The sequence below is a fragment of the Candidatus Tisiphia endosymbiont of Hybos culiciformis genome (assembly GCF_964030975.1).
Taxonomy (GTDB): Bacteria; Pseudomonadota; Alphaproteobacteria; order Rickettsiales; family Rickettsiaceae; genus Tisiphia.
In genome coordinates this window covers 1440911-1556253 of the sequence record NZ_CAXIQH010000001.1, presented here as the reverse complement: position 1 = coordinate 1556253, position 115343 = coordinate 1440911, and the positions used below count along the sequence as shown (strand labels likewise).

Annotated in this window: 123 protein-coding genes, 1 tRNA gene and 9 pseudogenes (2 of these 133 running past the window's edge); 88 read left to right on the top strand and 45 right to left on the bottom strand. The window is 34.0% G+C overall.

Translation table 11 applies throughout. From position 1 onward, the window contains the following. Positions 1-1303, top strand: partial view of an IS701 family transposase gene (locus ACQH2P_RS08445; RefSeq protein WP_425363784.1) — the 3' portion only. 35 nt of this gene lie to the left of the window's left edge; only the last 1303 of its 1338 coding nucleotides appear in the window; its start codon lies off the left edge, out of view; the stop codon is at positions 1301-1303. A 150-nt stretch (positions 1304-1453) separates the two neighbouring features. Here the strand turns inward: ACQH2P_RS08445 and ACQH2P_RS08440 are convergent. Together ACQH2P_RS08440 and ACQH2P_RS08435 are read right to left on the bottom strand one after the other, a co-directional pair. Beyond that, a pseudogene (locus ACQH2P_RS08440) lies at positions 1454-1729 on the bottom strand (HD domain-containing protein); the annotation flags it as partial. A gap of 132 nt (positions 1730-1861) precedes the next feature. Beyond that, positions 1862-2008, bottom strand: coding sequence for a guanosine polyphosphate pyrophosphohydrolase (locus tag ACQH2P_RS08435; protein ID WP_425363783.1), 147 nt, complete (start codon positions 2006-2008; stop codon positions 1862-1864). A gap of 340 nt (positions 2009-2348) precedes the next feature. On the opposite strand from ACQH2P_RS08435, the gene ACQH2P_RS08430 reads away from it, so the two are divergent. Further along, entirely contained in the window at positions 2349-3680 is a 1332-nt protein-coding gene (locus tag ACQH2P_RS08430; RefSeq protein ID WP_425363782.1) for an MFS transporter, read from the top strand. On the opposite strand, the gene ACQH2P_RS08425 is transcribed toward ACQH2P_RS08430, so the two are convergent. Together ACQH2P_RS08425 and ACQH2P_RS08420 are read right to left on the bottom strand one after the other, a co-directional pair. Further along, entirely contained in the window at positions 3595-4338 is a 744-nt protein-coding gene (locus ACQH2P_RS08425; protein WP_425363781.1) for an HD domain-containing protein, read from the bottom strand. The genes ACQH2P_RS08430 and ACQH2P_RS08425 overlap by 86 nt on opposite strands. 649 nt (positions 4339-4987) lie before the next feature. Beyond that, positions 4988-5125 (bottom strand): hypothetical protein, encoded by a 138-nt coding sequence (locus tag ACQH2P_RS08420; protein ID WP_425363780.1) that lies wholly within the window; start codon positions 5123-5125, stop codon positions 4988-4990. A 20-nt stretch (positions 5126-5145) separates the two neighbouring features. Here ACQH2P_RS08420 and ACQH2P_RS08415 point away from each other — a divergent pair. The 4 genes and pseudogenes from ACQH2P_RS08415 to ACQH2P_RS08400 all read left to right on the top strand — a co-directional run. After that, a pseudogene (locus tag ACQH2P_RS08415) lies at positions 5146-5792 on the top strand (IS5 family transposase); the annotation flags it as partial. A 210-nt stretch (positions 5793-6002) separates the two neighbouring features. Beyond that, the gene (locus tag ACQH2P_RS08410) at positions 6003-7298 is read left to right on the top strand and encodes a hypothetical protein (RefSeq protein WP_425363779.1); all 1296 of its coding nucleotides are present in this window, start codon (positions 6003-6005) and stop codon (positions 7296-7298) included. Between the two features lie 17 nt (positions 7299-7315). Beyond that, positions 7316-7948, top strand: a complete 633-nt coding sequence (locus ACQH2P_RS08405) for a hypothetical protein (protein WP_425363778.1) — start codon at positions 7316-7318, stop codon at positions 7946-7948. Positions 7949-8492: 544 nt separating this feature from the next. Next, a pseudogene (locus ACQH2P_RS08400) lies at positions 8493-9209 on the top strand (MFS transporter); the annotation flags it as partial. A gap of 25 nt (positions 9210-9234) precedes the next feature. Here ACQH2P_RS08400 and ACQH2P_RS08395 read toward each other — a convergent pair. Next, entirely contained in the window at positions 9235-10458 is a 1224-nt protein-coding gene (locus ACQH2P_RS08395; RefSeq protein WP_425362497.1) for an IS256 family transposase, read from the bottom strand. A gap of 112 nt (positions 10459-10570) precedes the next feature. Between ACQH2P_RS08395 and ACQH2P_RS08390 the strand changes: the two genes are divergently transcribed. Both ACQH2P_RS08390 and ACQH2P_RS08385 read left to right on the top strand, forming a co-directional pair. Next, entirely contained in the window at positions 10571-11212 is a 642-nt protein-coding gene (locus ACQH2P_RS08390; protein WP_425363777.1) for an MFS transporter, read from the top strand. 90 nt (positions 11213-11302) lie between these two features. Next, complete coding sequence (locus ACQH2P_RS08385) at positions 11303-12679, top strand: MFS transporter (protein ID WP_425363776.1); 1377 nt, start codon at positions 11303-11305, stop codon at positions 12677-12679. Here ACQH2P_RS08385 and ACQH2P_RS08380 read toward each other — a convergent pair. Continuing rightward, a complete protein-coding gene (locus tag ACQH2P_RS08380; RefSeq protein ID WP_425363775.1) occupies positions 12564-13283 on the bottom strand; it encodes an HD domain-containing protein in 720 nt (239 codons plus the stop codon). The two genes, ACQH2P_RS08385 and ACQH2P_RS08380, sit on opposite strands and share 116 nt — an antisense overlap. A gap of 395 nt (positions 13284-13678) precedes the next feature. Between ACQH2P_RS08380 and ACQH2P_RS08375 the strand changes: the two genes are divergently transcribed. The 4 genes from ACQH2P_RS08375 to ACQH2P_RS08360 all read left to right on the top strand — a co-directional run bounded on the left by ACQH2P_RS08375 (position 13679) and on the right by ACQH2P_RS08360 (position 16253). Beyond that, positions 13679-14562, top strand: a protein-coding gene (locus tag ACQH2P_RS08375) for an IS630 family transposase (protein WP_425362619.1) whose coding sequence is annotated in 2 segments (ribosomal slippage) — positions 13679-13999 and positions 14002-14562 — 882 coding nt in all. Because the reading frame shifts where the segments join, the coding sequence is not laid out codon by codon here. Positions 14563-14607: 45 nt separating this feature from the next. Continuing rightward, positions 14608-14841, top strand: coding sequence for a hypothetical protein (locus ACQH2P_RS08370; RefSeq protein WP_425362589.1), 234 nt, complete (start codon positions 14608-14610; stop codon positions 14839-14841). Positions 14842-14871: 30 nt separating this feature from the next. After that, on the top strand, positions 14872-15105 hold the full coding sequence (locus ACQH2P_RS08365; protein WP_425362621.1) for a hypothetical protein: 234 nt from the start codon (positions 14872-14874) through the stop codon (positions 15103-15105). 38 nt (positions 15106-15143) lie between these two features. Further along, the gene (locus tag ACQH2P_RS08360; protein ID WP_425362670.1) at positions 15144-16253 is read left to right on the top strand and encodes an IS66 family transposase; all 1110 of its coding nucleotides are present in this window, start codon (positions 15144-15146) and stop codon (positions 16251-16253) included. Here ACQH2P_RS08360 and tnpB (ACQH2P_RS08355) read toward each other — a convergent pair. After that, complete coding sequence (tnpB, locus tag ACQH2P_RS08355; RefSeq protein WP_425362591.1) at positions 16250-16603, bottom strand: IS66 family insertion sequence element accessory protein TnpB; 354 nt, start codon at positions 16601-16603, stop codon at positions 16250-16252. The two genes, ACQH2P_RS08360 and tnpB (ACQH2P_RS08355), sit on opposite strands and share 4 nt — an antisense overlap. Then, positions 16591-16980: a hypothetical protein gene (locus ACQH2P_RS08350; protein ID WP_425362660.1), complete on the bottom strand. Its 390-nt coding sequence runs from the start codon at positions 16978-16980 to the stop codon at positions 16591-16593. The genes tnpB (ACQH2P_RS08355) and ACQH2P_RS08350 overlap by 13 nt, the downstream gene beginning before the upstream one ends. 158 nt (positions 16981-17138) lie before the next feature. On the opposite strand from ACQH2P_RS08350, the gene ACQH2P_RS08345 reads away from it, so the two are divergent. The 17 genes from ACQH2P_RS08345 to ACQH2P_RS08265 all read left to right on the top strand — a co-directional run bounded on the left by ACQH2P_RS08345 (position 17139) and on the right by ACQH2P_RS08265 (position 33764). Beyond that, the gene (locus tag ACQH2P_RS08345) at positions 17139-17495 is read left to right on the top strand and encodes a DnaA N-terminal domain-containing protein (RefSeq protein WP_425363774.1); all 357 of its coding nucleotides are present in this window, start codon (positions 17139-17141) and stop codon (positions 17493-17495) included. A gap of 470 nt (positions 17496-17965) precedes the next feature. Then, on the top strand, positions 17966-18469 hold the full coding sequence (locus tag ACQH2P_RS08340; protein ID WP_425362795.1) for a hypothetical protein: 504 nt from the start codon (positions 17966-17968) through the stop codon (positions 18467-18469). Then, positions 18393-18548: a hypothetical protein gene (locus ACQH2P_RS08335; protein ID WP_425362796.1), complete on the top strand. Its 156-nt coding sequence runs from the start codon at positions 18393-18395 to the stop codon at positions 18546-18548. The genes ACQH2P_RS08340 and ACQH2P_RS08335 overlap by 77 nt, the downstream gene beginning before the upstream one ends. A 57-nt stretch (positions 18549-18605) precedes the next feature. Beyond that, entirely contained in the window at positions 18606-20048 is a 1443-nt protein-coding gene (locus tag ACQH2P_RS08330; protein WP_425363773.1) for a hypothetical protein, read from the top strand. A gap of 58 nt (positions 20049-20106) precedes the next feature. Next, positions 20107-21021 (top strand): hypothetical protein, encoded by a 915-nt coding sequence (locus ACQH2P_RS08325; protein WP_425363772.1) that lies wholly within the window; start codon positions 20107-20109, stop codon positions 21019-21021. Continuing rightward, on the top strand, positions 21014-21673 hold the full coding sequence (locus tag ACQH2P_RS08320) for a hypothetical protein (protein WP_425362678.1): 660 nt from the start codon (positions 21014-21016) through the stop codon (positions 21671-21673). The genes ACQH2P_RS08325 and ACQH2P_RS08320 overlap by 8 nt, the downstream gene beginning before the upstream one ends. Beyond that, positions 21666-23246, top strand: coding sequence for a portal protein (locus tag ACQH2P_RS08315; RefSeq protein WP_425363771.1), 1581 nt, complete (start codon positions 21666-21668; stop codon positions 23244-23246). The genes ACQH2P_RS08320 and ACQH2P_RS08315 overlap by 8 nt, the downstream gene beginning before the upstream one ends. 10 nt (positions 23247-23256) lie before the next feature. Then, complete coding sequence (locus tag ACQH2P_RS08310; RefSeq protein WP_425363770.1) at positions 23257-23544, top strand: Bbp19 family protein; 288 nt, start codon at positions 23257-23259, stop codon at positions 23542-23544. A gap of 36 nt (positions 23545-23580) precedes the next feature. Then, positions 23581-24516, top strand: a complete 936-nt coding sequence (locus ACQH2P_RS08305) for an Rpn family recombination-promoting nuclease/putative transposase (protein WP_425363769.1) — start codon at positions 23581-23583, stop codon at positions 24514-24516. A 3-nt stretch (positions 24517-24519) separates the two neighbouring features. Continuing rightward, positions 24520-25311 carry a hypothetical protein gene (locus ACQH2P_RS08300; RefSeq protein WP_425363768.1) on the top strand — a complete coding sequence of 264 codons (792 nt, stop codon included), beginning with the start codon at positions 24520-24522 and terminating at the stop codon, positions 25309-25311. A 202-nt stretch (positions 25312-25513) separates the two neighbouring features. Beyond that, complete coding sequence (locus ACQH2P_RS08295; protein WP_425363767.1) at positions 25514-26851, top strand: phage capsid protein; 1338 nt, start codon at positions 25514-25516, stop codon at positions 26849-26851. Between the two features lie 176 nt (positions 26852-27027). Beyond that, entirely contained in the window at positions 27028-27597 is a 570-nt protein-coding gene (locus ACQH2P_RS08290) for a hypothetical protein (RefSeq protein ID WP_425363766.1), read from the top strand. A gap of 507 nt (positions 27598-28104) precedes the next feature. Beyond that, positions 28105-31575 carry a phage tail protein gene (locus ACQH2P_RS08285; protein ID WP_425363765.1) on the top strand — a complete coding sequence of 1157 codons (3471 nt, stop codon included), beginning with the start codon at positions 28105-28107 and terminating at the stop codon, positions 31573-31575. Between the two features lie 65 nt (positions 31576-31640). Then, a protein-coding gene (locus tag ACQH2P_RS08280; protein ID WP_425363764.1) for an IS5 family transposase occupies positions 31641-32502 on the top strand; the annotation gives its coding sequence in 2 pieces (ribosomal slippage) (positions 31641-32038 and positions 32037-32502; 864 coding nt in all). After that, positions 32492-32830 (top strand): hypothetical protein, encoded by a 339-nt coding sequence (locus ACQH2P_RS08275; protein WP_425363763.1) that lies wholly within the window; start codon positions 32492-32494, stop codon positions 32828-32830. The genes ACQH2P_RS08280 and ACQH2P_RS08275 overlap by 11 nt, the downstream gene beginning before the upstream one ends. 45 nt (positions 32831-32875) lie before the next feature. Further along, positions 32876-33523 carry a Panacea domain-containing protein gene (locus tag ACQH2P_RS08270; RefSeq protein WP_425363413.1) on the top strand — a complete coding sequence of 216 codons (648 nt, stop codon included), beginning with the start codon at positions 32876-32878 and terminating at the stop codon, positions 33521-33523. After that, complete coding sequence (locus ACQH2P_RS08265) at positions 33516-33764, top strand: Txe/YoeB family addiction module toxin (protein WP_425363414.1); 249 nt, start codon at positions 33516-33518, stop codon at positions 33762-33764. Before ACQH2P_RS08270 ends, ACQH2P_RS08265 begins: the two co-directional genes overlap by 8 nt. Before the next feature lie 306 nt (positions 33765-34070). Here ACQH2P_RS08265 and ACQH2P_RS08260 read toward each other — a convergent pair. Then, positions 34071-34205, bottom strand: a pseudogene (locus tag ACQH2P_RS08260) (IS5/IS1182 family transposase); the annotation flags it as partial. Positions 34206-34569: 364 nt separating this feature from the next. Here ACQH2P_RS08260 and ACQH2P_RS08255 point away from each other — a divergent pair. The 3 genes from ACQH2P_RS08255 to ACQH2P_RS08245 are packed head-to-tail and all read left to right on the top strand — an operon-like array spanning position 34570 to position 36215. Beyond that, a complete protein-coding gene (locus tag ACQH2P_RS08255) occupies positions 34570-34803 on the top strand; it encodes a hypothetical protein (RefSeq protein ID WP_425362589.1) in 234 nt (77 codons plus the stop codon). 30 nt (positions 34804-34833) lie between these two features. Continuing rightward, positions 34834-35067 carry a hypothetical protein gene (locus ACQH2P_RS08250; protein ID WP_425362621.1) on the top strand — a complete coding sequence of 78 codons (234 nt, stop codon included), beginning with the start codon at positions 34834-34836 and terminating at the stop codon, positions 35065-35067. A gap of 38 nt (positions 35068-35105) precedes the next feature. Further along, a complete protein-coding gene (locus ACQH2P_RS08245; RefSeq protein WP_425363103.1) occupies positions 35106-36215 on the top strand; it encodes an IS66 family transposase in 1110 nt (369 codons plus the stop codon). Here the strand turns inward: ACQH2P_RS08245 and ACQH2P_RS08240 are convergent. Beyond that, a complete protein-coding gene (locus tag ACQH2P_RS08240; protein ID WP_425363104.1) occupies positions 36212-36346 on the bottom strand; it encodes a hypothetical protein in 135 nt (44 codons plus the stop codon). The two genes, ACQH2P_RS08245 and ACQH2P_RS08240, sit on opposite strands and share 4 nt — an antisense overlap. Positions 36347-36503: 157 nt before the next feature. Here ACQH2P_RS08240 and ACQH2P_RS08235 point away from each other — a divergent pair, with 157 nt between their 5' ends. Genes ACQH2P_RS08235 through ACQH2P_RS08225 form a run of 3 tightly spaced genes read left to right on the top strand, consistent with a single transcriptional unit; the run spans position 36504 to position 38149 of the window. Beyond that, on the top strand, positions 36504-36737 hold the full coding sequence (locus ACQH2P_RS08235; RefSeq protein ID WP_425362589.1) for a hypothetical protein: 234 nt from the start codon (positions 36504-36506) through the stop codon (positions 36735-36737). A 30-nt stretch (positions 36738-36767) separates the two neighbouring features. Further along, positions 36768-37001 carry a hypothetical protein gene (locus ACQH2P_RS08230; RefSeq protein WP_425362621.1) on the top strand — a complete coding sequence of 78 codons (234 nt, stop codon included), beginning with the start codon at positions 36768-36770 and terminating at the stop codon, positions 36999-37001. 38 nt (positions 37002-37039) lie between these two features. Further along, positions 37040-38149: an IS66 family transposase gene (locus ACQH2P_RS08225; protein WP_425362670.1), complete on the top strand. Its 1110-nt coding sequence runs from the start codon at positions 37040-37042 to the stop codon at positions 38147-38149. Here ACQH2P_RS08225 and tnpB (ACQH2P_RS08220) read toward each other — a convergent pair. Next, positions 38146-38499 carry an IS66 family insertion sequence element accessory protein TnpB gene (tnpB, locus tag ACQH2P_RS08220; protein WP_425362591.1) on the bottom strand — a complete coding sequence of 118 codons (354 nt, stop codon included), beginning with the start codon at positions 38497-38499 and terminating at the stop codon, positions 38146-38148. The two genes, ACQH2P_RS08225 and tnpB (ACQH2P_RS08220), sit on opposite strands and share 4 nt — an antisense overlap. Before the next feature lie 467 nt (positions 38500-38966). Between tnpB (ACQH2P_RS08220) and ACQH2P_RS08215 the strand changes: the two genes are divergently transcribed. From ACQH2P_RS08215 to ACQH2P_RS08205, 3 genes are read left to right on the top strand one after another with little or no spacing between them, the layout of a single operon-like run. Further along, complete coding sequence (locus ACQH2P_RS08215) at positions 38967-39200, top strand: hypothetical protein (RefSeq protein ID WP_425362589.1); 234 nt, start codon at positions 38967-38969, stop codon at positions 39198-39200. Between the two features lie 30 nt (positions 39201-39230). Then, complete coding sequence (locus ACQH2P_RS08210; protein ID WP_425362621.1) at positions 39231-39464, top strand: hypothetical protein; 234 nt, start codon at positions 39231-39233, stop codon at positions 39462-39464. A 38-nt stretch (positions 39465-39502) separates the two neighbouring features. Next, the gene (locus ACQH2P_RS08205) at positions 39503-40612 is read left to right on the top strand and encodes an IS66 family transposase (RefSeq protein WP_425362755.1); all 1110 of its coding nucleotides are present in this window, start codon (positions 39503-39505) and stop codon (positions 40610-40612) included. On the opposite strand, the gene tnpB (ACQH2P_RS08200) is transcribed toward ACQH2P_RS08205, so the two are convergent. The 10 genes from tnpB (ACQH2P_RS08200) to ACQH2P_RS08155 all read right to left on the bottom strand — a co-directional run bounded on the left by tnpB (ACQH2P_RS08200) (position 40609) and on the right by ACQH2P_RS08155 (position 47990). Then, positions 40609-40962: an IS66 family insertion sequence element accessory protein TnpB gene (tnpB, locus tag ACQH2P_RS08200; protein WP_425362591.1), complete on the bottom strand. Its 354-nt coding sequence runs from the start codon at positions 40960-40962 to the stop codon at positions 40609-40611. The two genes, ACQH2P_RS08205 and tnpB (ACQH2P_RS08200), sit on opposite strands and share 4 nt — an antisense overlap. Beyond that, positions 40950-41339, bottom strand: a complete 390-nt coding sequence (locus ACQH2P_RS08195; RefSeq protein ID WP_425362660.1) for a hypothetical protein — start codon at positions 41337-41339, stop codon at positions 40950-40952. The genes tnpB (ACQH2P_RS08200) and ACQH2P_RS08195 overlap by 13 nt, the downstream gene beginning before the upstream one ends. Before the next feature lie 46 nt (positions 41340-41385). After that, the gene (locus ACQH2P_RS08190; protein WP_425363762.1) at positions 41386-41514 is read right to left on the bottom strand and encodes a hypothetical protein; all 129 of its coding nucleotides are present in this window, start codon (positions 41512-41514) and stop codon (positions 41386-41388) included. Between the two features lie 281 nt (positions 41515-41795). Then, entirely contained in the window at positions 41796-41921 is a 126-nt protein-coding gene (locus ACQH2P_RS08185; protein WP_425363761.1) for a hypothetical protein, read from the bottom strand. A gap of 307 nt (positions 41922-42228) precedes the next feature. Beyond that, positions 42229-44109: a heme lyase CcmF/NrfE family subunit gene (locus ACQH2P_RS08180; protein ID WP_425364139.1), complete on the bottom strand. Its 1881-nt coding sequence runs from the start codon at positions 44107-44109 to the stop codon at positions 42229-42231. A 100-nt stretch (positions 44110-44209) separates the two neighbouring features. Then, positions 44210-45484, bottom strand: a complete 1275-nt coding sequence (locus tag ACQH2P_RS08175) for an HlyC/CorC family transporter (RefSeq protein ID WP_425363760.1) — start codon at positions 45482-45484, stop codon at positions 44210-44212. A 109-nt stretch (positions 45485-45593) separates the two neighbouring features. Continuing rightward, a complete protein-coding gene (locus ACQH2P_RS08170; RefSeq protein ID WP_425363759.1) occupies positions 45594-45728 on the bottom strand; it encodes a hypothetical protein in 135 nt (44 codons plus the stop codon). Between the two features lie 325 nt (positions 45729-46053). Beyond that, a protein-coding gene (locus ACQH2P_RS08165; protein WP_425363758.1) for an IS3 family transposase occupies positions 46054-47177 on the bottom strand; the annotation gives its coding sequence in 2 pieces (ribosomal slippage) (positions 46054-46898 and positions 46898-47177; 1125 coding nt in all). Positions 47178-47248: 71 nt separating this feature from the next. Then, positions 47249-47776 (bottom strand): hypothetical protein, encoded by a 528-nt coding sequence (locus ACQH2P_RS08160; RefSeq protein WP_425363757.1) that lies wholly within the window; start codon positions 47774-47776, stop codon positions 47249-47251. A 137-nt stretch (positions 47777-47913) separates the two neighbouring features. Further along, positions 47914-47990 (bottom strand) — tRNA-Pro (locus ACQH2P_RS08155). A gap of 150 nt (positions 47991-48140) precedes the next feature. Here ACQH2P_RS08155 and trmD point away from each other — a divergent pair. Both trmD and rplS read left to right on the top strand, forming a co-directional pair. After that, positions 48141-48851 carry a tRNA (guanosine(37)-N1)-methyltransferase TrmD gene (gene trmD / locus ACQH2P_RS08150; protein ID WP_425364138.1) on the top strand — a complete coding sequence of 237 codons (711 nt, stop codon included), beginning with the start codon at positions 48141-48143 and terminating at the stop codon, positions 48849-48851. Between the two features lie 4 nt (positions 48852-48855). Then, complete coding sequence (gene rplS / locus ACQH2P_RS08145) at positions 48856-49281, top strand: 50S ribosomal protein L19 (RefSeq protein WP_425363756.1); 426 nt, start codon at positions 48856-48858, stop codon at positions 49279-49281. Between the two features lie 309 nt (positions 49282-49590). On the opposite strand, the gene ACQH2P_RS08140 is transcribed toward rplS, so the two are convergent. Together ACQH2P_RS08140 and ACQH2P_RS08135 are read right to left on the bottom strand one after the other, a co-directional pair. Next, positions 49591-50901 (bottom strand): sensor histidine kinase, encoded by a 1311-nt coding sequence (locus ACQH2P_RS08140; RefSeq protein ID WP_425363755.1) that lies wholly within the window; start codon positions 50899-50901, stop codon positions 49591-49593. After that, positions 50885-51565: a response regulator transcription factor gene (locus ACQH2P_RS08135; protein WP_425363754.1), complete on the bottom strand. Its 681-nt coding sequence runs from the start codon at positions 51563-51565 to the stop codon at positions 50885-50887. The genes ACQH2P_RS08140 and ACQH2P_RS08135 overlap by 17 nt, the downstream gene beginning before the upstream one ends. 53 nt (positions 51566-51618) lie before the next feature. Between ACQH2P_RS08135 and ACQH2P_RS08130 the strand changes: the two genes are divergently transcribed. From ACQH2P_RS08130 to ACQH2P_RS08090, 9 genes and pseudogenes are all read left to right on the top strand, one after another. Further along, a complete protein-coding gene (locus tag ACQH2P_RS08130) occupies positions 51619-52521 on the top strand; it encodes a branched-chain amino acid transaminase (RefSeq protein ID WP_425363753.1) in 903 nt (300 codons plus the stop codon). A 316-nt stretch (positions 52522-52837) separates the two neighbouring features. Beyond that, complete coding sequence (gene dapA, locus ACQH2P_RS08125) at positions 52838-53716, top strand: 4-hydroxy-tetrahydrodipicolinate synthase (protein ID WP_425363752.1); 879 nt, start codon at positions 52838-52840, stop codon at positions 53714-53716. After that, positions 53703-54161 (top strand): SsrA-binding protein SmpB, encoded by a 459-nt coding sequence (gene smpB / locus ACQH2P_RS08120; protein WP_341755196.1) that lies wholly within the window; start codon positions 53703-53705, stop codon positions 54159-54161. The genes dapA and smpB overlap by 14 nt, the downstream gene beginning before the upstream one ends. Before the next feature lie 25 nt (positions 54162-54186). Further along, complete coding sequence (locus tag ACQH2P_RS08115; RefSeq protein WP_425363751.1) at positions 54187-54360, top strand: hypothetical protein; 174 nt, start codon at positions 54187-54189, stop codon at positions 54358-54360. After that, positions 54360-55273 (top strand): annotated as a pseudogene (gene sppA, locus ACQH2P_RS08110) (signal peptide peptidase SppA). The gene ACQH2P_RS08115 and the pseudogene sppA overlap by 1 nt, the downstream one beginning before the upstream one ends. A gap of 3 nt (positions 55274-55276) precedes the next feature. Beyond that, positions 55277-55531, top strand: coding sequence for an HU family DNA-binding protein (locus ACQH2P_RS08105; protein WP_425363750.1), 255 nt, complete (start codon positions 55277-55279; stop codon positions 55529-55531). A gap of 131 nt (positions 55532-55662) precedes the next feature. Next, entirely contained in the window at positions 55663-56745 is a 1083-nt protein-coding gene (locus ACQH2P_RS08100; protein ID WP_425363749.1) for an LptF/LptG family permease, read from the top strand. After that, entirely contained in the window at positions 56742-58223 is a 1482-nt protein-coding gene (locus ACQH2P_RS08095; protein WP_425363748.1) for a UbiD family decarboxylase, read from the top strand. Before ACQH2P_RS08100 ends, ACQH2P_RS08095 begins: the two co-directional genes overlap by 4 nt. A 243-nt stretch (positions 58224-58466) precedes the next feature. Beyond that, the gene (locus ACQH2P_RS08090; protein WP_425363747.1) at positions 58467-58991 is read left to right on the top strand and encodes a hypothetical protein; all 525 of its coding nucleotides are present in this window, start codon (positions 58467-58469) and stop codon (positions 58989-58991) included. Between the two features lie 34 nt (positions 58992-59025). Here ACQH2P_RS08090 and ACQH2P_RS08085 read toward each other — a convergent pair whose 3' ends face one another. The 4 genes from ACQH2P_RS08085 to ACQH2P_RS08070 all read right to left on the bottom strand — a co-directional run bounded on the left by ACQH2P_RS08085 (position 59026) and on the right by ACQH2P_RS08070 (position 61399). Next, positions 59026-59271 (bottom strand): exodeoxyribonuclease VII small subunit, encoded by a 246-nt coding sequence (locus tag ACQH2P_RS08085; protein ID WP_425363746.1) that lies wholly within the window; start codon positions 59269-59271, stop codon positions 59026-59028. An 11-nt stretch (positions 59272-59282) separates the two neighbouring features. Next, a complete protein-coding gene (locus ACQH2P_RS08080; protein WP_425363745.1) occupies positions 59283-60473 on the bottom strand; it encodes an acyl-CoA desaturase in 1191 nt (396 codons plus the stop codon). Positions 60474-60538: 65 nt separating this feature from the next. Next, complete coding sequence (locus ACQH2P_RS08075; protein ID WP_375319253.1) at positions 60539-60991, bottom strand: hypothetical protein; 453 nt, start codon at positions 60989-60991, stop codon at positions 60539-60541. 279 nt (positions 60992-61270) lie between these two features. Next, a complete protein-coding gene (locus tag ACQH2P_RS08070; protein ID WP_425363744.1) occupies positions 61271-61399 on the bottom strand; it encodes a hypothetical protein in 129 nt (42 codons plus the stop codon). A 451-nt stretch (positions 61400-61850) separates the two neighbouring features. Between ACQH2P_RS08070 and ACQH2P_RS08065 the strand changes: the two genes are divergently transcribed. From ACQH2P_RS08065 to ACQH2P_RS08040, 6 genes are all read left to right on the top strand, one after another. Continuing rightward, entirely contained in the window at positions 61851-62309 is a 459-nt protein-coding gene (locus tag ACQH2P_RS08065; protein WP_425363743.1) for a division/cell wall cluster transcriptional repressor MraZ, read from the top strand. Then, positions 62306-63259 (top strand): 16S rRNA (cytosine(1402)-N(4))-methyltransferase RsmH, encoded by a 954-nt coding sequence (gene rsmH, locus ACQH2P_RS08060; RefSeq protein ID WP_425363742.1) that lies wholly within the window; start codon positions 62306-62308, stop codon positions 63257-63259. The genes ACQH2P_RS08065 and rsmH overlap by 4 nt, the downstream gene beginning before the upstream one ends. Then, positions 63237-63659: a cell division protein FtsL gene (gene ftsL, locus ACQH2P_RS08055; RefSeq protein ID WP_425363741.1), complete on the top strand. Its 423-nt coding sequence runs from the start codon at positions 63237-63239 to the stop codon at positions 63657-63659. Before rsmH ends, ftsL begins: the two co-directional genes overlap by 23 nt. Next, positions 63656-63871: a hypothetical protein gene (locus tag ACQH2P_RS08050; protein ID WP_425363740.1), complete on the top strand. Its 216-nt coding sequence runs from the start codon at positions 63656-63658 to the stop codon at positions 63869-63871. The genes ftsL and ACQH2P_RS08050 overlap by 4 nt, the downstream gene beginning before the upstream one ends. 1 nt (position 63872) lies before the next feature. Next, positions 63873-65531, top strand: a complete 1659-nt coding sequence (locus ACQH2P_RS08045; RefSeq protein ID WP_425364137.1) for a peptidoglycan D,D-transpeptidase FtsI family protein — start codon at positions 63873-63875, stop codon at positions 65529-65531. A gap of 115 nt (positions 65532-65646) precedes the next feature. Then, entirely contained in the window at positions 65647-65805 is a 159-nt protein-coding gene (locus ACQH2P_RS08040; protein ID WP_425363739.1) for a hypothetical protein, read from the top strand. A 40-nt stretch (positions 65806-65845) separates the two neighbouring features. On the opposite strand, the gene ACQH2P_RS08035 is transcribed toward ACQH2P_RS08040, so the two are convergent. The 8 genes and pseudogenes from ACQH2P_RS08035 to ACQH2P_RS08000 form a co-directional block, all read right to left on the bottom strand. Further along, complete coding sequence (locus tag ACQH2P_RS08035) at positions 65846-68056, bottom strand: DNA translocase FtsK (RefSeq protein WP_425363738.1); 2211 nt, start codon at positions 68054-68056, stop codon at positions 65846-65848. A gap of 238 nt (positions 68057-68294) precedes the next feature. Continuing rightward, positions 68295-68612, bottom strand: coding sequence for a cell division protein ZapA (locus tag ACQH2P_RS08030; RefSeq protein ID WP_425363737.1), 318 nt, complete (start codon positions 68610-68612; stop codon positions 68295-68297). Between the two features lie 5 nt (positions 68613-68617). Further along, positions 68618-68827, bottom strand: a complete 210-nt coding sequence (locus ACQH2P_RS08025; RefSeq protein WP_425363736.1) for a hypothetical protein — start codon at positions 68825-68827, stop codon at positions 68618-68620. Beyond that, positions 68824-69177 carry a helix-turn-helix domain-containing protein gene (locus ACQH2P_RS08020; RefSeq protein ID WP_425363735.1) on the bottom strand — a complete coding sequence of 118 codons (354 nt, stop codon included), beginning with the start codon at positions 69175-69177 and terminating at the stop codon, positions 68824-68826. Before ACQH2P_RS08020 ends, ACQH2P_RS08025 begins: the two co-directional genes overlap by 4 nt. A 6-nt stretch (positions 69178-69183) precedes the next feature. Continuing rightward, positions 69184-71898, bottom strand: a pseudogene (locus ACQH2P_RS08015) (NAD-glutamate dehydrogenase domain-containing protein); the annotation flags it as partial. A gap of 153 nt (positions 71899-72051) precedes the next feature. Continuing rightward, a pseudogene (locus tag ACQH2P_RS08010) lies at positions 72052-73302 on the bottom strand (NAD-glutamate dehydrogenase); the annotation flags it as partial. Positions 73303-73788: 486 nt separating this feature from the next. Beyond that, positions 73789-74313: pseudogene (locus ACQH2P_RS08005) on the bottom strand (NAD-glutamate dehydrogenase); the annotation flags it as partial. Between the two features lie 40 nt (positions 74314-74353). After that, the gene (locus tag ACQH2P_RS08000; RefSeq protein ID WP_425363734.1) at positions 74354-74503 is read right to left on the bottom strand and encodes a hypothetical protein; all 150 of its coding nucleotides are present in this window, start codon (positions 74501-74503) and stop codon (positions 74354-74356) included. 138 nt (positions 74504-74641) lie between these two features. Between ACQH2P_RS08000 and mnmE the strand changes: the two genes are divergently transcribed. The 3 genes from mnmE (at position 74642) to dksA (ending at position 77444) form a co-directional block, all read left to right on the top strand. Then, positions 74642-76012: a tRNA uridine-5-carboxymethylaminomethyl(34) synthesis GTPase MnmE gene (mnmE, locus tag ACQH2P_RS07995; protein ID WP_425363733.1), complete on the top strand. Its 1371-nt coding sequence runs from the start codon at positions 74642-74644 to the stop codon at positions 76010-76012. Between the two features lie 3 nt (positions 76013-76015). Next, positions 76016-76960: a tyrosine recombinase XerC gene (locus ACQH2P_RS07990; protein ID WP_425363732.1), complete on the top strand. Its 945-nt coding sequence runs from the start codon at positions 76016-76018 to the stop codon at positions 76958-76960. A gap of 64 nt (positions 76961-77024) precedes the next feature. Beyond that, positions 77025-77444: an RNA polymerase-binding protein DksA gene (gene dksA, locus ACQH2P_RS07985; RefSeq protein WP_425363731.1), complete on the top strand. Its 420-nt coding sequence runs from the start codon at positions 77025-77027 to the stop codon at positions 77442-77444. A gap of 226 nt (positions 77445-77670) precedes the next feature. Here dksA and ACQH2P_RS07980 read toward each other — a convergent pair whose 3' ends face one another. Beyond that, positions 77671-77886 (bottom strand): hypothetical protein, encoded by a 216-nt coding sequence (locus tag ACQH2P_RS07980; RefSeq protein ID WP_425363730.1) that lies wholly within the window; start codon positions 77884-77886, stop codon positions 77671-77673. Between the two features lie 128 nt (positions 77887-78014). Between ACQH2P_RS07980 and pyrH the strand changes: the two genes are divergently transcribed. From pyrH to ACQH2P_RS07945, 7 genes and pseudogenes are all read left to right on the top strand, one after another. Further along, the gene (gene pyrH, locus ACQH2P_RS07975; protein WP_425363729.1) at positions 78015-78731 is read left to right on the top strand and encodes a UMP kinase; all 717 of its coding nucleotides are present in this window, start codon (positions 78015-78017) and stop codon (positions 78729-78731) included. Positions 78732-78736: 5 nt separating this feature from the next. Then, a complete protein-coding gene (frr, locus tag ACQH2P_RS07970; RefSeq protein WP_425363728.1) occupies positions 78737-79297 on the top strand; it encodes a ribosome recycling factor in 561 nt (186 codons plus the stop codon). Between the two features lie 291 nt (positions 79298-79588). Continuing rightward, entirely contained in the window at positions 79589-79765 is a 177-nt protein-coding gene (locus ACQH2P_RS07965; RefSeq protein WP_425363727.1) for a hypothetical protein, read from the top strand. Between the two features lie 101 nt (positions 79766-79866). Then, complete coding sequence (locus ACQH2P_RS07960; protein WP_425363726.1) at positions 79867-81210, top strand: MFS transporter; 1344 nt, start codon at positions 79867-79869, stop codon at positions 81208-81210. Positions 81211-81289: 79 nt separating this feature from the next. Continuing rightward, positions 81290-81592, top strand: a complete 303-nt coding sequence (gene gatC, locus ACQH2P_RS07955; protein ID WP_425363725.1) for an Asp-tRNA(Asn)/Glu-tRNA(Gln) amidotransferase subunit GatC — start codon at positions 81290-81292, stop codon at positions 81590-81592. Positions 81593-81595: 3 nt separating this feature from the next. Continuing rightward, positions 81596-83122 (top strand): Asp-tRNA(Asn)/Glu-tRNA(Gln) amidotransferase subunit GatA, encoded by a 1527-nt coding sequence (gatA, locus tag ACQH2P_RS07950; protein ID WP_425363724.1) that lies wholly within the window; start codon positions 81596-81598, stop codon positions 83120-83122. 102 nt (positions 83123-83224) lie between these two features. Next, a pseudogene (locus tag ACQH2P_RS07945) lies at positions 83225-83344 on the top strand (IS5/IS1182 family transposase); the annotation flags it as partial. Here ACQH2P_RS07945 and ACQH2P_RS07940 read toward each other — a convergent pair. Next, complete coding sequence (locus ACQH2P_RS07940) at positions 83310-83459, bottom strand: hypothetical protein (RefSeq protein ID WP_425363723.1); 150 nt, start codon at positions 83457-83459, stop codon at positions 83310-83312. The pseudogene ACQH2P_RS07945 and the gene ACQH2P_RS07940 sit on opposite strands and share 35 nt — an antisense overlap. A 142-nt stretch (positions 83460-83601) precedes the next feature. Here ACQH2P_RS07940 and ACQH2P_RS07935 point away from each other — a divergent pair, with 142 nt between their 5' ends. The 10 genes from ACQH2P_RS07935 to ACQH2P_RS07890 all read left to right on the top strand — a co-directional run bounded on the left by ACQH2P_RS07935 (position 83602) and on the right by ACQH2P_RS07890 (position 93511). Continuing rightward, the gene (locus ACQH2P_RS07935) at positions 83602-84060 is read left to right on the top strand and encodes a hypothetical protein (protein ID WP_425363722.1); all 459 of its coding nucleotides are present in this window, start codon (positions 83602-83604) and stop codon (positions 84058-84060) included. A 144-nt stretch (positions 84061-84204) separates the two neighbouring features. Next, positions 84205-86046, top strand: coding sequence for an AAA family ATPase (locus ACQH2P_RS07930; RefSeq protein ID WP_425363721.1), 1842 nt, complete (start codon positions 84205-84207; stop codon positions 86044-86046). Positions 86047-86260: 214 nt separating this feature from the next. After that, a complete protein-coding gene (locus ACQH2P_RS07925) occupies positions 86261-86599 on the top strand; it encodes a hypothetical protein (protein WP_425363720.1) in 339 nt (112 codons plus the stop codon). Positions 86600-86650: 51 nt separating this feature from the next. Then, positions 86651-86782, top strand: coding sequence for a hypothetical protein (locus ACQH2P_RS07920; protein ID WP_425363719.1), 132 nt, complete (start codon positions 86651-86653; stop codon positions 86780-86782). A gap of 228 nt (positions 86783-87010) precedes the next feature. Continuing rightward, positions 87011-87163 carry a helix-turn-helix domain-containing protein gene (locus ACQH2P_RS07915; protein ID WP_425363718.1) on the top strand — a complete coding sequence of 51 codons (153 nt, stop codon included), beginning with the start codon at positions 87011-87013 and terminating at the stop codon, positions 87161-87163. 538 nt (positions 87164-87701) lie between these two features. After that, positions 87702-87986, top strand: a complete 285-nt coding sequence (locus tag ACQH2P_RS07910) for a hypothetical protein (RefSeq protein ID WP_425363717.1) — start codon at positions 87702-87704, stop codon at positions 87984-87986. A 64-nt stretch (positions 87987-88050) separates the two neighbouring features. Then, the gene (locus tag ACQH2P_RS07905; RefSeq protein WP_425363716.1) at positions 88051-89388 is read left to right on the top strand and encodes an IS701 family transposase; all 1338 of its coding nucleotides are present in this window, start codon (positions 88051-88053) and stop codon (positions 89386-89388) included. A 166-nt stretch (positions 89389-89554) separates the two neighbouring features. Then, complete coding sequence (locus ACQH2P_RS07900) at positions 89555-90607, top strand: reverse transcriptase domain-containing protein (protein ID WP_425364136.1); 1053 nt, start codon at positions 89555-89557, stop codon at positions 90605-90607. Positions 90608-90759: 152 nt separating this feature from the next. Beyond that, a complete protein-coding gene (locus ACQH2P_RS07895; RefSeq protein ID WP_425362497.1) occupies positions 90760-91983 on the top strand; it encodes an IS256 family transposase in 1224 nt (407 codons plus the stop codon). 205 nt (positions 91984-92188) lie between these two features. Continuing rightward, positions 92189-93511 carry an IS5 family transposase gene (locus ACQH2P_RS07890; protein ID WP_425362593.1) on the top strand — a complete coding sequence of 441 codons (1323 nt, stop codon included), beginning with the start codon at positions 92189-92191 and terminating at the stop codon, positions 93509-93511. A 188-nt stretch (positions 93512-93699) separates the two neighbouring features. Here ACQH2P_RS07890 and lon read toward each other — a convergent pair whose 3' ends face one another. Next, positions 93700-96039, bottom strand: coding sequence for an endopeptidase La (gene lon / locus ACQH2P_RS07885; protein WP_425363715.1), 2340 nt, complete (start codon positions 96037-96039; stop codon positions 93700-93702). Between the two features lie 90 nt (positions 96040-96129). Between lon and ACQH2P_RS07880 the strand changes: the two genes are divergently transcribed. Continuing rightward, positions 96130-97125, top strand: coding sequence for a serine/threonine dehydratase (locus tag ACQH2P_RS07880; RefSeq protein WP_425363714.1), 996 nt, complete (start codon positions 96130-96132; stop codon positions 97123-97125). Positions 97126-97136: 11 nt separating this feature from the next. On the opposite strand, the gene ACQH2P_RS07875 is transcribed toward ACQH2P_RS07880, so the two are convergent. The 3 genes from ACQH2P_RS07875 to ACQH2P_RS07865 form a co-directional block, all read right to left on the bottom strand. Next, entirely contained in the window at positions 97137-98774 is a 1638-nt protein-coding gene (locus ACQH2P_RS07875) for a hypothetical protein (protein ID WP_425363713.1), read from the bottom strand. Between the two features lie 154 nt (positions 98775-98928). Beyond that, positions 98929-100338, bottom strand: a complete 1410-nt coding sequence (locus ACQH2P_RS07870) for a DASS family sodium-coupled anion symporter (RefSeq protein ID WP_425363712.1) — start codon at positions 100336-100338, stop codon at positions 98929-98931. Positions 100339-100562: 224 nt separating this feature from the next. Beyond that, entirely contained in the window at positions 100563-100823 is a 261-nt protein-coding gene (locus tag ACQH2P_RS07865) for a BolA family protein (protein WP_425363711.1), read from the bottom strand. Between the two features lie 78 nt (positions 100824-100901). On the opposite strand from ACQH2P_RS07865, the gene ACQH2P_RS07860 reads away from it, so the two are divergent. From ACQH2P_RS07860 to ACQH2P_RS07820, 9 genes are all read left to right on the top strand, one after another. After that, positions 100902-102116, top strand: a complete 1215-nt coding sequence (locus ACQH2P_RS07860; RefSeq protein WP_425363710.1) for an EAL domain-containing protein — start codon at positions 100902-100904, stop codon at positions 102114-102116. A 286-nt stretch (positions 102117-102402) separates the two neighbouring features. Then, the gene (gene murC, locus ACQH2P_RS07855; RefSeq protein WP_425363709.1) at positions 102403-103854 is read left to right on the top strand and encodes a UDP-N-acetylmuramate--L-alanine ligase; all 1452 of its coding nucleotides are present in this window, start codon (positions 102403-102405) and stop codon (positions 103852-103854) included. A gap of 22 nt (positions 103855-103876) precedes the next feature. Beyond that, positions 103877-104074: a hypothetical protein gene (locus ACQH2P_RS07850; RefSeq protein WP_425363708.1), complete on the top strand. Its 198-nt coding sequence runs from the start codon at positions 103877-103879 to the stop codon at positions 104072-104074. Positions 104075-104179: 105 nt separating this feature from the next. After that, positions 104180-105058, top strand: coding sequence for a UDP-N-acetylmuramate dehydrogenase (gene murB / locus ACQH2P_RS07845; protein ID WP_425363707.1), 879 nt, complete (start codon positions 104180-104182; stop codon positions 105056-105058). Further along, positions 105051-106016 (top strand): D-alanine--D-alanine ligase, encoded by a 966-nt coding sequence (locus tag ACQH2P_RS07840; RefSeq protein ID WP_425363706.1) that lies wholly within the window; start codon positions 105051-105053, stop codon positions 106014-106016. The genes murB and ACQH2P_RS07840 overlap by 8 nt, the downstream gene beginning before the upstream one ends. Further along, positions 106013-106807 carry a cell division protein FtsQ/DivIB gene (locus tag ACQH2P_RS07835; RefSeq protein ID WP_425363705.1) on the top strand — a complete coding sequence of 265 codons (795 nt, stop codon included), beginning with the start codon at positions 106013-106015 and terminating at the stop codon, positions 106805-106807. The genes ACQH2P_RS07840 and ACQH2P_RS07835 overlap by 4 nt, the downstream gene beginning before the upstream one ends. 5 nt (positions 106808-106812) lie before the next feature. Beyond that, the gene (ftsA, locus tag ACQH2P_RS07830; protein ID WP_425363704.1) at positions 106813-108051 is read left to right on the top strand and encodes a cell division protein FtsA; all 1239 of its coding nucleotides are present in this window, start codon (positions 106813-106815) and stop codon (positions 108049-108051) included. Positions 108052-108347: 296 nt separating this feature from the next. Further along, complete coding sequence (locus ACQH2P_RS07825) at positions 108348-109130, top strand: leucine-rich repeat domain-containing protein (RefSeq protein WP_425363703.1); 783 nt, start codon at positions 108348-108350, stop codon at positions 109128-109130. Between the two features lie 313 nt (positions 109131-109443). Next, positions 109444-110667 (top strand): IS256 family transposase, encoded by a 1224-nt coding sequence (locus ACQH2P_RS07820; RefSeq protein ID WP_425362497.1) that lies wholly within the window; start codon positions 109444-109446, stop codon positions 110665-110667. On the opposite strand, the gene ACQH2P_RS07815 is transcribed toward ACQH2P_RS07820, so the two are convergent. The 4 genes from ACQH2P_RS07815 to ACQH2P_RS07800 form a co-directional block, all read right to left on the bottom strand. After that, positions 110554-111558 (bottom strand): IS110 family transposase, encoded by a 1005-nt coding sequence (locus ACQH2P_RS07815; protein ID WP_425363702.1) that lies wholly within the window; start codon positions 111556-111558, stop codon positions 110554-110556. The genes ACQH2P_RS07820 and ACQH2P_RS07815 overlap by 114 nt on opposite strands. A gap of 322 nt (positions 111559-111880) precedes the next feature. Continuing rightward, a complete protein-coding gene (locus ACQH2P_RS07810) occupies positions 111881-113104 on the bottom strand; it encodes an IS256 family transposase (protein WP_425362497.1) in 1224 nt (407 codons plus the stop codon). Positions 113105-113128: 24 nt separating this feature from the next. Then, positions 113129-113257 (bottom strand): hypothetical protein, encoded by a 129-nt coding sequence (locus ACQH2P_RS07805; protein ID WP_425363701.1) that lies wholly within the window; start codon positions 113255-113257, stop codon positions 113129-113131. A 98-nt stretch (positions 113258-113355) separates the two neighbouring features. Then, entirely contained in the window at positions 113356-113766 is a 411-nt protein-coding gene (locus ACQH2P_RS07800) for a hypothetical protein (protein ID WP_425363700.1), read from the bottom strand. Positions 113767-113923: 157 nt separating this feature from the next. On the opposite strand from ACQH2P_RS07800, the gene ACQH2P_RS07795 reads away from it, so the two are divergent. The 3 genes in view from ACQH2P_RS07795 to ACQH2P_RS07785 are tightly spaced (at most 38 nt apart) and all read left to right on the top strand, a layout consistent with a single transcriptional unit that may run on beyond the window. Next, on the top strand, positions 113924-114157 hold the full coding sequence (locus tag ACQH2P_RS07795) for a hypothetical protein (RefSeq protein ID WP_425362589.1): 234 nt from the start codon (positions 113924-113926) through the stop codon (positions 114155-114157). A gap of 30 nt (positions 114158-114187) precedes the next feature. Next, on the top strand, positions 114188-114421 hold the full coding sequence (locus ACQH2P_RS07790; RefSeq protein ID WP_425362621.1) for a hypothetical protein: 234 nt from the start codon (positions 114188-114190) through the stop codon (positions 114419-114421). Between the two features lie 38 nt (positions 114422-114459). Next, positions 114460-115343, top strand: the 5' portion of a protein-coding gene (locus ACQH2P_RS07785; protein ID WP_425363645.1) for an IS66 family transposase. It continues 226 nt past the right edge of the window; the window shows 884 of its 1110 coding nt (coding positions 1-884); it begins with the start codon at positions 114460-114462; its stop codon lies beyond the right edge, outside the window.

The following is a 115343-nucleotide window of genomic DNA, read 5'->3' as shown; positions in this document are numbered from 1 at the left end:
AATGATAGAAGAAGGTCAGAGCGGTTTAAGAGTAGGATGTAATGATTATAGAACTTTTAATAATATGTCACTGTATGTCAAAGCATTAATGAGTTCTGTTGAGAGGAAGAATAGCTGGCAATTAGCGGAAATGGTAGGAGCTAAGACACCATACAATTTTCAGTATCTTTTATGTTATGCAGCTATTGACGTTGTGGCATTAAAAAAAGCATTGATTAAAATAACTATAGAAAACCTTGGGACGCAAGGATATTTAACTTTTGATGACACTGGATTTTTAAAAAAAGGGGAACAATCTTCGGGAGTTCAGCGTCAGTATACTGGGACAGCGGGTCGAGTAGAGAACTGTCAAATTGGTACATTTATGGGGTATAAAACACAGAAGGGTCATAATCTGTTGGATGGTAAATTATATTTACCTGAATCTTGGCTCAATGATCCGCAACGATGCCGTAAAGCCGGGATTCCAGAAGGATTGAAGTTTGAGAAGAAGGCTCTGCAAGCCGCTGGGATGTATAAAAATTTTAAAGAGCAAGGTTATGAGTGTTCATGGGTTACAGCTGATGAGGCTTATGGAAAAGATCCGGACTTTGTGAAGGTTTTGGAGGAATATAACCAACCATATATTTTGGCGGTTCCGAAGGATTATTCTATTAGATGCGGCGATCTTAAACAACGTTTTGAAGCATTAAAATGTGCTGAATCTGCAGATGTTCATTTGTGGGAAATGCATAGTGCAGGGAAAGGAAGCAAAGGAGAACGTGTATATGAGTGGTTGCTGATTAAACGTAATGAGATTAATAGTTTCAGTGAGTTTGAAAAGTTTTTATTGATTAGACGTTCTATGAGTACAGGAGAACTGGCATTTTATAGTGTTATGGCACCTAAGAATAGGTCATTACAGGAACTAGCGATGGCTGCTGGTTCGAGATGGTCAATTGAGGAGTGTTTTGAAATGGCAAAAGGAGAAACTGGATTGGATCAGTATGAAGTGCGGAGTTATCGTGGATGGGAGAGGCATACTACATTTTCGATGTGGGCATTGATGATTTTGGTTAATTTAAAAAACAAAGTTAGCGATCCAGCCAATCTTGCTAATAAGTTGTTAGAAAACAATAAGAAACCAGAAATATTAGTAGCAGATTTAGATAAGGAACAGGCATCAGAGCTGGTTTTAGCAAGCGGTGCTATAACAACACAAGAGTTATCTGCAGGTCAAGAGCAATTGGATTCAATGCACGAATATAAAAAAAAACAGAAGATTTTATCAGCCTTACGGTTCAAGAAATTAGACGTTTTGTAAAGTTGATTTTTTCAAGCTTATTTACGACAACAAAGGAAGTATTCTTAAGCCTATCCTTATGGCGAAGACGACACCAAGCCAGAGCAAAAGATTGTCACTTTAAAGATAAAGAAAGAACCCGTACACTGTATGCACAAAGTTTACGACTGTAGCACTAATCTTGCCATAAGATTTCACCCGGGTCAAATCTACCACTTGGCTAGCAATTTTCTTACCAAAAACCCTACTAATCATATCCTCGGTAAGAGTTGTATCTTCAATAGTATCATGCAATAAACTGGTGATAATCATGTCAGTCCTGAAATATTTTGGTATTTCTAATGCGGTATATTCGGCAACCATGTACGCCACCTCTATCGGATGGGAGTAATATGGATCGCCGGATTGTCGCATCTGCGAACCATGATATTTTTTAGCGTAATATATAGTGAAACCTATTGAATTAGGTGATACAGACTTTGTGTCATACCTGCGAAAGCAGGTATCTAGATTCCCGCCTTCGCGGGAATGACAACTTACAATCGTTATGTTCTTTATCACCTAATCCTATGAGCATAACTATATACCTTTTCTAATCTCACCCATATTTACTGGTTGCGTTACTTGCTGGTTCAGTTCAGATAGTTTACTGAGTAACCTCTCAGCATAATGACAATTTGTATATTTTGTTTCCCAATCATACTCTAGGGTGTTAGAATCTTCCATATAACTACCTACTATTATTTTAATTACAAAGTATATTGTAACCAAGAATAAAATACTACCAATAGTTTATTATATACTTCTTAAAATAATAAGTATTTTGTTATATTTAAGTTACAGCCCTATTTTTTGTTTTCTCAAGTTTACTGTAGAACTTTCATGTTGTATTAAGAGCGTGATATTGTTACAACTAGAAGTTTGTTATTTCAACTTAAATCTATAATTATTTTTTTATATCACTTAGTGCAACCATAAAATATTATATACTAAGTGTATTAATATCAAATAAAAGTAATAACCGGGGAAATATGAACTATCAAAAGTCAACAACATTGAGTCAATTATGAGTACACCTATTCAAGCAAATGCCAGGATTATCCAGACTAGACTTACAAGAGAACAAAAAGAAGCCGTTGGATTACTTTCAATAGGTACCTTTTTAGAATATTTTGACTTGATGTTATATGTACATTTAGCAGTATTACTAAATGAGTTGTTTTTTCCTAAATATGAAGCTTTTGCTGCATCTATGCTAACAGCTTTTGCCTTTTGTTCTACTTTTGTTTTTCGTCCAATTGGTGCATTAATTTTTGGTTATATTGGGGATAGAGCAGGACGGAAAGCAACGGTTATTATTACCACTTTTATGATGGCAATTTCATGCGTCGTCATGGCTAATGTTCCAACTTATGCCCAAATTGGCATTACCGCTTCTATAATAATTACGGTTTGTCGTGTACTACAAGGCATGTCATCAGTAGGAGAATTAGTAGGAGCAGAGCTTTATTTAACAGAAACTATAAAACCTCCTATACAATATCCAACAGTAGCTTTTATTGCCGTTGCTTCTGTTATCGGGACAACAGCTGCACTCGGAATTGCTTCTCTTGTTACATCATCTTATGGGTTGAATTGGCGTATTGCTTTTTGGATAGGAGCAGTAATTGCTTTGGTTGGTGGGCTTGCCAGAACAACTCTCAGAGAAACACCTGATTTTGTTGATGCAAAACTTAGACTAAAAAAGAAATATGAGAAAGCTAATATTGATATCAAGGAACTTAATAATGATCCAGTTGTGAATGAAAAAGTTAATAAAAAATCAGTATTATATTTATTTATAGTAAATTGCGTCTGGCCAGTATGTTTTTATTTCGCTTATGTACATTGTGGCAGTCTCTTAAAAAGTTCTTTTAGCTATAGTGCGGAACAAGTAATACATCAGAATTTTATTCTATCAATGATACAGTTGGCTGGCAAATTATTTGTGAGTTATTTAAGTTATAAGATATATCCACTGAAAATTCTCAAAGTGCAATTAGTGATGTTTTCTATTTTTGTGTTATTTTCTCCTTATATTTTGAATAATATAACTGAGGTATTTTACTTATTTTTATTTCAAATTTTTCTTGTACTGTTTGCTATTGATATTGGACCAGCTGTTCCGATATTTTTCAAATATTTTCCAGTTTTTAAACGTTATACTTATAACAGTATGATATATGCTGTATCACGTGCCTTGATGTATGTTATCACTTCTTTTGGAATTTTATTTTTAACAAAATATTTTGGTCATTGGGGATTATTAATTATTATGTTTCCAATAAGTGTAGGATTTGCTTTTGCTTTGCGTCATTTTCAAAAGTTAGAGCAGGAAGCTGGTATTTATGTTGAATAATTGTTGTAGGTTCTAATGGAAATTCCGTACCTAATAAATGTTTGTAACATAAATTAGTTAATATATTTTCTAGTTGTTTTGTTCCATAACACATACTAACACTTATAAAACTCTTAAAAGTCTCCTCTACTATCTTCTTAATCTTCTCAGGAGATTTAGCACCAATAGTCTGCATATTATGAAGTCGGTCAAATAGCTTAATCAATAAAACATCATATTTCTTTTGTTGAAATAATATACTCATTGTTTCTGCTGCACTAATTTTCCCATAAGATTTAACCCGGGTCAAATCCATTACTTGACTAGCAATTTGCTTGCCAAAAACCCTGCCAATCATGTCTTCGGTAAGAGTTGTATCTTCAATAGTATCATGCAGTAAACTGGTAAGGATCATGTCAGTTCTGAAATATTGTGGCATCTTTAATGCGGTATATTCGGCAACCATGTATGCTACTTCTATTGGATGAGAATAATAGGGATCGCCGGATTGTCGCATTTGGCTGCCATGATATTTTCTGGCATAATATATACCTTTTCTAATCTCATAAATATCTACTGGTTGCGTTACTTGCTGGTTCAACTCAGTTAGTTTATTAAGTAATCTCTCGGCATAATGACAATTTACATATTTTGTTTCCCAATTATAAATATCTTCCATATAACTACTTACTATATTATTTTAATTATAAAGTATATTAAACTAGAAGTTAAAATACTAGCAAATAATTTATTAAATACTTCTTAAAATAATAAGTATTTTGTTATATTTAAGTTACAGCCTTTGCATAAACTTTTCCTATCTTATATTTAGTCGGAGTTGATAATTTTGACATAGGTAGCTTTAATATAAAAATATTATCTGTTTTAATTCAGTATAATCAATACGTCTGTCTAAATGAACAAAATTTTTATGGATGCCGATAGTCCAATCTAGTTGCCAAGCAGTAGCAATTAAATCGCCTTTAATGGTTTTATCTAGGGTTAGAACGTCAATGGCACAGCACCCACCCCCACTGTGGGGTGGGTAATCGTAGATTGGTGCAAACGCCGAGCAAGAATTTACTGGTCACGAAAATAACATCGCTCAAAAATTAGAGCATGGCTGGCGGTTTATTATACCGCATAAATGGCAAGGCTCTGTGAAGGTTTCCAAAGTGACCTGATTTTGGCTCTTTTTTGCTACGAATAAACATGACTTTCTTGAAATAGGTACACTATTCCTTCAAAAATCCTATTTATTCTCACTAAAAAATAGATCAATTAACCTTCACAGCAATCATATTTTTTACTAATATTAGGGCGTGTCATCAAATGAGTTGACATAGTGATATAGTGAAACCTATTGAATTAGGTGATACAAACTTTGTGTTAACCTTGCGAAAGCAGGTATCTAGATTCCCGCCTTCGCGGGAATGACAACTTACAATCGTTATGTTCTTTATCACCTAATCCTATGAGCATAACTATATATAGATATAGAGCAGGAATAGCTTGGAGAGATTTGCCTGAGAGATTTGGGGATTTTAGGGCAATTCATACCAGACATACAAGATGGAGTCAAAAAGGAGTTTGGCAGAAGGTATTTGAGTTACTTGCAGCTGATGCAGACAATGAGTATGCGATGATCGATTCTACAATAGTGCGTGCACATCAACATAGTGCTGGTGCTAAAAAGAAGTCATAACAACTGATCAAGCTATTGGTCGTAGCAAGGGTGGTTTGTCGACTAAAATACATGCAACTGTCGATGGGCTTGGTAACCCGACTGGCTTTCATTTAACAGCAGGACAAGTACATGATTTGCAAGGGAGTGATGCACTAATGGAAAAACTAACACAAGGATTTCATGTACTTGCAGATAAGGCTTATGATGCATATGAGCGGGTAAGGAACAGGCTAAAAGAAAAAGGTTGTGTGGCTGTAATTCCATCAAGGAAGAATCGCAAAATTCCAATAGAATTGGATACAGAGCTTTATAAGGCACGGCACTTAATTGAAAATTTTTTTGCTAAGCTTAAACAATATAGGGCGATTGCAACACGCTATGATAAAACGGCTCAAAACTTTTTGGGGGCGATTCATCTTGCTGCTTCTGTAATTTTGTTGAATTGATGACACGCCCTAGTAGCAAAAATCTATTGCTAAAATACCACGTGAAATTAAGGGGGTATTAACCATCAAAACCATATCTCATGCCAGTGAATTATTGGATATTGTTTTTATTGACAAAAAATAAATATATTTTAACATAAAATTAGTTGACTATTTAATGTAGGTTATATTTAATTAAAATTGTAACTACTTCAACTAAACTTAAAGATGGTGAAAATAGATACAATGGCTGATGATTTTGATGACGGTAAAGGGAATAAGAAAGATAGTGCAGACTTTGCTCAGCTTGACAATGCTGTTAATGACATCAAGTCACAAATGCGTTCCACTAATCCGGCTGAATTGGCAAGGCTTAATGCTTCCATAACCAGCCTGTTGAGTAGTGATCTTCCACCCGAGATGTTAGCAAAACTAAAAGATTTACTATCTAGCATTACCGAAAAGGAAGAACGGGCTGAGCAAGTTATACGTTACACTCAAGAAGAACAAAGTAAAGCAGCAGAAGAAGCTAGGTTATTGCAAGAGCATATCGAGTTTTTGGAAAAAGAAGCCCACATAGCCAATGAAAGGCGAGAGCAAGAGCTGAAACAACATTTTGAAGATTATGCATTAATTAAAGATGATGCTCATAAACAAAATCAAGACGATATTGCTCTTTTAGAACAAGCAGCGAAAGATCCTAATTCTTTAACTGCTGCCCAAAGAGCTCAGTTGATGGGACAATATGCAACTGATGAAGAGAGAGAAGCTGCTGACAAGAAAGAACAAGAAATGAAGAAATGTTTGGAAATACATTATGCCATTAAAAAGAAAAATAATGAAACTATTGCTTATAAACAAAGCAAAATTAAGGCAAATGATACAATAATTAACCATCCTGCTACTTATGAACCAGAAAAAAAGAAACGTCACCAAGAAAATGTAGTACTTGAGCAAGAAATTGTTAATCACCGAAAAGATTTAGTATCTCTTGAACCATTAGATAAAGATCGAGAACAAGAGAGACAAGTTCTTCTCTCTTTAGTCAATAGTGGTAATCCTGAATTAGCCGTAGAAAGATTAAAAGATCATTATTCAGACCATATAGACAAATATGATAAAGAAAAGCAGCAAGATCCCAATCATCAAGGATATAATGAGTTGCAGTCAATAGTTATGAAATTGGGTGGTCATAAAAAATTAGGATTACCTAAACCTGAATATCCGATAACAGAACAACAAATTCCATCTTCTAAAAACATAAAATCTCCATCAGCAGCAGATAGTCAGACAAAAATTATTGAGAGTCCTGCTACCCAAACCCCTCAAGAACAGACTACAGCCTATCGAAAAAGTCTAGAGCAATTGGTAGCAAGGCAATCTAATGTCAAGGGCGAGTCTCAAAAAGTCCTTTCTGAAGTTGCTTCAGTTGCTACTAACAACGCTCCGGTACAAAACAGCAATGAGGTTCCGAAGCCAAAATCCAGATTCGCACAGAATGCAAAGAAAATGGCAGGACGTGGTTAATATATAGTAAGGTTGTTATGAACACTAAAAGAGTTAATTTACCAAATAATGCAAAAGAGCAACAGACAATAGATAATTATCTAACTGATATCTATAATCAAAAGGGACGATTTACTAATTTACAGGAATTATATGAGGAAACTAGAAAAACTGAAGCAAGCGAGCAGTATAAGACGGATCCTAATTTCAGAGAAGCAGTAAAATATGAACAGCCAAATGAAGCATGGGAATTCTTTTTATATTTAGCGATAGGGCAAAAAGAAGCAGCTTATTATTTAGCAGCAAGTTTTATAAATGAATTAGGTGCCAAACAAAATGATGATTTAGCTGCCTTAAGTATGGCAATAGGCGTAAACTTGGTGATAAGAAATCGATTTGAGTTGGTTGGTAAGGAGAGCTTTAAGGAGATCAAATATCTAACAAATCAGTGTGTAGAACAAATTAATAAAAATGCCAAAGAAATAGGCAGTAAAGCCATAAGCTATGAAGAAGCTATAGGAAGAGCTAAAGCAGTTGATAACATAGTTAAAGCAAAGCTCCATTTATCGTTTGAAGATAATATTTTACCAGGTTCGATAAAATACTATGCCAAATTTGTACCAGTAGAGGGTATTCCATACCATGGAATGGATGAATATGGCATCATCTAGTTCTGCCCATGACACCTCTGTCGACAGTGGTGTGCATGATAAATTATTCGAAGAATTAGATGTTGCAATGGCTGGAGTGAGTCATCACCATCATCATTAGTGTGTTTGGTTATGTAGGGTTTAGAAACCGTCATTGTGAGAAGCAGCTTTGCTGCGACGAAGCAATCCAGTAAATGTGGATTGCCACTACACTCACGTGGTCTCGCAATGACGTGTGTACTTTGTGTCATTCCCGCGAAGGCGGGAATCTAAGATGTAGTGAAACCTATTGAATTAGGTGATACAAACTTTGTGTCATACCTGCGAAGGCAGGTATCTAGATTCCCGCCTTCGCGGGAATGACATTAAACTTAAGTGGGAGTGACAAGAGAGTGCGGGAATGATTAACTAACTTAAATCTATAATTATTTTTTTGATATCACTTAGTGCAACCATAAAATATTATATACTAAGTGTATTAACACAAAATATAGAAAATTATGTTTAATAAAAATAATCACTGGGGAAATATGAACTATCCGAAACCAACAACATTGAGTCAATTATGAGCGAAACTGTTCAAGAAAATACCAGGATTATCCCTGATCAGCAGACTAGTCTTACAAGAGAACAAAAAGAATCCCTTGGATTACTATCAATTGGAACATTCCTAGAATATTTTGACTTAATGTTATATATCCATATGGCAGGAGTTCTTAATGAGTTATTTTTTGAACCGACTGATCCTAAGACAAACTCTTTAATGATGTCATTTGCTTTTTGTTCTACTTATGTTTTCCGACCTATTGGAGCATTAATATTTGGTCGGTTGGGCGATACTATAGGACGTAAATCAACAGTGATCATTACAACTTTTATGATGGCTATATCATGTCTTGTGATGGCTAATTTGCCCACTTATGCCCAGATAGGAAGCACAGCTGCTTGGATACTAACCATCTGTCGCATTGTGCAAGGTATGTCTTCTATGGGTGAAATAATAGGAGCAGAGCTTTACTTAACTGAAACTACTAAACCGCCAGTTCAATATGTAAGTGTGGGATTTATAGGGGCTTGCTCTTCTATAGGAGGGTTAGGGGCGTTAGGCATTGCCTCACTTGTAACTTCGCATGGTTTTAACTGGCGTCTGGCATTTTGGATTGGTGCAGCGATTGCATTGATTGGTTCTCTTGCCAGAACAACCTTGCGAGAAACACCAGAATTTGCTGATGCCAAACGTCGAATTAAGAAAGTTTTTGAAAAAACGGCTCTGTCCAGAAAAGTGTGTAAATTTCCAAAATAGGTCATTAAATTTTGTTAAGCCTATCTTCAAATTTGATCATCAAATGAGCCATAGCTTCATTCCAGTTGGGAATAGGCATAGTCCATTTTTTGGTCATATAGTCAATTGTCAAATATAAGCTTTTAAAAACAGCACTATCACTAGGGAAAACACGCTTATTATTTGTTACTTTACGCAATTGACTATTAACAGATTCAACTGAATTAGTGGTATAAATTACCTTTCTAATTGCCTCTGGATATCCTAGAAAAATCATTAAATTATCCCAATGATTATACCATGATTTGGCAATTTGTGGATATTGTTTATTCCATTTTTCTTCAAAATATACTAAAGCTAAATGTGCTTGTTCTTCCGTTGCTGCAGTATATATCGGCTTTAAATCGCTAGCCACCTGCTTCCTATCTTTATATGATACGTATTTTAAACTATTTCTAATCTGATGTACAATACATAATTGATGTTCTGTTTTTGGATAAACTGCTTCTATCGCCTCAGACATACCAGTAAGATTATCACTACAGGCAATCAGTATATCCTTTAATCCTCTATTTTTCATTTCAGTAAAATTACCAAGCCAAAATTTTGCCCCTTCATTTTCACTGATCCATAATCCCAATATATCTTTTCTACCAGATAAATCAATCCCTAATGCAACATATATTGCCTTGTTAATTATCCTTTTGTCTTGCCTAACTTTTACTACTAAACAATCAAAAAATACTATCGGATATATCTCTTCTAACGGTCTACTCTGCCAAGCTTTTACATCATCCATTACATCATCGGTGATCTGACTGATTAAACTCTCACTTATTTCAACACTATACAACTCTTGTAATTGAACCTTAATATCAGATACACTCATACCTTTAGCATATAATGATAAGACTTTATCATCAAAACCATCAAAACGTTTTTGTCTTTTCGGTAGTATTGCTGGTTCAAAGGTACTACGCCTATCTCTTGGTACTTCTATCTCAACCGCTCCATGTTCGGAGATCAGTTTTTTGCTAGTTATACCATTACGAGCATTATCATTATCTACACGACTGTATTTATCATAGCCTAGATGATTATTCAATTCTGACTGCAATGCCTTCTCTATCAAGCGTTTGGTCAATTCTTTTAATAATCCTCCTTCTTTCAGTATTGTGCTTACATCTGTATCATTATCTATTAATAAATCTACTGCTTGCTTTATTGATTCATTTGTTTTTTTATTCATGTAATTTCCTTTTTTGTTATATTTTTATATATAACCTATCTCGAAATTTACACACTTTTCTGGACAGAGCCGAAAAACTAATACCGATACAGCCAACTTAACAAACCACCCCGTGTGGCAAGAAAAAGTTAATAAGAAAACAGTACTAGCACTCCTTTTATTACAATGTGCTTCACCAATATGTTTTTATTTTACCTATATACATTGTGGCACTATTCTTAAGATTAATTTTAATTATACAACAGCTGAGGTTATTCATCATAATTTTATTGTTTGCATAATACAGCTGTTAATTGTGTTAATAGCGACTTATTTAAGTTACAAGGTATATCCATTATTAATCATTAAAGTTGTACTCATATTATTTTCTATTTTTATGTTATTTTGTCCATATTGGTTTAATAATATTCATTCACCACTTGAGTTACTTTTGATTCAGTCATTTATTCTCTTGTTTTGGCAATGTGATGCACCTGCCACTCCCATTTTCTATAAAAGTTTTCCGGTATTTAAACGTTTTACCTGTGCTAGCATGACATTTACTGTATCTCGAGCTTTAATGTATGCAATCACTGCTTTTGGGTTTGCTTATATTACTGAACATTTTGGTCATTGGGGATTATGGATTATTATGGTTCCGACAATTGTTGGTTTTGCCTACGGATTCTTTCATTTTGAAAAATTGGCAAAAGAGCTTGGGGGTTATCCTATAGGTCATAAAGATTTGTTTGTTTATAAAGAAACAACTATTTGAGTCAATTATGAGTGAAATTGTTCAAGCAGATAAAAGTAATCACTGGAGTGGTATGGGTAATTTGAAGTTAACAACAAGATTACGTTAACTATGAGTAAATTTATTCAATCGGATGGTAGAGTTATATATACTCAGACTAGTTTAACGAAAGAACAGAAAGAAGCAGCCGGGTTACTTTCTATAGGAACATTCCTTGAATATTTTGATATGATGCTTTACATACATATGGCAGTATTGTTAAATGAACTTTTCTTTGAACCAGCTGATCCTTATACCGCCTCTTTAATGTCAGCTTTTGCATTTTGTTCTGCTTATGCACTTAGACCCATAGGGGCTCTTGTGTTTGGATGGCTAGGTGATAATATAGGGCGGAAAACAACCGTAATTATTACTACTTTTATAATGGCTTTAGCATGTTTTGTGATTGCTGTTCTGCCAACTTATGAACAAATAGGATTTTCTGCTTCTTGTATTCTGACCCTATGTCGTATTATGCAGGGCATGGCTGCAATGGGTGAAGGTACAGGAGCAGAGCTTTACCTCACTGAAACTATCAAACCGCCAATGCGATATCCTATCGCTGGTTTACCGGCAACTTTTTCAGCTATAGGTGCTACCAGTGCTTTAGCAGTTGCATCTTTTGTTACTTCTTTTGGCTTAAATTGGCGTTTGGCATTTTTTGTAGGAGCTGTGGTAGCGTTAATTGGCACGATAGCTAGGACAACCCTCAGAGAAACACCAGATTTTGCTGATGCCAAGAAAAGATTATCCCAAATAGTTGAGGATTTAGATAAAAACCCTCAGCTATTACAAGACAGTGTTATTTGGAAAGAAAAGGTAAAAGTAAAAACAGCTTTTTCTCTATTTTTAATACAGTGTATGTGGCCAGTAGCCTTCTATTTTATCTACATTCATTGTGGTAATATACTTAAAAACTCATTTGGTTACAGTGCAGAGCAAGTAATTCATCAAAATTTCGTTGTTTCTTCAGGTCAACTTATTAGTTATTTATTGATTGTTTATTTAAGTTATAAGATATATCCTTTACATATTATTAAAACTAAGTTAAGGATGTTTGCTTTTTTAGTATTAATCTGCCCTTATTTACTAGATAATATTACTAGTGGTGTTCTTCAATTAATGTTCTTACAAATATTTATGGTTATTACTGTTCCTACTGACTTTCCAGCGGCATCTATATTCTATATGCATTTTCCAGTTTTCAAACGTTACACTTATGCTTGTTTGATGTATGCTTTATCGCGGGCAATAATGTCTATAATTGTTTCTTTTGGATTAGTTTACTTAATAAATTATTTTGGTAATTGGGGGATATGGGTTATTATGCTACCTATAATTTGGGGTTATAAATTTGGCTTGTCTCATTTTGAAACTTTAGAAAAGATGGCTGGGAACTACCCAGAAAAGAAAAATTCCTCTGTATATAATTCGCATCAGATCCTTTAGAAGCTAAAAAGCAAAATTTAGCTATGTTTTTTTCAATGTCCAAAGTATTGAGATAGGCAGGAAGTGATAAAAAGATTTTTAAGGTTTCATCGAGTATCTTCTGTACTTTCTCTGGGGATTTAGCACCAATAGTTTGCATATTATGAAGTCGATCAAACTGCTTTACAAGTAATCCCTCGTACTTTTTTTGTTCAAACAAAGATTCTACCATTTCTGCTGAGCTAATCTTACGTCCATCTTCTTTTATCCTGGTAAGATCCATAACCTGAGTAGCAACCTGCTCTCCAAAGATTATAGCAATCATATTTCTTGAAAGTTCTGTATCCTCTATAGTATCGTGCAGTATGCTAGTGACAATAATATCAGTTCTAAAAAGATAATCAGAAGTCATATAAGCCACCTCTATCGGATGCGAATAATAAGGTTCGCCGGATTGTCGCATTTGACTACCATGGTATTTTTTTGCATAGTAAATAGCTTTTTTGACTTCGTCAATATTTATTGGTCGGTTTACTTCCTTGTTCATCTGAATTAGTTTATTAAGTAACCTATCGGCATAATGACAACTTGCGTATTTTGTTTGCCAATTATGAATATCTTCCATATAACTACCTACTATTATTTTAATTACAAAGTATATTATAACCAAGAATAAAAATACTACCAATAGTTTATTATATACTTCTTAAAATAATAAGTATTTTGTTATATTTAAGTTACAGCCTTTGTATAAACTCTTCCTATCTTATATTTAGTAGAGTGTAAATTGTAATCATCTATTGCCCCCCTATTGTAATGTATACTTGCAGCAAAACTGCATAACTCTATTAAATTTTTTTGGTAGTATGAATTTATTTTATAAATTTGGGTTCCTACTATGCAAATATCACCGATTAGTAAAAAAACTGGTTGAAAAACTATCAGTTATACTATAGCACTTAACATATGGATTCAAATAAGTTATAATGATAAATAATAAAAAAATTATATAATAGAAATATGGCATCCCCCTACAGTTACGATTTACGTTCTAGAGTTATAGAACATTATGAGAAATATAAGAAAGTAGCACTTACATGCGAAACCTTTAAAATTAGTCGGTCAATAATCTATGATTGGATTAGATTAAAGAAACAAACTGGAGATATAAAGTCAAAGGAGGGATACCAGAAAGGATATGGTCATAAAATCCCTGATTTATCGGAGTTGCGTCATTTAGTAGAAAAGGGTAACTCGTTAACGCTTACAGAAATAGCAAAAGAATTAGATAATGTTGCAAGTATAATGACTATCAGCCGAGCTTTAAAGAAACTCAACATTACTCGAAAAAAAAGACATATGCGTATAAAGAAAGAGATGAAGGAAAGCGACAAGATTTTCTCAGTGAATTAGAAAAAGTGCCGATAGAGAGACGTGTTTATCTTGATGAAGCGGGCATAAATGATAATGAATCATATGAATATGGATGGTCAATGAAAGGAAGTCGTTGTAATGGGAGTAAATCGGGAAAACGTAGTGAAAGAACAAGTTTTATTGGTGCGTTAAATCAGAATAGTTTAATCGCATCACTAGTCTTTACTGGGAGCTGTGATAGTAAGGTATTTGAAGCTTATATAGAAAATTGCCTTGTGCCGGAGCTAAAGCCTGGACAGGTTGTCATTGCTGATAATGCAAGCTTTCATAAATCCAAAAGGGCTAAAGAATTAATTGAAAAAGCTGGCTGCAAACTAAAATTTTTACCACCTTATTCCCCTGATTTAAATCCTATTGAACATCATTGGTTTCCGATAAAAAATAACATTAGAAAATTATTAGATAAAGGTATTTCTGTATTTGAGGCAAGTTGTAGAACGTTTAAAATAATGTATGAACCTATATGTTAAGTGCTATATAACATTTCAATTATTAAACGTAATGAATGAATCAAAATGAAAAAGCCAAAAGTAGCGACCTTAAGTGCTGAGGAACGAGAAGAACTAATACAACATATTAAGGCAAGTTCATTAACAGGAGATGATCAGCAAGCGGTGATAGAACTTGTGAAATTTTGTAACGAACTAATAGACAAGCTAGCATCATCAAACATCAGTATAAATAAGCTTAAGGAGATGATGATTGGTTTTAAGGCAGATAACAAAAAAAAGATAGTTCAGATTCATTAAAAGAACCACCGAGTGAATCTGATAATAAGAATGGTGGTAATGAAGAAGAGTACGATGAGTCCAAGAAGAGAGATCGCAGTAATTGGCAAGGTAAATATGGATTTGATGATTATCAGGATGCGAATACCAGCTATTTATCTCCTGAGAATTTTTGTAGTGGTGATAGCTGTCCTCACTGTGATAATGGTAAACTCTATAATAGTGAAGCTAGAAAATTGCTACAATTTACAGGTAATGCTCCAATTACAGTCAACAGATATGTAAAGAAAACGTTACGCTGTAATGCTTGCGATTATACAGTTATGAACAATAAAAATATCAACAAATGGACAAATAGTAGCAAAAGTGCAATAGTGTTACAAAAGACCTACGGTACTCCCTTCTATCGTTTATCTAGGTTGCAAAGTTTAAGCGGGGTTCCTGTATCCCATAGCTCGTTGTGGCAACAATATTTAGATGTTTGGCAAGAAGGTGGTGGAGCTGAAATTTACAGGGTATTATTGGAAATGGCTGCCGAATGTAGTTCACTGAACCTTGATGATACTAGAGCCAGGATTTTAGAAATTACTGTAGCCAATAAAAAATTACGTACTCAAAATAAGAAAGGACGCAGCTGTTATACCACTACTATATGTGCTAAAACTACAAATAATGAGGTGATAGTTTTATATTTTACCGGTAATAAGCATGGCGGGGAAAATATTGGTAACGTACTAAAGAATCGTAAGAATAGGACTGATTCTATTCATTTAATGACTGATGCAAGTAACAATAATAACCCGGTATTATCAGAAGCAGATAAAGAATTACTGGCAATAATAGTGATGATCAATTGTTTGTCACATGGGCAGAGAAAATTTACAGAGAATGAACCATATTACCCTGAAGAATGCGGATATTTTCTCAAACAGACTGGTGGGATTTACCATAATGAACATCAATGTAAAGAGATGAGCCTTGAGGAAAAGCTGAAGTACCATCAGGAACATAGCAGTAAATATATAGAAAACATATATAACAAAATAGACGAATTATTTAACGACAAGAAAGTTGAGCCTAATAGTAGGTTTGGGCAAGCTATGAAATATTGGTTAAATAATAAAGAAGGTTTGACGCAATTTTTGAAAATTCCAGTTAGCAGTCTTGATAATAATTGGGCTGAGAGGTCACTACGTACCATTATTTTACAAAGGAAGAATTCATTATTCTTTAAAACAATCAATAGTGCTGAGATACATAGTGGTCTGTATAGTATAGTAAAGACTTGTAGTGAGAACGAGATCAATGCCTTTAAATATTTAAATTGGCTGCAAGAGCAGAGCAGCAAAGCAAAGAAGCATCCTACGAATTATACGCCTTTTGCCTATGCAAGATATATAAATAATACGGAATTAATCGAGACGGCAGCTTAAATGACAGGAAGCCAATCATTAGAGAGTTTGGCAGAACTAGGATCACCATTATGAATAAGAATGTGTAAGGTTCTATAACAAATCTGATAAGATGAATTATCAGATGGGGAAAGTTTTGCCGTAAATTTACCTTTGGATAGGCGTTTAGAGCATAACCAAAAGCCTTGACCATCAAAGGACAAAATTTTAATGGCAGTTCTGTTTTTATTATAGAATAAAAACAAGGAACCATTAAGAGGGTTGGAAGAAAGTTTTTGTCTGCAAACAGCTATTAAACCATCGATACCCTTACGAAAGTCGATGGCAATAGTGGCAACAAAAATAACTGACTGAGGGGTTAGTTGCAGCATAGAAATGTCTGAATTATGATTTTTGGATCCAATGTTTGGATAATAAGCTTGGTACCATTTGGTTTAATAATGTGGCAAGTGTAGTAATTTTGTTTGGGAGTAGCCACAGGATCAGTATCTATAGAATTTACTAGTTGAAATGGAAGGAAATTAATATCTTGTTGCAGTTTTGCTGCAAGTATACGTTGAATTGAACTAATTATTGTTTTATTAATATTGAGATGTTTGGCTATATCTTTGCAAGAATAGTGATGGAGTAGCTGGCGAACTAATTCCTTTAGATGGTTTGGTATGGGATCAAACTTGTTAGTTTTAGTTTGACGCCAGGCTTTAAATTGCTGAGCTACTTGCTCAATAGTAATTGATGGTATTTGCATAGTAGGAACCCAAATTTATAAAATAAATTTTATACTAACAAAAAAATTAGATAGAGTTATGCAGTTTTGCTGCAAGTATACGTTTCTTTGGAGTATATGACGATGAATACAAGATTGATTTAGCAGATATCTCTTTGTCAGAACCTGATAAATGCACATTGCTCAATAAAGTGCAAGAGGTATATGGCAAAGAGGTTCTGCAATTGCGTATTACTAACAAAAGAACTCCATCGGATTATTATTTAGAGCTAAGTGGACTAAACCCAGAGTCAGTGTGGTATAAAATAAGGCAATATTTGTTAAAGTTATACGGTGAGAACTTGGACAAATCCTGGTTTAGCAAGTTAGAAGCAGTTGAAGAAGATACGACTTGCAATAAGATCACTCTCAAACCAACCACTGCCTTTATTGGACACTGGATTAGGACTAATTACAAAAAAGCTTTGGAAGATGCTTGCAATAGCCAGAATTTTACTTTTGAGTTGATGGAAGTCGATAGAATGGCAGGACTGTAAGCTATGGCAAACCGAAGAAAAGACTAATTGTATTAGCGAGAAAAAAGAATGATTACAAAGAGGTTAATAATAATCAACCAATTACTGAAGGTTGAAAAGTACATACAAATCACATATGAGATTATAAGGATTTGGAAAGTATGAGAGTAATGCGGCTTACAAAGGTAGAGCTTCTGCTGGTACAGCAGAAGTTCACCCCTAAATTCATCATCTATAGCTATTCTGGTGAGATTTTTAGCAGTTTTTGTCACTTTTTTACATTTTTTGGCAAAAATTGCCCACAAAATCACCCGGGGGGTGTCTGTGGCACAAAATGGGGTATAGGGGGGCGTTTCGCGAAATTTTTTTTGAGGTAATTAATCACTTGTTATTAAAAATTTCACTTTTTTAGTTTTTATTTTTCAAGTAGTAAAAAACCTGAAAATCAGGTATAATAGAGGTTATTACAAGGGATTTTTAAAGAGTTCTATATGATTAAAAATTATGGTTTGTTCGAAAAATATTTAGCAAAGATATCATCCAGTACCATCAGTAAGTTTGGTTCAATAGAGGATATCTCTAATTTCCTATTATATCTTTGTGAACATGGTAACATTGTTATTGCAGCTAAGAAGGCTGGTTGTATCTCACCACTTAGATTACACCGGATTATTAATAGCGATAAATATCTAGCCAAATGCGTCAATTTAGCTTTAGCCATTGCGGTAGATAGAGCAGAAGGGGTGTTATATGACAGAGCAATTAACGGTTATGAAGAAGTGACTTATAACAAGGATAATCAGGCAATTGCTACTAAGAAAAAATATTGTTCTAAGTCGTTGCTGGAATATCTTAAAGCTAATTCGCAGAAATATCAAACGAGGAAAAATGATACTATAGTTATACCTATAGGATTAGGTGATAAAGAACATAACTATTGTAAGTTGTCATTCCCGCGTAAGCGGGAATCTAGATACCTGCTTTCGCAGGTATGACACAAAGTTTGTATCACCTAATTCAATAGGTTTCACTATAGTTACCATAGGAAAAATAGTGATGAAGGTGAACAGGTAACCAAAGCCCAAGAAATGTCAAAAATGATAGATGTAGCTAATTTTGAAATAGAATCATATGAAGCAGAATACGCAATTGCCAAAGGGCGGTAAGCCCAGAGTGATGAAAACTACTAGTAAAGCTAAAGCCAGCAAAGAGCTTCCTAGCCCTATTTCTAAAAGTCTTAAATTTCCGGTGGATTGGTCACCCTATCCATTCCAGCTACCTTTGTGGAGATATTTATACTCTGGTGGGAAGAAAGCTATAGCAATTTGGCATAGAAGAGCTGGTAAGGATATTATGGGTATTAATTGGATCACTGCTAGTGCCATTCGGGAAGTTGGCATTTATTGGTATGTTTATCCTACCTATAATCAAGCTAAAATGAGTATATGGGATGGTATGACACTATCAGGGCGTCCTTATATGTCATTTATCCCTAAAGGGATTATTGCTCGTAGTCAGCAATATAAGCAACGGATATTATTTAAAAATGGCTCAGTGATTCAGTTTGTCGGTAGTGATCGTTATGCTACTATCAGGGGTAGTGGTATTAAGGGAGCAGTTATCTCAGAGTATTCTTACCATGATCCACGAGCTATGAGCTGTGTTATAGAGCCGATGGTAATTCGTAATAATGGCTGGTTGCTTTATTTATATACTCCTTCCGATAATCCAAAACTAACACATGGTGAAGAATTATACCGGAAATACCAAGATAATCCGGAAGTATTTTGCCAAATAAAAACTATTGAAGATACTACCGATAATGAGGGACAGCCACTAGTCGATAAAAACAAGTTAGTCTCTGTTGATATGACTAATGAAGAGATTCAAAGAGAGTTTTATTGTGACTTTGCTGCCTATCGTTACAAGAGAGCTGATCAGGGTGGTACTTTTGTTGAACAATTACGGCTGGCTGAAAGTCAGGGGCGTATTGGCTATGTGCCATTTGATGCAAGCTATCAGGTTAATACTTATTGGGATATAGGTATTGTTGATTATACGGTGATTTGGTTTGTTCAAGAAAAACAAGACTATGTTGATATTATCGATTTTTATATCAATAGGGGTAAAGATTTAGAGTTTTATCTTAATCATTTACGAACTAGACCCTATCAATATGGACGTAACGTATTGCCCCATGATATGAGTAGAAGGCAAATGCCGACTTTGGATACAAGATTACAACAAGCCAACGAGATAGCAGAAAAAGTAGGCTTCTCACCTTTTGCTATTGGCAGGAAATATTTACGGGAAGAGATGATAACTAAAGTAAGAAGTTTGCTAGGTACGTGCCGAATAGATGCCGAGAAATGTCAGCGTGGTATTAATGGTCTCTATGAGTTTGATGCTACTAAAAGGGGCGTGCATTCTAGCTCCTCGAGAGCTACTGATATAACCGAGAGCTTTTGTTATTTAGCGATGGATGCTAAAACTGGTAATGAGCAACAGCAATCACAATATAATATATCACAATATCGTAAAGTGGTGAATGATTATAATGCTTTGGAGAGGTAAGTAGGATGGGCGGAAGTAGTATAAATATAAACAACTATAATATGGATGAGGTAGTATAATGCTTCCATTGTTAGCAGCCCTAGCTGTAAGTGCAGGGTGTGTTGGAGCCTATTGTAGCGATACTGTTTCTAAGGGTATTATTAGGGGTATTACTAAGATTCCTGGTGTCAGGTATCTTACTGGTGCTGATTTAGCAAGGCACAAGCGTAACTATGAAGAATCACGCATTCGCTATAATAATTATGCTCATGAAGCACAAACTACTATCAATAATCTATCTGGCGAAATACAGCAATCGATGCAGGGTTTACGTTCTCTAGAAGGGCAACAATACCACTATAGCAATAGAAGCTATGAGATGGAAAACCAATTAAATCAGTATGCTAGCCAATATGATAATAACTTAAAGAATATAGAAGCCCAAAGAGCTAGGTTATCTTCCTCAGCTCAGCAACTTAAACAATCTTTTGAAAGCTTAAAACAGAAGGCTCCAGCTCTTGAAGCAAGAATGAGAGAAGTGGAACAACTACCGGGTGTCTTCCAAAATCTCTACGATCGAGTAGCCCAGCAGAAAGACAGTTTGCGAGGTTTAACTGAAGAAGAAGCCGGCAGTGCAATTGCTAAACATCAGCAAGATGTTGAGTCATTAAAAAAGCAACGTCAGGCAATAGAAGAGAAAATCCGTTATTCTATGAATGATATTACCAGGGAACATAAAAATATAAGTATGGAGAAAGCTGAGCTTGAGCATCAGTTAGGTAACTATCAAGCAAGTCAAGATCGTCTATTGCAAGATACTAGTAAATTTGATCAGGCAAGATATCAATTAACCAGCATGATTGACCAATATAAACAACAGCAAAACAGAGCAGAACAAATAGAGACTGATTATGCTAATCGGCAATCGCATATTCAGGGTCTACAAGATAAGTTAAGGAGTTATAGTAGGATCTGCACAAAGCCAGTTGGATAGCTATGCTCACGATGTAAAGTGGCGGGCTGGAAAATATGAGAAATCAGCTGGAATCACTGGTTTGGTACAGGGGGGAGTTCTTGGTCTCGCAACCTTCGGAGCTACTATGGGACTCGCAGGACTCGCAGGATTCGGAGGACTCGGAGCAGGAATAGCTGCTGGGACAGGTTCAGGGTTAGTTGGTATTGGTCATTATATGAACACATCAAATATTGCTAATAAACTGGGAAACCTTGAAAAAATTGATCTTGCTAATAACCATCAATATGATGGTATGTCAGGCAATTTAGACCAAATGGCAAGATATGGTAGATCAGGACTAGAAAAAATGCCGATAGCTGAGCTTGGTGGTTTAAAACAAGCAGTAGAACATTTTAACATGAGGTCAGTACCTAGACTACAAGATTTACCGAAATTATCTGAATCTCTGGGCAAGATAGTCTCACTTAAAGATATTGAAGGATTAACCCTTGGTTTGCCTAGCATGACTGCAGCTAGTGGCAAGAAATATAACTACGAGGTGTTATATGATAACGAATTTATCAAGAAGCTCAAGAAAGTGTCAAAGAAGCTTGGCGAACCATATTTAAACCCAAACTCAACCATAAATCCAAACACAAACACACGTAATATGGTAACAGCATATGGCTGATAATGATTTAAACAAAAAAATTGAATATTTTGACAGTCTCAAGAGCAAGAGGGAGAAATGGCATCATATATGGGATGAGCTGAAGAAATATGTATGCCCACAAACTGAGAGTAATAAAGTAATATTTGATTCAACTTCTATTTGGTCAAGAGAGCAATTAGCATCAGGTTTACAAAGCTTGTTGGTAAACCCAGCAATGAACTGGTTTAACCTTACTATAGTCGCTGAAAATGACGAGCAGCAGGAATATTTAACCACCACTGAACGTAACATGCTAGCTCAAATGCTAGAAAAAACCCTAATGGACATATTCAATAATCCGGCTTCTAATTTTTATAATCAGATTCATCAGTTTTTCTTGAATTTATCAGCCTTTGGTACTGCGATATTTTATGTTGAAGAAGATTTAGAATTAGCACAAACTCTGTTCTTCCGTAATATTAATTTACAAGAATGTTATTTTGAAGAGGACAAGTTTGGTTTTGTTAAGACAATGTACCGACTCTTTAGCATGCCGATAAAATCGGCATCAGCTAAATGGGAAGACTTTGCCCCTTTCAAGGAGAGGTTAGCTAGGAATCCTGATGAAATAGTAGAAATATTGCACATAGTTAGCCCACAATCTCAAAATCAGAAAAATAAAGGCAGAAAATCAACGGCAGCTAGCCCCTCAACATCTAGTTCATCAACATTAGAGTATAGTTCAGAATATATCTATTTATCTGAGCGAAAAATTATTAGTCAATCAGGCTATTCTTATTTCCCATTTTTTGTGACAAGGTGGGTAAAAGAAGAAGGTGAAGTATATGGCTATGCTCCGGCTCATCATGTGCTACCTGATATTAAACTGCTCAATAGTTTAAGACAAATCACCCTGAAAGTAGCCCAGAAACAGCTAGACCCACCATTATTAGTACCAAAAGACGGATATTACTTACCGCTCTATACTACGCCAGGCAGTGTTAACTTCTATCGCAATGGTATGGCAGATAAAATAATACCACTAACTGGTATGGAAAATATTTTGCCTACTGAGATCGAACAAAATCAATGTCGCGATGCCATATATAAGGCATTCTATATCGATATATTCAGGATGCAAAAGGAAAACAAAGAAATGACTGCTACCGAGGTGCAAATTAGGACGGAGGAACAATATCGTTTAATGTCTCCGATGGTTGGTAGAATTGAGAGTGAGTTGTTAAATCCGTTAATCATGGCAATATATCAAACTCTTATCAAATACAACAGAGTCCCGATCTTAGAGGGAGCAAATAGCCCGCCCGAGATAGAGATTGAATATGTTTCACCATTATCCAAGGCACAGAAAACATCAGCAATAGCCAGCGTTGAGCAAGTATTAGGTTTTTTCCAACGGAGTGGTATCAGTAACTTTTTTCCTGAAATCTATGATAATATTAACTGGGACGAATGTTTTAAACTATTTTTTGAGCTGAGAGGGGCCCCAAGCTCAATCCTTAAGAACGAGCAAGAAGTATTACAAATCAGACAACAACGTAAGATGATGCAAATGCAACAATTACAACAGCAGCAACAACAGGTACAAGGGTAAGGAAGAACAAATGAAACTATCAATTAACTCCTCATCCTCACCAAATTTACTAACAAAAGAGCAATTAAAATCAATTTATTGCAAGCTTTTTAGTGGAGAAGATGGTAAGATAGTATTAGAGGATTTAGCTCAAATGAGTGGTATATATCGCAGCAATTTCGTTCGGCAGGAAAGTGATTACACTGCCTTTCTGGAAGGACACCGAGCTTTGTTCCTATATATCTGCTCGCAGATTTCAGAAGATGATGGAGTTAATAATATCGATGGTACTAAAAATACTAATGAATCAGATAAGTAATAGCGATATTTAGTAACAATTAAGAGGTTATGTTATATGTTTTTATCAAAGTTTCTTGATCCTAAAAATGATTTTTGTTTTCGTAAAATCTTTGGTACGGAAAAGAACAAAGATATACTCGTGCATTTTTTAAATGATGTTCTCAAGTGTGAAGGAGATGAGCAAATAATTGAGGTGACGTTTTTACCAACTATCCAAGTTCCTGATATTGCTATTTACAGAAAGTCTATAGTTGATGTTTTATGTAAAGATCAACACGGTAATCAATTCATAGTAGAGATGCAGGTAAGTAAGCATCCAGGATTTGAGAAAAGAGCCCAATATTATGCAGCTAAAGCATATTCTCAGCAAATAATTAAAGAAGATGAGAACCACAAGAAACAGGCAGTATATGCAAAATTAAAAGGAGTGATATTTTTAGCAATAGCTGATTTTGTGATGTTTGACGATAAAAAACATTGGAAATCGCAGCATCGTATTTTAGATACAGAGAGCTATGCCAATGATTTAAAAGATTTTTACTTTGTCTTTTTAGAACTCGAGAAATTTAATAAAACTATTAATGAGCTAAAAACTATTGAAGAAAAATGGATGTATTTTTTCAAGCATGCAGGAGATAGTGCATTAACATTAACAGAAATAGAGAATTTAATAGGTAAGGATGAAATTATAAGGAGAGCATTTGAGGCAGTAGACCAAGCTAGCTGGTCGGAGGCAGAGCTTAACACCTATGAGCAAATGACCAAAGCTCGTTTTGATAATTTAGCGGTAGAACAGCAACAAATTGAAGATGCTGAAGCTAGAGGCAAAGCTGAAGGTGAAGCTAGAGGCGAAGCAAAAAAAGCTATAGCGATGGCAAAGAAAATGTTGACTAAAAGAAAGCCAATAGATGAAATCATTGAATTTACCGGACTAACCATTGAAGAAATAAAAGTGTTAAAAGAAGAAATTGAAAATTCAAAAGAAGAATAACCTATGAGCAAAGAAGTAACTGCTAATAACTATGAAACTAGCCCTACTTCCTCTGGTAATGATTGGCTAACTAATATGCCTGAGGAAATACGTAAAGCTGAGTCACTGGGCAAATTCAAAGATGTATCATCTTTAGCTCAGAGCTATTTGGAAGCAGAGAAAAGCTTGAATCAGCGAGTTGCTGTGCCAAAAGATGACAGCTCTGATGAAGAGTGGCATAAATTCTATAGTCGCTTGGGACTGCCTGAAGATAAGAGATATACTGATAAACGCTCCAAAGAAGATGAAGAGTATTTAGCTCGTTATGAGGACATGTTTTACCAAAGCGGATTATCTAAAAGGCAAGGTGAGAAGCTACTTAATTCTCTATATGGTTTTTCGCAGGATTTGCAGAAACAGCAACAAAATGATATTGAGCAAACACGTCACTCTCACATTGGTTGGCTGAAAGACAATTATGGTGAAGGTTTTGACAGTAAAATGACAGTGATGCAGGCAGCCTTATCTAAGTTTGGCACTAAAGAACTGGCTAAATTAATTGAAGATTCACATTACTCACCAGCTTTAGTTGATTTATTAGTTAAAGTCGGTGAAACCTTAAAATCCGACTCGTTAGTAACTGGTAAAGAGATACCAGCAATTAACAGTAGGGATGGGGCATTAGCAGAGATAGAAAAACTTGAATCTAACCCCGAGTTTGTGGTAAAATTAAAGAGTAAAGATCATACGGGACATGAGCAAGCTGTTAAACGTAGGGAACAATTGTACAAAATCGCTTATGACAAAAAACAATAAAAAATAACGTAACCAACCAATCATTAAAGTTTGATGTAGGTGACAACTCATTTTAAGGCTGCAACTTCGCAATAACCTATCATAAAAGAGCCACTAATAGCATATACCCGAAAAATCGTTAGTTGTGTAGCGAACAACGACCACATTCTAGTATAAATGATATCGTACTTTAAATATTGATAGATTATTTGAGGAGGAAAAAATGGAACAAATAACAGATGGTCTTAAAGAACAATTTGCCAAAAATATCAACCTAGTTATTCAACAAGAAGGCTCTAAACTACGAAAATGCGTTACAAATGGTACGCAGGATACTGAGGTAATTAGTTTTGAGTCAATGACTACCCATGAGGTGGAGAGTAGAACTAGGCACCCGATTGACCCTGATAATCATTTGCATGGGCATTACGCTGATGATGGAGACCGTGACAAGCTAGAACAAATAGAATTTAAAATACCAACTATTTCAAGACGCTTTTTGACTGCTGCTGCTTACCATTGGAACGCTACCATGGATAGGAACGATAAGCTAAACCTATTAACCGATCCCACCTCACATTTTCCTAAAATGGCAGGCTGGGCAATGGGTAGACAACAAGACCGGGTTATTATCAGTGCTTTTGCCAGTCCAGTCAGAGCGGGACGGACAGGTAGCAATGTCATTAACTTTGATGTAGCTAATAATGTGGTACCGGTAGGAATTAGGGTTACTGATGTTAATTTAAGCTTAAATGCTCAAGCTGCAGTTGCTGCCAACAGAGGTATCATTAGCTCGAAAAGAGCCGGGCTAACAGTTGATAAACTAATAAAAGCTCATCATATCTTAAAAAAACGTTCTTTTGGTATGTATGATAAATTATACTTACTATGCTCAAGCAATCAAATCTCAGACTTATTACGTGATCCGCAAATTACCAATTATGACTATAATAACGTTAGAGCTTTAGTAAGTGGTGAAGTTAATAGTTTCTTAGGATTTACCTTTATTACTAGCGAGATGTTAGGTGGTATATTTGATAATACTGGGGAGGGTAATCGTCCTAGATATGCTGTTAGAGACTGCTATGCCTTTAATGAAGGAGCCATAAGATTTAACACGGTCAGTGGTTCTAACAAGAAGGGCGTTGAAGAGCTGTTACAATATCACTATGCCAAGGTATTATATTACAGTGAAGCCTTTGGAGCTAGCCGTGACAATGAACAAGCAGTAGTAGTAATTAAATGTTTAGAGAATTACGATCGCAACAGCCATCATGGTGTATTGTGGCAAGCAATAGCCAACGAGAATCACCGAAGAGGTGTGCATAGCATAACAATGCCATGGCAGATGTTTGGCAATCAATGTCGGAATAGTGATAATACAGAGGATATTAATGAAAATGATTTAGCAGTAATTGCCAACGACAATTTAGCTACTAGAGTACGAGGGGTGGTCATGAGAAGAGCGGCTGCCAATGTTGCTGCTGTTGATGGTGGTGGTGGTGCTGAAGATGATGAGTTTGGTGGTGGTATTGTTGAGAGTGAAAATGAGGATGCCTAACTACAAAATTTATTCAATAGACTTCCTGCATAAGTCAAAAATAGTTGAGAGATTTTTAGGAGAAACGAAGCCGAGTACCGCAGCGTACATAGACGTACGTGAGGAACGGAGGCAAGTTTCGACGACAAAATCACCAACTAGATTGATTTATGCAGGAAGTCTAATAGTGTACTACCGTGAAATATGAAGTTATCAAGAAGGCAGTAGTGTTACTTGGCTCAAATGTTGGTATTAGTAGCATTGGTGGTGGCAGGATATCAAAAGCCGAGGAATTATGTGAGGAGTTTGTTAATCCTGCTATTGAAGATACTGTGCTAATGGTTAAATGGTCATTTGCCTTACGGAGAGTTGATAATATTGAAACTAATAAAGCTAATAGAAACAACTTCACCGAAATACCGGATATTAACGATTGCATTAAATGTGCGGTAATAGTGCCATCTAACCTACAATTTTATACAGAAGAAGGTAAGATTTACTTTAAGGGGGGTAAACTTACTTCGCTGTTTTATTACAGCAGAAAGATTGTTGATAATTTACTAAATAACGATACGACTATTTGGCAACAAGTACCTGCCAGCTTTAAGTTATTAGCGGCTTTATCGTTAGCCTCACAAGTATCATTTGCTATGTATTCCGATAGTATATTTGCTGATGGACTAAAAAAACAATATTTGATCAAATTAGAAGAAACAAGAAGAATTTATGCGGTTGATTATAACCTAATTAATTCCGGCGAAGTATAATAAAAATTTTTTTAATAATATTGTATAAAAATAGAAAATAATTGTTTGACAAGTAACTATTAGTAGAATATATAGTATTAGGATAACTACTAATAACCTAAATTCGGGATAAGGATAAGCCTTTAAAAGATGCGGTTAAACTAGGCTCTGTGAAGGTTTCTTATTGATCTATATTTTGAGCTATTTTTTAGTGAGAATAAATAGGATTTCTGAAGGAATAGTGTACCTATTTCAAGAAAATCATGTTTATTCGTAGCAAAAAAGAGCCAAAATTAGGTCACTTTAGAAACCTTCACAGAGCCTAAGTCAGGAAAAAATAAACAATCCTGCAAAAATAATGAGAACAGATATTAGTGGAGCATAAAAATCTGTTATATTTACTAATAATTAATAGGAACCATAATGTTTGCTGGCAGAAATGAAAGCCGCCTTGAATTCTTGCCAGTTCATTGTTTATGCATTCTTTTAAAAATTGTATTAACAATTTTTAAAAGAACGGGGGAATTTATGCAACAAGAACAATTTGTTTACTCACAGAAAAACAACTTTTCAGGTGGTGAGCTAACACCAACCATTGAAGGTAGAACTGAGCTAGCATTATATCAGAATGGCGTTAAGAAGCTGATTAACTTCATGTTAATGCCATCAGGTGGCATTATGCGTAGACATGGTACACAATTTGTTCATTTGTTCACTGATAATGTGCCAAAGAAAATGGCAGCCGTAATGTTTTCAAGGAAATTATCCTACTTGCTGGTTTTCGAATCGCACCAGCTAGAGACTCGCTGCTTATTCTTTGTTGGTGGTGAATTGTTGTTAACTAGTAAAGTTATACAGGATGAGGGACAAAATTTCCATTTTCGCCTTAAGGATTTTTCTTATGTAGTGTTTCAAGGAATTGCTTATATCTCCTTTGGTAATAAGAGACCAATTTTTAAATTCTCCGTTGATCCGCAAATTGTCGAGCAATTTTACCAACATATTGAAGAACAGGCAAGAAAGAGACAGGTAGAATATGGTGAAAGAGCTGAGATAGCTTCAAGTAGTAGCTATGAGCTAGCCAGTAATTTTCCTGGTAAAGATAAGATGTTTATTATTGAGCCTCTAAAATGCCAAGTTAATTATTTTACTGTAAGGCAAGAAGGATATAATACCATACAAAAACCTTTTAATGAGGTAATCTATGGAGCGGAAGTAGATCAAATTAACAATACATTAAAAGACCTTTACCAACGAGCAGAAAATACAAGATATGTTGGTAATCAATCTCCCATCTACAAAGCTGAGCAGGAGAAGTTATATTGTACTTCAGTGGTTACTTTTGAAAACCGACTATGGTGCTTTGGGGTTAATAAAAATATTCATTCAATTTGGGCAAGCTATAAGGGGGATTTTAGTGATTTTAGGATGGCATATAGGACTTTGCTAGAGGCTCGTAACCCGTTAAGTGCTTTTTCAGCTACTTTCTCTTCATCTACTTTTGATAATGTCCTATGGTCGGTGCCTTTTGCCGATGAGTTATTATTAGGCACTAGTGATGGTATTTATTTAGTCAAAGAAGGAGATCGAGCTAAGGGAGAGTTTGTTAAAATCCATAAAGAGATTGAGCTACCGATATCACCACTGAAACCAGTAATAATCGGTAAGACCATCTTCTTTGTTGAAGGTAATGGCTGTAAAATCAATAGTTTGTATTATTCACAAGAAAAAGGCGGTTTTCAGATATCAGACATCACTGCTTATGCTGAACATATATTTGCTGGTGGTATTAGACAAATTGTCGGCTGTAATAGCCCCTTTTCGATGATAGTGGCAGTGCTAAAAAATGGCTCTTTTGCTAGTTTTATCTATTCGCATGATTTAAAAATTATGGGCTGGTCACAACATTGGCTGGGTGGCGATGGTCAAGTATTAGGCATCACGCCAATCTATGCGGAAAGTGGCGATATGTTATATTTGCATGTTCGGAGAAGTGATGATACTGGTGTAAGCAGCAAGGAATATCTAGAAGTACTGCAAACTCGTTATTTTTCTGCCAAGCATTTTGTTACTGATAAAGCAGTTTATGCTGATTGTCACGTAAATATCCAACAGCCTGGAGAGAATGCTGCTTATCGGTCAATGATGCAATCATTAAAGGACGATAGTGCTTATGAGTTTAGAGGTGATATAACCAAGCTAGAGCATATTGTACAAGCTCAAGCAGAAACTATCTTGAGACTTAAGATCGATAATGTTGGTGATTGTTTTAAATACAAAAATAGGCTAGTTGCTAATTATGATGAACATAGAACAGAGATAGAGAATTTTCTGCAAAAATATTATCAAAATTATTTACCTAAGATTATGAACATTCTTGCGGTATCTTTTGCCTATCATCGAATATTCTCCCGCATTTATGCGGAATTAGACAATTTATTTTTAAATAATCCTGAAAGCTTTGTTACAATCGAGCAATTATTATATGATGGTGAGCGGCTTGGTGGTGATATTATTGAAGCGGTGGAAGCGCTAAACGAAAGCGATGTACCAGCTATTTTAAGAGATGGTGGCTTGATGGAATATCTGCCTAATAGTGCTTTTTCTTTTCGTCCAACTATTTGTCTGCAAATAAAGAAGCTAAATACCGAGCTAATCCGGTTCATTGCTGGTACAGTGCAAGATATTATGGCAACTGCCAAGCAGAATATCGATCTACAGTTTGAAGTAAGTAGAGAAATACAAGAGATGCGGTCAGCGGTTAGCCATATCAATAAGAAAATATTACTATATTATGCCCAGCAGGATAGTGATAAAAAGTCTGGATTGCTAGTTAATTTAAAAAAGTTTTTTGCCAAAACTGGAGTGGATTTTTACCCAGAATTGCTAAATATCGCTCATCCAGAACTAACTAAATATATATTTGGTGAGCAAACTAAACAATTAATTAGCCAGCAAATTATTGGATTTGACCAACATACTAGCAAGCAACAAATAAATGATAAATTATCAATCATTACTAATCAATTAATCGATAAATTACAACAAATACATAATGACAACAAGATTAATGAGCTGAGCAATTTCAAAAGACGAGAAGAAATAGTTGATTGCCTAAGAAGTATAATACTCGATAAACCATTAAGCAGAGATATTAGGGAATATATTTTGTCTGATAGTTTTAGTCAAACTATCGATAATATTGTAGATGAAGTAACAAACAGAATTGCCCCGATAATGGGGGGAGGCAACCTATCCTCATTAAACTCCCTGCATAAGTCAAAGATAGCTGAGGGATTTTTAGGAGAAACGAAGCCGAGTACCGCAGCGTACACAGACGTACGCGAGGAGCGGAGGCGAGTTTCAACGACAAAATCACCAACTAGATTGGCTTATGCAGGGAGTTTATCGTCCTCTAGAGCATCGGTATATAGTGAGGAAGATGGTATTGAGCCACTAGCGGGTAAAATATTTGAGCAAATGCAAGAATTCAAAGAAGGGCTAGCTTATTTGCAACGTAACATTATTGAGTATTGTCAGTTAATTATGCCTAGTTTTCATCCGGCTTTATTGAAAGATATTCTTGAAGATGAGAAGAGCCTAAAATTAGAGAAATATTTACTGTTATCAAAAAGATATTTTCCAGTTTTTAAAAAACTATTTCCTGATATTGGTGGTTATGAGCTAAGTAGTATAGCTCGTAACTGTCTACCATCATTCCAGCAAATAAATATTGCCACTATATTGCCAATCTTTCAGAAAATTGCCGTATCTATTATTGGTGATGAGGAATTACATGATTTGAGGATTATTGATAATGAGTTGATAAGGCTAAAACATCCAGTAAGACATTTGTCGGTAGGCTTTCCTTATTCTTCGATATTACAGACTTTTCCCCTGATGTTTCCGGATGAGGTAGAACATGCTCCTAAAAAAGATGCGGAACTTGGATTGAAGGTCTTTAATAGTAAAGGTGGTTATATTAGACTTCCTGCATAAATAAGTTGCAGGAATAAAATAATTGATTTAAAAGTCTGTTGTTAGAAAAATTATGGTAATGGATAGTGTCAAAATACGATCAGAGCAAAAGGTTAGAGGAAGAGGAATTTAGAAGATTAACTGGAGTTAAGAAGGCAACCTTTAACCTGATGGTTAACATATTACAAGAATCGGAGAAGGTGCAGAAAATAAAGTCTGGTAAGCCTCACAAGTTGTGTGTGGAAGACAGACTTTTATTAACGCTTGAATATTTGCGTGAGTACCGAACTTATTTTCATATTGCAACTAGTTATGGAGTTCATGAGACAACAGCATTGCGTATCATAAGATGGGTTGAAAATGTTTTAGTAAAATCAAAAGACTTTGCTTTGCCAGGACGTAAAGCTCTTAGTAAAAGTGATATAGAGTATGAAGTTATTTTAGTTGATGTAGCCGAGTCTCCATGCGAACGCCCTAAAAAAAGTCAGGAAGAAAAAGAGAGTAAAGAACCGCAAGAATAAGCAAAGATATTATTATTCTGGTAAGAAAAAAAGACATACATTAAAAACACAAATTGTGGTAGATAAAAAAAGTAAGAAGATTATATGTACAAATTTTGCCAATGGTAAAAAGCATGATTTTAAGTTGTTTAAAGAATCAAAAATTTTGATTCACCCTGAAGTTAGTCTTCTAGGAGATTCAGGTTATCAAGGTATGAAGAAGCTTCACAGTAATAGTTTTTTGCCTAAAAAGAAAAGTAAGAAGAAACCTTTAACAAACGAAGATAAAAAGAATAATCAAAATATTGCGTCACAAAGGGTTACTTGCGAACATATTATTGGACGAATAAAACGTTTTAAGATTATTGCCGATCGTTACAGAAATAGAAGAAAAAGATTTGCTTTAAGAGTAAATTTAATAGCAGGAATTTGTAATTTTGAAACTTAATAAATATTTATGCAGGAAGTCTATTGAAGAAAGGCTTGATAATGGGCAAATAGATAGGCAACATATTAATAGTAGATATGTAGATAGTGATGCGTTGATTAGATTGGTTAATGATAAGAAATATTTAACAACATCAACAGCTACTAAAGAAGTGTGTGACTTATTTGCCACTCCTTATCAATCAGGTTGGGTAAATTTTATTATGCATGGGGAAATAAAAACTGATATTGATGTTACTTTTAAGGTTGATAAACCTTACCCAGTTAGTATACTGAAAATATATGCTAAGGCAAAGATTTTACCAAATTACAAGGGTAGCGTAAGTTAATTTGGTAAGGGGTCTAGATTCTGTGAACAAAATTTAAGAATAGTTATGAATAAAAAACAAAGAGACAAGATACTTAGTTGTTTGGATATAGCTAATTATTTTTTAGTTTTAGTAGATAGAAAAGCTGGCGATACCATAACCCAGCTAAAGCTACAAAAACTAATATATTTTGCCCAAGGAATAAGTCTTGCTTTATTTGATAGACCGCTTTTTACAGAAGAGATTGAAGCATGGAAACATGGACCAGTGACACGAGCTTTACGTTTAACATTTGGTAATTTTGAAGCTGATGGCATTCCTTCGCCTGGAGAAATAGATTTTGATATTTATAGTAAAAATCAGAAAGAATTAATTTATAAAGTCTATTCTTTTTATGGTGAGCATACAGCTGCGTATTTACGTAATTTAACACATACACATTCTATTTGGTGTGAAGCTATTATACGCCAAAATAAAATTATTACGAAAGAAGAAATGTGTAAGTTCTTTAAAACTGATGTAATAAAGGATATTAAAGATTATCTTTTATCAATTTCAAAAGAAGATATTGTTCAAATAGAAAATGCTGAAGATCAATGGTGGATGAATTATGACAGTGGAGTTCCTGCAGAAGATATTACAGAACAGCTTTTAAAAGCAAAAAAAGAATTACAAGAAAAAAGGGGGGAAATTGAGAGTTATCTGCTTGTCTAATGAAGCACTTGAGCAAAGACGATTCTGGCAGTGTACAAATCCTAAAATAGACAAACGAATTCAGAAATTGCTAGATAATATTCTCCTAACACCATATGACGGGATAGGAAAGCCTGAGCCTTTAAAACATAAATTAAGCGGTTTTTGGTCTAGAAGAATAGATCATGAGCATAGATTGATATATTCTTTTAATGATGAAACGCAAATTATCCAGATAGAGAGCTGTAAAGGGCATTATTAGGTTCTTATATCATAATTTAAAGATATAAGAACCTAGAAATAATAGGTTAGAAGATTAACAGAATGCCATTACATAGTCTCCCCGTCAAAAGTGCAAAAAATTCAAAAATTAGCACCTTAGCAAAAAATTTTTGTATAAAATTTTAGAGTTTAATTGTTCTGATGTAATTTTTTGATATAAAAAGATGATTTTTAGAAAATTTTTGCATGACGTTTTGTTAACGATTTTGTAATCGTTTGATTAATTTTCTTTATTTGCTAATTTTTATGTAGAAAAATTTGTTTTGAGCAGGTGATTAGCAATACACCGTAAGTTCAATCCTACAGCGGAAATTAACGGATTTATTATATCTCCTATTACTCCTTTTAAGTAATTTCTGCCAACTCTACCATAATGCTTAAGGTGTCCTATTATCGGCTCTATAGCACTTCTTCTCTTGATCATTGCCTTATCATCTGAGGATAGCTTCTTCTTGCAATATGGGCTATACACCTTGTCTTTTTCTTTAAAATTATTCCCCTTATAGCCTAAATCAACAAATGTCCTGGCTATTCCCACTCCTGTTAATTTCTTTACAACCTCTACAGTCTGCGATAATGTATGACCATCATATGGATTGCCATGAAATGATTTGTATACTTGCAGCAAAACTGCATAACTCTATTAAATTTTTTTGGTAGTATGAATTTATTTTATAAATTTGGGTTCCTACTATGCAAATATCACCGATTAGTAAAAAAACTGGTTGAAAAACTATCAGTTATACTATAACATTTCAATTATTAAACGTAATGAATGAATCAAAATGAAAAAGCCAAAAGTAGCGACCTTAAGTGCTGAGGAACGAGAAGAACTAATACAACATATTAAGGCAAGTTCATTAACAGGAGATGATCAGCAAGCGGTGATAGAACTTGTGAAATTTTGTAACGAACTAATAGACAAGCTAGCATCATCAAACATCAGTATAAATAAGCTTAAGGAGATGATGATTGGTTTTAAGGCAGATAACAAAAAAAAGATAGTTCAGATTCATTAAAAGAACCACCGAGTGAATCTGATAATAAGAATGGTGGTAATGAAGAAGAGTACGATGAGTCCAAGAAGAGAGATCGCAGTAATTGGCAAGGTAAATATGGATTTGATGATTATCAGGATGCGAATACCAGCTATTTATCTCCTGAGAATTTTTGTAGTGGTGATAGCTGTCCTCACTGTGATAATGGTAAACTCTATAATAGTGAAGCTAGAAAATTGCTACAATTTACAGGTAATGCTCCAATTACAGTCAACAGATATGTAAAGAAAACGTTACGCTGTAATGCTTGCGATTATACAGTTATGAACAATAAGAATATCAACAAATGGACAAATAGTAGCAAAAGTGCAATAGTGTTACAAAAGACCTACGGTACTCCCTTCTATCGTTTATCTAGGTTGCAAAGTTTAAGCGGGGTTCCTGTATCATATAGCACTCTGTGGCAACAATATTTAGATGTTTGGCAAGAAGATGGTGGAGCTGAAATTTACAGGGTATTATTAGAAATGGCTGCCGAATGTAGTTCACTGAACCTTGATGATACTAGAGCCAGGATTTTAGAAATTACTGTAGCCAATAAAAAATTACGAGCTCAAAATAAGAAAGGACGCAGTTGTTATACCACTACTATATGTGCTAAGACTGCCAATAATGAGGTGATAGTTTTATATTTTACCGGTAATAAGCATGGCGGGGAAAATATTGGTAACGTACTAAAGAATCGTAAGAATAGGACTGATTCTATTCATTTAATGACTGATGCAAGTAACAATAATAACCCGGTATTATCAGAAGCAGATAAAGAATTACTGGCAATAATAGTGATGATCAATTGTTTGTCACATGGGCAGAGAAAATTTACAGAGAATGAACCATATTACCCTGAAGAATGCGGATATTTTCTCAAACAGACTGGTGGGATTTACCATAATGAACATCAATGTAAAGAGATGAGCCTTGAGGAAAAGCTGAAGTACCATCAGGAACATAGCAGTAAATATATAGAAAACATATATAACAAAATAGACGAATTATTTAACGACAAGAAAGTTGAGCCTAATAGTAGGTTTGGGCAAGCTATGAAATATTGGTTAAATAATAAAGAAGGTTTGACGCAATTTTTGAAAATTCCAGTTAGCAGTCTTGATAATAATTGGGCTGAGAGGTCACTACGTACCATTATTTTACAAAGGAAGAATTCATTATTCTTTAAAACAATCAATAGTGCTGAGATACATAGTGGTCTGTATAGTATAGTAAAGACTTGTAGTGAGAACGAGATCAATGCCTTTAAATATTTAAATTGGCTGCAAGAGCAGAGCAGCAAAGCAAAGAAGCATCCTACGAATTATACGCCTTTTGCCTATGCAAGATATATAAATAATACGGAATTAATCAAGACAGCAGCTTAAATGACAGGAAGCCAATCATTGGAGAGTTTGGCAGAACTAGGATCACCATTATGAATAAGAATGTGTAAGGTTCTATAGCAAATTTGATAAGATGAATTATCAGATGGGGAAAGTTTGTATACTTGCAGCAAAACTGCATAACTCTATTAAATTTTTTTGGTAGTATGAATTTATTTTATAAATTTGGGTTCCTACTATGCAAATATCACCGATTAGTAAAAAAACTGGTTGAAAAACTATCAGTTATACTATAACATTTCAATTATTAAACGTAATGAATGAATCAAAATGAAAAAGCCAAAAGTAGCGACCTTAAGTGCTGAGGAACGAGAAGAACTAATACAACATATTAAGGCAAGTTCATTAACAGGAGATGATCAGCAAGCGGTGATAGAACTTGTGAAATTTTGTAACGAACTAATAGACAAGCTAGCATCATCAAACATCAGTATAAATAAGCTTAAGGAGATGATGATTGGTTTTAAGGCAGATAACAAAAAAAAGATAGTTCAGATTCATTAAAAGAACCACCGAGTGAATCTGATAATAAGAATGGTGGTAATGAAGAAGAGTACGATGAGTCCAAGAAGAGAGATCGCAGTAATTGGCAAGGTAAATATGGATTTGATGATTATCAGGATGCGAATACCAGCTATTTATCTCCTGAGAATTTTTGTAGTGGTGATAGCTGTCCTCACTGTGATAATGGTAAACTCTATAATAGTGAAGCTAGAAAATTGCTACAATTTACAGGTAATGCTCCAATTACAGTCAACAGATATGTAAAGAAAACGTTACGCTGTAATGCTTGCGATTATACAGTTATGAACAATAAAAATATCAACAAATGGACAAATAGTAGCAAAAGTGCAATAGTGTTACAAAAGACCTACGGTACTCCCTTCTATCGTTTATCTAGGTTGCAAAGTTTAAGCGGGGTTCCTGTATCCCATAGCTCGTTGTGGCAACAATATTTAGATGTTTGGCAAGAAGGTGGTGGAGCTGAAATTTACAGGGTATTATTGGAAATGGCTGCCGAATGTAGTTCACTGAACCTTGATGATACTAGAGCCAGGATTTTAGAAATTACTGTAGCCAATAAAAAATTACGTACTCAAAATAAGAAAGGACGCAGCTGTTATACCACTACTATATGTGCTAAAACTACAAATAATGAGGTGATAGTTTTATATTTTACCGGTAATAAGCATGGCGGGGAAAATATTGGTAACGTACTAAAGAATCGTAAGAATAGGACTGATTCTATTCATTTAATGACTGATGCAAGTAACAATAATAACCCGGTATTATCAGAAGCAGATAAAGAATTACTGGCAATAATAGTGATGATCAATTGTTTGTCACATGGGCAGAGAAAATTTACAGAGAATGAACCATATTACCCTGAAGAATGCGGATATTTTCTCAAACAGACTGGTGGGATTTACCATAATGAACATCAATGTAAAGAGATGAGCCTTGAGGAAAAGCTGAAGTACCATCAGGAACATAGCAGTAAATATATAGAAAACATATATAACAAAATAGACGAATTATTTAACGACAAGAAAGTTGAGCCTAATAGTAGGTTTGGGCAAGCTATGAAATATTGGTTAAATAATAAAGAAGGTTTGACGCAATTTTTGAAAATTCCAGTTAGCAGTCTTGATAATAATTGGGCTGAGAGGTCACTACGTACCATTATTTTACAAAGGAAGAATTCATTATTCTTTAAAACAATCAATAGTGCTGAGATACATAGTGGTCTGTATAGTATAGTAAAGACTTGTAGTGAGAACGAGATCAATGCCTTTAAATATTTAAATTGGCTGCAAGAGCAGAGCAGCAAAGCAAAGAAGCATCCTACGAATTATACGCCTTTTGCCTATGCAAGATATATAAATAATACGGAATTAATCGAGACGGCAGCTTAAATGACAGGAAGCCAATCATTAGAGAGTTTGGCAGAACTAGGATCACCATTATGAATAAGAATGTGTAAGGTTCTATAACAAATCTGATAAGATGAATTATCAGATGGGGAAAGTTTTGCCGTAAATTTACCTTTGGATAGGCGTTTAGAGCATAACCAAAAGCCTTGACCATCAAAGGACAAAATTTTAATGGCAGTTCTGTTTTTATTATAGAATAAAAACAAGGAACCATTAAGAGGGTTGGAAGAAAGTTTTTGTCTGCAAACAGCTATTAAACCATCGATACCCTTACGAAAGTCGATGGCAATAGTGGCAACAAAAATAACTGACTGAGGGGTTAGTTGCAGCATAGAAATGTCTGAATTATGATTTTTGGATCCAATGTTTGGATAATAAGCTTGGTACCATTTGGTTTAATAATGTGGCAAGTGTAGTAATTTTGTTTGGGAGTAGCCACAGGATCAGTATCTATAGAATTTACTAGTTGAAATGGAAGGAAATTAATATCTTGTTGCAGTTTTGCTGCAAGTATACGTTGAATTGAACTAATTATTGTTTTATTAATATTGAGATGTTTGGCTATATCTTTGCAAGAATAGTGATGGAGTAGCTGGCGAACTAATTCCTTTAGATGGTTTGGTATGGGTATACTTGCAGCAAAACTGCATAACTCTATTAAATTTTTTTGGTAGTATGAATTTATTTTATAAATTTGGGTTCCTACTATGCAAATATCACCGATTAGTAAAAAAACTGGTTGAAAAACTATCAGTTATACTATAACATTTCAATTATTAAACGTAATGAATGAATCAAAATGAAAAAGCCAAAAGTAGCGACCTTAAGTGCTGAGGAACGAGAAGAACTAATACAACATATTAAGGCAAGTTCATTAACAGGAGATGATCAGCAAGCGGTGATAGAACTTGTGAAATTTTGTAACGAACTAATAGACAAGCTAGCATCATCAAACATCAGTATAAATAAGCTTAAGGAGATGATGATTGGTTTTAAGGCAGATAACAAAAAAAAGATAGTTCAGATTCATTAAAAGAACCACCGAGTGAATCTGATAATAAGAATGGTGGTAATGAAGAAGAGTACGATGAGTCCAAGAAGAGAGATCGCAGTAATTGGCAAGGTAAATATGGATTTGATGATTATCAGGATGCGAATACCAGCTATTTATCTCCTGAGAATTTTTGTAGTGGTGATAGCTGTCCTCACTGTGATAATGGTAAACTCTATAATAGTGAAGCTAGAAAATTGCTACAATTTACAGGTAATGCTCCAATTACAGTCAACAGATATGTAAAGAAAACGTTACGCTGTAATGCTTGCGATTATACAGTTATGAACAATAAGAATATCAACAAATGGACAAATAGTAGCAAAAGTGCAATAGTGTTACAAAAGACCTACGGTACTCCCTTCTATCGTTTATCTAGGTTGCAAAGTTTAAGCGGGGTTCCTGTATCATATAGCTCGTTGTGGCAACAATATTTAGATGTTTGGCAAGAAGGTGGTGGAGCTGAAATTTACAGGGTATTATTGGAAATGGCTGCCGAATGTAGCTCACTGAATCTTGATGATACTAGAGCTAGAATTTTAGAAATTACTGTAGCCAATAAAAAATTACGTACTCAAAATAAGAAAGGACGCAGCTGTTATACCACTACTATATGTGCTAAGACTGCCAATAATGAGGTGATAGTTTTATATTTTACCGGTAATAAGCATGGCGGGGAAAATATTGGTAACGTACTAAAGAATCGTAAGAATAGGACTGATTCTATTCATTTAATGACTGATGCAAGTAACAATAATAACCCGGTATTATCAGAAGCAGATAAAGAATTACTGGCAATAATAGTGATGATCAATTGTTTGTCACATGGGCAGAGAAAATTTACAGAGAATGAACCATATTACCCTGAAGAATGCGGATATTTTCTCAAACAGACTGCTGGGATTTACCATAATGAACATCAATGTAAAGAGATGAGCCTTGAGGAGAAGCTGAAGTACCATCAGGAACATAGCAGTAAATATATAGAAAATATATATAACAAAATAGATGAATTATTTAACGACAAGAAAGTTGAGCCTAATAGTAGGTTTGGGCAAGCTATGAAATATTGGTTAAATAATAAAGAAGGTTTGACGCAATTTTTGAAAATTCCAGTTAGCAGTCTTGATAATAATTGGGCTGAGAGGTCACTACGTACCATTATTTTACAAAGGAAGAATTCATTATTCTTTAAAACAATCAATAGTGCTGAGATACATAGTGGTCTGTATAGTATAGTAAAGACTTGTAGTGAGAATGAAATCAATGCATTTAAATATTTAAATTGGCTGCAAGAGCAGAGCAACAAAGCAAAGAAGCATCCTACGAATTATACGCCTTTTGCCTATGCAAGATATATAAATAATACGGAATTAATCGAGACGGCAGCTTAAATGACAGGAAGCCAATCATTAGAGAGTTTGGCAGAACTAGGATCACCATTATGAATAAGAATGTGTAAGGTTCTATAACAAATCTGATAAGATGAATTATCAGATGGGGAAAGTTTTGCCGTAAATTTACCTTTGGATAGGCGTTTAGAGCATAACCAAAAGCCTTGACCATCAAAGGACAAAATTTTAATGGCAGTTCTGTTTTTATTATAGAATAAAAACAAGGAACCATTAAGAGGGTTGGAAGAAAGTTTTTGTCTGCAAACAGCTATTAAACCATCGATACCCTTACGAAAGTCGATGGCAATAGTGGCAACAAAAATAACTGACTGAGGGGTTAGTTGCAGCATAGAAATGTCTGAATTATGATTTTTGGATCCAATGTTTGGATAATAAGCTTGGTACCATTTGGTTTAATAATGTGGCAAGTGTAGTAATTTTGTTTGGGAGTAGCCACAGGATCAGTATCTATAGAATTTACTAGTTGAAATGGAAGGAAATTAATATCTTGTTGCAGTTTTGCTGCAAGTATACGTTGAATTGAACTAATTATTGTTTTATTAATATTGAGATGTTTGGCTATATCTTTGCAAGAATAGTGATGGAGTAGCTGGCGAACTAATTCCTTTAGATGGTTTGGTATGGGATCAAACTTGTTAGTTTTAGTTTGACGCCAGGCTTTAAATTGCTGAGCTACTTGCTCAATAGTAATTGATGGTATTTGCATAGTAGGAACCCAAATTTATAAAATAAATTTTATACTAACAAAAAAATTAGATAGAGTTATGCAGTTTTGCTGCAAGTATACGGTTTGGTATGGGATCAAACTTGTTAGTTTTAGTTTGACGCCAGGCTTTAAATTGCTGAGCTACTTGCTCAATAGTAATTGATGGTATTTGCATAGTAGGAACCCAAATTTATAAAATAAATTTTATACTAACAAAAAAATTAGATAGAGTTATGCAGTTTTGCTGCAAGTATACACTATATCTGCAGGTCAAGAGCAATTGGATTCAATGCACGAATATAAAAAAAACAGAAGATTTTATCAGCCTTACGGTTCAAGAAATTAGACGTTTTGTAAAGTTGATTTTTTCAAGCTTATTTACGACAACAAAGGAAGCATTCTTAAGCCTATCCTTATGGCGAAGACGACACCAAGCCAGAGCAAAAGATTGTCACTTTAAAGATAAAGAAAGAACCCGTGTACTGTATGCACAAAGTTTACGACTGTAGTACTAGATTCCCGCCTTCGCGGGAATGACAACTTACAATCGTTATGTTCTTTATCACCTAATCCTATGAGCATAACTATAAAGAAAGAACCCGTGCACTGTATGCACAAAGTTTACGACTGTAGCACTAGCTCATACCCTACATTTTTTATTCTATCGTAAAAATAGCAAAAAATTATAAGGATATTATGCTACACAAGCGTCATTGCGAGGAGTGTGTAAGCACGACGAAGCAATCCACTTCTGGTCTTTTGGATTGCTTCGTCGCCTAAAGTGGCTCCTCGCAATGACAGTTAGAGATCGGTTTTTTTTCCTTAAATTGGTATATTATGTCGAATTACACTTTCACTACAAAATAAAAAATGTAGGGTACTTATGGGGCTAGCTGGTAGAGCGACGAAATAATCCGATTAACAATCCTCCGGCTATAATCATAATAGATATCCAAATAAGACTCATCATCGGTTTGTAATATATTTTTGCATGAATTACATCATCATCAATTTTACTTAATACCGCGTAAAGATCATAAGTTAAATAAGAATATATATTACTTTCTTGAGATAGTTGTTTTTCTATTATATATAATCTATTTTCAGGCTTTAATATAGTGATATTATTTTGTTGATCCTGAATCCAAAATTCAGCAATTTGCCGATAATAATTTTGGGCTGTGGATACTCTAATATCTTTTAAGGTAACTTCAAACCCACCTGCTGTTACCTTGTCTCCAACTTTTCCTATAAAATCTACTTCGCTTTGTAATAATGAATTAAGAGTAATAGTTAAAACAAGTAAGCCAAAGCCTAAATGCCCTAAGATCATAGCAATATTGGCTTTTAGTTTGGTTCTAAAAAAATTGCTTTTTGCTAATACATAATAACAATTTTGTATTATTAGAAAAAGAGAAAATGTCACAGCACATGCTGAAATAAAACCATACTGAATTTGGTATGAGCTAATAAAAGTTATTGCAAAAGAACTAGCTAAAATTAGTAGCTGTTTTCTTCTTATATAGTTAACCAGACTAGTATTTAACCATAGTAAACTGACGTCATTGCGAGGAGGCATAAGCCGACGAAGCAATCCATTTTTGATTGCTTTTATGGATTGCTTTGTCGCTACTACAGTAGCTCCTCGCAATGACGACTGTGAATTAGCTATATTATCTGTTTGAGTAATGCCAGCTAGTAGAACTGTTGGAATAATAAAGATTGTGAAATTATTGATAAAAAATCTTTCACTAATAGTAATAGATTCTTGGTATAATAAAGAATAAACTACAGGATAAATGGTGGCAGATAGTAATACTACTAGGGCTGTTAAGAAAAATATACTTCCCCAAATAATAAGTTTGTGCTTAAATTTGTGCTTGTCTAATCCTGTTGAATCAGATTTAGTGATATTCTGTCCTTTTACTAGCAGTAAAACTAAGCTTGATATAGCAAGGATAGCAAATATTGCCAGCATGTAGATTGCCCGCTCAGGTGATGAGGCAAAAGAGTGAATTGAGGTAAGTACACTTGAGCGTACCAAGAACGTACTAAATACTACCAGTAAAAAAGTGATGATTGATAAGGTTATGATCCAGTTCTTCATTCGTCCAGATTTGATCATTACCAAGATTGAGTGATGTAGAACAATAGCCGACAGCCATGGTAGTAGGGAAATGTTTTCTACTGGATCAAAAAACCAAAAACCACCCCAGCCGAGTTCTCTATAAGCCCACCATGAGCCTAGGGCTATACCTAAGGTTGAAAATAACATGCCTAAATTGGTAAATACTTTAATGGCTCTAAGATTAGCAAAGTCTAAGTTAGAGGTGAGCAACATAACACAAGCCGATGTAAAAGGTACTACATAACAGACATAGCCTAAATATAATATAGGTGGATGTATTATTAGGGCAATATCTTGAAGCATGGGGTTTAAGCCAAGACCCTGAGCAGGGCGGAAGGATAGGCTATCAAATGGGTTAGAGGTAAAATAAATGAAACTACCGAACAAGATTTGTATTAGTGCTAGTACAATTATGTGATAGACTTGAGTTGGACGGCTGTTAAATAGTGCAATATAAATAACCCCTATAGTCTGCAATAAACATAGCCATAATAGGATAGACCCCTCATGACTCGCCCAACTAGCAGCAATCTTAAATCCCAGAGGCTTTAATGTACTAGAATTAAAAAAAACATTCTGTATAGAAAAATCCGATATAACAAATCCACATACTAGTAGCAAAAAAGATAATAATGTTGACACCCAGCTAAAGTAAAAAAATAAAGTACCCGCCTGGTATGTAGCACTAATAACTGCTAGTATACTGAATAGCATTGCCAATATTTGTAGATAATTGCCAAAGCTACTGATCACTTTCAAATTCTTCATTTGGTAGAACAGTAACTTTTATACTATCAAGCCTATTGCCTATCTTCTTGTTAATAGTAATACTTAAATTAAATATTTTGATAGATTCTCCTTGATTAGGAATACGCTCAAGTTCATAGATAATCAAACCAGCTATGGTATTTGCGTTATAATCAGGTAAATTCCAATTTAGCTCTCTATTTACATCTCTTATAGTTGCAGATCCATCAATAATAAACTCAATTTCAGATTTTTTTATGATTGTGTTAATAGGATAATCATGTTCATCAATAATAGGACCAACAATCTCTTCTAAAATATCTTCTAAAGTAATAATACCTTGTAAATCACCATATTCGTCAACAACACAGGCAAAATGGTTTTTTCTCTCTCTAAAAGCATGAAGTTGATGAGTTACCAAAGCATTATCAGGTATAAACCAAGGCTGACTTATCAATTCTTCGATATTAACTTTTTTTACATCGTTATTTTTTTCATAAAGAGCTCGGAGTAGATCTCTTATGTGAAGTACACCAATTATATTGTCCTGAGTATCTTTCCATAATGGTATTCTTGTATGAGGGCTTGATAATAATGCTTTCCTTACTATTTCTTCTTTAGGCAAATCTATATTAATGGCTATGACATTACTTCTGTGTATCATAATTTCAGATACTGTCATTTTCCTAATATCTAATATACCACCTAACATATCACGGTCAGACTTATAAACATTACCTTCTTGATGATAATGCTCAATAACTCCTCTAACTTCTTCTGCTCCTGAGATATTTTGTTGTAGATTAATACGAAAAATAAAACAAAACCCCTTAACTATCAGTTCAAAAACATAATTAATTGGTCTCAAAAAACTTAGAAGAAACATAATAGCCGGAGAAGTGAATAATGCTAACTGCTCTGCTTTTGCTACAGCAATAGCTTTCGGTATTATTTCACCGAAAACAATTATTAAGAATGCCATAACTGCAGAAGCTGTAACAGTACCATTATCGCCTAGCCAATCGATAAACATGCTGGTAGCAATCGTAGTGCAAACAGTATTAAATAAGGTATTACCAATTAGTAATGTGCCAATTACTTTTTCTTTGTTCTTTAGAACTTGTAATACAATCGTGGCACGCTTAATACCTGCCGCCTTAAATTTTTGTATTTTCCCAGGGGAAGATGCGGTTATAGCCGTTTCAGTAGCTGAGAGCAGTGCGGAACATCCTATCATTAGAACAATAATGATTATCAAGAAAATAGTCATTGATCCTTGTATAAATTATTTAGTATAAAGCTGATTATATTGCTAACTGTAAAATTCCCCTAATACTTTTTTGTTTGAAACACTTCGGAGCCTATAGCTAACCCATCAATTAGATAGCCTCTATGTCATTGCGAGGAGCTACTTTGGCGACGAAGCAATCCATAAAAGTGATTAGAATGGATTGCTTCGTCGACCTACGGTCTTCTCGCAATGACGTTGACCACATACGACTTTTAAAGCTCATTATCTAAAACCGCTTCCTCTTCTAACTTTCGACAGCTGTGGCACTCGAATCCTCACGTACATTAGAATACGCTGCGGTTCGAGACGAAGTGTCTCCTTCATACCCTTGCACACAAGCGAGTTTCGAAGGAGGTCTATTATTTTTAATGTTCTACAACTTGCCTCAAATACAAAATATCTTTTTCTAATATGAACATATATGTTAAGTCTATATAGTGTACCCAAATGTCAAACCAAAAAAAATAAGTTAATCCGTTTTTAACTATATAAAAATTAACTATTTTTTATTATAAATAAAATACAGATAATATAAAATTTCAACAGAGTTAATCTATTTTTATTGGCTGATAAATATCAGCAGGTCTCTTATAGTTAAGAGATTGATGTCGCCTCTCATTATTATACCATCTAATAAATTCATTCAATATTTTTTCTAAATCAGAAATATTTTCAGGTTTATAATAGTATATCGCCTCCTGTTTTATTGTCCTCCATAACCTTTCAATATGTATATTATCAAAGCACCTACCTTTATGATCCATACTGATTTGAATATTATGCTCAATCAATAATTTTACAAAATCACCGCTGGTAAATTGAGACCCCTGGTCACTATTAAATATCTCTGGTTTACCTGTTTGCAACGCTTTTTCTAATATAAATACATAAAATTCTCCTTCTAAACTATGACTTAATCCATATGCTACAACATAACGGCTGTATAAATCAATTATGGCAATGAAATACATAAATCTATCTGGTAATTTTATGTACGTGATATCAGTAGTCCAAACTTGATTAATTCTTACAATATCTGCTCCCTCCAGTAAATATGGGTAGCTCTTATGTTCTTTATTTCCTATCGTTGTTATACATTTCTTTTGTGGATATAACCCTTGAAAGCTAAGTTCTTTCATCAGTCTTTGTACTTTCTTTTTATTAGTATTAAATCCAGTATCTATAAGCTCCGCATATACTTTTCTAAAACCATAACGACAATCAGATTTGCTATAAATCTCAGTTATTATATTCGCGAGTTCACTATCATCATTAAGTACAGGTTGATAGTAAAATTTCGATCTATGAACCTCTAATAACCTTGCGGCGTGCCTAATTGATATATTATCATGAACATCTAACATACTGACGCGACTATCATAATTTATAGTTTTAATTTTTTTTTAAGAAAATTATTTTCAACTGTAATTTCCCCTATAATCTTGTGTAAGCCATTGATTTCTTGCTCTAATATTTTCAACTGCTTATTTCTTTCTGATTCAGGCAGAAAGGCGTCTTTAGCAGAGGCAAGTAATTTCGCTTTCCACTCATGTAAATTACTTTGAGGTACCTTATATTCACTACTAACCTCAACAATAGTTTTTTTATCACTGATTAATTCTATTGCCAACTTAGCCTTAAATTCTGCAGCATATTGTTTCTTAACGCTCACTTTTTTCTCCTTTCAATTTACTTGCTTTTTAACAAATTTACTCGGATTAATCTATTTTTTTTGGTCCTATTTTATGGGGTCATTATATCTTTTTTTAATTTTTTCTGAGTTGAGTTAGAATTTTCTCCAGGTTGGGTTAAAATATTTTGATAGCTAGACTGGATATTAGTGTGATTAAAGTGATAAGAATTATTATTAGCTTTACGAAAACTTGTAAATTTCTTAAGAAGTTTGATACATAAAATATTACGGCATTTTATATTATATTTGACCGTAGTAATTAAAGTATGATAAATGAACCCACTTTTTTGTAATTCTGTTAGACATTGTTTAACCCTACTTTGACTAACTCCTAGCTCTTGTTGGAAGAAATGATAGCCTTCTTGTAACTCTTGTGAGTCTTGTGTATTATTATAACGATTAGTTTTCATGCAAGAAACTATCAAAGATAGAAGTTGACGAGAAGTCTTACTTAATTGTTTACCACAATTATTGGTAAGGTTTCGCCACTCAGGCGGGATGAAATTACCGACTAAATTATAAAAGATAATATCATGATTTTCAACTATAGGGTTGGAAAAAGTTAATGATTCTGTCATATTTTTCCCCCTTGTAACAGGGTTAAAAATAGATTTTTTTGTAGGTCAAAATTGGGGAATTCTGTTTGAGAAGTGACATATGAATTACATATGAAATTTTTAGTAAAATTAGAAAACGCTGGAAGGGTGATAAGTAATGGTCGGGGCAGAGAGATTCGAACTCCCGACCCTCTGCTCCCAAAGCAGATGCGCTACCAGACTGCGCTATGCCCCGAACAAATTAGATAAAAATTAAAATAAGCACTAGGAGACTGTCGGAAATGACTAGTACTTAAGTATTAGTAGATTGATGTTGTCTAAATATATAGACTATAATATAACTCAAATCAATTTTTTTGTTTTAAAAATTCATCATATTTATAAAATGTCTTCATTACACGCATCAATATTAACCATATTTCCAGAGATGTTTCCTGGTTCTTTGCAATATTCCCTTGCAGGGCAAGCCTTAAAAAAAGGTATTTGGTCTTATGATGTGGTTAATATAAAAGATTTTGGGTTAACTAGGCATAAAAATGTTGACGATGAAGCTTATGGTGGTGGTAGCGGACTGATAATGCGTCCAGATGTGCTTGGTAGTTGTCTAGATGATGTGCTGTCTACAAACCCTAATACTCCCGTATATTACCCATCACCAAGAGGAAAGTTATTTAACCAGGCTATTGCTCATGAAATTATACAAGAAAAACAAATAATAATTTTATGTGGTCGATTTGAAGGGATTGACGAACGTATAATTGAAGAGTATAATATCAAAGAAATTAGTATAGGGGATTATATTTTATCTGGTGGCGAAGTGGCAGCCCTTACTATTCTTGATTGTTTGATTAGATTACTTCCGAATGTATTAGCAAATCAAGATACATTGCAATCAGAGTCTTTTGAGAGAAATGGTGAGTTTGCTGGGTTGCTTGAATGTCCTTTGTATACAAGACCGGTGAAATGGAAAGGCAGAGAAGTTCCGAATGTTTTGTTGTCTGGTAATCATCAGTTAATTAGAGATTGGAAAAGTAATCAGTCTATGGAGATTACCAAAAGACGTAGACCAGATTTATTAAATTTTATAGGAGATTAAAGCGATGAATATTATTGAACAATTTGAACAACAGCAAATTGTAAAACTAACGGAAAATAAAAAGATTCCTGATTTTAAGGCAGGAGATACTGTAAAGGTTACTGTAAAGATAATTGACCGGACAGTTGAGAAAGATGGCAAGGAAAAATTGTTAGAGAGGCTGCAAGCATATGAAGGTGTGGTAATTGCCAGAAGAAATAGTGGGGTTGCATCTTCTTGTTTAGTTCGTAAGGTCAGTCATGGTGAAGGCGTAGAAAGACGATTTATGATTTTCTCACCGATGGTACATTCGATTGAAGTTGTAAAATATGGTGTAGTACGTCGTGCTAAACTCTATTACCTAAGAAATCTAAGCGGTAAAGCAGCTAGAATTAAAGAAAAACTGCAAGTAAATACTAAGAAAACCAGTAAGAAGAAGGTGGTTGCTTAAAGGTCATTGGCGGATACAGCTATTGAATAATGTGACGTCATTGCAAGGAGCCGCTTTAGTGGCGACGAAGCAATCCATTTCTGGTCACTTTTTTGGATTGCTTCGTCGACCTACGGTCTTCCTCGTAATGACGTTGACCACATACGACTTTTAAAGTATACTATCTAAAACCGCTTCCTCTTCTAACTTTCGACAGCACTGCTAGATACCTGCCTTCGCAGGTATGATATTAAACTTAAGCAGGGACGACACAAAACAGGATTGCTTCGTCGGTTTATGGCTCCTTGCAATGACGAAAATTTACTATGGCTAAAATCTTTTCTGGGTAGCTATAGGCAGCGAAATTTCAACCAATAAACCACCTAAAGTTTTACTATCCTGCAAAGATATTGTACCACCATGATCAATAATTATTTCTTTAGTAATAGCAAGACCAAGCCCAACATTCCCTGAATTATTAAGTGAACGTGATTTATCTGAACGATAAAATGCTTTAAATACTAATAATTTCTCTTCATCCTTTATACCAATTCCATTATCTTCAATCTGTATTATTACATTAGTAGAGGTAGAACATATAGTAATTTTTGTTTTTGTAGAATATTTTATCGCGTTATTTATTATGTTAGATATTGCACGTTCAAAGGTGGTAGGCTTAATTTGTACTTCTACTAGCTCTGTTGCAATCAGCTCAATATTGGCAATAGACCATTTATTTATGATATTTGATATCCAAGAAGATAACTCGATTATTTGAGTTTCTTCTCCATTTTCCCCTCTAGCAAAGTCAAGATATGATTTTATCATTTGTTGCATAGCCACTATATCTTCCCTAAGACCTTCTGTTTCCTCAGATTCTTTCATTAACTCTAATTGTAACTTCATTCTAGTTAAAGGAGTACATAAATCATGCGAAATCATAGCAAGCATTCTAGTTCTTTTGCTAATTTGTTTTTCAATTCGTTCTTTCATTTTAAGAAAAGCAAAGCCAGCCTTTTTTATTTCTTTTGCACCAGAAGGTTTAAATGTTTGCAATTTTGTAATTCCTTGCCCGAATTGATCAGCAGCATCTGCAAGAATTAAGATGGATTTAATTTGGTTTTTAGAGAAGATTAAGGAAACAGAAAGTAGTAAAATAGTTAAGAAAATTAACCATAAGACAAAAATATAGGCAGTTGGATTCATCAATAATTTTGCTGGAAAAGTTATTTTTATTAAACCATCGGTTAATTGAAATAGTACTTCAATTCTTCCTGTATCATTAAGCTTTACTATATTATTTTTATTAATTTTTACGTTAATGATATTTTTAAAAATTTCTAATTCTTCACTAATTCTAGGTTGTTTACGTGGCAAGGTTAATTCTGGATAAAACTGATACGATAAATTTAAATAATTTGTCGCTATGTTATTCTTTTCTAATAGATTATTCTCTTCTTTTTCAAGAAGGGAAATAATCTCATTAGCAATAATATTGCTAGTATAATAAGAAACATTATACCAGTGACGATCATAGAATAAAAACACTGCTAGAATTTGTCCTATTAATGTTGGAACAATGATAATGAGTACAAATCTAGCTAGTAAGGTTTGTGGTATAAATTTATGTATAGATAGCATATCCGCTATTCCGAATGGTTTTTAGATATTTTGGTTCTTTAGGATCATCTTCAATCTTACTTCTTATTCTGACAATCTGTACATCGATAGAACGTGGGCTAAGACCGCCCATTATTTTTGATAACTCATCACGTTTCATTTCTTGCCCAATGTTTGTTAATAACACTTCTAGCAATTTTTGCTCTGTAGAGCTTAATGGTACAAGTTGATTGTTTTTTATAAATTCCTTTGACTCGAAATTATAATAATTATCGCCTAATCGTTTGATTTTATCTTGTTTTTTATAATTATTGTAGCTATTTAATAGATTATTGATTCTTAGTAATAATTCTTTTGGTTCGAAAGGTTTAGTTAGATAATCTGATGCCCCGGCTTCTAAGCCCTTGATACGATCATTGGGTTCTGACAGGGCAGTTAGCATAACAATTGGCACAAGGTCTTTAGTAGCTCTTATAGTTTTGGCAAAATCAAGTCCTGTAACATTTGGCAACATGACGTCTAAAATAATTAAGTCATAAATAGAGGATTTTAATAATTCCTCGGCTCCTTCGACAGAATGCGTTGTTGATACTAAAAAGCCGTTTTTATATAAAAACTGTTTTAAAAGTTTTTGTATTCTAGTATCATCATCAACTACAAGAATATGGGGTTTCGAGCTTTGCATAAATAAATTCTCGGTGATAAAAATTACTATAGTTTAATAATGAAATATTGACAATGACAATAATACAAGAAAATATACTGCCTGAAAAGCCGTTTAAAAATCTTAATCATCTATCAGGTTATATTTGGATTAATGGTAGATTTATTGCTTGGCAGGAAGCTAAGATACACGCCCTTACTCATGGTTTACATTATTCTGGTGGAGTTTTTGAAGGAGAGAAAGCATATGATGGTAAAATTTTTAAATTAGAAGAGCATACGCAACGCTTGATAGAGTCAGCAAGAACTTTAAGTATAGAGGTGCCATATAGTTTTGAAGACATTATAAAAGCTCATCAGCTACTTATAACAAAGAATAATATTAAAGATGCGTATATTCGTCCATTAATTTGGTTTGGTAGTGAATCTCTTAATCTGACTAATACAAATTTATCGGTTAATTTATTAATCGCTGCTGTTCCATCAACTCTTAGACCTTCTGGTGATTTAAGGGTGCATATTGCCCGTTGGCGAAAATGTCATCCAAACTCACTGCCACCACAATGTAAATCATCAGGACATTATAATATGATGATAGTATGTCAGAAAGAAGCTAAGTCTTTGGGGTATGATGATGCAATTTTATTAGATTGGCGGGGGTATGTTGCTGAATGCACTACAGCAAATATCTTCTTTGTTAAAGATGAGCAATTATTCACTCCGATAGCTGATAGTTCTTTAAATGGTATAACACGTCAAACGATTATAAAACTTGCTAATGATTTAAATATCAAGGTTACAGAAGAGTACATAACTCCAAATAGGGTAGGGGAGTTTAGTGAATGTTTTATGACAGGTACAGTTGCTGAAGTTAAGGGGATTAAATCGATTAACCTTGGTGAGCAAAATATTATCTTTGAAGATAGTAAAATTACTAATTTGTTAAAAAAAGAATATAAAGACTTAGTGTACAAATAAATAGTGATATAATAACGAGTTATAGATAAATACGTCATTGCGAGGAGGTATGAGCCGACGAAGCAATCCATTTTGGGTTACCTTTATGGATTGCTTCGTTGCTACTAAAGTAGCTCCTCGCAATGACGCTGGATAAAAGTACTTCTGTCATTGCGAGACCACATAGTGGTCGTGGCAATCCATGCTCTTGGATTGCTTCGTCGACCTACGGTCTTCTCGCAATGACGTCTGGGGCTTATGCACTCCTCGCAATGACAGAGTAATGTTAGCCGGGTTAGCTAATATAATGAGAATGATATAAATTTAAGCGGTACTTATGAAAAACAATATATTCAAAGGGGTTATTACAGCTATAATAACTCCTTTTAAGGATAATAAATTAGATTTTGCTTCTGTGGAGAAGATAATTAACTATCAAATTGCTAATAAAGTTGATGGGATAGTGGTTGCTGGTTCTACTGGTGAAGGAACTAGCTTAACTTTACAGGAATATCAATCTTTGTTACAAGCAGTTATGGAAATTACTAATAAGCGTATGCCAGTCATAGCTGGTTGCTCAGCTATGACTACTAGTGTAGCCGTAGATATGGTACAAATATGTACAAAAATTCCAGTTGATGGGTTTATGTGTAGTATTCCTTCTTACGTAAAGCCAACTCAAGAAGGAATCTATTTGCATTTTGAAACTATCCATAATGCAAGTAATTTGCCAATAATGTTATATTCAGTACCTAGTAGAACTTTGGTTGACTTCTCTGATGATACGATAATTAGGCTCAGTAAACTATCACGTATTGTGGCTCTTAAAGATGCTGGTAACGATTTAGAACGCCCCTTACGAATTAGGGCTATGGTCAAAGATTTTAATTTATTGTGTGGTAATGATGAGTTAGCGTTATCTTATAATGCCCATTCGGGGGTAGGGTGCGTTTCTGTTGCATCTAATATAGTGCCTGGTTTGTGTAAGAAATTACAAGATAATTGTCGTGATGGTAATTATCAAGAAGCTCTGCAAATCCAACAGCAATTATTACCTATATATAAGGCATTATTTGCAGAAGCCAACCCAATACCGGTAAAATATGCTGCGGTAAAATTAGGGTTATGCTCTAATGAGTTAAGGCTTCCTTTAACTTCAGCTAACGTCGTTACCGAGGAGAAAATAAATAAAGCTATGGACTATGTCGGAATATAAAAAAGTAATAGCTCAAAATAAGAAGGCATATTTCAATTACTTTATTGAAGAAAAAATTGAAGCTGGCATAATATTGACTGGTAGTGAAGTTAAATCATTGCGTCAAGGAAAAGCCAGTATAGAAGATAGTCATGCCGAAAATTCGGCAAATGAAGTATTTTTGTATAATTGTCATATTGCGGAATATGAAAAAGCCAACAGGTTTAATCATTCGACTAGAAGGACACGCAAGTTGCTTCTTAATTCGAGTGAGATAAAAAAAATAATTGGTAAGATTCGTCTGAAAGGTTATACTCTTGTTGCTCTTTCTTTATATTTCAATAAGAAAAATAAAGTGAAAGTTGAGCTAGGCATAGCAAAAGGTAAAAAATTACATGATAAGAGACAGACAATTAAAGAACAAGATTGGAAAAGGGATCAAGGGCGGATTATGCGAGTGAAGTAATAGTTTACTTAGTAATACTCCGTCATTGCGAGAAGCTACTGTAGTAGCGACGAAGCAATCCAGAAAAATAATTAGAAATGGATTGCTTCGTAGTCTCATTCCTCCTCGCAATGACGAAGTAATGCTAGTCTTGGTTAGCTATAATATGTTTGATAAGAACATTAAGAAAAAATCAACGAAACAGATAATAGTAAATTAATGACAATAACTCCTGATTACCTAATTGAAAGAAAGCAAAATAAATCAAAATTAATACTTTGGAAGCTAGCAACAATTTTTATGTTTATAGTATTAATTGTGGGTATAATTAAGCGATTTGATTTAACTGGTTATGAATATGTGCCTACTAATAGTAAATATATAGCTGCGGTTTCAATAGAAGACATCATTTTTGAAGATGCAAAACGTGATGCAAGATTGGAAAAAATCATTGATGATGATCAGATTACTGCTCTAGTGGTTAATGTCAATTCTCCTGGCGGAACTGTTGTTGGTTCGGAGAAAATCTATAATATGCTTAGAAAAATATCGGCAAAAAAACGGTGGTAGTTGTTATGGGTACATTGGCGGCAAGTGGAGGATATTTGATATCCTTAGGCGGTGATTATATAATTAGTCATAATGGGACGATTACCGGGTCAATTGGTGTAATTTTTCAAACTTTAGAAGTCACAGATTTAGCAAAGACTTTAGGTATTACCTTTAATAATTTTAAATCTGGAGAATTAAAGGCAGCTCCTAATCCTACTGAGAAAGTCACAGAAGCTGTTCGCCAGGCTATAATGTCCAACGTACAGGATACTTATGATTATTTTATTGAACTAGTTGCTTTAAGAAGGAATATACCAATTGAAAAAGTTAGAGAAATAGCGGATGGTCGGATATATTCTGGTCGTCAAGCTTTGAAGATAAAGCTTGTTGATGCTGTGGGATCGCAGGATGATGCGATTAAATGGTTACAGGAAATAAAAAAGATTGATAAAAGTTTAAAGGTAAAAGAATTTAGAATAAAACCTAAACCAAAATTCCTTGAAATTATTATGGAAGATTTTGATAGTATTTTGCCAGGTTTCTTCAAAAATAAATTTCAAGGGTTGGGAGCAATTTTTTGATTTATGGCAAAGAAGTCTGACCTAGTAAATAAAATATCGGAGAATCTTAGTTATCTTTCTAAGGCAGATATAAAAGATTCTGTAGATTTGGTTTTGGATTATTTACAATCTAGCTTAGCTGAGCAACACCGTATTGAAATTAGAGGTTTTGGTAGTTTTTCGATTAGGGAACGAAAATTCCCAAATAGTGAGCAATCATATAAGACCGTCTATTATCGTATGCCCAAAAATTGTGGCGATCTCGTGAAGAAAATATAGAACCTTAACTGGTTAGCGTAAAAAATAATTCTTTAAAGGAACAGATATTATTATTTTTTCACTTAGTGGAGAAAATAAATAGGGTATACTACTGAGTATACATATTTGAAAGCCTATAAATTGATTACAGAATGTTGATATATAAACGTTATATAATAAAAAATATAGTACCATCCTTGGTAATAATTATTTTCTCAGTTACTAGCCTTGTATGGATTACTCAGATATTAAATATGTTGTACTTAATTGATAGGGGAATAAAAGTTCAGGATTTCTTAAATTTAATTATTTTAGTTATACCATCTTTGTTGTTTATTTTGTTACCTTTTACAACTGTTATTGCTGTTATTTATACTTATAATGCTTTGAGCGAGAGACGTCAGATAATTATTTTACAAAATCTGGGATTAAATAATATCCAACTAGCTAGCCCAGCATTGATGGTATCTCTGATAGTTACGTTATTTTCTTATTATATTTCGACTAGTGTATTGCCATTATCTTATAATAAGCTTAAATCAGATATTACTTTCATGAAGAATAATTATGCATCCAATATGCTAGATGAGAAAACATTTAATACAATCTCTAAAGATATAACAGTTTATTTTGATAAAAAATTACCTGATGGTACTATGAAAAGTTTAATCATTTTTGATAATCGCAAGCGTGATAATCATGCAATCTTGTTTTCTAAATTAGGGGTGTTTAAAATATATAATAACATTTCGTCTTTTCAGTTAAAAAATGGAGTTAGGCAGGTATATGATCATAATGGTAATTTGAATAATTTATTATTCGAAGTTCTAACCGTAGAATTAGTTAGTAATGATGGTAAAAAATTGGTAAGGGAGAAGTATAATCGAGAAATCAATGAGTATTATATTGATGAATTGTTAAAACCCAACAATATTTTATCAGAACAGAGGAAGATTAAATTAATTGCTGAGGGGCATCAAAGATTGATTTGGCCTATGTATAATTTTGTACTGGTTTTTCTAACATTATCTGTTTTTTTACAGCAGCCTTATAATAAAAAATCTAGTTTAAGACAGATTTTAATTACTGCACTTTCTGCCATAATTATTACATACTTACATTTTCTATTACAAAATCTTGCTTCGAAAGATTTAAATTTTATCTTTGCTTGTTATGCTAATATTATTATTGCTATTATTTTAAGTCTATATTTATATTTCCGTAGAACTATATGAGTTTCCAAGATTTACCGCAATTCCTAAAACCTTTAGAGCAAAATGGGCTTCTTAAGCGTATATCCTACCCTGTATCATCTAACCTTGAAATAACAGAAATCAGTAGAAGACTTTTAATAAAAGACGGTCCAGCTTTGCTGTTTGAAAATGTTATTAAAAACGATGGAACTAAGTCTGGTATACCAGTTTTAACTAATTTATATGCTAGTACTGAGCGAATCGCCTTGGGACTTGGCTTGAAACATAAAGAAGATTTGAGGAAATTCGGTGAATTACTAGCTTTTCTTAAAGCCCCCGAACTACCTTCTTCCTTTAAAGAAACCTTTGCCATGTTGCCATTGGCAAAGAGAATGTTGGCTATGTCGCCAAAAATGTTATCAAAAGCTCCTTGTCAGGAAGTTATAATTGATGATCCTGATGTTAATATATTGCCGATACAAACCTGTTGGCCTCTTGATATTTCGCCACTAATTACTTGGTCAATAATTGTTACTAAAGGACCTAGTCTAGAGAAGATAGATAATTTTAACCTTGGTATATATCGAATGCAAGTAGTAGGGCATAACAAACTTATTATGCGTTGGCTTAAAATGCGAGGTGGAGCTCAGCAACATAAACGTTGGCAATCATCGGCAAGGCAAGAACCTTTTCCTGCTGCAGTGGTCATTGGGGCAAGCCCTGCTGTGACTATGGCGGCTGTTATGCCGCTACCTGATAATATGTCTGAGTATAATTTTGCTGGATTATTAAGAGGTAAGTCAATTGAACTGGTAAATTGTGTCAGTATAGATATGAAAGTGCCGGCTCATAGCGAAATTGTTATTGAGGGGCATGTAAGTTTTGATGAATATCTACCAGAAGGGCCATTTGGTGATCATACAGGTTACTATAATGATGTTGAATATTTCCCAGTCTTTAACGTAAAGACTATTACCATGAAAAAGCAACCTATATACTTAAGTACTTATACTGGCAAAGCTCCAGATGAACCATCTATACTCGGTGTGGCATTAAATGAAATATTTATTCCTATAGTTCAGCAACAATTTCCAGAGATCGTCGATTTTTGGTTGCCACCTGAAGGTTGTTCTTACAGAATTGCCATTGTATCTATCCGCAAAGCTTATCCAGGTCATGCAAAAAGAATAATGATGGGAGTATGGTCGTTTTTAAGACAATTCATGTATACCAAATTTATTATTGTGGTAGATGATGATATAGATATTCGTGACTGGAAGGAAGTGGTTTGGGCAATCTCAACTAGGAGCGATCCTTCTAGAGATACTACTTTTATTGATAATTCACCAATAGATTATCTTGATTTTGCATCACCTGTATCGGGTCTCGGTAGTAAAATGGGGATAGATGCAACTAATAAAATATCCCCAGAGACTAATAGAGCTTGGGGTAAGAAAATAGAAATGACTAACGAAGTCATTGAAAAAATTGACAAAATTTGGGATATGCTTGGTATATAGCTAACAAGATTAGTATTTATACTCAAATCATTTGAGGCTTGGATACCACAACTGTCGAAAGTTAGAAGGTATAGTTATGCCCATAGGATTAGGTGATAAAAAACATAACGATTGTAAGTTGTCATTCCTAGCTGCGGCGGGAATCTAGATACCTGCTTACGCAAGGTATGACACAAAGTGTGTATCACCTAATTCAATAGGTTTCACTATAGTTACTAATATTAATTAAATAGAGATATACCAATGAGCAAAAACAAAATGAACAATTTAGAGTTCGATCTTATCAATAATTCCCTTTTCGATTCGTTTACTATAGGATTCTTTAATACAGTATCAAAGAATTTAGCATTCTCAAATCATTTAGCTAAAGCAACAGATCATGTGCCACCAGAGTATGATGAACAAGTAAAAAAGATATTATGTGTTTTACATAAAATGAAGCTAAGAAAAATAGGAGACGAGCTAGAGCACAAAAAACATATTATTAGTATCCTCAGTAATGAACTATTACCTCTAAAAGACTTGCCGTTACTTTATCTTAAAGTAATTAAGGAGGCAGCTACAGATGATCGTGATGACATCTTGAGTAAGTGTCAAAATAGTTCTGAATTGTTCCAGATACAAGATTTATTGTTCCCAAATATTAACAATGCTGTTGTCAATACAGACTCTATTATTATTACTCAGTCTGGATTTATAGGGGGAGAAGATACTGTTGTATCTACAGGAGAAGGTAGTGATAGTCTATGTCATGAAACCTTTGTATAGATTAATAATCATGAACCTCTGCCAATAACCGCCCTTAGCTAGTTGGTTCTATCTTTTCTATAACAATAGTCGAATCTGCCTGCTTAGTGATCTTTTCAATTTTCAATCTAGCGGCTTGTAGCTTTTTTTCACAGTGATCTTTTAGTAAAACTCCTCTTTCAAAGCTACTAATTGATGAATCTAAACTTTCCTCTCCTGTATCAACTTTTTTTACAATTTCTTTTAGTTCAGCTAAAGCTGCTTCAAAGCTCATATTTTCAATAGATGTTAAGTCTGGCATCACGATCTCTCCTAGTTCCTAGCATATTTTCTGTCTAGTTCGTTATATAGCCTATAAATTGCCATTTCACGATCTTTAATCTTTTTACTGGCAATTTTTAGTAATCGCTCTGACGATTCTTCAGTTAACTGAATTGATGAATGTAGTTGATCAGCAAGCTTTCTTAGTGATTCTTGAATTTCTATAAAGGATTTTTGCAATTGTGCTTTAATCGATATAGAAGAGTTTTCAAGCTCATTAAGTTTCACATACACACGTTCTCTCAGATGATTAATTTTATCTTGCAGTAAATTTAATTTCTGTTTTCTGCCCTCTATTAGGTATTTATTAGTTTCAGTTACTTTCGCTTGTATTCTAATTTCAGGTGTAACTTCTAAATTCCAAGCCAGTCCTAATTTACTCATCATATATATTATCCATTTATGGACATCAAAATGATACCACTTAGCACCATTACGGTAATCTGATGGGAATGCATGATGGAAATTATGCCAATTTTCACCTAATAAGAATAATGCCATCCACCAAATATCTCCGGCAGTACCTTTGTAATATTTCTTACTACCAACAAAATGACATAGAGAATTAACGCAAAAAGTTGCATGTTGTTGTAGTGCTCTACCCATACCAATAAACAAGAAACCAGCATAGGCAGAGGTAATAGTTCCACCAATCAAATAACCTATTAATGCAGGCAATACAGTGTTCATAAACAGAGAAATTTTCCAGTAATACTTTAATTGCCATCTCAGCAATTTATTTTTACCAAGTTTAACCATAGTAATTCGGTCAATAGACTTATAACTTCCATCAATGATCATCCATCCAATATGTGACCATAAAAACCCTAAAATTCTATTCTCAAACTTTAGTGGGCTATGCGGGTCTTGATCTTTATCAGTATAAGCATGGTGCTTGAAATGATTTGATGCCCAGGACAACACTGGTCCTTGTAGCGTAGCAGCTGACATCATAACAAGAATAAACTCCACCACCTTATTTGTTTTAAAGGCATGATGTGACCATAGCCGATGCAATCCAACGCCAACAGAAACATTAGAACCATAATAGCCTGCTATAAACAAACTTATCTCAAATACACCTATTTTATGGCTAGCGTAGTATTTTATAACCAAATATGAAAGTATAATTGGGTATATAATTAGCACAAAAAAAATGGGCCAAACGATTCTTTTTAGCATATATCTAACTTTTAATTAAATAAAATATCCACAGAGCATAACATATTATACAATATTATACAATATTACATTTTACGCTTCCATAATTTATTAAACATACGTTGTCCGAAATAGAAGCTAATAATGCCGGCAAAAATAGCCTGATCATCTATATTCCATAAAACATCAAGATATTCCACCAGGATTGCCGTACTTTGTATGGTTTTATATTGTACATATTTGACATAGGCATACATAATAAAAAAACTATATGCCAGAACAGGGCGAACTGAGCCATTCAAGGCATCGACCCAATTAATGCCTAATTTATATGTTGAATATAAAGTATTATTCTCCGCCATGTCTTTTGAAACGTTAAGCTCTGTGAGCAGTTTGGTATTCCCTAATTTATGGCTTTCAATTTGCCGATCTAAAAGATTAAGCTCATGTTTTTTATCATTTTGATCCTTTAGAATTTTTAAAATTTCTGGGATAATTGAGCTAATAAAGCCCGTTATTGAAGCAAGTAGTGTAATCATAAAAATCTCATTAATTCTTGTATGAGATCATTATACTAAAATTTTTCTTTGCACTAATACCTGTCATACACTTTTTTTTTAATAACTCACCTTACGCATAATGCTTATGGCAATTTAAAAATTGCAGAAAAGTACAATACGTCATTGCGAGACCACGTGAGTGTAGTGGCAATCCATGCTCTTGGATTGCTTCGTCGCCACCAAAGTGGCTCCTCGCAATGACGCCTGGCTGTTTTTCCTATGACTTTTAATACCATGTGTAAGGTGAGTTAATAAATGTCATCCTGAATTTATAGTGAAACCTATTGAATTAGGTGATATAAACTTTGTGTCATACCTGCGAAAGCAGGTATCTAGATTCCCGCCTTCGCGGGAATTACAACTTACAATCGTTATGTTCTTTATCACCTAATCCTATGAGCATAACTATATTTCAGGATCTTTTGTGTGAATAATCTAGATCCTGAAACGAGTCAGGATGACTTAGATGTGAAGCGAGTTCAGAATGCATTAAATAAGTCACAATTGATAAAATTTTATAAATTTTTTGTAAACTATTTAAAACCTTCTTGACTCTATAATTATAGTACAATATCCTTAAAATTCCATATAATCCCAAATTGTCCCAAATATGACCAAATTTATGGAATAATTTGTATAGGGTATGGTTATGTAGCTAACTTGATTATTACTCCGTCTATTATCGAGGAGTGCGTAGGTACTACGAAGCAATCTAATGAATGTGGATTGCCACTACACTCACGTGGTCTCGCAATGACGAATGATGGAGCCAATTTTTCAAAGCAGAAGAGTATACCGATGCATGACACTACCAATTCTTGGAAGGTAAATTAGGTAAATGAATATTTTTTTATCAAAATATATAAATAATCTTGATAAGAAAGGTCGGGTTTCGGTACCTGCCAGCTATAGAGTAGCTTTGTCTAGTCAGTCATTTAATGGAGTCATTGTCTATCCGTCTTTTAGAAATAAGTGTATTGAAGCGTGTAGTTTAAAGAGGCTTGAGGAGCTAAGCCAAATGATTCAAACCTTAGATCCATATTCTGAGGAACGAGATGCTTTTGAAACAATCATTCTTGGTGAGGCTATCCAGCTTGCGTTTGATGGTGAGGGTAGGGTGATTTTACCCAAATCTTTAATAGAGCATTCTGATATATCAGATCAGGCTTGTTTTGTAGGGAAGGGATTAGTCTTTGAAATTTGGCAACCGCAAAATTTTGAAACTTATCTTTCTTCAGCTCGGCAAATTGCTCAAGATAACCGTTTAACTCTTAAGAATATTAATAAGGATATATGATACAAGAATCCGCATCATCTCATACAGCTGTTCTGTTAAATGAAGTTAAGGAAGTCTTGTGGCCTAAAGATGGGGGGATTTATCTGGACTGTACTTTTGGTTTTGGTGGTTATAGTCGGATGATACTCGATTGTTGTAATTGTCAATTAGTGGCAATTGATCGTGATCCAAATGTTATAACTTACGCCAATCAATTAATAAATGATTATCCCGGTAGAGTGAAATTTATTCAGACAGGTTTCGCTGAAAGCTTCTCAGAATTAGGTTCGTTGAAATTTGATGGCATAGTTATGGATTTAGGGGTTTCTTCTATGCAGATTGATTCTGGAGATAGAGGGTTTTCCTTTACTCATGATGGACCACTTGATATGAGAATGAGTGGGATAGGGGAGAGTGCTGCAGATTTTATAAATAAGGCTGATGAACAAGAAATAGCTGATGTGATTTATAAATATGGCGATGAATCTTATTCTCGAAGAATTGCTAAAAAAATTGTAGAACATAGGCGGTTAGAGCCTATTACCAATACAGCAAGATTTGCCCATATTGTTCGCAGTAGTATAGGTTTTCGCAAAGGTAAAATTGATACTGCTACCAAGACTTTTCAAGCAATTCGTATTTACATCAATGATGAATTAGGTCAATTAGAAAGATTTCTAAGTAATAGCAAGGATATTTTAGCACCAAATGGTCGCCTAGTAATTGTCTCATTCCACTCATTAGAAGACCGAATTGTTAAGAATTTTTTTAAAGCAAATTCTGCTAAATTAGTTGCCAGGTCTAAATATGCGGCAAAAATTTTAGCTGAAGAAAATTCTAAGGAATGGCTTAAAATTCTTACAAAAAAACCATTATGTCCATCGGCTAGGGAAGTTGCACTTAATCCAAGAGCAAGATCTGCAAAGTTAAGGGCTGGACAGAAAATAGATGGTGCTACATATGATAGTTAGAATATTTAGTTGTATAACTGTATGCACTATAATTTTTTCTATTTATGGATTATTTAGAGTTAAAGATCAGGTTATTGCCTTGCATTATCAGCTTGGAGAAGTTTCAAAACAGTTGATCGATGAGAGCAATAGAATTCACGTGTTAAAAGTTGAACAATCATACCTTACTTCTCCTGCTAGACTAAGAAAATTAGCATCACTTTATTTACAATTAGATACTGTTAAAGTTAAGCAAATGATTAGTGATCCTTTGCTACCTGAGAGTAAGAAATATGCAAAATCTCAGGAAGTAGGTGGTTCATATTTTAATAAAACCAATGTTAAGTGGCGTTATAAAACAATCTCTAATAGTAAATACATAAAAACTGTTTCAACTAGAAAATCAGAGTATATGCAATGAAAGGTACTCTTTTCACCTGTGCATATATAGCTAACCCGGTTAGCATTTGCCCATTTGCTTCAACAAGAAAGATGTCATTCCCGCATAGGCGGGAATCTAGCGTAGGTTGTCATTTCTGTGAAAGTAGGTATCTAGATTCCCGCCTACGTGGGAATGACAAAGAGGTGTGCAGGTATATTTTTATTAGTATTTTTAAAAAATACTCTAACTAAAATGAAAAAAATTTTTGGTAATATTATTTTATGGGATATTTGTGCTGACAATACCAAAATTAGATTATTCATAGTCAGCTTTTGTTTTGCTGTGTTGTTCTGTGGATTATCATACCGCTTAATAATTGTTGCGACTAATGGTTATGTTAAGCCAGAATATCAAGTAAAGAGTAGTAACTTTAGAAAAGAAATAGTAGATCGTAATGGTAATTTATTAGCAGTTAACTTACCCTCTTCTTCATTATTTGTCAATCCACAGAAAGTAATCAATCCAGAGCAATGTTTAGAAAAATTATCTAAGATATTGCCTAAGATTGATAAAACGAAATTACTTACAGAGTTAAAAAGTAATAAAAGTTTCGTATGGGTACAAAGAGATTTATTGCCAAAAGAGCAAGAGGCGATATTAAATTTGGCAATGCCAGGCTTTAGTTTTGAACAAGAACAAAAGAGGATATATACTTTTTCCAATTTATTATCACATATTATAGGATATGTGGGTAGGGATTTGGTTGGTCTTGCTGGGCTAGAAAGGAGTTATGATAAATTTTTAACTAATTCGGATACTGACCTGATACAGCCAGAGCAGCTTAAAAAGCCACTTGAACTATCTATAGATGTAAGATTACAGAATATCCTAAATGAAGAAATAGATAGGACATTAAAGGAATTTAGTGCAATAGGAGCGGTAGGGATAATTGCCAATCCTAATAATGGTGAGATTTTAGCTCTGGTTAGTAAGCCTGATTTTAATCCACACTACCCAAGTAGTGCAAAGCCAGAAGAATTGTTTAATATGGCAAGTCTTGGTATTTATGAGATGGGTTCGGTATTTAAAACCTTAACTATGGCAGTAGGTTTTGATACTGATGCTATAGCAATGAACGATGCTTATGATATTAGCTATATGAGGGTAGGGGGGTTTAATATAAAAGATTATCACCCAAAGCATGGGTGGCATAGCGTTCCAGAAATTTTTCTGCATTCATCAAATATTGGTGTTAGCCAAATTATGTTAGAAATCGGCAAAAATGATTTCAAAAAATACTTAAAGAGATTAGGTCTACTAGATCAGCTTAAAATTGAATTACCAGAGAGAGGTACCCCTCTGTTTCCATCCGATAAGAGATGGAGTGATTTGACTAGTGTTGTCATGTCATATGGTTATGGTATTTCAATTAGTCCTTTACACTTTATTCAAGCAGTATTGCCAGTAGTAAATGGTGGAACATTATATAATTTGACTCTAATCAAAAGGCAAGATGAGAGTCTTGCTGGGACACAGGTTTTTAGTGAAAAAACTTCTAAGCAAATGAGTGAATTATTTCGTTTGGTGGTAAAAGAAGGGACGGGACGTAGAGCTGATGTGAAAGGGTATCTTGTTGGTGGAAAAACTGGTACGGCTGAAAAATTAACTGCAGATGGGCATGGCAAAAGAAGATATCTTAAAAATAGCAGAATGTCGTCATTCTTAGGTTTATTACCAGCCTCTAATCCGCAATATGTTATTTTTATAATGTTTGATGAACCTAAAGGAACAAAAGAGTCATTTGGCTTTGCTACAGCCGGTTGGACTGCGGCTCCTACCGTTGGGAGAGTTCTTGAGCGAATGGTATCTCTATACGGAATAGAGCCGATTGAGAAAGGCGAAGAATTGTGACATAGCTGTCCCCTCGTCAAAAGTCTAAAGATACAACATCTGCTATGTTTAAACAAAAAGGATGTCATTCCTGCGTAGGCAGGAATCTATAATATAGTTATGCCCATAGGATTAGGTGATAAAGAACATAACGATTGTAAGTTGTCATTCCCGCGAAGGCGGGAATCTAGATGCCTGCTTTCGCAAGGTTAACACAAAGTTTGTATCACCTAATTCAATAGGTTTCACTATACCTACAGCCTTTTTGACGGAGCGACTAGCTAACCAGTTGTGAACACTATTCAATTTTCCTTCATACAACCAAAATTCTATGGCTAATTTTCTGGCAATAATATTTCTCTTTTACCAGTATGGTTAGGAGGGGATATCACCCCATTTTGTTCCATTTTCTCAACAAGAGTAGCAGCTCTATTATAACCAATTCGTAAACATCTTTGTATATAGCTAATTGATACTTTCCGTTCTAATTGTACTATTTGTACGGCTCTTTTATATAAAGTCTCATCACTAGTTGAGTCATCTCCAGGGTTTTCGGCATTTACTTCATCATCATCTAATTGTTGAGTCACTGCTGAAAGATATTCAGGCACTCCTGTTGATCTTAAATATTGAGTTACTTTCTCTACCTCTTTATCATCAACAAACGGACCATGAACCCTGGTAATCTTTGACGAATTACCCATATAAAGCATATCTCCCATGCCGAGTAACTGCTCAGAGCCTTGTTCACCAAGAATAGTTCTACTGTCAATCTTAGAAGTCACTTTAAAACTGATACGACTTGGGAAATTAGCTTTAATTACCCCAGTAATAACATCAACAGAAGGCCTCTGAGTTGCCATGATAATATGAATACCCGCGGCTCTTGCCATTTGAGCCAAACGTTGTATCGATAATTCGATATCCTTACCAGCTACCAACATTAAGTCAGCCATTTCATCAACAATTACTACAATGAATGGTAATTTCTCCATATTCATTTCAATTGTCTCATAAATAGGCTTACCAGTTTCCGGGTCAAATCCTGTTTGGACAGAACGTTCTAATATTTTACCGCTTGACGCAGCTTCCAGAATTTTAGCATTATAACCTGCTATATTTCTGACCCCAATATTTGACATTGCCCTATAACGATTTTCCATCTCTTTTACCGCCCATTTAAGAGCAACTACTGCTTTACTTGGCTCGGTAACCACTGGGGTCAGAAGATGTGGTATGCCATCATAGGTTGATAATTCAAGCATTTTGGGATCAATCATTATTAACCGACATTCTTCTGGAGTATAACGGTAAAGTAGGGAAATTATCATCGCGTTAATTGCTACTGATTTCCCGGAACCAGTTGTACCTGCAACTAACAAATGTGGCATCTTTGCTAAATCTGCAACAAAAGGCTTGCCAGCTAAATCCTTACCTAAAATCAATGGTAGCATAATGCTACTATCTTGATATTCCGGTGTTTCAATTAATTCTCTTAGACAAAAGAATGCTCTCTGTTTATTGGGTAATTCAATACCTAGAACGTTTCTACCTGGTATGACAGCTATTCTGGTTGATATCGCAGATAAAGACCTAGCAATATCGTCTGATAAACCTATAATCCTAGAAGATTTAGTACCGGCAGCTGGCTCAAATTCATATAAGGTGACAACTGGACCTTGATTAATATTAATGACCTGACCTTTAACACCAAAATCATTCAGAACAGTTAGCAGTATTTGGGCATTATGTTGTAGTTCTGATAAAGTTTCTACTTTTATATTTGGGCTGTCAGCTTGTTTTAATAATTCAATAGGGGGCAGGTCTGGTAATTGATCATTTTCTTTTCTGAATGAAGATTGTTTCCTTAAAGAATGAGATTGCGAGTCATTATTTTTTCCTGGGAATCCATCTATTTTGTCAGCATATGAAGCTTCTTCTTGATTAATAAAAGGGGGCTTTTTTGTTGAAGATTGTTTAGTTGATATTGTAGGTAAGGGGATAAATTTTCTATAAGGTATTAGTTGGAATAATTTAGTTATAGCATTCCAAAAAGCTGAAAATTTTATTTCTGCTAATAAAAATAATAAAATAAATGTAATAATAATTAAAGCGTAATCGGCTCTAGCATCTAATTGTTTGACTAATGGGTAAATAATAGTACCAACTGTTCCGCCGGCACCGGCCGGTAAATAATCAATTTTTATCTTAGTGCAGACTACCGATAATGATATAATTGAAAGCAGCAGCACCATTATCCTGATGGTAACCCATTTTTTCTCTAAACGCCATACGCTCAAAGACCAGAAAAAACAATAAATTGGCAAAATAAACGACGCTATACCAAAAAATTGGTAAAAAATATCCGCTAAATAACAACCAAAATAACCTAATAAATTGCTTGGATATTTGCCTGTCACAGAATTAAAGGAAGGATCGTCTGGATTATAAGTTACTAATAATAAAATAGTAAAACAGCCCACCAACATTAATAAAGCAGACCGCACTCTATTATTAGTAAGAATCCTGTTTATGTAATATAGCACAAAATTTGCCTAAAAAAATGAACCACTTTGGTCGTTGCCTAAGATCCTCAAAGAACCTAGTATGTATAAATGGAATCCATATATCTGCATAATAGACTCAGACAGGGATGTTTCCTAACAATAAAAATTATAGTCCCGGGGCAATACGTTAAGCTCACGAACCAAGCAGCTCATACCTTTTTACTCTTCTGTTTTCAAGAGAGTTTTTTTAAGTCAACATTCCGAGTATTTTATAATATCACTTTCCAATCTTTCTTGCAAGATCTTCTAAATACCCTGCTATAGTACTTAACGTTTCTGCAAATTTTTCTTCTTCGCAAGGTATTTTATCACCATCGATTCTAGCAATTTTATTAGTCAGACTTTGTACTTGTTCCTGTAAACTTAAGGCAGACATAACTAATAATAGTTCAAATGATGCTGATGGACTAACTTTTTTTATCTGCGTAATATTTTCATTTAACTTGGTTGCAAGATTGCACAATTCTTCTTCCGATCCGTCACTACATGCCAGTTGAAAAGTTTTGCTACCCAGTATTATTGTTACTATAGACATCTATATTATGTGTTTTTATGTTTCATTTCTTCCAGTTCAGCAATATATACAGCTATTTGCTCAAGTATTTTTGCATAATTATCCTTGAGATGTTTATTTTCGTTTTTCAGTTTATTAATTTCTTCATGCTGCTGAGCAATATCCGACAAAAGACCTTCAACCCCTTGATCCACTTCTTGCATTAATTTAAGTAACAAATCCTTAGTTATTGTCATTCATATGGTAATATTAAGTGAAAAATTATTGGAATTATTATTAATGTTAAAATAGAGATTATAATTAGCTGTTTTTTCCATTTATAATTAGATGCCATTGAGTTAGACATATTTTTGAGGTCAACATCTTTAGAGAGTTGCGGCTCATCCTCCTCACTAGGATTTAAAACTATCCCTAAATAATTTGAATATAACTTAAGATAACCCTTTACATAAACTTCCGCTGGCATCGAATTTAGGTCTCCCTCTTCAAGAGCTTCTAAATATTGCCTTCTAATTTTCAAATAAGCAGATATCTCTTCAAGAGTTTTGCCAGACTCTATTCTCGCTTGTTTTAGGGATGACGACATAACGCATTACTCAAGTTTACGCAAAAAGGTTTCAAATTTCTTATTTGCTAAAATTAAAATATTTAAGTCAATATTTTCCTGCAATCTAATTCCTTTGACAAAATCTAGGAAAATAGATGCAGAGTCTATATTATTATCAATCCATAAATCTAAATCAATATTTACTTTAGATTTGTTAATTATTTTAGTTAATAGTTGTCTTTGTTTATCATACAAGTCATCTTTTAATGATTGTGTTGATAATCTATTCCAATAAGAATCATTCAGTTGTTTATCACAAGCTTTACGAAGCCAATCAATACTAAATTTATTACCAGTAGCAAAATATAAACTAGCAACATCATTATTTGTAGCTTGGGTTCTTTTTGCAATATATATTATGTCAAAAACCGACACTAGGCTATCAAGAGTCGCAACCCTTTGAGCTATCTCATCTGTTACTCCTAACAAAGTATATTGCTTAACTTTATCATCAAATTTATTTTTTGCTTCTCCTAAAAGGGAATTACTCACCACTTTGCTAAGCATTCTAGCTGGTTCATAAAATTCATCAATGGTATCGCTAATATTGATAGGATGTTTTATATGCTTTAAAAACCAGGAGATACCTCTACGCATAATTTTAGCAAGTTCAGTAAACATGTCAATTTTAACTTTATATTCTATAGTACTTGGTAAAGATTCCACTATAGTCCATAAATTATCTAAATCAAAAATTTCACAGATAATGGTATATGAACGAACTATATCACAAAGAGCAGCACCAGTGTCACGTTTTATAAGATTAAGTGATGGACCACCTAACTGATTAATAATTTTATTTGTTACAACGGTTCGAATAATTTCATGCTTAAGTGGATGAGATAAAATTTCCTCACGAAATTTCTCTTGCATTAATGCTGGAAAATAATTAATCAGATAAGACTCAAAATATTTATCTTTTGAAAATGTTGCTGTTATTAAATCATGATAGACTGAGCGTTTACTATAAGAAAGTAATACACAAAGCTCAGGACGAGTAATACTTTCCTTATTAAGTACCCTTCTATTTAGCTCTTCCCTAGTTGGTAGAAACTCAACAGTTCGATCAATTAATTTTTCTTCTTCTAAAGTATCAATAAACTGGCTAAATATTTCGATAGTCGAAATACGAGATAATTGCATGATATTAAGTGCTTGATTCTGCTTATAATTATCAACTAGCACCAGTTCTTCAACTTGTTTGGTCATAGTTGACAATAGCTTATTACGTTCTTCTAAACTGATTTTCTTAGAAGACATAGCCTGATTAAGGGCAATTTTTATATTTACCTCATGATCGGAGCAATCAACACCAGCCGAATTATCAATGAAATCAGTATTTATCTGTCCACCGAGCTTGCTATATTCTATTCTACCTTGTTGTGATACGCCAATATTTCCACCTTCTCCTATTACTTTAGCTCTAATATCTCTACCATTGACTCTCAGATTATCATTTGCCTTATCGCCTATCTCTAAGTGACTTTCTGTCGAAGCTTTTATATAGGTTCCTATACCACCGTTCCATAACAAATCAACTTCTGCTTGTAAAATAGCTTTAATCAGCTGTTCTGGAGTTAATTGGTCAATATCTATCTTTAGCAATAATTTGGCTTCTGTAGATAACAAGATAGACTTACTACTTCGCTCAAAAATCCCCCCACCTTTTGAAATTAACTGTTGATTATAGTCAGACCAATTTGATGTAGGTAACCCGAACAATCTCATACGTTCATTAAAACTAATAATTGGATCAGGTTGTGGATCAATAAATATATGTTTATGATTAAATGCAGCAACAAGTTTTATTGCATTAGACCTGAGCATACCATTACCAAAGACGTCTCCAGACATATCGCCAATGCCAACAACAGTAATAGGGTCTCTTTGCACATCAATAGACTTCCTGCAAAAATCTACTTCTGTTGGTGATTTGTACGTCGATGCGGTACTCGGATACTCACGTACACTAGAGTACGCTGCGGTTCTGCGTTCCACGTCTCCTTCAAATCCCTCAACATAAGCGACTTTTGCAGGAATTCTAAGGAAATGGCTTGCTACAGAAATCCACGCACCTTTTGAAGTAATAGCCATTTTCTTATGGTCATAACCAGCTGAGCCACCGGAAGCAAAAGCATCGCCTAACCAAAAATTATATTCGGCAGATACACTATTTGCATGATCCGAGAAGGTTGACGTACCTTTATCTGCTGCAACCACTAGATATGGATCTTCCTGGTCATAGATAATAGTATTTTGCGGTTGGATAATTTTGCCATTAACTATATTATCAGTGATATCAAGTAAACCCCGGAGAAAATTCTTATAACATTCTATAACTCTTGCCATATATTCTTGACGAGTCATATTATCATCAGTGAAATTAAGGGAAAATCCACCTTTTGAGCCGTCGAAAGGGACAATGACCGAATTTTTGGTGCTTTGTGCTTTCATTAGCCCTAATACTTCTGTTCTATAATCCTCTCCTCTATCAGACCATCTAATACCACCACGAGATACTTTGCCACCTCGTAAGTGAATAGCTTCAAAATCATTAGCATAAACAAATATTTCGGCAAAGGGTACTGGCAAAGGTAAATTAGGAACTTTTTTTGAATCAAATTTAAAAGAAAAATAATTTCTACAGGCTATATTATGTTTGTTGTTGTTATTAGACAAATTATTTAAACCTGTACTACTATCAGAACTATAGCTAACCTGATTAGCATCTACCCGTAACAAATCGCTGTCTATTAACGAAGGAGTGATGTCATCCCTGCGAAAGCAGGGATCTAGATTCCCACTTTCGCGGGAATGACATAGGATTGGAGAAATGTTAATCGGGTTAGCTATAGATTGATAACAATTAGTTCTAACAATAGCTTCAATAATACCAAACATATTCCTTAGAACCTTATCCTCACTACTACTAGTGATTTTATTAAGATAGCTAAGGATACTATCTGTTATAGTTTTTGTACTCACATCTGAAGAATTTGCCGGATTAAATTTAGCGTCAAACAAATCAACTAACATTTTAGTATATAAAAAATGCTTTATTAAGATCAATTGAACATAACCCTTACCATAGATAAAGCCTGTTTGATGTAAATATCTAGTTAATGCTTTAACTAACTTAACTTGCCACCAATTAAATCCTGATAACACTATTAATTTGCTTAAAGAATCATTAGCTAGAAGTCCTAGAGATATTTTATCTAAAGCCTCTTCTACATTTGCTTTAAGTAGATCAATATTACCTTCAATGGTTATCAATGGTTCAAGAGTAAATTCATATATCCAGCTTTCTTTAATATCTTCTGTTCCTTTTATAGCAAAGCTTTGTTCATCTATGGCTTTGAATCCCAAATTTTCTATAGATGGCAGCAGGTCTGAAAGAGCTAGTTTGGGTGTAGGGCTGTAAATTTTTAGTTGGAATTCTTTATTATTTATAGCAATTAAATTAAATATAGGCTTGTGATAAATACTCGCCTCTTTTAGATACTCAATATCTATTAAAGTTGTTTGTCCATTAAATTTCTCTCTATAATCAATAGGAAAAATTGGGTCAAAAAGTTTGAAATTTACTCCCCCCTGATATTCACCAAAATTTTTACATAATTTATGATAGAAATCTTCGCTCCAACGAGTGGAAATTTTATCTAATTCTTGCTCTATTGTTTCAACTTCAAAATCAAGGCTATTTTTGTTCTGCACCTCTAACGTGACAAATAAATATGAAAAATTTTCTGCCACTTCTGCCATATAATCTGATAATATTATACCATTAAGTGTATCGGATAAATAACAATTTATTGCACTATGTACTTCTGGTGTTAAACGATCTCTTGATAAGAATATTATGATATTAATAAAACAACCAGACCAATCTTGTTGAATAAATAATTTGAGTTTTCTACTCATCATACCTGAAAGTACATGTAAGCACATACAATATAGATCACCTTCATCAATCTGTACCAAAGCTTCTTTAGGCAGAGATTGAACTATACTTTTAAGTTTTTTGGTATTATATCCATCAGTCGGAAAGGCGGCTTTATCTAGAACGAATTGTAGTTTTTGTCTCAATATAGGAATATCAGTAACTGTCTGGTAATATATTGCAGAACTATATAAACCAAAAATTATGCTACCGGAAAGATACTTTTTATCCTGATCAATCTTTTTGACTAAAATATAATCTACTAAGTTACTTCTATGTACACTTGATAGAGTATTAATTTTACCTAAAATGACTAATTTATTGTTATATAATGGACTTGCTGAACGTTCAATAATATCAATAACTTCATTTCTAATATCTTGCCCTTGCCATATCTTTTGAACACCCTCTTCTGATGAAAAATCTTTGGAAATTAGATCAAAGTTCATCATACCTAGAAAAGTAAAATTATCATCTTTTAGCCAATTTAAGAAATCTATAGATTCATTATAATCTAAATGGTTGTCATTGTATAATTGCTGATTATTTTTGATCTCGTCTGAAATCGTTGTCACTCTGTTCAATAGCTTAGACCACACATTATAAGCAGTATCCACCTGATCTAAAGTTTTATTTAAAGCACTTTCTAAAGAGTTGATATCTTTCTGATCAAAATTTCCTAGAATAGTTATATGTACTAAAGATTCGTTGCTATCTTTCTTGATATCCAATATTTCTTGTAAGTGACCATCATTATTTCTTACGCAAGCTATAACAGGATGGAGTAAAAATTTAGCTTTCAAGTTGAGGGTTGTTAACAAACAAATAATCGAATCAACGATGAATGATTTATTATCATTTAATAGCAAAATATTAATTGCAGGATTATTTTCAATTATCGTACTAACAATCTGCAATTTTCTTTTATTCTGTTTTTCTTTAAAGAACTGAAAAGCACTATGAGCGAACTCACCAAATAATTCTTGTCTATCTCTAAACCTATAATCTACAGGAATATAAACTAAAAATTTTTGGACAAATTTACTAAAAAGTGGGTCTCCACTTTTTACCTTACTCAATGATAAAATTTCTGATTTATAATTAGGTACTTGACAAGTAAGCCTGCTTAAAGATAAAGATGCCCTTTCTATTGTAACTTTCTCTATTGTCATATTTGTTACCAAACTTTATGATTATTTCAAAGATTAAGAATTATATAGCTAACCCGATTTTAGTATTACTCTGTCTATTAGCGAGGAACCGAAGGTGACGAAGCAGTTGTAAGATGTCATTCCCGCGTAGGCGGGAATCTAGATACCTACTTTCGCAGGGATGACAAGTTAAACCTCGCAGGTATGACACAAAACAATTGCTTCGTCACCTTTGCTTACTTGCAATGACAAGGTAATACTAAAATCAGGTTAGCTATAATTCTTACCCTAGACTAAGCTATTATATATTATAATTAAATAAATTACTTAAGCAAGAGGCTCTATCATCATGGAAACTATTTTTGCTCAAAGCTCCAAACCAGGAAAAGCAGGCGTTGCAGTCTTTCGTATTTCTGGGGCTAAAAGTTTGGCTGCATTAAAGCACCTGCTTAAAAATGATAATGTTGAGTTTATTCCTAGAATTATGTACTGTAAAAAGCTTATAAATCCTAAAAATCAAGAATTAATTGATGAAGCAGTTGTAGTATACTTCCAAGCTCCAGCTAGCTTTACTGGAGAAGATGTAGTAGAAATATATACCCATGGCAGTATAGCAATTGCTGCCATGCTAACTGAAACATTGTTAACCATCGATAGTTTAAGAATGGCAGAGCCTGGAGAGTTTACTCGTAGGGCATTTTTAAATGGCAAATTTGATTTAACTGCAGCAGAAGGTATTGCTGATTTAATTGAGGCCGAAACTGTTTGGCAACATAGGCAGGCGGTTAAACAAGTTGGTGGAGAACTTGAAGAGCTTTATAATGGGTGGAGACAAACTTTACTGACCATTATTGGTTTACTGGAAGCTTATATTGATTTTCCCGATGAAGATATTCCACAAGAAATATTAAATAGGGTTATAACTCTTAGTGGTGAACTTAAATATGCTATAATAAAACACCTTAACGATAATAGACGGGGGGAGTTGCTTCGAAGCGGCATTAAATTGACTATTTTAGGAACTCCTAATGTTGGTAAATCTAGCCTACTTAATTTTTTGATGCAAAGAGACGTTGCCATTGTATCAAATATTGAGGGTACAACTCGTGATATAATTGAGGGGCATCTAGATATTGGGGGATATCCAATTATATTACAAGACACAGCTGGTATAAGGGAGAGTAATGATTTAATAGAATTAGAAGGTATCAAACGGGCAATTGAATCAGCAAAAATGGCTGATATCAAAATAGTCATGCTTGATGCTGTAAAATTAAGCAACTCACCCTCATATTTTGAGGAAATGACTAGTATTGTCGATTTAATAGACGACAACACCATAATATTGATCAATAAAATTGATCTTCTAGATAAAATTCCTGATCAATTGCTGCCTTTAAATAAAAATTATTTAAAGATTTCTATAAAAGATAATATTGGAATGGATAGTCTGTTAAAGGAAATCGAAAATATTGCCCATAATATAGCTGGTTTAACCGAGACCCCGCATATTACTAGACAACGTCAACGAACATCTATAGAAAAAGCGTTGGAATATTTAGAAAAATTCAATAATGAGGATTTTAATAGTGAAAAAGACTTAGTGCTAGCCACAGAAGATGTTAGAATGGCTATTAGAAGTTTGAGTAATGTCACTGGTAAGATTAGCGTTGAAGAAGTGTTAGGGGAAATATTTAGTAATTTTTGTATAGGTAAATAATCGATGATTCAAAAAAAACAACCAGAAGTATTAGAGCTACTAGATAAATGGCAGAAATATCTGAAATTACAAAGAAATTGTTCGGAACATACGATAATTTCTTATAAGAATGATTTGGAAAATTTCCTGAATTTCCTAAATCACTATAATTCGGAAATCATAACCATTAATTCTCTAAAGCAAGTCGATATAAGACTAGTACGGAGCTGGCTTTCTAAAAGGCAACAGGACAATTACCTAACAGCTTCTAATTCTAGAGGTTTGTCTGCTATAAAGAATTTTTATAAATATCTAGAAAAGACCACTAATATTACTTGCCATGCAATTTTTTCCATCAAGAACCCTAAGAAAGCTAAAATATTACCTAAATCCTTATCGCAGGATGATGCTCAATTATCCATTGAACATATTGATAATTTTACCGATTTAGAATGGGTGGAATTGAGGAATAAAGCCCTATTGGTGCTTATTTATGCTGCTGGGCTTAGAATATCTGAGGCATTGTCGATAACTAAATCTCATCTACAAGACTTAGATTTTATAAAAATAACAGGAAAGGGTAAAAAGGAGAGGCTAATACCATGGACTCCGATAGCTAGAGATTTTATAGAACAATATTTAAACAAATTACCTTATAGTATAGATGAAAAAGATCCAATATTCCGAGGTAAGTTAGGTAAAAAGCTACAAGCTCCCGTGTTTAATCGTGAATTGATACGATTACGTCGCTTCTATGGATTACCGGAGCATCTGTCAGCTCATTCCTTTAGACATAGTTTTGCGACACACTTGCTTGAAAATGGAGCAGAATTAAGATCTATTCAGGAATTACTTGGGCATAAAAGCTTATCAACTACCCAGCGTTATACTAAAGTTAGTCTAAAACATTTGGAGAATATTTATAATAATGCCCACCCAATATCAAAATCTGATAGAGAAATATTATAATCTTCTTGCCATAATTTTTAGTTATACGTTATATTATTCCATACTTTAATATTGAGAATCCTGTATGTCTAGAATTATTTTACTAGAAGGGTATAAACCCTCTAATGATGAAGAATATATGAACCCTAAACAGTTAGAATATTTTAGACAAAAACTTCTTGAGTGGAAACGTTCTTTGCTAGAGGAGTCGCGAGAGACCTTAAACCACCTCAAGGAGGAAAATTGGAATGAGCCAGATTTTAATGATCGTGCGTCAATTGAAACTGATACAGCACTCGAGTTGCGAACAAGAGACAGGTATCGTAAGCTTATTGATAAAATAGAAGAGGCTTTGGTAAGGATAGAAAAAAATGAATATGGCTATTGCGAAGAAACTGGGGAACCAATTGGCTTAAAACGTTTAGAAGCAAGACCAGTTGCAACTTTATGTATTGAATCGCAAGAGCGACATGAAAACTATGAAAAACAGCATATAGATTTATAGTAATAACCTTCCTGCATTGTTACAGTAGTGTTTGGGTTAAGTCGGTAGCCTACAGCTGTTGAAAGTTAGAAGAGGAAGAGGTTTTAGAGGGGTTTCATAGACAAGAAAGTATAATATCTTTAATAACTCACCTTACGCATGGCATGTAAAAGTCATAGGGAAAACAGCACATCGTCATTGCAAGGAGCCACTTTGGTGGCGACGAAGCAGTTGTAAATTGTCATTCTTAGCAACGGCGGGAATCTCTAAGATACCTGTTTTCGCAGGTATGACACAAAACAGGATTGCCACTACACTCACGTGGCCTCGCAATGATGCCTTGTACTTTTCTGCAATTTTTAAATTGCCGTGTGAGGATTATGTATAAGGTGAATAAATTAATAAGCGTAATCTTACCTTGTTTTAAACTAATATTTTTAAATCTATAATTGTTATCAAACAACTATAATACTTGACAAAAATAATAGTTCGACTAGTTTTAGTGGTTATAAGATGCTTATCCCACAGCTATCAAGTAGGTTTGTATAGAGAATTTATAGAAATCAATAATTTAACAACAATATAAAATTTATGTCATATTTGAAATATAAACGGGTTTTGCTAAAAGTTTCTGGCGAAGCCTTAATGGGTGATAAGCAATTTGGTCACGAATATTCTGTAATACTAAGGATTGCTGAGGATATAAAGGAAGCAATAGCTCTTGGTGTACAGTTATGTGTGGTCGTAGGTGGTGGTAATATTTATCGTGGCACTAATGCCTTATTTGGTATGGAAAGAGCTGCTGGTGATTATATTGGTATGCTTGGTACGGTAATAAATGCACTTACTTTACAAAATATTATGGAAAGTTTAGATGTTCATACTAGAGTCCTTTCTGCCATTCCCATGATGAGTGTTTGTGAGCCTTATATACGTCGTAAAGCAAAGAAACATATAGAAGAGGGTAGAGTAGTAATTTTTGCCGGCGGAACTGGTAATCCATTTTGTACTACTGATAGTGCAGGTGTCTTAAGGGCCATTGAAATGAACTGCGATTTATTATTAAAAGGTACTAAAGTTAACGGTGTATACGATTCAGATCCAACGAAAAACCCTGATGCAGTAAAATACTCCACTATCAGCTATAGTAATCTTCTAAAAGAGAATTTACAAGTTATGGATATTGCTGCTGTTGCCGTGGCTAGAGAAAATAACTTGCCAATTAAGGTATTTTCAATTAAAGAGAAGGGTAATTTTGCAAAAGTATTGCAAGGAAAAGGTGAGTATACAAAAATTCAAGAAGGTTAATAGGTATGGATAAAACAACTATACATAAAGAGTTGCAATCAAAAATGGATAGCTCGTTAAAGATATTGGATCATGAACTTAAGGGGCTTAGAACTGGTAGAGCTTCAGTTAATTTACTTGATCCGGTATTAGTTGAAGCGTATGGAGATAAAATGTCTTTGTCACAAGTAGCGAGTCTTTCAACTCCAGATGCCAGAACTATTACTGTACAGGTGTGGGATAAATCTATGGTAAAAGCTGTCGAAAAAGCCATTATTGATGCAAATTTAGGTCTAAATCCCTCATCAGATGGGCAGTTAGTCAGAATCACCATTCCACTACTTACTGAAGAACGTCGCAAAGAGCTTGTTAAATTTGCTTATAAATATGGAGAAAATACTAAAATTGCTTTGCGTAATATCAGAAGGGATGGTAATGAAGATTTAAAAAAGCTAGAAAAAGACAATAGCATAACTAAGGATGAACACCATAATTTCTCAGAAGAAATCCAAAAGTTAACTGATGAGTATGGCAATAAAGTGGAACAGCATGTTAAACAAAAAGAACAAGAGATATTGACTATTTAAGTCTATAGCTAACCTGACTAACATTACGCCCAATTCACATGTGTCATTGCAAGGAGCCGCTTTAGCCAGGGTTATCGAAAGTTAGAAAAGGAAGCGGTTTTAGGTAAGGCGCTTTAAAAGTCGTATGTGGTCAACGTCATTGCGAGGAGGCGTAGGTCGGCGAAGCAATCCATAAAAGTAACCAAAAATAGATTGCTTCGTCGGCTTACGCCTCCTCGCAATGACGCTGATTATTTTCCCACAACTTTTAAACTACCATGATGACCTCTATAGTTATGCTCATAGGATTAGGTGATAAAGAACATAACGATTGTAAGTTGTCATTCCCGCGAAGGCGGGAATCTAGATACCTGCTTTCGCAGGTATGACACAAAGTTTGTATCACCTAATTCAATAGGTTTCACTATAAACCAGCTTCTCCTGCTAACTTTCGACAGCTGTACTGCTTTGGCGGCAACGAAGCAATAAAAATTAGTATAAGATTGCTTCGTCGACCTTATAGTTTTCTAGACGTTAATTTGCCACGGATGACATCTTGATAAGTAGTTTTTAATTTAAATATTTAAAAAATGATAATGTATCAACAACGGGAGCAAAGAAGCCTAACCAATGAGCAAAAAGAAGCGGTTGGGTTGCTTTCAATTGGGACATTTCTAGAGTATTTTGACCTGATGCTCTATATACATATGGCAGGATTTCTTAATGAGTTATTTTTTCCAAAGACTGATCCGCATAGTGCTAGTATTCTTTCGGCTCTTGCCTTCTGCTCTACTTTTGTTTTTAGACCAATTGGTGCTGCACTATTTGGTTGGATAGGTGATAAAGCAGGGCGTAAGGTTACGGTGGTTGTCACAACTTTTATGATGTCATTTTCTTGTTTGGTGATGTTTATTTTGCCTACTTATGCCCAAATTGGTATTACTGCTTCGGTATTAATCACTATTTGTCGGATAGTGCAAGGCATGTCATCCTTAGGAGAAGCAGTAGGGGCAGAATTATATTTAACGGAAACAACCGAGCCACCAGTACAATATCCTGTTGTTGGTTGTATTTCAATATTTAGTAAATTAGGGGCAGTATTTGCTTTAGGTGTAGCTATGCTTGTGACTTCATATGGTTTTAATTGGCGATATGCGTTTTTATTTGGTGCAGCGATTGCCCTAGTGGGAGCTGTGGCAAGAACGTACCTTAGAGAGACCCCAGAATTTGCTGACGCAGCCAAAAGATTGGAAAATAACATTCAAACTTTTGGTCTAGAAAAAAAGCATATTACTAATCATAAAATGTTAAATGAGAAAATTAATATAAAAACTATATTAGCTTATTTATCAATTGAATCGACTGCACCAATTATTTTTTATTTTATATATATGCATTGCGGCACTATACTTAAAAACACCTTTAATTATGGTTCTGAACAAATTATTGGTCATAACTTGCTCGTCATAATAGCAGACTTGCTTATCTGTATCCTATATACTTATTTGAGTTATAGAATAGATCCTATGAAAATTTTAAAAATGAAATTAGTGATTTTTGCTAGTATTATTATGTTTTCACCATATTTATTAACTAATATCTCATCTCCTTTCTATTTATTATTGTTGCAGTTTTTTATATTGATATTTAAGACAGAAGCATTTCCAGCGACATCAATATTTTATAAGCAATTTCCTATATTTAAACGTTTTAGATGCGTCAGTATCTCAAGTGCTATGGTAAAGGCAATAATGTATGTTGTTACATCTTTTGGATTAGTTTATTTAATAGATTATTTTGCTAATTGGGGAATAGTAATATTATTTATACCATTCATTGTATTATATGGATTTGGGTTGAGTTATTTTGAAACATTAGAGAGGTTACGTAATAGCTTAATGCGAGATAAGCATAATTATTCTTTAAAAAAATGACTTCATGCTATTAGTGTAGATATATTTCATGGTATAATATTATTTTAAACAACATTGACTTTAATATTTAAGGTATATAATGATTACAAATGAAGAAATACAAAGAATAGCAAAGCTTGCTAGGTTTAATTTTAGCCAAGAAGAGCTAAACAATTTTGCCTACCAATTGACTGAGATGATGAATATGATTGACATTTTAAACGATGTAGATTGTAGTAACGTTCAACCACTTACTTCAGTTTGTGGTATGAACCAAAGAATGCGACATGACCAAGTATTGTATGCTGACATCTCCGATGAATTATTTGCTAACTTGCCAAATGATAAAGCCGACCTTGCCAAGGAAGTAAAATGTTTTGTAGTACCAAAAGTAGTAGAGTAAAATATGTCAGAAATTATAAAATTAACCATAACACAAGCCTTGAAATCCTTAAAGAACAGAGAATTTTCGTCTGTTGAGCTGACTAAAGCTCATATTGAGGAAATGGATAAGCATAAAGAGTTAAATGCCTATATTACTGAAACTACAGATACGGCTTTACAGCAAGCTAAAATTGCTGATCAGAATTATCATAAGGGAATAGAAAGGTCATTAGAAGGAATTCCCATCTCTGTAAAAGATCTTTTTTGTACAAAAGGAGTACTAACTACTGCAGGCTCAAGAATGCTTAGTAACTTTATACCAACATACGAATCAACTGTAAGTAATAAGGTTCAAGAGCATGGTACAATAATGCTTGGTAAGACTAATATGGATGAATTCGCCATGGGATCTGCTAATATTACCAGCTATTTCGGTAACGTTATTAGCCCTTGGAAGGCTGTAGATGCACCTTCAACTCCACTAGTTCCTGGTGGCTCCTCTGGGGGGGCATCAGCTTCTGTCAGTGCCTTTTTGGCTATGGCAGCTCTTGGAAGTGATACAGGTGGCTCTGTTCGCCAGCCTGCCAGTTATACCGGAATTGTCGGATTCAAGCCAACATATGGTCGTTGTTCTAGATATGGTATGGTTGCTTTTGCCAGTTCACTTGACCAAGCTGGAGTCCTTACAAGAACTGTCGAAGATACTGCATTAATGCTACAAGCCATGATGGGCTTTGATGAGAAGGATTCTACTTCTATCAACTCCGAGGTGCCACAACTAAAATCTGCATGTAACACTAGTGTGAAAAACATGAAGGTAGGTGTCCCATTTGATATTATGAAACAAGATGGTATACAACCTGATATTATTAGGATGTGGCAAAATACTATTGATATTCTTAAAAATGATGGGGTGGAAATTATTGATATTTCATTGCCATATTCTAAATATGCTCTAGCTGCATATTATGTTATAGCACCTGCTGAAACCTCATCTAATTTATCAAGATATGATGGTATAAGATATGGTTTCAGGGCAGAAAATGATGGAGCATCTATTGAAGAAATGTATGAAAAAACAAGGAGTGCTGGTTTTGGTTCTGAAGTTAAAAGACGTATTATGCTTGGTACTTATTTGCTTTCATCTACTCTTATGGATGCTTATTACTTAAAAGCACAAAAAATAAGACGTTTGATTTCAGATGATTTTAACAAAGCTTTTGGGCAAGTTGAAGCAATAATTATGCCATCCACACCATCGGAAGCTTTTAATTTAGGTGAGAAACAAGATAATCCTGTGACAATGTATTTAAATGATTTATTTACTATTCCAGCTAGTCTTGCCGGTCTTCCTTGTTGTTCTGTACCTGCTGCTTTATCTTCTAGGGGATTACCTCTTGGCATGCAAGTAATAGGCAAAGCCCTTGATGAATATAATACTATAAAGGTAGCAGCAGCAATCGAGCGTGGTTCAAGAAATATTAGTTTTATATATTCTGAAAACGCTGCAATGTCATCCCTGCGAAATCAGGTATCTAAAAAGTCTTGAGATATTATAGATTCCCGCTTTCGCGTACTAGGGCGTGTCATCAAATGAGTTGACATAGTGATATAAATCATTAAGTTTATAAAAAACTAAAGGATTGTTGAAATGCGTCGGTATGCTTTAAGAGATGAGCAATGGGATAGGATAAAGGATATACTACCTGGAAAAGAAGGAGATGTAGGAGTAACAGCTAAGGACAATCGTCTTTTTGTAGAGGCGGTACTATAGTGAAACCTATTGAATTAGGTGATACAAACTTTTTGTCATCCCTGCGAAAGCAGGTATCTAGATTCCCGCCTTCGCGGGAATGACAACTTACAATCGTTATGTTCTTTATCACCTAATCCTATGAGCATAACTATAAAACGGCTCAAAACTTTTTGGGGGCGATTCATCTTGCTGCTTCTGTCATTTTGTTGAATTGATGACACGCCCTAGATAATGAGCCGCAAATAAAAGAATTGTTAAGTCTTGGCACTAATATGCAAAAATCAGTAGCAGAGCAGTTACTAGATTATAGGTTGCAGCACGGAGAAGCTAATGTTACAGTAGGGAAGTTTGAATCAATGAAAATAGCAGCTGAAATAGAACAAGCACAATCTAAATCTATTACGGCTAAACTGGATAAAGCCTTAACCCCAGGGTTTAATGACAATAATACTAGCGACGTTGAACAAAGTGAAGCTTTATCAGAAGGTAAGAATTTAGTAATCCATAATTTAAGAATTGCCGTAGCTTCGCTAAGATATAATTTACATATTCAGGATGACTATACGGAAGTTAATCATTATAATAATAGTAACAAGAGCTACTATAATGGCTCAATAACCAAAACTATCAACCAAATCAGAAACTTCCAGAAGGGGTTAGATAGGCAACATCTAGAAGAAATGCAACAGGAGAAAATGCAACAAAGTAGAGGGATAAGTATGGGTATGTAATCTGGAAATGATATGGTAAGTTTAGATTTAATTATGTTGAATAGAGTGGTTTTAAATAATAATGAAAGGGTCTTTATTGCCAGGACTTTTATCACAAAAAGTTATAGTATAAAATTTGTAATAAATAGATGATGGGAAAAAAATATGGTTGTCAAAACACCTAATGTCATAACTGAAGAAAGCAAAGTCGTACAAGGTAATAAACTGCCAAGAATGAGGGTAGGTACTGATGATTTTAAAACGTTATTGTTAAATAGTGATGTATTTGTTGATAAAAGCCTAATGGTTAAAGAATTACTGGAAGATAGTGGTGATGTAATCCTGATCGCTAGACCAAGGCGGTGGGGTAAAAGTTTGAATATGAATATGCTCCAGAAGTTCTTTGAGATAGAAGTAGATGAGAGAGGTGAGGTTTTACCGTTAGAACAGAAGGTTAATTATAAGCTGTTTAGTGGTGGGGAAATCGATTTAGGTATTAAAGGAAAAAAGATTTTAGAACCTTTAAAGATTAACGGTAATGAATATGCTATGGTTCAGCAAGGTAATTATCCAGTGATTTTTATTAGTTTTAAAGATGTTAAGGGTAGCAACTACCAAGAGATTGAAGTAGGTATCAAGGATCAAATTATAGAATTATTTGCAAGTCATCATTACTTAAATCATCATGTGACGAAAGATACAGGATTATTAGATAATGCACAAAAAGAAAAACTAAGGCGATATTTTGATGGGAAACTTGAGAAGAATGATTTTAAAAATAGTTTGCGTTTTTTAAGTGAAGTGCTGTACAAACATTTTAACCAAAAAGTCTATATATTAATCGATGAATATGATACACCGATCAATAGTGCTTATCTAAAATTTGGCGAGAGATTAAAAGAGTTTGAGGATGTACTAGAGATGTTTCGCGGAATGTTTGGCAGTAGTTTAAAAGGTAATCCTTGTTTAGAAAAAGGAGTAATTACCGGCATATTGCGTATCGCTAAAGCTAATTTATTTTCAGATTTAAATAATGTTAGTGAGTATACTTTGCTTGATAAAAAGTTTGCTAAATTTTATGGCTTTACCCAAGGGGAAGTTGATGAATTACTAACCAAAGTACCACTTGAGACGAATCCTGAGAAAATAAAAAATTGGTATAATGGTTACAATTTTGGAGGGGAAATCATCTATAACCCATGGTCGATCATGCAATGTTTAGCTCACGCGGGAAGTCTTGATACTTACTGGGTTGATAGTGGTGGCTTATCGCTAGTGGATAAAGCCTTCATTGACGATGATATACAAGAAGATCTGCAAAGCCTATTAGAAGGGAAAGGCATAGTTAAGAAACTATATAAACAAGTTTCTTTAGGAGAGATCGAAGATAATCCCAACATCTTTTTCAGTCTATTGTTATTTGCCGGTTACTTGAGTCCGTTACTTACTGATGATAATGTGGAAAGTCCAAGATATCGTTTGACTATTCCTAATACAGAGGTAAGTAACATTTATGTAGAAAGGGTAATAAAATGGGTGACTAAAAGACTAAATATAAAAATTAATGAGTATGATAATTTTATCAAATTATTAATTACTCAGCAAATATCTCAATTTGGCGAGAAGTTGCAAGAATATTTATTAAAATCAACCAGCTATCATGATATGCTTGTGGAGAGAGATTACCATAATCTGATGGGCGGAATATTAGCGCCACTGACGGTGCAATATGTAATAGAATCGAATAGAGAGTCTGGATATGGCAGATGTGATCATATGTTAGTACCAATAGTTGGTCGTGGAGATAGTGCTATTATAGTTGAATATAAAATATGCAAAATCCCGGAAGAGTTAGAATCTGTAGCAAAAATAGGATTAAAGCAAATTATAAATAAACAATATGACGCTAAAATAAAAGAACATGTGCATATCAAGAAAATTACTAAGATTGCGATAGCTTTTTGTGGTAAGGAAGTGGCACTAGAATATCGAGTTGATGAGCTATAAGGAAATATACTGTCTATTATAATTTAGGAATTGCCTTAGCGGAACAAAGGCATAGTTTACATATTTAGGTTGAGTAGAAGTTAAAAATATTATATCAGTAGCAAGAATGTTTTGACAAGTACAACTATAAAATATGTTGGATAATGAGAAACTGTTATAATAAGAGAGTTTGTAATAGTATGGTAAGAAAATAAATTAAATTAAATGGTTTAATATGCAGAAGAAGAAAAAACCCCATAGCACTATCATACCTGCTACTAACCGGAATCGGCAGAGTAATAATTCAGAGGCAATTGATATGATGTTTGGCAATATGATGATGGATATAATGAGCGAAAGCCAGGACGATAGTGACGATGATATAGAGGTGGATATTGATCAAATGATGAGTATTTTACCAAATATTATGAGTTCTACTATTGATATGGCAAAGTTGGTTATTGAAAATAGGGTAAGAAATTCTGACAGAATGACGGACGATGATATTTATCAAATTCACCGTGATGCTTTTAAACATCTTAATAGTGTATTTACTGGAGATAATGATAGTTGATTATACTCTAGTTATCCATTACCAGAATCAACGAATTATTGGAAAGTTAAAATGAATAATTCTCAAATAAATACAGCCATTAAATTGCTGAAAGAGAAGGCTACGGTTGAATATATTGCCAAAGTTACCGGTCTAACAGTATTAGAGATTGAGAAGCTTAAATATTCTAGTGATTTAAATTAAGTAGATTATGCTTGATAGACCTATTTTAGAGTTAAAGAATTTAGCAACAGATTTGATAATAAAATCAATGGAATAGAATAGACAAGTATTAACTGCTACATCAGTATAAACTCATCATCATTAATTTTACTTTCTTGCTGTCTATTATGTTATAACATAATAGACAGCAAGAAAGTAAAATTAATGATGATCATTTCTCAAAGTGGAATTCAATAAATTGTCAAAGTAGTGTTCAGTGATATATATAGTAAAAGTTTAGATAAAGAAAAACTTGATGCAGCGTTAAGATTAATTAAAACCGGAATATCCCCCACTAATGTTGCAAAGCAATTACAAATCGGACGTTCTACGCTATATCATGAAGTAAAGTATGCTCAATAGCCTCACTTACTGAATGAAATAACATCTTTTGAATATCACTGAACACTACTTTGACAATTTATTGAACTCCCCTTTGAGTGCGCCACGAAGCGTAGATAGACTAGCTGTTGAAAGAACAGTCTTAGAAGTGTTGACCTAGCACACTAAGTATCGAGCCTTGGGCAGAAATTGGTAACAATTATGTTAAGCGTAGGTAGAGATATTACAGGCCGTAGTGATTGAGCCACGTAAAGGAGATTACGAGACCGCAGACTTTGTTCAAAGGAAGGAATGCAACATTATCTATACCGTAAATTAGGCAGGTATAGGTTTAGGTTTCCGAGGTCTAAGAGCATGGCATGTAATAAAAGTTTATCTAGGAACGTGGGAGGTCCTATATTTTCTTCCATTTTTTTTGGAAGTATCAGCCGACAAGAATAAAACCCAAGGGAGCTGAGAGGGAATATAGGAAGTCGGATGGATCATAGTAGCGATGAAGCAGAGGAAAGTCTGTGGAGCGAAGTATCCTGGGTAGAATCGATCTTTTTAGGGAAATGTTATGATAACAACAGAGTATCAAATAAATACAGAAACGAAACTAAAAAGAATAGCATGGTTATCTTCACAGGATAAAGACAAGAAATTTAACAATCTCATGCATTTATTTAATGAAGAAGCACTTACCAAATGTTACCAAGAGCTTGATGCGAAGAAAGCAGTTGGAACAGATGGTATGGACAAATCAAACTATAGCTTAAACCTTACAGAGAATATCAGAGAATTGGCTAGTAAGCTAAAGAATATGGTATATAAACCAGGGAATATACTAGTACTACAGTCGTAGTTTACAAATAAAATAAAATGTATTAGAATGTATGGCATAGTTGAAGGAGGAGATGAGATAAGGAATGGATAACATCAAGATATGGCAAGAACTGGAAGGAATGATAGAAGAAGGTCAGAGTGGTTTAAGAGTAGGATGTAATGATTATAGAACTTTTAATAATATGTCACTGTATGTCAAAGCATTAATGAGTTCTGTTGAGAGGAAGAATAGCTGGCAATTAGCGGAAATGGTAGGAGCTAAGACACCATACAATTTTCAGTATCTTTTATGTTATGCAGCTATTGACGTTGTGGCATTAAAAAAAGCATTGATTAAAATAACTATAGAAAATCTTGGGACGCAAGGATATTTAACTTTTGATGACACTGGATTTTTAAAAAAAGGGGATCAATCTTCGGGAGTTCAGCGTCAGTATACTGGGACAGCGGGTCGAGTAGAGAACTGTCAAATTGGTACATTTATGGGGTATAAAACACAGAAGGGTCATAATCTGTTGGATGGTAAATTATATTTACCTGAATCTTGGCTCAATGATCCGCAACGATGCCGTAAAGCCGGGATTCCAGAAGGGTTGAAGTTTGAGAAGAAGGCTCTGCAAGCCGCTGGGATGTATAAAAGTTTTAAAGAGCAAGGTTATGAGTGTTCATGGGTTACAGCTGATGAGGCTTATGGAAAAGATCCGGACTTTGTGAAGGTTTTGGAGGAATATAACCAACCATATATTTTGGCGGTTCCGAAGGATTATTCTATTAGATGCGGCGATCTTAAACAACGTTTTGAAGCATTAAAATGTGCTGAATCTGCAGATGTTAATTTGTGGGAAATGCATAGTGCAGGGAAAGGAAGCAAAGGAGAACGTGTATATGAGTGGTTGCTGATTAAACGTAATGAGATTAATAGTTTCAGTGAATTTGAAAAGTTTTTATTGATTAGACGTTCTATGAGTACAGGAGAACTGGCATTTTATAGTGTTATGGCACCTAAGAATAGGTCATTACAGGAACTAGCGATGGCTGCTGGTTCGAGATGGTCAATTGAGGAGTGTTTTGAAATGGCAAAAGGAGAAACTGGATTGGATCAGTATGAAGTGCGGAGTTATCGTGGATGGGAGAGGCATACTACATTTTCGATGTGGGCATTGATGATTTTGGTTAATTTAAAAAACAAAGTTAGCGATCCAGCCAATCTTGCTAATAAGTTGTTAGAAAACAATAAGAAACCAGAAATATTAGTAGCAGATTTAGATAAGGAACAAGCATCAGAGCTGGTTTTAGCAAGCGGTGCTATAACAACACAAGAGTTATCTGCAGGTCAAGAGCAATTGGATTCAATGCACGAATATAAAAAAAAACAGAAGATTTTATCAGCCTTACGGTTCAAGAAATTAGACGTTTTGTAAAGTTGATTTTTTCAAGCTTATTTACGACAACAAAGGAAGCATTCTTAAGCCTATCCTTATGGCGAAGACGACACCAAGCCAGAGCAAAAGATTGTCACTTTAAAGATAAAGAAAGAACCCGTACACTGTATGCACAAAGTTTACGACTGTAGTACTAGAGGTAAAGATACCAAAGGAAGGAAGCCCGGGTAAATATAGGACTTTAGGGATTAGCAATTTCGAAGATAAGCTCTGCCAAAAGATGATGAAGAAAGTACTTGAGAACATCTATGAGCCATTATTCCTTAAATGTTCCTACGGTTTCAGGGCAGGAATTGGATGTCATGATGCAGTAAGAGAGCTTTCAAAACATCTTTATGAAAAGGAGGTTGAGAGCATAATAGACTTAGACTTAGCAAACTTTTTTGGTACAGTGGACAGGAAGATATTGATCGAAATATTACAGGAGAAAGTCCAGGATATGAGGCTAATTAGGTATTTAATCCGTATGTTTAAGGCGGGAGTATTATCTGATGGAGAGTTAACTATCCAGGAAGAAGGGGTAATTGCAGGAAGTATTGTAAGCCCCGTACTTGCGAATATATTTGCTCATTATGTACTAGATGAATGGATTAAAAAAGTAGTTACCCAGCATTGCAGGGGAGAGGTAGAGTTATTTCGCTACTGTGATGATGCGGTGATATGCTGTAGATATGAAGAGGATGCAAAGAAGATTAAAGCAGTTCTTGCAAAACGACTCGAAAAGTATAAACTTAAACTTAATGAAGAAAAGACCAGAGTGGTCAGATTTTCAAAGAGTCAGCTGTTTCGAGGTATAAAACAGGAGGTCTTTGATTTTCTAGGATTTACCTTTTATCTGGGAAGGTCTAGGAATGGTAGAATAATACCTAAAGTAAAGAGTAGTGGAAAAAGAATAAGAGCCAAGTTAAAGAAAGTTAATGACTGGGGTAAAGGCATTAGAAACAAATGCAAACTACCTATCATATGGGCAACATTCTGCAGCAAGCTTAGAGGACATATCCAATATTATGGAGTGTCGCACAATTGCAATGCAGTAGATAGTTTCATATGGAAGGCGGTTAAAATAATGTTCAAATGGCTAAACAGACGCAGTCAAAAGAAATCACTTAACTGGGAACAATTTAAACTTTTCATTATACGCCACCCTTTGCCAAAGGTAAAAGTATATCATGTCATGTTAAGTGTACATACTGTGTAAATGATGATATCTTGAGCCCATTGCCTTAATAGGGCACGATGCGGATCTAACGAGGGGCGTAATAGGTGACTATTACGTCTAGGCTCTGTCCAGAAAAGTGTGTAAATTTCGAGATAGGTTATATATAAAAATATAACAAAAAAGGAAATTACATGAATAAAAAAACAAATGAATCAATAAAGCAAGCAGTAGATTTATTAATAGATAATGATACAGATGTAAGCACAATACTGAAAGAAGGAGGATTATTAAAAGAATTGACCAAACGCTTGATAGAGAAGGCATTGCAGTCAGAATTGAATAATCATCTAGGCTATGATAAATACAGTCGTGTAGATAATGATAATGCTCGTAATGGTATAACTAGCAAAAAACTGATCTCCGAACATGGAGCGGTTGAGATAGAAGTACCAAGAGATAGGCGTAGTACCTTTGAACCAGCAATACTACCGAAAAGACAAAAACGTTTTGATGGTTTTGATGATAAAGTCTTATCATTATATGCTAAAGGTATGAGTGTATCTGATATTAAGGTTCAATTACAAGAGTTGTATAGTGTTGAAATAAGTGAGAGTTTAATCAGTCAGATCACCGATGATGTAATGGATGATGTAAAAGCTTGGCAGAGTAGACCGTTAGAAGAGATATATCCGATAGTATTTTTTGATTGTTTAGTAGTAAAAGTTAGGCAAGACAAAAGGATAATTAACAAGGCAATATATGTTGCATTAGGGATTGATTTATCTGGTAGAAAAGATATATTGGGATTATGGATCAGTGAAAATGAAGGGGCAAAATTTTGGCTTGGTAATTTTACTGAAATGAAAAATAGAGGATTAAAGGATATACTGATTGCCTGTAGTGATAATCTTACTGGTATGTCTGAGGCGATAGAAGCAGTTTATCCAAAAACAGAACATCAATTATGTATTGTACATCAGATTAGAAATAGTTTAAAATACGTATCATATAAAGATAGGAAGCAGGTGGCTAGCGATTTAAAGCCGATATATACTGCAGCAACGGAAGAACAAGCACATTTAGCTTTAGTATATTTTGAAGAAAAATGGAATAAACAATATCCACAAATTGCCAAATCATGGTATAATCATTGGGATAATTTAATGATTTTTCTAGGATATCCAGAGGCAATTAGAAAGGTAATTTATACCACTAATTCAGTTGAATCTGTTAATAGTCAATTGCGTAAAGTAACAAATAATAAGCGTGTTTTCCCTAGTGATAGTGCTGTTTTTAAAAGCTTATATTTGACAATTGACTATATGACCAAAAAATGGACTATGCCTATTCCCAACTGGAATGAAGCTATGGCTCATTTGATGATCAAATTTGAAGATAGGCTTAACAAAATTTAATGACCTATTTTGGAAATTTACACACTTTTCTGGACAGAGCCTTCTTGTATGGGCGGGAGCCTATAATATTTCAAGGCTTTTTAGATAGTCTCCCCGTCAAAAGTCTAGAAGGATAATATATAATATGGTTAGCGGGTAAAAATATCTAGATAATCCATAAGAAAATGCTATAATATTGGCAGAAACCTTATGGATTGTATGAATTATGCCGATAGAAGATATAATAAAATCCCAAAAACAAGGACAGCTTTTTGGTTATAAATTGACCGAAGAATTAAACCCTAATAACAAGTTATATAAATTAAGATCGTTAATAAATTGGACTGTTTTAGAGGAATGGTTATTGACAAATGTTAATATCAAGAAATTTGGTAGGAATCGCAGATGTCACAGGTTATTACTTGGAGTAACTATGCTGCAAGCGATGTATAACCTGTCAGATGCTGCAGCTGAAGAAGAGCTGAGAGAGAACGTATATTGGCAATATTTTTGTGGTTGGGAATATTTGCAGAAAGATGCTGAGATATCAGAAGCTAGTATACGAAGGTTTCGTGCTATATTAGGGGAAGAAGGATATAATGAGATATTAAAAGAATTAACAAGAATTGGTTGCAAAGTCGGAGTGCTTAAAAAAAAAGACTTAGCATCGATAATCGTTGATACTACAGTACAAATTAAGAATATTAAGTATCCTCATGATGTGTATTTGATGGATAAGGCAAGAATAGAGCTAGTAAAGTTATGTCATACTTTAGGCATTAAGTTACATGAGACATATGCCAAGCAATATAAAAAAGACATAGTAAAATTATGGAAATATAAGGATAATAGTAAAGCCAAAAAACGTAAGAAGGTAATGCAACATTTAAAGATATTGCTGGGTCGTTTAATAAGAATATGTCAGCGAGAAATAGCAAAAACAAAGTTAAGTTTGTCATTAAAGCAGCAAGAAATACTAAATAAGATTAAAAAGATTCAGGCACAATCTATACTGAGTAAAGCAGAGAAAGAGCGATATAAGGAGGATAATAAAGTATTATATAGTTTTCACGCACCGGAGGTAGAGTGCATAGGTAAAGGGAAATTAAACAAACCCTATGAGTTTGGTAACAAGGTTTCGATAGCAGTAAGTGGTCGAGGTAATTTTGTATTAGCGGCCAAATCATTTCATGGCAATCCATATGATGGTCATACATTATCGCAGACTGTAGAGGTTGTAAAGAAATTAACAGGAGTGGGAATAGCCAGGACATTTGTTGATTTAGGCTATAAGGGGAATAATTTTAAAGAAAAAGACAAGGTGTATAGCCCATATTGCAAGAAGAAGCTATCCTCAGATGATAAGGCAATGATCAAGAGAAGAAGTGCTATAGAGCCGATAATAGGACACCTTAAGCATTATGGTAGAGTTGGCAGAAATTACTTAAAAGGAGTAATAGGAGATATAATAAATCCGTTAATTTCCGCTGTAGGATTGAACTTACGGTGTATTGCTAATCACCTGCTCAAAACAAATTTTTCTACATAAAAATTAGCAAATAAAGAAAATTAATCAAACGATTACAAAATCGTTAACAAAACGTCATGCAAAAATTTTCTAAAAATCATCTTTTTATATCAAAAAATTACATCAGAACAATTAAACTCTAAAATTTTATACAAAAATTTTTTGCTAAGGTGCTAATTTTTGAATTTTTTGCACTTTTGACGGGGAGACTAGTTAGTAACGGTAAAATTATTGTTAACTAAAGCTAATTTTAGCACTTCATCTATAGTTGATACCGATAAAATTTCTAGGCTCTTCTTTATATTCGGTGGAATATCTTCTAAGTCCTTAACGTTATCTTTAGGTATTATCACCGTTTGTATACCACCTCGGCTAGCAGCTAATAATTTTTCTTTTAGCCCCCCAATTGGTAATACTGTACCCCTTAGGGTGATTTCTCCAGTCATTGCCACAGTTCTGTTTACCGGTATTTTGGTCATAAGTGAAACAATAGTGGTAAATATTGCACATCCAGCAGATGGCCCATCTTTTGGAATTGCTCCAGCCGGTACATGCAAATGGATATCAATATCTTTATAATCTTCATATTTCAATCCAAAACTATTAGCTCTAGAACGAAAACAACTATAGGCTGCTTGAGCGGATTCTTTCATTACATCCCCAAGTTTGCCAGTAGTTTTAATATCTCCCTTGCCAGGGAATGACAAGGCTTCAATGGTCAATAATTCTCCGCCAACTTCTGTATAAGCAAGTCCCGTAGTACTGCCTATTTGGTCTTCTTTCTCAGCTAAACCAAAATTATATTTCCTAATTCCTAAATATTCTTCAAGATTAGCAGATGATATTGCTATGCTTTTTATTTTTTTGTTACTCAAAATTCTTTGCAATACTTTTCTCGTAACAGAACCAATTTCTCTTTCAAGTGATCTTACCCCTGATTCTTTGGTATAATATCTGATTAACTCTAAAATTGCTTCATCATCAATAGTTAGCTCATTTTTCTTTATTTTATGCATTTCCAATTGCTTTGGTATTAAATAGTTTTTAGCAATTTGTAATTTTTCTTCTTCAACATAACCAGAAATATTAATGATCTCCATACGATCAAGTAGAGCCCTGGGCAGATTGTAAGAATTAGCTGTTGCAATAAACATTACCTCTGATAAATCATATTCTACTTCTAAATAATGATCAACGAAATTACTGTTTTGTTCAGGGTCTAAGACTTCAAGTAAAGCAGAAGCTGGATCACCTCGAAAATCAGAACCCATTTTATCAATTTCATCTAATAACATAACTGGGTTATTAGTTTTAACTTTTTTAATTAAGTTTATGATTTTTCCTGGCATAGAACCAAGATATGTTTTCCTATGCCCTCTAATTTCTGATTCATCTCTAATACCGCCAAGAGCAAATTTAGTATATTTTCTACCCATTGCTTCAGCAATGGATTTGACCAATGAGGTTTTCCCAACTCCTGGTGGACCGATTAAACATAGTATAGGTCCTTTAATTTTTTTAGAACGTTGTAACACTGCTAAATATTCAATAACACGCTCTTTAACTTTCTCAAGACCAAAGTGATCACGATCCAAAATTTCTTTAGTTTTATTTATATCAGTTTTACTATTATCAAATTTTCCCCATGGCATAGCTAATAATGTGTCAAGATAATTACGGACAACTGATGATTCACCTGACATTTGATTCATAAGCTTTAGCTTTTTCAGTTCTGCCTCGGCCTTTTCTTTTGCTTCTTTCGAAAGTTTTAAGGTTTTAATCTTTTTTTCTATATCAGAGAAATCAGATTTATCATGCTCTAGTTCTTTTTGTATGGCTTTCATTTGTTCATGCAAGTAATAATCACGCTGAGTTTTTTCAATTTGTTTTTTCACTCGCAATTGCAAAGCTTGCTCTGCATCCATTTGAGCCATATTAGATGTTAATGTATCTATTATAGTTTTAATTCGTGATTGAGGGTTTGTTTCTTCTAACAAAGTTTGTTTTATTAGTAATGGTGCAGTCAAGTAAGAAGCTAGTACATTAGTAACATAACTAAAATCTGTTGGATTTTTTGCTATTTCACCAGCTATCGTTTCTATTATTTCTGGATTAATTTTTTTATGAGTCTTAGTATATTTTGTAAATAACTCAATAACGTTTGATGTGGAAACTTTTAAAGCTTCTACATCAATTACCTCTTCATCATGCAGTATACTATATTCAGCTTCAAATATTTCTTTATTAGTTATGTTATGCAGGGTCACCTTAGCGATTGCCTCAACTAGAATTTTGGCATTATTCTGTAATCTTACTGTTTGTATAATTTTAGCAATCACCCCTGTGGAATGTAGATCTTGAATATCTGGAGTGTCTTGATCTTGTTGTTTTTGTAATACCAATAATATATATCTATTACTATCTATAATTTTAGTATTAAATAAGGCTTTTATAGACTTAGCCCTACCGACAAATATAGGAGCAACCATACCGGGAAATATCACCATGTCTTTTAATGCGAGTAGGGGTAATTTTTCTTTATTTGTCATATTAAAAACCTTGAGAAATTTATATACTAAATAGGATGGTAGCTATATAATATCGTCTCACTATGATTTCAAGCTACATTTAGTTTATATATGCATTCATCGCTTCAATCTTCTAATATAATATCAATAGCAAGTAATAGGGTAAAACAATATCTTCGTTTGACTCCAATAGTTCAGTCTGAAATTTTAAATGAAATGCTTGGGCATAAAATTTTTTTTAAAGTAGACTCATTACAAGAAACTGGAGCATTTAAGGTTAGAGGGGTATTAAACCATTTATTAGAGTTGCAAGAACAAGAGTGTTTACCAGATAAAGTTGTTGCATATAGTACAGGTAATCATGGAATTGGTCTCGCTTGGGTAGCAAAAACCCTTAACCTTAATGCCAGAATTTATTTACCAGAAAATACTTCTCCAATTAAACAACAAACAGCAAAATATTACGGAGCAGAGGTTATATTGACTGACACTAGACAAGTGGCAGAAGATAAAGCAAAAGGTGATATAGAAAATGGTTTCTACTATTTGCATCCTTCCGATAGTGATTCGAGTATAGCTGGTGCTGGTACGATGTGTTATGAAGCATTACAGCAGCTAGGATTTAGTCCAGATGCCGTTTTTGCTTCTTGTGGAGGTGGGGGATTGCTTTCTGGATCATATTTAGCAAAAGAATTACTATCTCCATCCAGCTTGCTGATAGGTTCAGAACCACTTAATGCCAATGATGCTTTCTTATCGATTAAGCAAGGTTCAATATATAGGTTTGTTGATTCACCAAATACTGTAGCAGATGGTTTACGTACTTTAGCAGTTTCACCACGTACCTTTAATTATCTAAATAAACTTGATGATTTCTTTCTTGCTGATGAACATTTTATATATTATTGGACAGCTTGGTTGATTCATTTGTTACGAATTACCTGTGAACCATCATGTGCTTTAAATATGGTTGGGGTAGTCAATTGGTTAAAGAAACAATCAAAACCTAAGCGAGTTTTAGTACTTATATCAGGTGGGAACATTGACCCTATTATTTATCAGGAACTTTGGAAGGGAAAATATCTTTCTAATTTGCCCAAGTCTTAGTTGAAATAAAATCATCGCTCAAGATGCCGTTCTGAAAAATTACTTCTCTGCAATTTCTTCTGGTGGACAAGGTTACTCTCTTTTTGTAATAAATCTGGCATAGATTTACTTTTTCGTAATTGTTCTATAACCGCAGGTGTTACGATCTCCTCAGCAGACTTCTTGGCAGCACTCATAGCTTTGCTTAATGAACTATCACTTTTGACCTCAGGCTGTTCATAAAAAGGGTCATGTGCTCTACCCAAATCTCTTAAAAAGCTTAGCGTGCCTTTTGCCACTGATACCAGTCTATTACTACTTTTTTTCTTTTCTTTAGTTTCAGTTTCTTGCTCATTAGATTTTTCACTAGGCTTTTCATTAGATTTCTCTTCAAGCTTATTTACTGTTGCATGAAGCATATCTCGTTTTTGTTCATCGGTTAATTTTCTATACTTTTTGTCAAGCCTTATTTCAGATAAAGCTTCTTGATATATATCAAATTTATTTTGTTTTTGTTCATCAGTTAACTTGAAATAATCTTTATCTCGTATCAACTCAGTTAAAGTAGCAGTTTGAATATGTTGTTTTTGGGCAATCTCACGCAATTCTTGTAAATTATGATAATCTGCAACGTCACTCTTACAGAGTTCACCATTAATATTAATTTTAAATGCTGTAACAAGATCAGCTGATTGTTTTTCATTTAAACCTGAGCTAATCAAAGACATCGCTGAAGCTGTACCATATTTAACTGCTGCAGCAATCTTAACGGGATTACCACTGCTAGCTGCAACTATATTAGATGCTAAATTAGCTGCATCCTTAATATTATCCATGAAAAATTTGCTTGTACTAAATGCCAGCTCTGCTTTGGAAGATACGTAATGATAATGTTTATTTTCTTCATCTGGGCTGCATGTTGGGACATATAATTTCTTTTCCAACAATTGGGCTAATTTTGGATCCAGTGTTAATAAATATTGTTGTTTGCTTATATCTCCTCGATTTTGCATCAATAGATCATTTTCTTGGGCAAGTTTACGAAGATTTCTTATTTTGATAGTTTCAGCTATCATTCCGCCAGCTACCCCAACTAAGGTTACTGCAGCCATGGCTAAGGCCGTAGGGGGTGAGATTCCAGCTAATACTACTATTGCAAGTGTAGTCGTAATAGCTCGGCTTACAGCACTACCAAGTGCAATCTTGGCTAATCTTGTATTTAACAGCCAATCTATAGCCTTGAAAGCCTTGGTATTTTTTGTCCAGTCCCAAGCAGATGTAGCTTTATCAATTATGTAAGAAAAAGCTCTTTTTATTCTTGGTTCTTTCTTTATTTCTTTACTTTCTTGTTCTAAAGATTTTAGGAATTCATTTGAAATTCTAATTTCATTTGTTTTAACTGATTTTAATTTCTCACTTTTCTCTTGCTCAATTATTGACAAATCATCCTTACTTCTTACCGGTTTTACAGAAGAAGTAGCTTCTAGCTTATTTATACGTCCAAGCTCCATATCGTCAAGACTTTGGCTTTTTCCAACTTTTGCTCTTCTTTCCTTTGGTTGGATTGTCTGATTATCTAAAGAATTACTTAGAGTTTCATCTAGAGGAGATAGTTTTAATTCATCCGGCTTTTCTTTATCACTAGGATCGTCAATTGTAGTACTATCCATCTGAGAACTTTTAAGGTTCTCAAACGACGTAGATTCTTTGTCATCATATATCATAATATACCGTCCCATAAATATAACATAAAGTTAAAGAATGATTCTATAATAAATAGACTTATTCAGCAATAATTAGCTACATATTATTCTAATAGCAATTCTACCACAAGCCTAGTACTTTCCACCACATACCACCTATAAAAATCCATATAGTGCTATATACTAGACTCATAACAAAACCAAGGTACCACCATGTTCTAACCTTCATATATCCTGTTCCAAAATATATTGGGGCACTACTAAGCCCATAATGAGTAAGACCCGAAGACAATATTGACAAAAAACTAAGTAGCAATGCAGATAATAAACCAGGCATTTTAGCATGCATAAATAACGCTAGAAAAGTAGGAAAAAGTATAACAATATGAGTTGTAGTACTAGCAAAAAAGTAATGTATATAAAAATATATTACAGAAAGTATAATTATACCAATCATTGGAGAAAAGAAACATAATAAATTATCTCTAAGTTTATCACTAATCCACGATATTAAACCAAAATCAGACAAGAAACCTGAAATCATAACTAAAGTGCCATACCAAATAAAAGTATGCCATGCACTTTTATCTGCAAGATTATCTTCAAACTTAATTACTTTGCATAATAATAAAATGCATATGCCCAGTAATGCGACTGTAGTAGCTGATAATCCCCATTTGCTACCAACCATCCATAAAAAAATTAGAAGGATAAAAGTTAATAGCATAATAATTTCTTGAAATGATATATTACCCATTTTTTGCAATTTTTCCTTGGCTATTTGCATAGCAGATGGATCGTACTTAATTGAGGGTGGATATAAATAATAAATAATAATAGGCATTACTATAAGAGAAATTATGCCTGGTATAATAGCTGCTGTTGCCCAATCATTCCATGAAATTATAATGCCAACATCAGCTGCGAATTTAACAGCCAAAGGATTAGCAGCCATAGAGGTAATAAACATAGTGCTAGTTATTACGTTTGATTGGAAGATTACTTTCATAAGAAACCCACCATTATGCCCAGATGCTCCATGATGTGTTTCATCAGAGACCTTACAGAGTGATTGAGCAATAGGAAAAGTTATTCCTCCTCCCCTAGCACATACGCTAGGAATGAAAGGGGCAAGTATGAAATCAACAATTACAAGAGCATATGCAAGACCAAGAGTGCTTTGTCCGACAAATAGAATGATGTAATAAGCTAGTCTCTCCCCAAATCCTGTGCTTATAAAACCATGAGCCATAAAGAAAGCAAACAACACTAGCCATATGATGCTATGACTAAACCCGGATAGAGCTTGTTCTAAGGAAAGGGTTTGCGTCAGAACACAACAGGCTAGGCTAAGTAAAGCGATAGCACCCATGGGTAAGGGATTAAGAACTATAGCCGTAATAGTGGTAATAAATATAATAGAAAGATGCCATGACTTAACATTTAGTCCTTCAGGAGGTGGTATATACCATATTACACAAGCCAAAATAACAAGAATTAGAATAGGTAATCTTTTGTTCCAATTAAGCATAATTTAGGTATGATAAATTTGTTGCAGGATCAAATAATTATTGTACTCTTCAATTTAAATAATGAACCTTGTCTATTCTTGCAAGAATAATTGCGTAATATGATTAATTGTCAAGAATAAAAAATATTTGACAAGACTTTAGTCAGTGTTAGCTATATGTATGTGGTCGGTTTCATTTCTCCTAAGAATCCCGAAGGCTTTTTTGATTTATGCAGGAAGTCTAATCAATAGGAGATAGGTTTCCTTGTATCAATTGATAATGCGTGTAACCCACTAGCTAACTCATCTGCTAAAAGATTGTTAATCATTTTATGTTGTTCTAGCAAGCTTTTTCCTATAAAAGCTGCTGAAAAAATTTTAATCCTAAAATGGCTCTCAGTAGTTCCACCAGTATGGTTGGCATGTTTAGAGCTTTCATCAATTATTTCACAATAATGTGGTTTTAACACATCTAATTTGCTTTTTATTCTATTTATTTTGCTCATATATTTTATAATATAAAACTTTTGCTTGTATCATTCTACTAGGATTTTAGTATTTAGTAAATTTATATTAGTTGAGTTATGGTAAAATTAGATACAAAAATTAGAAATTTACAATTTGAGCTTGATAAAATAGAGCGTGGATATTGCATCTCTTTTAAGTTATTAAATTATGACGAATTGAATGCTATGATGGTAGGAAACATTCACATAATTGACAAACTTAATAAAATTGTTTCTGAAGTTTGCGATGAATTAATTACTGATTCTGTTATATCAGTTTATCAATACATCGAATGTGATCGAATATTATTAATTTTACCTATATCAGACCCAAATCTAGTCAAGCAAATTGCACTAAAAATACATTTATTATCCCAACTTTATGTTGACGATCTGCTACCTACAGCTTATATGAATTGTGGTATTGCTAGCATAGAATTTCCCAAATTTAGCAATAAAGCCGAAGAAATTTATAATGTATTAAATTGGTTAGTTTCTTATCAAGGTGACCAAAATTATTATCGCGAGTATGACTATAAATATTATAATGTAGAATGTATTAAAGAGTCTAATAGACAGCTTAATATCTTAAGAAAAGCTCTTTCAAACAAAACAATGGTTTTTGCTTATCAGCCAGTTGTTGACCGTAAAACAATGAAAGCTCATTACTATGAATGTTTATTAAGGGTTCCTGATACAAATAACCACCTGTGTTCTGTAGGAGCAATAATCCCAGAGGCTGAAAAGAAAGGTTTAATTTTTATAGTAGATCAAGTAGTGCTAGAAATGGCAATCAAAGAATTAGATGCTAACCCAGACTTAATGCTGGCAGTTAATATCTCAAATATTGGTACATTAGATGCCCCTCTATTGGTAATAGCAGAGAAATTATTACAAACATATAATGTCTCAGGAAGATTAATTATCGAAATCACTGAAACTAGCCTTAATCAGCATTATCAACAAATAACGTACTTTATGCACAGATTAAGAAAATATGGTTGTAAATTTGCTTTAGATGATTTTGGCTCTGGGTTTACTTCATTTAAACAATTACAAAATCTGCCAATAGATATTATTAAAATTGATGGTAGCTACGTACGTAACATCACTAGTGATTTGCAAAGCCAAGACTTTATTAAAAGATTAATTAACCTCTCTGAGGATTTAGGTATTCAAACTGTAGCAGAATTTGTTGAGAATGGTAAGATTGCCAAATTTTTAATCGATCTAAAAATCGATGCTATGCAAGGCAATTTCTTCTCACCTGCTTCGGTTAATAGAATAAAATAATCAGATATAATAGACTTCCTGCATAAGTCAAAAAAGCCCTCGGGATTTTTAGGAGAAGCGAAGCCGAGTACCGCAGCGTACATAGACGTACGTGAGAAGCGGAGGCAAGTTTCGACGACAAAATCACCAACTAGATTGATTTATGCAGGAAGTCTAATATTTTTTACAATATTTCTCTAATAATGCTTAGTGCACAGTATAATTGTTGTATACTCAAATCATTAGAGCTTGACCTTTGGTTAAAAACTGATTATGCAAGAGATTAACAACTAAATTATTATACACCATGTTTCTATTAGAGCTAAAAAAAATAAATGGCACTCTTGACACTATGCATTTTATAGGAATAGGGGGGATAGGTATGAGCGGCATTGCCGAAATACTACATAATCTCGGATATAAAGTGCAAGGTTCTGACGTAGCAGAAAATTATAATACCAAAAGACTAGAAAATAATGGTATTAAGGTTTTCCTTGGTCATCATGCTCAAAATATCACTGATGTTTCATATGTAGTGGTCTCGTCGGCGATCAATAAAGATAACCCTGAAGTTCAGGAAGCCTTACGCAGAAAGATACCAATAATTAGGCGAGCTGAAATGCTTGCTGAATTAATGAGGCTAAAATGTTCCGTAGCAATTTCCGGTTCACATGGCAAGACTACTACCACATCACTCGTTGCCTGTTTATTTGAAGCGGCTGGGCTTTGCCCAACGTTAATTAATGGTGGTATTATTAATAATAGATCTACCAATGCCTATCTTGGGTCTGGCGATTATCTAATAGCCGAAGCTGATGAGTCTGACGCAACTTTCATTCATATACCAGCAACCATTGCGGTAATAACTAATATCGATCCTGAACATCTAGATTTTTACCATGATTTTGATAGTTTAATTAAGGCTTTTAGGAGTTTTGTAACTAATCTACCATTTTATGGTTTTGCAGTTGCTTGTATTGATCATCAAGTTGTTAGAAAACTAGTAAATGACATAGTTGAGCGTAGAATCATAACTTATGGAATAGACTCGGATGATGCTAACATACAAGCATTTAATTTAAATTTTGATGTTGGATCGTCAACTTTTGATGTGCGAATTAGTTTACCTAATGTAAATGGCGTAACAACTATCGAGAGAATCACCTTACCTACCCCAGGAAGACATAACATCCTTAATGCTCTTGCTGCTATTGCGATAGCTGTGGAACTTGATTTTGGTATCAAAATTATTAAAAATGGATTTAATAGCTTTAAAGGGATAAAACGCCGATTCAGTAAAGTAGCAGAATATAACAACGCTACGATAATTGATGATTATGCTCACCATCCGGAGGAAGTAAAAGCTACACTTGCTACGGCAAGAAATATTGCTAATAAGCGAAATAGTAAGGTTATAGCAATCTTTCAACCACATAGATATTCAAGAGTTAAATATTTATTTGATGATTTCGTAACTTGTTTTTTTGACGCTGACCAGTTGTATATTACAGATATATATGCTGCCGGTGAACAGCCAATAGATGGTATAACAGGAAGAGACCTAGTAAATAAAATCAAAAATACTAAATCTCATGCAATGGTATCATTTATCGAGAATCACGAGGATATAGCTGGCATTATTGCCAAGGAGGCTATGCCAAATGATATAATAATTATGATGGGTGCTGGGAGTATTTCTGCTTGGGCAAATAATTTGCATCAGCAATTTACGCGAGAACGTCATTGCGAGGAGGCGTAAGCCGACGAAGCAATCCAGGAAAGTGAAAAAATGGATTGCCACGACCACTACGTGGTCTCGCAATGACGTGTATATAACCCAAAACGTCATTACGTGGTCTCGCAATGGCGAAAGTGCTTTTACCCACACGTCATTGCGAGGAGGCGTAAGCCGACGAAGCAATTGTAAGTTGTCATTCCCGCGAAGGCGGGAATCTAGAACCCTGCTTTCGCAGGGATGACACAAAAAAGATTGCTTCGTCGCTACTAAAGTAGCTCCTCGCAATGACGTACGTAAATTTGGCGTAATGTTAATCGGGTTAGCTTTAAGTAGGTATTTTATAATTATGGAATTACTTGGTGAATATAGAAATAATTACAATTTAAGTCATCTAACTTGGTTTAAAGTTGGTGGATCTGCGGAGATATTTTTTAAACCATCAGATTCATCAAGCTTAGCAGATTTTGTAGCACAAAATCAACAACAGAGACCAATAACTGTTTTAGGGGCTGGATCAAATATTATTATTAGAGATGGTGGTATAGAGGGAGTTGTAATAAAACTTGGTCAAAATTTTACTAATATAGAATTAATGCCGGATAATCAAATATCGGTAGGGAGCAGTTGCCTTAATTTTAATCTTGCTAAATTTTGTCAGATACATTCAATTACTGGCTTTGAGTTTCTAAGCGGTATACCAGGTACTATAGGTGGTGGAGTGGTAATGAACGCTGGTGCCTATAACTCGGAATTTAAAGATATTATCCTAGCAATTGAAGCAATAGACTCAAGAGGGAATTTTATCACCATCCCTAACGAGGAGATAGGTTTTAAATATCGTGGTAACAATTTACCACAAGATTTAATTATAACCAAGGCGATCTTTAAGACAGCTATAGGAGATAGTAATATGATCCTAGACAAAATGAATGAAATAAATAAAAATAGATTAGCAAGCCAACCGATTAAAGAACGTACTGGTGGTAGTACATTTGCTAATCCAGAAAATCATAAAGCATGGCAACTAATCGATCAAGCTGGTATGAGGGGATACAAAATTGGCGGAGCTTCTATCTCACAATTACATTGTAATTTTATGATAAACCACGGCAATGCCTCTGCTCGTGATTTAGAGGAGCTTGGTGATCTTGTTAAAAAAAAGGTATTTGAAAATAGTGGAATTAGTCTAAAATGGGAAATTAAAAGAATAGGGAAATATGCATAAATATCAAACAAGCTTTATTGCTAATTCTAAGGTTACAATATTGAGTGATAAAGGAAAAAAACACGTGGCAGTAGTAGGCGGCGGTATGTCGGCTGAGCGAGAAGTTTCTTTAGTATCATCTTCGGGAGTTAACCAAGCTTTGGTAGATAGTGGATATAAAGTTACTTTTATAGATATGGGAGTAGATATTGCTTCAGTATTGTTGCAGATAAAACCTGATATAGTTTATAATTGTTTACATGGTACTTATGGTGAAGATGGTTGTCTGCCTGGATTACTCAATATCCTAAGGATTCCTTATACTCATAGTGGAGTTCTTGCTTCTTCTTTAGCATTTAGTAAAATACATGCAAAAGCATGGTTTGTTGCCAATGATATTAAGACAGCCAAGAGTATTATCGTTAATAAATCTGATAATATCAAGAGTGATCCTATGCCAAGACCATATGTGATAAAACCTCTTACCCAAGGATCAAGTATAGGTGTTGAAGTAATCTTTGTTGAGGATGATTTTAACTTTGCTGATTATAATTTTCCTTATGGTGATCAGGTAATGATTGAAGAATATATTAAGGGGCGAGAAATGCAGGTAGCCGTTCTAAACGGTAAAGCTTTAGGGGTATTGGAAATAAAACTTCTGAAACGACGTTTTTATGATTATGAGACTAAATACACAGATGGATTTGCCGAGCATTTATGTCCAGCTCCATTACCACAAAATATATATGATAAGTTACTAGAAGAGTCGGAAAGAATATATCAAACTATCAATTGCAGAGGTGTAGTTAGAGCAGAGTTTATTTTTGATGAAAGCAAGAATGAATTTTTTACTCTAGAAGTTAATACTCATCCTGGTATGACTTCCTTATCGATTATACCAGAAATAGCTGCCTTACAGGGGATGGATTTCCGTACACTAGTTGAAAGAATTTTAGAAACAGCATGTATTGACACATGAAGAGGAATAAAGCGTCTAATAAGAAGAAAAAAGCCAATATACCTTTACGACGAAAGTTGGCAGTGCTGTATATTAGAGTGGTATTTTTTGTTAAAATTGCCCTGGTAATTTTGTTGTCTGCATTTTTCTTTACTAGCTATTTTGCTCCTGTAAGACAAGAAATGATCCAAAATATTTACGAATTCACTTCTGATATTGGCTTTAAACTTGAAAATGTTTTAATAGAAGGGCAATATAATACTAAGGAAGAAGATATATTGGCTACTTTAAATGCTGATAAGGGTACACCTATTCTTTCTTTAGATATGGGGGCAATAAAGAGTAATTTGGAACATAATCCTTGGATTAGAAATGTTGCAATTATCGAGAGAAGATTACCTAATACTATTTACATAAGATTAATTGAGAGAGTGCCTATTGCTATCTGGCAGTTTAATGGGAAAGTTTTCCTTATTGATGAAGAAGGGTATAAAATTACCAATGATATAGGTATGTTCTCTAATCTTCTACATGTTGTGGGATCGGATGCTAATATTTATACTAGCAAATTAATTCAAGATTTAGCCAGACACCCTGAATTAGCTAAAAAAGTCGTTTCTTCCGTACGTTACGGAGAAAGGCGCTGGGATTTAAATTTAGAGCAAGGTATAATTGTTAAAATGCCAAGTTTAGGATTTGACCATGCTTTAGATTACCTTGCAGGATTGGATATGAAAAATATATTATTTAATCAAAATTATAAAACTATAGATTTACGAGATTCTAGTAAGTCTTATATAGAAAAATATTAGAAATTATGAAAGCCTTATTGTCTAATTTCGTGACCCTTGACCTTGGCAGTAGTAAAATAGCTGGTATTGCAGCATATATCGACAAAAGAGAGGATGTAAAAATAGTAAGCCAGATTTTGCATCACTCGAAAGGTATTAAATCAGGAGTCATATTAGATTTAAAAGATGCAGAAAATAGCATAGTTGGAGCGATCTATGCATTAGAAAAAGATTGCGGTAAAAACATAAAAAAAATAACTATATCACTAACAGGCTATGGCACTAAGTCTTATTATGCAAATAGTAAAATAAAACTTTCTAATCAGCCAATTTCACAACAGGATATCAAAAAACTTATCAAAAAAGCCTTATTGGAATTTAGGATTAAAGATCAAGAAATTATTCATTATTTTCCTATAGAATTTACTCTTGATGATAATAATGCTATTGAAGATCCAATCGGGATGTTTGGTAGAGAATTAGGATGTGAATTACATATCATTACAGCCAGTTCTAATATGCTGATGAATATTACCAATTGTTTTACAAAATGTCATGTTGAAATAAATAATATTATACTAGCAATTTACGCGTCAGGAATTGCTTGTCTTTCAGAAGATGAAAAAAATCTTGGCTCTATTATAATCGATATGGGAGCAAGAACTACCTCTTTTGGTGTGTTTGTTTCAGGTAAATTGATATATACAAGCTACATAGATATAGGTAGTTTTCATATTACATCTGATATAGCAAAAGTATTTTCAGTAAGCCTAAACGTTGCAGAAAAACTCAAAATTCTACATGGTAATGCCATGCCATCTTCTCTTGACAAAGATAATATTATTAATTTAGAAGATTTCGAAATGGAAATTCCTGATAGTGGTAGACCGCCAATTACCTCAAAATATCTTGCACATGTCATTAGCCCAAGAGTAGAAGAAATATTATTGATGGTTCAAGCAGAGCATGATAGAGTTGTGGCAGGCAATATGGTCGCTTATCGCATTGTTATCACCGGAGGAGGGTCAATGCTCCGAGGAGTAAAAGAACTAGCAAGCAAAATTTTTGAGAAACAAGTACGAATTGGTAAACCAGAAATCTTACCAGGTTTTGCTGAGGATTATAATCCCCATATATACTCCGCTGCTGTAGGTATGGTAAAAAACCAATCTTTAAAAATACAAAAGAATAATTTTGATGTTACAGATACTAATGATGCTAGTTGGTTTAAAAAATTTCTAATTTGGCTAAAAGAAAATATCTGAAGATAATAAATATAGTGAAACCTATTGAATTAGGTGATATTATATGATAAAAATAGAGCTAACCTGGAAAGGTTTTGGATAGCCTTCCGTCATTGCGAGGAAGACCTAAGGTCGACGAAGCAATCCAAGAGCATGGATTGCCACGACCACTACGTGGTCTCGCAATGACGCCTGGGTTCTCAAGCACTTATTCGGATTAGCTATATAATAATAGCACCTAATTCAATATGTTTTACTATATATGGATATATATTTAGAGCAATTATAGCGTTCATTAAATTTATAAGGCAAATGTTATGACTAAACTTACTGAAATTATTAACGACTTGCGTGCAGGAGAAGATATTAAGGAAATATTCTTGTACAGAGAAAGAATAGGTAATGAGGAAGTTAAGTTACTAATACAAGCCTTAGAGAAGTATACCAATACTGTGATAGAGATAGATTTAAGCCACAACCATATAAGCAAAGAGGGAGCTGGGTTGATAGCATGCTTCTTAGAGAAAAACAGTTCTGTAATGCATATAGATTTGAGATGGAACAAGATAGACAATGATGGGGCTAGGTTGATATTACAAGCCTTACGGAAGAACAATACCGTGACAGAAATGGATTTGTTTGGTAATAAGAGTTTGTATGCTAACGGAATAGACTATAGCTTAATAGCAAGTATAGATAAAATATTAGAGAAAAATATACTACGAGCTAAAAAAGCATTATCTAAGAAGAGTGATCAAGGAATAGATTCGGTACAAGAAAAACTACCTGTTACTGATACAAACCAAGAAAAGAGTAAAAACATCTCTAAAGAAGTACAACAATTGAAAAAAGTTGGGCAAGAGCAGAAATCAGAACAACAAGAAGAGATGAATACAACACTTGCCCAAATAATAAATAAACAGACTATGCAGGATGATATTCTGAAACTTATTGTACAAAAATTAGATGTAGTAACAGGAGAAATCAAGCAGCTTAAGGAGCAGTCCTCAGGACAACAGAAGATAGAAAATAGCTCAGGGACAGAGAGTATAGGTGAACATTTGGAATTGTTGTTAGGTGTTGTAGATCAAGCAGATTAATATAGACCTCCTTCGAAACTTGCTTGTGTGCAAGGGTGTGAAGGAGACACTTCACCTTGAACCGCAGCGTACTCTAATGTACGTGAGGATTCGAGCATAGCAATTATCTTTTATCTAAATTTTCAAAAAAAATAAAAATATTTATCTAAATAACAAAACAACGTTTTTGTTGAATAAGTTTATGGCACACTTCAAGTAGTTTACGCATGCATGCAACTATAGCAACTTTCTTAGGTTTAAAAGGCTCTGTCCAGAAAAGTGTGTAAATTTCGAGATAGGTTATATATAAAAATATAACAAAAAAGGAAATTACATGAATAAAAAAACAAATGAATCAATAAAGCAAGCAGTAGATTTATTAATAGATAATGATACAGATGTAAGCACAATACTGAAAGAAGGAGGATTATTAAAAGAATTGACCAAACGCTTGATAGAGAAGGCATTGCAGTCAGAATTGAATAATCATCTAGGCTATGATAAATACAGTCGTGTAGATAATGATAATGCTCGTAATGGTATAACTAGCAAAAAACTGATCTCCGAACATGGAGCGGTTGAGATAGAAGTACCAAGAGATAGGCGTAGTACCTTTGAACCAGCAATACTACCGAAAAGACAAAAACGTTTTGATGGTTTTGATGATAAAGTCTTATCATTATATGCTAAAGGTATGAGTGTATCTGATATTAAGGTTCAATTACAAGAGTTGTATAGTGTTGAAATAAGTGAGAGTTTAATCAGTCAGATCACCGATGATGTAATGGATGATGTAAAAGCTTGGCAGAGTAGACCGTTAGAAGAGATATATCCGATAGTATTTTTTGATTGTTTAGTAGTAAAAGTTAGGCAAGACAAAAGGATAATTAACAAGGCAATATATGTTGCATTAGGGATTGATTTATCTGGTAGAAAAGATATATTGGGATTATGGATCAGTGAAAATGAAGGGGCAAAATTTTGGCTTGGTAATTTTACTGAAATGAAAAATAGAGGATTAAAGGATATACTGATTGCCTGTAGTGATAATCTTACTGGTATGTCTGAGGCGATAGAAGCAGTTTATCCAAAAACAGAACATCAATTATGTATTGTACATCAGATTAGAAATAGTTTAAAATACGTATCATATAAAGATAGGAAGCAGGTGGCTAGCGATTTAAAGCCGATATATACTGCAGCAACGGAAGAACAAGCACATTTAGCTTTAGTATATTTTGAAGAAAAATGGAATAAACAATATCCACAAATTGCCAAATCATGGTATAATCATTGGGATAATTTAATGATTTTTCTAGGATATCCAGAGGCAATTAGAAAGGTAATTTATACCACTAATTCAGTTGAATCTGTTAATAGTCAATTGCGTAAAGTAACAAATAATAAGCGTGTTTTCCCTAGTGATAGTGCTGTTTTTAAAAGCTTATATTTGACAATTGACTATATGACCAAAAAATGGACTATGCCTATTCCCAACTGGAATGAAGCTATGGCTCATTTGATGATCAAATTTGAAGATAGGCTTAACAAAATTTAATGACCTATTTTGGAAATTTACACACTTTTCTGGACAGAGCCGTTTAAAATTGTTAACAAGTCTATCATATAAAGTTTTTAAATATTGAAAACCATTTTTGCCAGTTAATACAGCCATATATAAAGCATCCCGTGGTATTTTCCTACCGCCTCTAATAAATCTTCGTCCTTGCTTATTACCACTATCACGGGCATAAGGAGCTATCCCCACAATTGCTGACAATTCGTTACTACTATAATTTTTATCCCCCAATTCAGGTACAAAACTAATTAGTTTTGTAGCCAAACATTTACCAATACCAGGTACAGTCTCTAATATTTTCACCTTCTCTTTTAACTCTTCTGACTCATCTATTACCTCACTTAATTTTTTATCAAGCTCAGCTATTTCATTCTGTAAAAATTTAATGAGCTTTTCTATACTCTCTTTATCAATACCATCAATACTATGATGTAGCCTCTTCTTTTCATTACTCAGTATTAGAACTAAATCTTCCCGCCTTTGCTGATACCTCTTCAAAGTCTCGGATTCAACTTGATATACATAATTTGCTGAAAGTTGCATTTTATCGCCATAATATGCTAATTTAAATGCATCCTTCTTATCAGTTTTACATAAATTCACCGATTTACTAAATGAATTAAAACTATATGTATTGACCCTATGTATCTGTTGTTTATTATTATACAATTTTTGGCAAATCTCAGCTTCATAACCTCCAGTAGGCTCACATACTATTAGCTTAATCTCGTCATTCTTTATTAGTGTTATCAGTTCTTCATGCCCTAACTTATCATTGGAAAAACGATTATATATCGGTTTATTGTTAGACTCATATAAACATATATCTAACCATTTTTTACTTACATCTAGACCTATTATTTTACTCATGATATAATCTCCTTCATCTTATTGTGCAAGGCTGCTGCTTCCAGCACCTTCTGCAATTTGTTCAAAGCAAACTTTGTAAGAGGGTACTTATTCTATGCTCGATTATCTCAATCAAGTACCCCACAAGTCACCCTCTTACAATTATTTATATCACATTCTCAAGATATAAGTACCCTACATTTTTTATTTTGTAGTGAAAGTGTAATTCGACATAATGTACCAATTTAAGGAAAAAAAACCGATCTCTAACCGTCATTGCGAGGAGCCACTTTAGGCGACGAGGCTCTGTCCAGAAAAGTGTGTAAATTTCCAAAATAGGTCATTAAATTTTGTTAAGCCTATCTTCAAATTTGATCATCAAATGAGCCATAGCTTCATTCCAGTTGGGAATAGGCATAGTCCATTTTTTGGTCATATAGTCAATTGTCAAATATAAGCTTTTAAAAACAGCACTATCACTAGGGAAAACACGCTTATTATTTGTTACTTTACGCAATTGACTATTAACAGATTCAACTGAATTAGTGGTATAAATTACCTTTCTAATTGCCTCTGGATATCCTAGAAAAATCATTAAATTATCCCAATGATTATACCATGATTTGGCAATTTGTGGATATTGTTTATTCCATTTTTCTTCAAAATATACTAAAGCTAAATGTGCTTGTTCTTCCGTTGCTGCAGTATATATCGGCTTTAAATCGCTAGCCACCTGCTTCCTATCTTTATATGATACGTATTTTAAACTATTTCTAATCTGATGTACAATACATAATTGATGTTCTGTTTTTGGATAAACTGCTTCTATCGCCTCAGACATACCAGTAAGATTATCACTACAGGCAATCAGTATATCCTTTAATCCTCTATTTTTCATTTCAGTAAAATTACCAAGCCAAAATTTTGCCCCTTCATTTTCACTGATCCATAATCCCAATATATCTTTTCTACCAGATAAATCAATCCCTAATGCAACATATATTGCCTTGTTAATTATCCTTTTGTCTTGCCTAACTTTTACTACTAAACAATCAAAAAATACTATCGGATATATCTCTTCTAACGGTCTACTCTGCCAAGCTTTTACATCATCCATTACATCATCGGTGATCTGACTGATTAAACTCTCACTTATTTCAACACTATACAACTCTTGTAATTGAACCTTAATATCAGATACACTCATACCTTTAGCATATAATGATAAGACTTTATCATCAAAACCATCAAAACGTTTTTGTCTTTTCGGTAGTATTGCTGGTTCAAAGGTACTACGCCTATCTCTTGGTACTTCTATCTCAACCGCTCCATGTTCGGAGATCAGTTTTTTGCTAGTTATACCATTACGAGCATTATCATTATCTACACGACTGTATTTATCATAGCCTAGATGATTATTCAATTCTGACTGCAATGCCTTCTCTATCAAGCGTTTGGTCAATTCTTTTAATAATCCTCCTTCTTTCAGTATTGTGCTTACATCTGTATCATTATCTATTAATAAATCTACTGCTTGCTTTATTGATTCATTTGTTTTTTTATTCATGTAATTTCCTTTTTTGTTATATTTTTATATATAACCTATCTCGAAATTTACACACTTTTCTGGACAGAGCCGGCGACGAAGCAATCCATAAAAGTAACCAAAAATGGATTGCTTCGTCGTGCTTACACACTCCTCGCAATGACGTTTATGCATTTCCCAAAACAGATTCTTATATCATTAGTTGCGACTTTTAAACTGCCCTGAGACCACGTGAGTGTAGTGACAATCCACATTCATTAGATTGCCAAAACTTAAACTCCTGTATCATCATTATCAGAAACACCTAATGCTTTTATTTCCTCTTCTGATAGGCTCATTGCTATCGAATCTAATTCTTGTGTACTAGTATTGCACTCAGGTTCTTTAGGAAGAGTAGATAAATAAGATGTTTCATCTATTTCAGTAATTTTTTCGTTTTTAAGATCATTATTCTGCAAGTGCGCAAAATCCTGATTTTTTAATAATTCTAAAATAAAATAATGGGACTCAGGTTCAAGTTGAAACATTAATTTCCAAGATTCTGCTTTATCTATTATATATTGTTGTAATTTATTACTATCCTTATAATCTTTATATTTATAGTATTCATATGACTTAGCTAATGCCCATAAGCTTTCATAAGCAAAGTCTTTTGTGTCAGAAGATATGTATACTTGCAGCAAAACTGCATAACTCTATTAAATTTTTTTGGTAGTATGAATTTATTTTATAAATTTGGGTTCCTACTATGCAAATATCACCGATTAGTAAAAAAACTGGTTGAAAAACTATCAGTTATACTATAACATTTCAATTATTAAACGTAATGAATGAATCAAAATGAAAAAGCCAAAAGTAGCGACCTTAAGTGCTGAGGAACGAGAAGAACTAATACAACATATTAAGGCAAGTTCATTAACAGGAGATGATCAGCAAGCGGTGATAGAACTTGTGAAATTTTGTAACGAACTAATAGACAAGCTAGCATCATCAAACATCAGTATAAATAAGCTTAAGGAGATGATGATTGGTTTTAAGGCAGATAACAAAAAAAAGATAGTTCAGATTCATTAAAAGAACCACCGAGTGAATCTGATAATAAGAATGGTGGTAATGAAGAAGAGTACGATGAGTCCAAGAAGAGAGATCGCAGTAATTGGCAAGGTAAATATGGATTTGATGATTATCAGGATGCGAATACCAGCTATTTATCTCCTGAGAATTTTTGTAGTGGTGATAGCTGTCCTCACTGTGATAATGGTAAACTCTATAATAGTGAAGCTAGAAAATTGCTACAATTTACAGGTAATGCTCCAATTACAGTCAACAGATATGTAAAGAAAACGTTACGCTGTAATGCTTGCGATTATACAGTTATGAACAATAAGAATATCAACAAATGGACAAATAGTAGCAAAAGTGCAATAGTGTTACAAAAGACCTACGGTACTCCCTTCTATCGTTTATCTAGGTTGCAAAGTTTAAGCGGGGTTCCTGTATCATATAGCACTCTGTGGCAACAATATTTAGATGTTTGGCAAGAAGATGGTGGAGCTGAAATTTACAGGGTATTATTAGAAATGGCTGCCGAATGTAGTTCACTGAACCTTGATGATACTAGAGCCAGGATTTTAGAAATTACTGTAGCCAATAAAAAATTACGAGCTCAAAATAAGAAAGGACGCAGTTGTTATACCACTACTATATGTGCTAAGACTGCCAATAATGAGGTGATAGTTTTATATTTTACCGGTAATAAGCATGGCGGGGAAAATATTGGTAACGTACTAAAGAATCGTAAGAATAGGACTGATTCTATTCATTTAATGACTGATGCAAGTAACAATAATAACCCGGTATTATCAGAAGCAGATAAAGAATTACTGGCAATAATAGTGATGATCAATTGTTTGTCACATGGGCAGAGAAAATTTACAGAGAATGAACCATATTACCCTGAAGAATGCGGATATTTTCTCAAACAGACTGGTGGGATTTACCATAATGAACATCAATGTAAAGAGATGAGCCTTGAGGAAAAGCTGAAGTACCATCAGGAACATAGCAGTAAATATATAGAAAACATATATAACAAAATAGACGAATTATTTAACGACAAGAAAGTTGAGCCTAATAGTAGGTTTGGGCAAGCTATGAAATATTGGTTAAATAATAAAGAAGGTTTGACGCAATTTTTGAAAATTCCAGTTAGCAGTCTTGATAATAATTGGGCTGAGAGGTCACTACGTACCATTATTTT

Coding starts and splice junctions, on each gene's coding strand:
- ACQH2P_RS08075 (WP_375319253.1), bottom strand. CDS start 60,991: ATGATTACACTACTTGCTTCAATAACGGGCTTTATTAGCTCAATTATC.
- ACQH2P_RS07810 (WP_425362497.1), bottom strand. CDS start 113,104: ATGAATAAAAAAACAAATGAATCAATAAAGCAAGCAGTAGATTTATTA.
- ACQH2P_RS08205 (WP_425362755.1), top strand. CDS start 39,503: ATGAACAATAAGAATATCAACAAATGGACAAATAGTAGCAAAAGTGCA.
- ACQH2P_RS08305 (WP_425363769.1), top strand. CDS start 23,581: ATGTTTTTATCAAAGTTTCTTGATCCTAAAAATGATTTTTGTTTTCGT.
- ACQH2P_RS08175 (WP_425363760.1), bottom strand. CDS start 45,484: ATGACTATTTTCTTGATAATCATTATTGTTCTAATGATAGGATGTTCC.
- ACQH2P_RS07820 (WP_425362497.1), top strand. CDS start 109,444: ATGAATAAAAAAACAAATGAATCAATAAAGCAAGCAGTAGATTTATTA.
- ACQH2P_RS08160 (WP_425363757.1), bottom strand. CDS start 47,776: ATGACAGAATCATTAACTTTTTCCAACCCTATAGTTGAAAATCATGAT.
- ACQH2P_RS08295 (WP_425363767.1), top strand. CDS start 25,514: ATGGAACAAATAACAGATGGTCTTAAAGAACAATTTGCCAAAAATATC.
- ACQH2P_RS07815 (WP_425363702.1), bottom strand. CDS start 111,558: ATGAGTAAAATAATAGGTCTAGATGTAAGTAAAAAATGGTTAGATATA.
- frr (WP_425363728.1), top strand. CDS start 78,737: ATGGATAAAACAACTATACATAAAGAGTTGCAATCAAAAATGGATAGC.
- pyrH (WP_425363729.1), top strand. CDS start 78,015: ATGTCATATTTGAAATATAAACGGGTTTTGCTAAAAGTTTCTGGCGAA.
- ACQH2P_RS08385 (WP_425363776.1), top strand. CDS start 11,303: ATGAGTAAATTTATTCAATCGGATGGTAGAGTTATATATACTCAGACT.
- ACQH2P_RS08030 (WP_425363737.1), bottom strand. CDS start 68,612: ATGTCTATAGTAACAATAATACTGGGTAGCAAAACTTTTCAACTGGCA.
- ACQH2P_RS08370 (WP_425362589.1), top strand. CDS start 14,608: ATGAAAAAGCCAAAAGTAGCGACCTTAAGTGCTGAGGAACGAGAAGAA.
- lon (WP_425363715.1), bottom strand. CDS start 96,039: ATGACAAATAAAGAAAAATTACCCCTACTCGCATTAAAAGACATGGTG.
- ACQH2P_RS07905 (WP_425363716.1), top strand. CDS start 88,051: ATGGATAACATCAAGATATGGCAAGAACTGGAAGGAATGATAGAAGAA.
- ACQH2P_RS08100 (WP_425363749.1), top strand. CDS start 55,663: ATGTTGATATATAAACGTTATATAATAAAAAATATAGTACCATCCTTG.
- gatC (WP_425363725.1), top strand. CDS start 81,290: ATGATTACAAATGAAGAAATACAAAGAATAGCAAAGCTTGCTAGGTTT.
- ACQH2P_RS07825 (WP_425363703.1), top strand. CDS start 108,348: ATGACTAAACTTACTGAAATTATTAACGACTTGCGTGCAGGAGAAGAT.
- ftsL (WP_425363741.1), top strand. CDS start 63,237: ATGGTGCTACATATGATAGTTAGAATATTTAGTTGTATAACTGTATGC.
- ACQH2P_RS08250 (WP_425362621.1), top strand. CDS start 34,834: ATGGTGGTAATGAAGAAGAGTACGATGAGTCCAAGAAGAGAGATCGCA.
- ACQH2P_RS08405 (WP_425363778.1), top strand. CDS start 7,316: ATGAACACTAAAAGAGTTAATTTACCAAATAATGCAAAAGAGCAACAG.
- ACQH2P_RS08105 (WP_425363750.1), top strand. CDS start 55,277: ATGGCAAAGAAGTCTGACCTAGTAAATAAAATATCGGAGAATCTTAGT.
- dksA (WP_425363731.1), top strand. CDS start 77,025: ATGTCTAGAATTATTTTACTAGAAGGGTATAAACCCTCTAATGATGAA.
- murB (WP_425363707.1), top strand. CDS start 104,180: ATGGAATTACTTGGTGAATATAGAAATAATTACAATTTAAGTCATCTA.
- trmD (WP_425364138.1), top strand. CDS start 48,141: ATGTCTTCATTACACGCATCAATATTAACCATATTTCCAGAGATGTTT.
- ACQH2P_RS07870 (WP_425363712.1), bottom strand. CDS start 100,338: ATGCTTAATTGGAACAAAAGATTACCTATTCTAATTCTTGTTATTTTG.
- smpB (WP_341755196.1), top strand. CDS start 53,703: ATGTCGGAATATAAAAAAGTAATAGCTCAAAATAAGAAGGCATATTTC.
- ACQH2P_RS08065 (WP_425363743.1), top strand. CDS start 61,851: ATGAATATTTTTTTATCAAAATATATAAATAATCTTGATAAGAAAGGT.
- dapA (WP_425363752.1), top strand. CDS start 52,838: ATGAAAAACAATATATTCAAAGGGGTTATTACAGCTATAATAACTCCT.
- ACQH2P_RS08185 (WP_425363761.1), bottom strand. CDS start 41,921: ATGCTCATAGGATTAGGTGATAAAGAACATAACGATTGTAAGTTGTCA.
- rsmH (WP_425363742.1), top strand. CDS start 62,306: ATGATACAAGAATCCGCATCATCTCATACAGCTGTTCTGTTAAATGAA.
- ACQH2P_RS07890 (WP_425362593.1), top strand. CDS start 92,189: ATGCCGATAGAAGATATAATAAAATCCCAAAAACAAGGACAGCTTTTT.
- ACQH2P_RS07805 (WP_425363701.1), bottom strand. CDS start 113,257: ATGCATAAACGTCATTGCGAGGAGTGTGTAAGCACGACGAAGCAATCC.
- ACQH2P_RS08225 (WP_425362670.1), top strand. CDS start 37,040: ATGAACAATAAAAATATCAACAAATGGACAAATAGTAGCAAAAGTGCA.
- ACQH2P_RS08080 (WP_425363745.1), bottom strand. CDS start 60,473: ATGCTAAAAAGAATCGTTTGGCCCATTTTTTTTGTGCTAATTATATAC.
- ACQH2P_RS08380 (WP_425363775.1), bottom strand. CDS start 13,283: ATGGAAGATATTCATAATTGGCAAACAAAATACGCAAGTTGTCATTAT.
- ACQH2P_RS07840 (WP_425363706.1), top strand. CDS start 105,051: ATGCATAAATATCAAACAAGCTTTATTGCTAATTCTAAGGTTACAATA.
- ACQH2P_RS08140 (WP_425363755.1), bottom strand. CDS start 50,901: ATGCTATCTATACATAAATTTATACCACAAACCTTACTAGCTAGATTT.
- ACQH2P_RS07865 (WP_425363711.1), bottom strand. CDS start 100,823: ATGAGCAAAATAAATAGAATAAAAAGCAAATTAGATGTGTTAAAACCA.
- ACQH2P_RS07875 (WP_425363713.1), bottom strand. CDS start 98,774: ATGGATAGTACTACAATTGACGATCCTAGTGATAAAGAAAAGCCGGAT.
- ACQH2P_RS08235 (WP_425362589.1), top strand. CDS start 36,504: ATGAAAAAGCCAAAAGTAGCGACCTTAAGTGCTGAGGAACGAGAAGAA.
- ACQH2P_RS07930 (WP_425363721.1), top strand. CDS start 84,205: ATGGTTGTCAAAACACCTAATGTCATAACTGAAGAAAGCAAAGTCGTA.
- ACQH2P_RS08270 (WP_425363413.1), top strand. CDS start 32,876: ATGAATAAAAAACAAAGAGACAAGATACTTAGTTGTTTGGATATAGCT.
- ACQH2P_RS08285 (WP_425363765.1), top strand. CDS start 28,105: ATGCAACAAGAACAATTTGTTTACTCACAGAAAAACAACTTTTCAGGT.
- ACQH2P_RS08325 (WP_425363772.1), top strand. CDS start 20,107: ATGCTTCCATTGTTAGCAGCCCTAGCTGTAAGTGCAGGGTGTGTTGGA.
- ACQH2P_RS08315 (WP_425363771.1), top strand. CDS start 21,666: ATGGCTGATAATGATTTAAACAAAAAAATTGAATATTTTGACAGTCTC.
- ACQH2P_RS08210 (WP_425362621.1), top strand. CDS start 39,231: ATGGTGGTAATGAAGAAGAGTACGATGAGTCCAAGAAGAGAGATCGCA.
- ACQH2P_RS07835 (WP_425363705.1), top strand. CDS start 106,013: ATGAAGAGGAATAAAGCGTCTAATAAGAAGAAAAAAGCCAATATACCT.
- ACQH2P_RS07795 (WP_425362589.1), top strand. CDS start 113,924: ATGAAAAAGCCAAAAGTAGCGACCTTAAGTGCTGAGGAACGAGAAGAA.
- ACQH2P_RS08050 (WP_425363740.1), top strand. CDS start 63,656: ATGAAAGGTACTCTTTTCACCTGTGCATATATAGCTAACCCGGTTAGC.
- ACQH2P_RS08350 (WP_425362660.1), bottom strand. CDS start 16,980: ATGCAAATACCATCAATTACTATTGAGCAAGTAGCTCAGCAATTTAAA.
- ACQH2P_RS07895 (WP_425362497.1), top strand. CDS start 90,760: ATGAATAAAAAAACAAATGAATCAATAAAGCAAGCAGTAGATTTATTA.
- ACQH2P_RS07935 (WP_425363722.1), top strand. CDS start 83,602: ATGCAAAAATCAGTAGCAGAGCAGTTACTAGATTATAGGTTGCAGCAC.
- ACQH2P_RS08340 (WP_425362795.1), top strand. CDS start 17,966: ATGATTAAAAATTATGGTTTGTTCGAAAAATATTTAGCAAAGATATCA.
- mnmE (WP_425363733.1), top strand. CDS start 74,642: ATGGAAACTATTTTTGCTCAAAGCTCCAAACCAGGAAAAGCAGGCGTT.
- ACQH2P_RS08425 (WP_425363781.1), bottom strand. CDS start 4,338: ATGGAAGATATTTATAATTGGGAAACAAAATATGTAAATTGTCATTAT.
- ACQH2P_RS08190 (WP_425363762.1), bottom strand. CDS start 41,514: ATGCAAATACCATCAATTACTATTGAGCAAGTAGCTCAGCAATTTAAA.
- ACQH2P_RS08300 (WP_425363768.1), top strand. CDS start 24,520: ATGAGCAAAGAAGTAACTGCTAATAACTATGAAACTAGCCCTACTTCC.
- tnpB (WP_425362591.1), bottom strand. CDS start 16,603: ATGCTGCAACTAACCCCTCAGTCAGTTATTTTTGTTGCCACTATTGCC.
- ACQH2P_RS08135 (WP_425363754.1), bottom strand. CDS start 51,565: ATGCAAAGCTCGAAACCCCATATTCTTGTAGTTGATGATGATACTAGA.
- ACQH2P_RS08085 (WP_425363746.1), bottom strand. CDS start 59,271: ATGCCAGACTTAACATCTATTGAAAATATGAGCTTTGAAGCAGCTTTA.
- tnpB (WP_425362591.1), bottom strand. CDS start 38,499: ATGCTGCAACTAACCCCTCAGTCAGTTATTTTTGTTGCCACTATTGCC.
- ACQH2P_RS07960 (WP_425363726.1), top strand. CDS start 79,867: ATGATAATGTATCAACAACGGGAGCAAAGAAGCCTAACCAATGAGCAA.
- ACQH2P_RS08360 (WP_425362670.1), top strand. CDS start 15,144: ATGAACAATAAAAATATCAACAAATGGACAAATAGTAGCAAAAGTGCA.
- ACQH2P_RS07910 (WP_425363717.1), top strand. CDS start 87,702: ATGATAACAACAGAGTATCAAATAAATACAGAAACGAAACTAAAAAGA.
- ACQH2P_RS08435 (WP_425363783.1), bottom strand. CDS start 2,008: ATGGAAGATTCTAACACCCTAGAGTATGATTGGGAAACAAAATATACA.
- ACQH2P_RS08330 (WP_425363773.1), top strand. CDS start 18,606: ATGAAGCAGAATACGCAATTGCCAAAGGGCGGTAAGCCCAGAGTGATG.
- ACQH2P_RS08170 (WP_425363759.1), bottom strand. CDS start 45,728: ATGAGCTTTAAAAGTCGTATGTGGTCAACGTCATTGCGAGAAGACCGT.
- ACQH2P_RS08245 (WP_425363103.1), top strand. CDS start 35,106: ATGAACAATAAGAATATCAACAAATGGACAAATAGTAGCAAAAGTGCA.
- ACQH2P_RS07990 (WP_425363732.1), top strand. CDS start 76,016: ATGATTCAAAAAAAACAACCAGAAGTATTAGAGCTACTAGATAAATGG.
- ACQH2P_RS07920 (WP_425363719.1), top strand. CDS start 86,651: ATGAATAATTCTCAAATAAATACAGCCATTAAATTGCTGAAAGAGAAG.
- ACQH2P_RS08430 (WP_425363782.1), top strand. CDS start 2,349: ATGAGTACACCTATTCAAGCAAATGCCAGGATTATCCAGACTAGACTT.
- rplS (WP_425363756.1), top strand. CDS start 48,856: ATGAATATTATTGAACAATTTGAACAACAGCAAATTGTAAAACTAACG.
- ACQH2P_RS08045 (WP_425364137.1), top strand. CDS start 63,873: ATGAAAAAAATTTTTGGTAATATTATTTTATGGGATATTTGTGCTGAC.
- ACQH2P_RS08230 (WP_425362621.1), top strand. CDS start 36,768: ATGGTGGTAATGAAGAAGAGTACGATGAGTCCAAGAAGAGAGATCGCA.
- ACQH2P_RS08020 (WP_425363735.1), bottom strand. CDS start 69,177: ATGTCGTCATCCCTAAAACAAGCGAGAATAGAGTCTGGCAAAACTCTT.
- ACQH2P_RS07880 (WP_425363714.1), top strand. CDS start 96,130: ATGCATTCATCGCTTCAATCTTCTAATATAATATCAATAGCAAGTAAT.
- gatA (WP_425363724.1), top strand. CDS start 81,596: ATGTCAGAAATTATAAAATTAACCATAACACAAGCCTTGAAATCCTTA.
- ACQH2P_RS08025 (WP_425363736.1), bottom strand. CDS start 68,827: ATGACAATAACTAAGGATTTGTTACTTAAATTAATGCAAGAAGTGGAT.
- ftsA (WP_425363704.1), top strand. CDS start 106,813: ATGAAAGCCTTATTGTCTAATTTCGTGACCCTTGACCTTGGCAGTAGT.
- ACQH2P_RS08215 (WP_425362589.1), top strand. CDS start 38,967: ATGAAAAAGCCAAAAGTAGCGACCTTAAGTGCTGAGGAACGAGAAGAA.
- ACQH2P_RS08095 (WP_425363748.1), top strand. CDS start 56,742: ATGAGTTTCCAAGATTTACCGCAATTCCTAAAACCTTTAGAGCAAAAT.
- murC (WP_425363709.1), top strand. CDS start 102,403: ATGTTTCTATTAGAGCTAAAAAAAATAAATGGCACTCTTGACACTATG.
- tnpB (WP_425362591.1), bottom strand. CDS start 40,962: ATGCTGCAACTAACCCCTCAGTCAGTTATTTTTGTTGCCACTATTGCC.
- ACQH2P_RS08090 (WP_425363747.1), top strand. CDS start 58,467: ATGAGCAAAAACAAAATGAACAATTTAGAGTTCGATCTTATCAATAAT.
- ACQH2P_RS07860 (WP_425363710.1), top strand. CDS start 100,902: ATGGTAAAATTAGATACAAAAATTAGAAATTTACAATTTGAGCTTGAT.
- ACQH2P_RS08365 (WP_425362621.1), top strand. CDS start 14,872: ATGGTGGTAATGAAGAAGAGTACGATGAGTCCAAGAAGAGAGATCGCA.
- ACQH2P_RS08255 (WP_425362589.1), top strand. CDS start 34,570: ATGAAAAAGCCAAAAGTAGCGACCTTAAGTGCTGAGGAACGAGAAGAA.
- ACQH2P_RS08195 (WP_425362660.1), bottom strand. CDS start 41,339: ATGCAAATACCATCAATTACTATTGAGCAAGTAGCTCAGCAATTTAAA.
- ACQH2P_RS07790 (WP_425362621.1), top strand. CDS start 114,188: ATGGTGGTAATGAAGAAGAGTACGATGAGTCCAAGAAGAGAGATCGCA.
- ACQH2P_RS08395 (WP_425362497.1), bottom strand. CDS start 10,458: ATGAATAAAAAAACAAATGAATCAATAAAGCAAGCAGTAGATTTATTA.
- ACQH2P_RS08130 (WP_425363753.1), top strand. CDS start 51,619: ATGACAATAATACAAGAAAATATACTGCCTGAAAAGCCGTTTAAAAAT.
- ACQH2P_RS08310 (WP_425363770.1), top strand. CDS start 23,257: ATGAAACTATCAATTAACTCCTCATCCTCACCAAATTTACTAACAAAA.
- ACQH2P_RS07925 (WP_425363720.1), top strand. CDS start 86,261: ATGCAGAAGAAGAAAAAACCCCATAGCACTATCATACCTGCTACTAAC.